Annotated in this window: 111 protein-coding genes, 1 tRNA gene and 5 pseudogenes (1 of these 117 only partly in view); 66 read left to right on the top strand and 51 right to left on the bottom strand. The window is 67.9% G+C overall.

Annotation, left to right across the window (positions count from 1 at the left end; translation table 11 throughout):
• Positions 1–442, bottom strand: the 5' portion of a protein-coding gene (locus AC069H_RS26265) for a histidine phosphatase family protein (protein WP_478234133.1). 176 nt of this gene lie to the left of the window's left edge; 442 of the gene's 618 nt are visible here — the first part of the coding sequence; its start codon is at positions 440–442; its stop codon lies beyond the left edge, outside the window.
• A 77-nt stretch (positions 443–519) separates the two neighbouring features.
• Between AC069H_RS26265 and AC069H_RS26260 the strand changes: the two genes are divergently transcribed.
• From AC069H_RS26260 to AC069H_RS26235, 6 genes are all read left to right on the top strand, one after another.
• On the top strand, positions 520–1,206 hold the full coding sequence (locus AC069H_RS26260) for an HAD family hydrolase (RefSeq protein ID WP_478229295.1): 687 nt from the start codon (positions 520–522) through the stop codon (positions 1,204–1,206).
• Positions 1,203–2,888 carry a dihydroxyacetone kinase family protein gene (locus AC069H_RS26255; RefSeq protein ID WP_478234132.1) on the top strand — a complete coding sequence of 562 codons (1,686 nt, stop codon included), beginning with the start codon at positions 1,203–1,205 and terminating at the stop codon, positions 2,886–2,888. The genes AC069H_RS26260 and AC069H_RS26255 overlap by 4 nt, the downstream gene beginning before the upstream one ends.
• Positions 2,889–3,350, top strand: a complete 462-nt coding sequence (locus AC069H_RS26250) for a ribose-5-phosphate isomerase (RefSeq protein ID WP_340686332.1) — start codon at positions 2,889–2,891, stop codon at positions 3,348–3,350.
• Between the two features lie 206 nt (positions 3,351–3,556).
• Positions 3,557–4,591: a 2-hydroxyacid dehydrogenase gene (locus AC069H_RS26245; RefSeq protein ID WP_478234131.1), complete on the top strand. Its 1,035-nt coding sequence runs from the start codon at positions 3,557–3,559 to the stop codon at positions 4,589–4,591.
• Entirely contained in the window at positions 4,588–6,036 is a 1,449-nt protein-coding gene (locus AC069H_RS26240; RefSeq protein WP_478234130.1) for an FGGY family carbohydrate kinase, read from the top strand. The genes AC069H_RS26245 and AC069H_RS26240 overlap by 4 nt, the downstream gene beginning before the upstream one ends.
• A 2-nt stretch (positions 6,037–6,038) precedes the next feature.
• Positions 6,039–6,689, top strand: coding sequence for a class II aldolase/adducin family protein (locus AC069H_RS26235; protein WP_478234129.1), 651 nt, complete (start codon positions 6,039–6,041; stop codon positions 6,687–6,689).
• Positions 6,690–6,795: 106 nt separating this feature from the next.
• Here AC069H_RS26235 and AC069H_RS26230 read toward each other — a convergent pair whose 3' ends face one another.
• The 5 genes from AC069H_RS26230 to AC069H_RS26210 all read right to left on the bottom strand — a co-directional run bounded on the left by AC069H_RS26230 (position 6,796) and on the right by AC069H_RS26210 (position 10,574).
• Positions 6,796–7,488, bottom strand: a complete 693-nt coding sequence (locus tag AC069H_RS26230; protein ID WP_478234128.1) for an HD domain-containing protein — start codon at positions 7,486–7,488, stop codon at positions 6,796–6,798.
• 66 nt (positions 7,489–7,554) lie between these two features.
• Positions 7,555–8,193 carry a hypothetical protein gene (locus tag AC069H_RS26225; RefSeq protein ID WP_478234127.1) on the bottom strand — a complete coding sequence of 213 codons (639 nt, stop codon included), beginning with the start codon at positions 8,191–8,193 and terminating at the stop codon, positions 7,555–7,557.
• A gap of 40 nt (positions 8,194–8,233) precedes the next feature.
• Complete coding sequence (locus AC069H_RS26220) at positions 8,234–9,280, bottom strand: hypothetical protein (protein ID WP_478234277.1); 1,047 nt, start codon at positions 9,278–9,280, stop codon at positions 8,234–8,236.
• A 149-nt stretch (positions 9,281–9,429) separates the two neighbouring features.
• Positions 9,430–10,017, bottom strand: coding sequence for a transglutaminase domain-containing protein (locus AC069H_RS26215; RefSeq protein ID WP_478234126.1), 588 nt, complete (start codon positions 10,015–10,017; stop codon positions 9,430–9,432).
• Positions 10,014–10,574, bottom strand: a complete 561-nt coding sequence (locus AC069H_RS26210) for a TetR/AcrR family transcriptional regulator (protein WP_478234125.1) — start codon at positions 10,572–10,574, stop codon at positions 10,014–10,016. The genes AC069H_RS26215 and AC069H_RS26210 overlap by 4 nt, the downstream gene beginning before the upstream one ends.
• An 87-nt stretch (positions 10,575–10,661) precedes the next feature.
• Here AC069H_RS26210 and AC069H_RS26205 point away from each other — a divergent pair, with 87 nt between their 5' ends.
• Both AC069H_RS26205 and AC069H_RS26200 read left to right on the top strand, forming a co-directional pair.
• Complete coding sequence (locus AC069H_RS26205; RefSeq protein ID WP_478234124.1) at positions 10,662–11,360, top strand: alpha/beta fold hydrolase; 699 nt, start codon at positions 10,662–10,664, stop codon at positions 11,358–11,360.
• Between the two features lie 169 nt (positions 11,361–11,529).
• Positions 11,530–12,393, top strand: a complete 864-nt coding sequence (locus tag AC069H_RS26200) for an alpha/beta hydrolase (RefSeq protein WP_478229304.1) — start codon at positions 11,530–11,532, stop codon at positions 12,391–12,393.
• Between the two features lie 39 nt (positions 12,394–12,432).
• Here the strand turns inward: AC069H_RS26200 and AC069H_RS26195 are convergent, their stop codons facing one another.
• The 11 genes from AC069H_RS26195 to AC069H_RS26145 form a co-directional block, all read right to left on the bottom strand.
• Positions 12,433–12,897, bottom strand: a complete 465-nt coding sequence (locus tag AC069H_RS26195) for a hypothetical protein (RefSeq protein WP_478229305.1) — start codon at positions 12,895–12,897, stop codon at positions 12,433–12,435.
• A 9-nt stretch (positions 12,898–12,906) separates the two neighbouring features.
• The gene (locus tag AC069H_RS26190; protein ID WP_340686341.1) at positions 12,907–13,251 is read right to left on the bottom strand and encodes a hypothetical protein; all 345 of its coding nucleotides are present in this window, start codon (positions 13,249–13,251) and stop codon (positions 12,907–12,909) included.
• Between the two features lie 12 nt (positions 13,252–13,263).
• A complete protein-coding gene (locus AC069H_RS26185; protein ID WP_478234123.1) occupies positions 13,264–14,697 on the bottom strand; it encodes an MBOAT family O-acyltransferase in 1,434 nt (477 codons plus the stop codon).
• A 184-nt stretch (positions 14,698–14,881) separates the two neighbouring features.
• Positions 14,882–15,838, bottom strand: coding sequence for a 23S rRNA (guanosine(2251)-2'-O)-methyltransferase RlmB (gene rlmB / locus AC069H_RS26180; RefSeq protein WP_034310192.1), 957 nt, complete (start codon positions 15,836–15,838; stop codon positions 14,882–14,884).
• Between the two features lie 35 nt (positions 15,839–15,873).
• Entirely contained in the window at positions 15,874–17,265 is a 1,392-nt protein-coding gene (cysS, locus tag AC069H_RS26175; protein WP_478234122.1) for a cysteine--tRNA ligase, read from the bottom strand.
• Positions 17,266–17,311: 46 nt separating this feature from the next.
• Positions 17,312–17,998 carry an HAD family hydrolase gene (locus AC069H_RS26170; RefSeq protein ID WP_478234121.1) on the bottom strand — a complete coding sequence of 229 codons (687 nt, stop codon included), beginning with the start codon at positions 17,996–17,998 and terminating at the stop codon, positions 17,312–17,314.
• A 107-nt stretch (positions 17,999–18,105) separates the two neighbouring features.
• Positions 18,106–18,501, bottom strand: coding sequence for a PPOX class F420-dependent oxidoreductase (locus tag AC069H_RS26165; RefSeq protein WP_478229309.1), 396 nt, complete (start codon positions 18,499–18,501; stop codon positions 18,106–18,108).
• A 14-nt stretch (positions 18,502–18,515) separates the two neighbouring features.
• The gene (locus AC069H_RS26160) at positions 18,516–18,911 is read right to left on the bottom strand and encodes a PPOX class F420-dependent oxidoreductase (protein ID WP_478234120.1); all 396 of its coding nucleotides are present in this window, start codon (positions 18,909–18,911) and stop codon (positions 18,516–18,518) included.
• Between the two features lie 28 nt (positions 18,912–18,939).
• The gene (gene ispF / locus AC069H_RS26155; protein ID WP_034310203.1) at positions 18,940–19,410 is read right to left on the bottom strand and encodes a 2-C-methyl-D-erythritol 2,4-cyclodiphosphate synthase; all 471 of its coding nucleotides are present in this window, start codon (positions 19,408–19,410) and stop codon (positions 18,940–18,942) included.
• Between the two features lie 103 nt (positions 19,411–19,513).
• Positions 19,514–20,149 carry an IspD/TarI family cytidylyltransferase gene (locus AC069H_RS26150; protein ID WP_478234119.1) on the bottom strand — a complete coding sequence of 212 codons (636 nt, stop codon included), beginning with the start codon at positions 20,147–20,149 and terminating at the stop codon, positions 19,514–19,516.
• Between the two features lie 74 nt (positions 20,150–20,223).
• Positions 20,224–20,715: a CarD family transcriptional regulator gene (locus tag AC069H_RS26145; protein WP_004559016.1), complete on the bottom strand. Its 492-nt coding sequence runs from the start codon at positions 20,713–20,715 to the stop codon at positions 20,224–20,226.
• Positions 20,716–21,012: 297 nt separating this feature from the next.
• Here AC069H_RS26145 and AC069H_RS26140 point away from each other — a divergent pair, with 297 nt between their 5' ends.
• The 11 genes and pseudogenes from AC069H_RS26140 to AC069H_RS26090 all read left to right on the top strand — a co-directional run bounded on the left by AC069H_RS26140 (position 21,013) and on the right by AC069H_RS26090 (position 28,448).
• Positions 21,013–21,717: a copper chaperone PCu(A)C domain-containing protein gene (locus AC069H_RS26140; RefSeq protein ID WP_478229312.1), complete on the top strand. Its 705-nt coding sequence runs from the start codon at positions 21,013–21,015 to the stop codon at positions 21,715–21,717.
• A 112-nt stretch (positions 21,718–21,829) separates the two neighbouring features.
• Positions 21,830–23,188, top strand: coding sequence for a DNA repair protein RadA (radA, locus tag AC069H_RS26135; protein WP_034310209.1), 1,359 nt, complete (start codon positions 21,830–21,832; stop codon positions 23,186–23,188).
• Positions 23,189–23,988: 800 nt separating this feature from the next.
• Positions 23,989–24,294: a hypothetical protein gene (locus AC069H_RS26130; protein ID WP_478234118.1), complete on the top strand. Its 306-nt coding sequence runs from the start codon at positions 23,989–23,991 to the stop codon at positions 24,292–24,294.
• Positions 24,295–24,338: 44 nt separating this feature from the next.
• Positions 24,339–24,626, top strand: a complete 288-nt coding sequence (locus tag AC069H_RS26125) for a hypothetical protein (protein WP_478234117.1) — start codon at positions 24,339–24,341, stop codon at positions 24,624–24,626.
• Between the two features lie 6 nt (positions 24,627–24,632).
• Positions 24,633–25,175 (top strand): hypothetical protein, encoded by a 543-nt coding sequence (locus AC069H_RS26120; protein WP_478234116.1) that lies wholly within the window; start codon positions 24,633–24,635, stop codon positions 25,173–25,175.
• Between the two features lie 105 nt (positions 25,176–25,280).
• The gene (locus tag AC069H_RS26115) at positions 25,281–25,691 is read left to right on the top strand and encodes a hypothetical protein (protein ID WP_478234115.1); all 411 of its coding nucleotides are present in this window, start codon (positions 25,281–25,283) and stop codon (positions 25,689–25,691) included.
• A gap of 13 nt (positions 25,692–25,704) precedes the next feature.
• Entirely contained in the window at positions 25,705–26,289 is a 585-nt protein-coding gene (locus AC069H_RS26110; protein WP_478234114.1) for a hypothetical protein, read from the top strand.
• Between the two features lie 83 nt (positions 26,290–26,372).
• Positions 26,373–26,558, top strand: coding sequence for a hypothetical protein (locus AC069H_RS26105; RefSeq protein ID WP_478234113.1), 186 nt, complete (start codon positions 26,373–26,375; stop codon positions 26,556–26,558).
• Positions 26,559–26,608: 50 nt separating this feature from the next.
• Positions 26,609–27,928, top strand: coding sequence for an AbfB domain-containing protein (locus tag AC069H_RS26100; RefSeq protein WP_478234112.1), 1,320 nt, complete (start codon positions 26,609–26,611; stop codon positions 27,926–27,928).
• Positions 27,879–27,998 (top strand): annotated as a pseudogene (locus AC069H_RS26095) (hypothetical protein); the annotation flags it as partial. The gene AC069H_RS26100 and the pseudogene AC069H_RS26095, both read left to right, overlap by 50 nt.
• Positions 27,999–28,022: 24 nt before the next feature.
• Positions 28,023–28,448 (top strand): LGFP repeat-containing protein, encoded by a 426-nt coding sequence (locus AC069H_RS26090; RefSeq protein ID WP_478234276.1) that lies wholly within the window; start codon positions 28,023–28,025, stop codon positions 28,446–28,448.
• Between the two features lie 63 nt (positions 28,449–28,511).
• Here AC069H_RS26090 and AC069H_RS26085 read toward each other — a convergent pair whose 3' ends face one another.
• Entirely contained in the window at positions 28,512–29,645 is a 1,134-nt protein-coding gene (locus AC069H_RS26085; protein ID WP_478234111.1) for a CU044_5270 family protein, read from the bottom strand.
• A complete protein-coding gene (locus AC069H_RS26080) occupies positions 29,632–30,261 on the bottom strand; it encodes an RNA polymerase sigma factor (RefSeq protein WP_478229314.1) in 630 nt (209 codons plus the stop codon). Before AC069H_RS26080 ends, AC069H_RS26085 begins: the two co-directional genes overlap by 14 nt.
• Positions 30,262–30,419: 158 nt before the next feature.
• Here AC069H_RS26080 and AC069H_RS26075 point away from each other — a divergent pair, with 158 nt between their 5' ends.
• The 4 genes from AC069H_RS26075 to AC069H_RS26060 all read left to right on the top strand — a co-directional run bounded on the left by AC069H_RS26075 (position 30,420) and on the right by AC069H_RS26060 (position 33,642).
• Positions 30,420–31,085, top strand: a complete 666-nt coding sequence (locus tag AC069H_RS26075; RefSeq protein ID WP_478229315.1) for a C39 family peptidase — start codon at positions 30,420–30,422, stop codon at positions 31,083–31,085.
• 115 nt (positions 31,086–31,200) lie between these two features.
• Positions 31,201–32,157: a glycoside hydrolase family 6 protein gene (locus AC069H_RS26070; RefSeq protein WP_478234110.1), complete on the top strand. Its 957-nt coding sequence runs from the start codon at positions 31,201–31,203 to the stop codon at positions 32,155–32,157.
• Positions 32,158–32,316: 159 nt separating this feature from the next.
• Positions 32,317–33,369, top strand: a complete 1,053-nt coding sequence (locus AC069H_RS26065; RefSeq protein ID WP_478229317.1) for a WD40/YVTN/BNR-like repeat-containing protein — start codon at positions 32,317–32,319, stop codon at positions 33,367–33,369.
• Positions 33,370–33,642, top strand: a complete 273-nt coding sequence (locus AC069H_RS26060; protein ID WP_478229318.1) for a MoaD/ThiS family protein — start codon at positions 33,370–33,372, stop codon at positions 33,640–33,642.
• 131 nt (positions 33,643–33,773) lie between these two features.
• On the opposite strand, the gene otsB is transcribed toward AC069H_RS26060, so the two are convergent.
• From otsB to AC069H_RS26045, 3 genes are all read right to left on the bottom strand, one after another.
• A complete protein-coding gene (gene otsB, locus AC069H_RS26055) occupies positions 33,774–36,302 on the bottom strand; it encodes a trehalose-phosphatase (protein WP_478234109.1) in 2,529 nt (842 codons plus the stop codon).
• Between the two features lie 36 nt (positions 36,303–36,338).
• Positions 36,339–37,790 carry an alpha,alpha-trehalose-phosphate synthase (UDP-forming) gene (locus AC069H_RS26050; protein ID WP_340686352.1) on the bottom strand — a complete coding sequence of 484 codons (1,452 nt, stop codon included), beginning with the start codon at positions 37,788–37,790 and terminating at the stop codon, positions 36,339–36,341.
• Between the two features lie 81 nt (positions 37,791–37,871).
• Positions 37,872–39,437, bottom strand: coding sequence for a threonine/serine exporter family protein (locus AC069H_RS26045; protein ID WP_478229320.1), 1,566 nt, complete (start codon positions 39,435–39,437; stop codon positions 37,872–37,874).
• A gap of 149 nt (positions 39,438–39,586) precedes the next feature.
• Between AC069H_RS26045 and AC069H_RS26040 the strand changes: the two are divergent.
• The 10 genes and pseudogenes from AC069H_RS26040 to AC069H_RS25995 form a co-directional block, all read left to right on the top strand.
• Positions 39,587–40,378 (top strand): annotated as a pseudogene (locus AC069H_RS26040) (alkaline phosphatase D family protein); the annotation flags it as partial.
• Positions 40,379–40,497: 119 nt separating this feature from the next.
• Positions 40,498–40,779 (top strand): annotated as a pseudogene (locus AC069H_RS26035) (alkaline phosphatase D family protein); the annotation flags it as partial.
• Positions 40,780–40,986: 207 nt separating this feature from the next.
• Positions 40,987–41,059 (top strand) — tRNA-Thr (locus tag AC069H_RS26030).
• A gap of 1,378 nt (positions 41,060–42,437) precedes the next feature.
• Positions 42,438–44,840, top strand: a complete 2,403-nt coding sequence (locus tag AC069H_RS26025; RefSeq protein ID WP_478234108.1) for a GtrA family protein — start codon at positions 42,438–42,440, stop codon at positions 44,838–44,840.
• Between the two features lie 101 nt (positions 44,841–44,941).
• Positions 44,942–46,414 (top strand): ArnT family glycosyltransferase, encoded by a 1,473-nt coding sequence (locus AC069H_RS26020; protein WP_478234107.1) that lies wholly within the window; start codon positions 44,942–44,944, stop codon positions 46,412–46,414.
• Positions 46,411–47,760, top strand: coding sequence for an alkaline phosphatase family protein (locus tag AC069H_RS26015; RefSeq protein WP_478234106.1), 1,350 nt, complete (start codon positions 46,411–46,413; stop codon positions 47,758–47,760). Before AC069H_RS26020 ends, AC069H_RS26015 begins: the two co-directional genes overlap by 4 nt.
• Positions 47,757–48,767, top strand: coding sequence for a hypothetical protein (locus AC069H_RS26010; RefSeq protein ID WP_478234105.1), 1,011 nt, complete (start codon positions 47,757–47,759; stop codon positions 48,765–48,767). Before AC069H_RS26015 ends, AC069H_RS26010 begins: the two co-directional genes overlap by 4 nt.
• A gap of 86 nt (positions 48,768–48,853) precedes the next feature.
• On the top strand, positions 48,854–49,837 hold the full coding sequence (locus AC069H_RS26005; RefSeq protein ID WP_478234104.1) for a glycoside hydrolase family 71/99 protein: 984 nt from the start codon (positions 48,854–48,856) through the stop codon (positions 49,835–49,837).
• 303 nt (positions 49,838–50,140) lie between these two features.
• Positions 50,141–50,590 (top strand): hypothetical protein, encoded by a 450-nt coding sequence (locus tag AC069H_RS26000; RefSeq protein ID WP_478230424.1) that lies wholly within the window; start codon positions 50,141–50,143, stop codon positions 50,588–50,590.
• Positions 50,580–51,554 (top strand): metallophosphoesterase, encoded by a 975-nt coding sequence (locus tag AC069H_RS25995; protein ID WP_478234103.1) that lies wholly within the window; start codon positions 50,580–50,582, stop codon positions 51,552–51,554. Before AC069H_RS26000 ends, AC069H_RS25995 begins: the two co-directional genes overlap by 11 nt.
• Before the next feature lie 230 nt (positions 51,555–51,784).
• Here AC069H_RS25995 and AC069H_RS25990 read toward each other — a convergent pair whose 3' ends face one another.
• Positions 51,785–52,774 carry a TolB family protein gene (locus AC069H_RS25990; RefSeq protein ID WP_478234102.1) on the bottom strand — a complete coding sequence of 330 codons (990 nt, stop codon included), beginning with the start codon at positions 52,772–52,774 and terminating at the stop codon, positions 51,785–51,787.
• Positions 52,771–54,039, bottom strand: coding sequence for an MFS transporter (locus AC069H_RS25985; protein ID WP_478234101.1), 1,269 nt, complete (start codon positions 54,037–54,039; stop codon positions 52,771–52,773). The genes AC069H_RS25990 and AC069H_RS25985 overlap by 4 nt, the downstream gene beginning before the upstream one ends.
• Positions 54,040–54,307: 268 nt before the next feature.
• Between AC069H_RS25985 and AC069H_RS25980 the strand changes: the two genes are divergently transcribed.
• The 3 genes from AC069H_RS25980 to AC069H_RS25970 all read left to right on the top strand — a co-directional run bounded on the left by AC069H_RS25980 (position 54,308) and on the right by AC069H_RS25970 (position 57,290).
• Positions 54,308–54,649, top strand: coding sequence for a three-helix bundle dimerization domain-containing protein (locus AC069H_RS25980; protein WP_478234100.1), 342 nt, complete (start codon positions 54,308–54,310; stop codon positions 54,647–54,649).
• Positions 54,650–55,228: 579 nt separating this feature from the next.
• Positions 55,229–55,729, top strand: a complete 501-nt coding sequence (locus AC069H_RS25975; RefSeq protein WP_478234099.1) for a lamin tail domain-containing protein — start codon at positions 55,229–55,231, stop codon at positions 55,727–55,729.
• Positions 55,730–56,291: 562 nt separating this feature from the next.
• A complete protein-coding gene (locus AC069H_RS25970) occupies positions 56,292–57,290 on the top strand; it encodes a ferritin-like domain-containing protein (RefSeq protein WP_478234098.1) in 999 nt (332 codons plus the stop codon).
• Between the two features lie 73 nt (positions 57,291–57,363).
• Here the strand turns inward: AC069H_RS25970 and AC069H_RS25965 are convergent, their stop codons facing one another.
• From AC069H_RS25965 to AC069H_RS25950, 4 genes and pseudogenes are all read right to left on the bottom strand, one after another.
• The gene (locus tag AC069H_RS25965; RefSeq protein ID WP_478234097.1) at positions 57,364–57,855 is read right to left on the bottom strand and encodes an ATP-binding protein; all 492 of its coding nucleotides are present in this window, start codon (positions 57,853–57,855) and stop codon (positions 57,364–57,366) included.
• 197 nt (positions 57,856–58,052) lie between these two features.
• Positions 58,053–58,226: pseudogene (locus AC069H_RS25960) on the bottom strand (ABC transporter permease); the annotation flags it as partial.
• 546 nt (positions 58,227–58,772) lie between these two features.
• Entirely contained in the window at positions 58,773–59,450 is a 678-nt protein-coding gene (locus AC069H_RS25955; RefSeq protein ID WP_478234096.1) for a fasciclin domain-containing protein, read from the bottom strand.
• A 119-nt stretch (positions 59,451–59,569) separates the two neighbouring features.
• On the bottom strand, positions 59,570–59,776 hold the full coding sequence (locus AC069H_RS25950) for a hypothetical protein (protein WP_478234095.1): 207 nt from the start codon (positions 59,774–59,776) through the stop codon (positions 59,570–59,572).
• 289 nt (positions 59,777–60,065) lie between these two features.
• Here AC069H_RS25950 and AC069H_RS25945 point away from each other — a divergent pair, with 289 nt between their 5' ends.
• Positions 60,066–60,347 carry a hypothetical protein gene (locus AC069H_RS25945; RefSeq protein ID WP_478234094.1) on the top strand — a complete coding sequence of 94 codons (282 nt, stop codon included), beginning with the start codon at positions 60,066–60,068 and terminating at the stop codon, positions 60,345–60,347.
• A gap of 195 nt (positions 60,348–60,542) precedes the next feature.
• Here AC069H_RS25945 and AC069H_RS25940 read toward each other — a convergent pair whose 3' ends face one another.
• Entirely contained in the window at positions 60,543–61,793 is a 1,251-nt protein-coding gene (locus tag AC069H_RS25940) for a hypothetical protein (protein WP_478234093.1), read from the bottom strand.
• On the bottom strand, positions 61,790–62,374 hold the full coding sequence (locus AC069H_RS25935) for an RNA polymerase sigma factor (RefSeq protein ID WP_478234092.1): 585 nt from the start codon (positions 62,372–62,374) through the stop codon (positions 61,790–61,792). The genes AC069H_RS25940 and AC069H_RS25935 overlap by 4 nt, the downstream gene beginning before the upstream one ends.
• A 70-nt stretch (positions 62,375–62,444) precedes the next feature.
• Between AC069H_RS25935 and AC069H_RS25930 the strand changes: the two genes are divergently transcribed.
• Entirely contained in the window at positions 62,445–63,896 is a 1,452-nt protein-coding gene (locus AC069H_RS25930; protein WP_478230438.1) for a hypothetical protein, read from the top strand.
• A gap of 19 nt (positions 63,897–63,915) precedes the next feature.
• On the opposite strand, the gene AC069H_RS25925 is transcribed toward AC069H_RS25930, so the two are convergent.
• The gene (locus tag AC069H_RS25925) at positions 63,916–64,284 is read right to left on the bottom strand and encodes a hypothetical protein (RefSeq protein WP_478234091.1); all 369 of its coding nucleotides are present in this window, start codon (positions 64,282–64,284) and stop codon (positions 63,916–63,918) included.
• Between the two features lie 164 nt (positions 64,285–64,448).
• Between AC069H_RS25925 and AC069H_RS25920 the strand changes: the two genes are divergently transcribed.
• From AC069H_RS25920 to AC069H_RS25910, 3 genes are all read left to right on the top strand, one after another.
• Positions 64,449–65,240: an ArsR/SmtB family transcription factor gene (locus tag AC069H_RS25920; protein WP_478234090.1), complete on the top strand. Its 792-nt coding sequence runs from the start codon at positions 64,449–64,451 to the stop codon at positions 65,238–65,240.
• Positions 65,241–65,272: 32 nt separating this feature from the next.
• Positions 65,273–66,052, top strand: coding sequence for a DUF3800 domain-containing protein (locus AC069H_RS25915; protein ID WP_478230441.1), 780 nt, complete (start codon positions 65,273–65,275; stop codon positions 66,050–66,052).
• Positions 66,053–66,157: 105 nt separating this feature from the next.
• On the top strand, positions 66,158–68,317 hold the full coding sequence (locus AC069H_RS25910) for a terpene synthase family protein (protein ID WP_478234089.1): 2,160 nt from the start codon (positions 66,158–66,160) through the stop codon (positions 68,315–68,317).
• 9 nt (positions 68,318–68,326) lie between these two features.
• Here the strand turns inward: AC069H_RS25910 and AC069H_RS25905 are convergent, their stop codons facing one another.
• Positions 68,327–69,514: a beta-1,3-glucanase family protein gene (locus AC069H_RS25905; protein ID WP_478234088.1), complete on the bottom strand. Its 1,188-nt coding sequence runs from the start codon at positions 69,512–69,514 to the stop codon at positions 68,327–68,329.
• A gap of 305 nt (positions 69,515–69,819) precedes the next feature.
• On the opposite strand from AC069H_RS25905, the gene AC069H_RS25900 reads away from it, so the two are divergent.
• From AC069H_RS25900 to AC069H_RS25885, 4 genes are all read left to right on the top strand, one after another.
• Positions 69,820–70,440 carry a sigma-70 family RNA polymerase sigma factor gene (locus tag AC069H_RS25900; protein ID WP_478234087.1) on the top strand — a complete coding sequence of 207 codons (621 nt, stop codon included), beginning with the start codon at positions 69,820–69,822 and terminating at the stop codon, positions 70,438–70,440.
• A gap of 301 nt (positions 70,441–70,741) precedes the next feature.
• Positions 70,742–71,467, top strand: a complete 726-nt coding sequence (locus AC069H_RS25895; protein ID WP_478234086.1) for a GAF and ANTAR domain-containing protein — start codon at positions 70,742–70,744, stop codon at positions 71,465–71,467.
• A 31-nt stretch (positions 71,468–71,498) separates the two neighbouring features.
• Complete coding sequence (locus AC069H_RS25890) at positions 71,499–72,212, top strand: ANTAR domain-containing protein (RefSeq protein ID WP_478234085.1); 714 nt, start codon at positions 71,499–71,501, stop codon at positions 72,210–72,212.
• 52 nt (positions 72,213–72,264) lie between these two features.
• The gene (locus AC069H_RS25885) at positions 72,265–73,179 is read left to right on the top strand and encodes a LysR substrate-binding domain-containing protein (protein WP_478234084.1); all 915 of its coding nucleotides are present in this window, start codon (positions 72,265–72,267) and stop codon (positions 73,177–73,179) included.
• Here the strand turns inward: AC069H_RS25885 and AC069H_RS25880 are convergent.
• Positions 73,161–74,150 carry a small ribosomal subunit Rsm22 family protein gene (locus AC069H_RS25880; RefSeq protein ID WP_478234083.1) on the bottom strand — a complete coding sequence of 330 codons (990 nt, stop codon included), beginning with the start codon at positions 74,148–74,150 and terminating at the stop codon, positions 73,161–73,163. The genes AC069H_RS25885 and AC069H_RS25880 overlap by 19 nt on opposite strands.
• A 150-nt stretch (positions 74,151–74,300) precedes the next feature.
• Here AC069H_RS25880 and AC069H_RS25875 point away from each other — a divergent pair, with 150 nt between their 5' ends.
• Both AC069H_RS25875 and AC069H_RS25870 read left to right on the top strand, forming a co-directional pair.
• Positions 74,301–74,717, top strand: coding sequence for a YciI family protein (locus tag AC069H_RS25875; protein ID WP_478234082.1), 417 nt, complete (start codon positions 74,301–74,303; stop codon positions 74,715–74,717).
• Positions 74,718–74,747: 30 nt separating this feature from the next.
• Positions 74,748–76,022, top strand: coding sequence for an RNA polymerase sigma factor (locus AC069H_RS25870; RefSeq protein ID WP_478234081.1), 1,275 nt, complete (start codon positions 74,748–74,750; stop codon positions 76,020–76,022).
• 56 nt (positions 76,023–76,078) lie between these two features.
• Here AC069H_RS25870 and AC069H_RS25865 read toward each other — a convergent pair whose 3' ends face one another.
• The 7 genes and pseudogenes from AC069H_RS25865 to AC069H_RS25835 all read right to left on the bottom strand — a co-directional run bounded on the left by AC069H_RS25865 (position 76,079) and on the right by AC069H_RS25835 (position 81,355).
• Positions 76,079–76,474 (bottom strand): sigma factor-like helix-turn-helix DNA-binding protein, encoded by a 396-nt coding sequence (locus tag AC069H_RS25865; protein WP_478234080.1) that lies wholly within the window; start codon positions 76,472–76,474, stop codon positions 76,079–76,081.
• A gap of 124 nt (positions 76,475–76,598) precedes the next feature.
• Positions 76,599–77,471: a nuclease gene (locus AC069H_RS25860; protein ID WP_478234079.1), complete on the bottom strand. Its 873-nt coding sequence runs from the start codon at positions 77,469–77,471 to the stop codon at positions 76,599–76,601.
• A gap of 107 nt (positions 77,472–77,578) precedes the next feature.
• A complete protein-coding gene (locus AC069H_RS25855; protein ID WP_478234078.1) occupies positions 77,579–78,949 on the bottom strand; it encodes an L-lactate permease in 1,371 nt (456 codons plus the stop codon).
• Positions 78,950–78,986: 37 nt separating this feature from the next.
• Positions 78,987–79,193 (bottom strand): annotated as a pseudogene (locus AC069H_RS25850) (L-lactate permease); the annotation flags it as partial.
• 84 nt (positions 79,194–79,277) lie between these two features.
• Positions 79,278–80,060, bottom strand: a complete 783-nt coding sequence (locus AC069H_RS25845) for an IclR family transcriptional regulator (RefSeq protein WP_340686402.1) — start codon at positions 80,058–80,060, stop codon at positions 79,278–79,280.
• Positions 80,061–80,340: 280 nt separating this feature from the next.
• A complete protein-coding gene (locus AC069H_RS25840; protein ID WP_340686403.1) occupies positions 80,341–80,748 on the bottom strand; it encodes a CoA-binding protein in 408 nt (135 codons plus the stop codon).
• Between the two features lie 34 nt (positions 80,749–80,782).
• Positions 80,783–81,355, bottom strand: a complete 573-nt coding sequence (locus AC069H_RS25835; RefSeq protein ID WP_340686404.1) for a hypothetical protein — start codon at positions 81,353–81,355, stop codon at positions 80,783–80,785.
• A 130-nt stretch (positions 81,356–81,485) separates the two neighbouring features.
• Between AC069H_RS25835 and AC069H_RS25830 the strand changes: the two genes are divergently transcribed.
• Together AC069H_RS25830 and AC069H_RS25825 are read left to right on the top strand one after the other, a co-directional pair.
• Positions 81,486–82,283, top strand: coding sequence for a 2-keto-4-pentenoate hydratase (locus AC069H_RS25830; protein ID WP_478230453.1), 798 nt, complete (start codon positions 81,486–81,488; stop codon positions 82,281–82,283).
• A complete protein-coding gene (locus AC069H_RS25825; RefSeq protein ID WP_478234077.1) occupies positions 82,280–83,041 on the top strand; it encodes a 2-keto-4-pentenoate hydratase in 762 nt (253 codons plus the stop codon). The genes AC069H_RS25830 and AC069H_RS25825 overlap by 4 nt, the downstream gene beginning before the upstream one ends.
• On the opposite strand, the gene AC069H_RS25820 is transcribed toward AC069H_RS25825, so the two are convergent.
• From AC069H_RS25820 to AC069H_RS25810, 3 genes are read right to left on the bottom strand one after another with little or no spacing between them, the layout of a single operon-like run.
• Positions 83,022–83,906: an alpha/beta fold hydrolase gene (locus tag AC069H_RS25820; protein ID WP_478234076.1), complete on the bottom strand. Its 885-nt coding sequence runs from the start codon at positions 83,904–83,906 to the stop codon at positions 83,022–83,024. The two genes, AC069H_RS25825 and AC069H_RS25820, sit on opposite strands and share 20 nt — an antisense overlap.
• Positions 83,907–83,938: 32 nt before the next feature.
• Positions 83,939–84,130 (bottom strand): hypothetical protein, encoded by a 192-nt coding sequence (locus AC069H_RS25815; protein WP_478230455.1) that lies wholly within the window; start codon positions 84,128–84,130, stop codon positions 83,939–83,941.
• Between the two features lie 46 nt (positions 84,131–84,176).
• Positions 84,177–86,078, bottom strand: a complete 1,902-nt coding sequence (locus AC069H_RS25810) for an ABC transporter ATP-binding protein (RefSeq protein ID WP_478234075.1) — start codon at positions 86,076–86,078, stop codon at positions 84,177–84,179.
• Between the two features lie 536 nt (positions 86,079–86,614).
• Between AC069H_RS25810 and AC069H_RS25805 the strand changes: the two genes are divergently transcribed.
• The 4 genes from AC069H_RS25805 to AC069H_RS25790 are packed head-to-tail and all read left to right on the top strand — an operon-like array spanning position 86,615 to position 91,724.
• Complete coding sequence (locus AC069H_RS25805) at positions 86,615–87,052, top strand: hypothetical protein (protein ID WP_478230276.1); 438 nt, start codon at positions 86,615–86,617, stop codon at positions 87,050–87,052.
• Positions 87,053–87,084: 32 nt separating this feature from the next.
• Complete coding sequence (gene boxC, locus AC069H_RS25800; protein ID WP_478234074.1) at positions 87,085–88,677, top strand: 2,3-epoxybenzoyl-CoA dihydrolase; 1,593 nt, start codon at positions 87,085–87,087, stop codon at positions 88,675–88,677.
• 7 nt (positions 88,678–88,684) lie between these two features.
• Positions 88,685–90,106, top strand: a complete 1,422-nt coding sequence (gene boxB, locus AC069H_RS25795) for a benzoyl-CoA 2,3-epoxidase subunit BoxB (RefSeq protein ID WP_478234073.1) — start codon at positions 88,685–88,687, stop codon at positions 90,104–90,106.
• Positions 90,107–90,125: 19 nt separating this feature from the next.
• Positions 90,126–91,724 (top strand): benzoate-CoA ligase family protein, encoded by a 1,599-nt coding sequence (locus AC069H_RS25790; protein WP_478234072.1) that lies wholly within the window; start codon positions 90,126–90,128, stop codon positions 91,722–91,724.
• A gap of 64 nt (positions 91,725–91,788) precedes the next feature.
• On the opposite strand, the gene AC069H_RS25785 is transcribed toward AC069H_RS25790, so the two are convergent.
• The gene (locus AC069H_RS25785) at positions 91,789–92,250 is read right to left on the bottom strand and encodes a MarR family winged helix-turn-helix transcriptional regulator (RefSeq protein ID WP_478230272.1); all 462 of its coding nucleotides are present in this window, start codon (positions 92,248–92,250) and stop codon (positions 91,789–91,791) included.
• A gap of 97 nt (positions 92,251–92,347) precedes the next feature.
• Between AC069H_RS25785 and AC069H_RS25780 the strand changes: the two genes are divergently transcribed.
• From AC069H_RS25780 to AC069H_RS25765, 4 genes are read left to right on the top strand one after another with little or no spacing between them, the layout of a single operon-like run.
• Complete coding sequence (locus AC069H_RS25780) at positions 92,348–93,307, top strand: ring-cleaving dioxygenase (protein WP_478234071.1); 960 nt, start codon at positions 92,348–92,350, stop codon at positions 93,305–93,307.
• Positions 93,304–93,909 carry an alpha/beta hydrolase gene (locus AC069H_RS25775; RefSeq protein ID WP_478234070.1) on the top strand — a complete coding sequence of 202 codons (606 nt, stop codon included), beginning with the start codon at positions 93,304–93,306 and terminating at the stop codon, positions 93,907–93,909. The genes AC069H_RS25780 and AC069H_RS25775 overlap by 4 nt, the downstream gene beginning before the upstream one ends.
• Before the next feature lie 36 nt (positions 93,910–93,945).
• Positions 93,946–95,094: a dipeptidase gene (locus tag AC069H_RS25770; protein ID WP_478230269.1), complete on the top strand. Its 1,149-nt coding sequence runs from the start codon at positions 93,946–93,948 to the stop codon at positions 95,092–95,094.
• Between the two features lie 38 nt (positions 95,095–95,132).
• A complete protein-coding gene (locus AC069H_RS25765; RefSeq protein WP_478230268.1) occupies positions 95,133–95,489 on the top strand; it encodes a LapA family protein in 357 nt (118 codons plus the stop codon).
• Here AC069H_RS25765 and AC069H_RS25760 read toward each other — a convergent pair.
• The gene (locus AC069H_RS25760) at positions 95,477–96,322 is read right to left on the bottom strand and encodes an AraC family transcriptional regulator (RefSeq protein ID WP_478234069.1); all 846 of its coding nucleotides are present in this window, start codon (positions 96,320–96,322) and stop codon (positions 95,477–95,479) included. The two genes, AC069H_RS25765 and AC069H_RS25760, sit on opposite strands and share 13 nt — an antisense overlap.
• 209 nt (positions 96,323–96,531) lie before the next feature.
• Here AC069H_RS25760 and AC069H_RS25755 point away from each other — a divergent pair, with 209 nt between their 5' ends.
• A complete protein-coding gene (locus AC069H_RS25755; protein WP_478234068.1) occupies positions 96,532–96,930 on the top strand; it encodes a pyridoxamine 5'-phosphate oxidase family protein in 399 nt (132 codons plus the stop codon).
• On the opposite strand, the gene AC069H_RS25750 is transcribed toward AC069H_RS25755, so the two are convergent.
• Positions 96,893–97,762, bottom strand: coding sequence for a maleylpyruvate isomerase family mycothiol-dependent enzyme (locus AC069H_RS25750; protein WP_478234275.1), 870 nt, complete (start codon positions 97,760–97,762; stop codon positions 96,893–96,895). The two genes, AC069H_RS25755 and AC069H_RS25750, sit on opposite strands and share 38 nt — an antisense overlap.
• Before the next feature lie 80 nt (positions 97,763–97,842).
• Between AC069H_RS25750 and AC069H_RS25745 the strand changes: the two genes are divergently transcribed.
• From AC069H_RS25745 to AC069H_RS25710, 8 genes are all read left to right on the top strand, one after another.
• The gene (locus AC069H_RS25745) at positions 97,843–98,625 is read left to right on the top strand and encodes an Abi-alpha family protein (protein ID WP_478234067.1); all 783 of its coding nucleotides are present in this window, start codon (positions 97,843–97,845) and stop codon (positions 98,623–98,625) included.
• Between the two features lie 7 nt (positions 98,626–98,632).
• The gene (locus AC069H_RS25740) at positions 98,633–99,877 is read left to right on the top strand and encodes a DUF445 domain-containing protein (RefSeq protein WP_478230263.1); all 1,245 of its coding nucleotides are present in this window, start codon (positions 98,633–98,635) and stop codon (positions 99,875–99,877) included.
• Positions 99,878–100,143: 266 nt separating this feature from the next.
• On the top strand, positions 100,144–103,116 hold the full coding sequence (locus AC069H_RS25735) for a patatin-like protein (RefSeq protein ID WP_478234066.1): 2,973 nt from the start codon (positions 100,144–100,146) through the stop codon (positions 103,114–103,116).
• A gap of 223 nt (positions 103,117–103,339) precedes the next feature.
• Positions 103,340–103,831, top strand: coding sequence for a diaminobutyrate acetyltransferase (gene ectA, locus AC069H_RS25730; RefSeq protein ID WP_478230261.1), 492 nt, complete (start codon positions 103,340–103,342; stop codon positions 103,829–103,831).
• A gap of 38 nt (positions 103,832–103,869) precedes the next feature.
• Entirely contained in the window at positions 103,870–105,120 is a 1,251-nt protein-coding gene (ectB, locus tag AC069H_RS25725; protein WP_478234065.1) for a diaminobutyrate--2-oxoglutarate transaminase, read from the top strand.
• A 44-nt stretch (positions 105,121–105,164) separates the two neighbouring features.
• Positions 105,165–105,554 carry an ectoine synthase gene (locus AC069H_RS25720; RefSeq protein ID WP_478234064.1) on the top strand — a complete coding sequence of 130 codons (390 nt, stop codon included), beginning with the start codon at positions 105,165–105,167 and terminating at the stop codon, positions 105,552–105,554.
• Positions 105,555–105,578: 24 nt separating this feature from the next.
• Positions 105,579–106,478, top strand: a complete 900-nt coding sequence (thpD, locus tag AC069H_RS25715) for an ectoine hydroxylase (RefSeq protein WP_478230259.1) — start codon at positions 105,579–105,581, stop codon at positions 106,476–106,478.
• A gap of 575 nt (positions 106,479–107,053) precedes the next feature.
• Complete coding sequence (locus AC069H_RS25710; RefSeq protein WP_478234063.1) at positions 107,054–109,843, top strand: AfsR/SARP family transcriptional regulator; 2,790 nt, start codon at positions 107,054–107,056, stop codon at positions 109,841–109,843.
• Positions 109,844–110,121: 278 nt separating this feature from the next.
• Here the strand turns inward: AC069H_RS25710 and AC069H_RS25705 are convergent, their stop codons facing one another.
• The 5 genes from AC069H_RS25705 to AC069H_RS25685 form a co-directional block, all read right to left on the bottom strand.
• A complete protein-coding gene (locus AC069H_RS25705) occupies positions 110,122–110,772 on the bottom strand; it encodes a DUF4190 domain-containing protein (RefSeq protein ID WP_478234062.1) in 651 nt (216 codons plus the stop codon).
• Between the two features lie 161 nt (positions 110,773–110,933).
• Positions 110,934–111,818, bottom strand: a complete 885-nt coding sequence (locus AC069H_RS25700; protein ID WP_007033450.1) for a hypothetical protein — start codon at positions 111,816–111,818, stop codon at positions 110,934–110,936.
• On the bottom strand, positions 111,815–112,291 hold the full coding sequence (locus AC069H_RS25695) for a DUF6932 family protein (RefSeq protein WP_037335500.1): 477 nt from the start codon (positions 112,289–112,291) through the stop codon (positions 111,815–111,817). Before AC069H_RS25695 ends, AC069H_RS25700 begins: the two co-directional genes overlap by 4 nt.
• Positions 112,292–112,382: 91 nt before the next feature.
• Entirely contained in the window at positions 112,383–112,823 is a 441-nt protein-coding gene (locus tag AC069H_RS25690; protein ID WP_478234061.1) for a hypothetical protein, read from the bottom strand.
• 7 nt (positions 112,824–112,830) lie between these two features.
• The gene (locus AC069H_RS25685; RefSeq protein WP_478230255.1) at positions 112,831–113,547 is read right to left on the bottom strand and encodes an OmpA family protein; all 717 of its coding nucleotides are present in this window, start codon (positions 113,545–113,547) and stop codon (positions 112,831–112,833) included.
• Positions 113,548–113,898 lie beyond the last annotated feature (351 nt).

Below are 113,898 nucleotides of genomic sequence, written 5' to 3'. Positions count from 1 at the left end.
CCAGCACCGTCTCGCCCGGTACCTCGGCGGCGATCGCGCGCAAGGCCCCGGCTCCGCGGGCGGCCGCTTCCTCCGGAGGCTCCGAACCGGGGAAGGCGCCGGTCACGGGATCGGCGAGAAACCGCGCGACCGCCTCGGGATCCGACGCCGCCAGCTCGTCCCTGGTGCGCCCTTCCATCAGTCCGAAGTGGACTTCACGCAGTCCGTCGATCACTCGCAAGGGCAGGCCCAGCGCCTCGGCCGAAGGCGCCGCCGTGCGACGAGCCCGGCTCTGCGGCGAGCAGTACACCGCCGACGGCTCGACCGCCGCGGCGAAGCCGGCGAGCTCGTCCGCCTGGCGCAGTCCTTCCCCGGTCAGCGCGACGTCGCTGCTGCCCGCGTACCGGTTCTCGGCGTGCCATTCGGTCTGGCCGTGCCGTGCCAATAACAACCGTGCGACCACGGGATCCCTCCTCGGGGCTTGTCCAGATCACATCATCGATGTTAACTTAACAGCATCGATGTGAAAGGAGATGTCGGATGGCACTCGCCGCGGTGGTGTTCGACCTGGACGGTGTCCTCGTCGACAGTGAACACCTTTGGGAGGAGAACTGGGTGGCGTACGCCGCCCGGCACCGCACCGAATGGACGGCTGAGGACACCGCGTCCGTGCAGGGGATGAGCGCGCCCGAATGGGCCGCGTACCTCGCGAAGCGGTCCGGCACCCCGGAAAGCGCGGCCGAGGTCGAGCGTGCCGTGGTGGACGGCATGATCGCCGCGATCGAGGCGGGAGAGGCGCCCTTGCTGCCGGGCGCCGGTGAGATGGTTCGCGAGGTGAGCGCGAAGGTGCCGGTCGCGCTGGCGTCGTCGGCCGCCCGCCGGGTGATCGACGCGGTACTCGACAAGCACGGGCTCACCGGTGAGTTCTCCGCGACCGTTTCCAGCGCCGAGGTCGCCAGGGGCAAGCCGAGTCCGGACGTCTACCTCGAAGCCGCGGCCAGGCTGGGCCGGTCCGGCGAGGAGTGCCTGGGCGTCGAAGACTCCGGCAACGGCATCCGTGCCGCCGCGGCGGCCGGGCTCACCGTGATCGCGCTGCCGAACCCGGTGTACCCGCCGAAGCCGGACGCGCTGGAGCTGGCCGCCGAGGTCGCGGAGAACAACGACGACGTGCGGCGCAAGCTGCTCGCGTACCTGTCCGGCGAACTCGCGGAAGCGAGCGGGCGATGACGGTCCTGGGTACCGCGGAGACGTTCAAACGCGACTGGCTGGACGGGTTCGTCACCGCCTACGGGCGTTCGGTGCGCAAGGTGCCCGATGCGTACGGCGTGCTGCGCCGGGAGGATTCCGCGCCCAAGGTCGCGGTGGTGATCGGCGGCGGCTGCGGGCACTACCCCGCGTTCGCCGGGCTGGTCGGTCCCGGGCTCGCCGACGGCGCCGTGGTGGGTGACGTGTTCACCAGCCCGAGCGCCGAACAGGTCTATCGCACGGCACGGGCCGCGGAGAGCGGCGCCGGCGTGCTCTTCGGTTACGGCAACTACCAGGGCGACGTGCTGCATTTCGGGCTCGCCGCTCGGAGGCTGGCCGCCGAGGGCGTCGAAAGCCGGACGATCCTGGTCACCGACGACATCGCCAGCGGTCCCGCCGACGCGCCCGAAAGGCGTCGCGGCGTCGCGGGCGACTTCCTGGTCTTCAAGATCGCGGGTGCCGCCGCCGAACGCGGTGACGATCTGGCCGCCGTGCACGCGGTGGCGGAGAAGGCGAACGCGAACACCCGTACCTTCGGCGTCGCGTTCGGCGGGTGCACCCTGCCCGGCGCTTCCGCGCCCCTGTTCACCGTCGGCGAGAGTGAGATGGAGCTGGGGCTCGGCATCCACGGTGAGCCCGGTGTGCGCACGGTCGGCAGGCTGAGCGCACGGGAGCTGGCCGACCAACTGGTCGACGGCCTCCTCCCGGAGCTGCCCGCCGGTGACGGCCGGGTGGTGGTCCTGCTGAACGGGCTGGGGCGCACCAAGTACGAGGAGATGTTCGCGACCTACACCCGCGTGCACGAACGGCTCGCCGCGGCGGGGCTCAGCCCGCTGCACACCGAGGTCGGTGAATTCGTCACGTCGCTCGACATGGCGGGTGTCTCGCTGTCGATCTTAGTGCTCGACGACGAACTCGCCGAGCTCTACGCGGCTCCTTGCGACACCCCTGGCTACCGGAGCACCGGTGCCGCGCTGGCACAGGTTCCGCTGGAATCCACAGTGGACTCGCTGCTGGCCGAGACCGCACCGGGGCAGGGCATCGTGGACCGCGCGTTGACGGCGGCCCTGCACGACATCGAGGCCGACGAGGCCGAACTCGGCAGGTTGGACGCGGTCGCGGCGGACGGCGACCACGGTCTCGGCATGACCAGGGGGATGCGGGCCGCGGTGGCCGCCGCGCGGCGGGACGAAGACTCGCTGTCCACCGCGCTCCTCGCCGCCGGGACGGCGTTCGCCGACGCGGCGGGCGGTGCGTCCGGTGCGCTGTACGGGGTCCTGCTCGCCGAGACCGGTGCGGGACTGCGCGGTCTGGCGGGCGACAAGGTCACCACGGAAGCTCTCGCGAGCGCAGTGGACGGCGCCGTGAAGGCGTTCGTCGAACTGGGCAAGGCCGAGCCAGGTGAAAAGACCATGCTCGACGCCATCGAGCCGTTCAGGCTGGCGTTGCGCGAACAGGCCGAGGCGGGCGCCGACGTCCCGCAGGCCTGGCAGAAGGCGGCCCAGGTCGCGGTGAGCGCGGCCGAGGCCACTGCGGACCTGCTGCCCGCCAAGGGACGGGCGGCCCGGTTGGCGAAGCGGAGCAAAGGGCACCCCGATCCCGGGGCCACTTCGTTCGCGTTGCTCGTCACCGCGGTCGGCCAGGCTCTGGGAAAGGAAGACTGAATGCGGATCGTGGTGGCGGCGGACAACGCCGGGGTCGCTCTCAAAGACCAGCTGCGTGACCTGCTCCTCGCCGATGACCGGGTGGACGAGGTCACCGACCTCGGCGTGGCAGATGGCTCCGACGACAAGGCGTACCCGCTGCTCGGCCTCGCGGCGGCGGAGACGATCGCCCGGGGCGAGGCGGATCGCGGTGTGCTGGTCTGCGGGACCGGGATCGGCATGGCCATTTCGGCGAACAAGGTGCCCGGGGTCCGGGCCACGGTCGCGCACGACTCGTACTCCGCCGAGCGTTCGGTCAAGTCGAACGACTGCCAGGTGATCACCTTCGGCGCCCGGGCGATCGGTCCGGAGCTGGCGAAGAAGATCGTCGCCGAATGGGTCGGCTACCGCTTCGACCCGGCCTCGGCCAGCGCGAGCAAGGTCGCGCACATCACCGAATACGAGCAAGCGCTGAGTACCTGATGGTGAACCCGCGACCGCGATCGACGTCGGCAGGGCGCTGCCCTCGCAGGGCACGTCACGTCCGGCGGACAGGGCGCCCTGCCACCGCGATAGCGGGGCCTTCGGCCAGGGCGGCTTCACTCGTACGGTCACTTTTCCGGATACATCTCAGCTCCGCCAACAATCATTGAGACTGCCCGATGCGGGCACGGAGAGAGGACGCAGAGTTGCGGATACTCGCTGCGGGAGACCATTTCGTCGGCACCGGCCTGCTGGCCGACGCCGTCCGTGCCGAGATCGGCGCCGGGCACGAGTTCTCGGAACTGACCCTGCCCTGGCCGGTGGAGCCGTTCGGCCCGGTCGCGAACGTGCACGAGGCGAGCGGCACCGAGGAGCAGGTGATCGAGGCGCTGGCGGGAGCCGAGGTCGCGGTGACCCAGATGGCGCCCTTCACCGAGCAGGTGTTCGCCGCCGCGCCGGGGCTCAAACTCGTGTCGGTGTGCCGGGGAGGCCCGGTCAACGTGGACCTCGCGGCGGCCACCGAAGCGGGTGTCGCGGTGACGTACGCGCCCGGCCGGAACGCCGGTGCCGCCGCCGAATTCGCGGTGGGGATGATCCTGGCCGCGATGCGCAGGATCTCGACGTCCTCGGCCGAACTGCTGGGCGGCACCTGGCGCGGTGACTACTACGCCTACGACCAGGCCGGTCTCGAACTCGACGGGACCACCGTCGGCCTGGTCGGGTACGGCGCGATCGGCGCGCGGGTGGCCAAGGTGCTCGTGGCGTTCGGCGCGAAGGTGCTGGTCGCCGACCCGTTCGCGGACCCCGCCAAGATCGCCGCCGACGGCGCGGAACTCGTCGAGCTGGAGGCTCTGCTGCGCCGCAGTTTCGTGGTGAGCCTGCACGCCCGGCTCACCGAGGAGACCCGGCATCTGATCGACGCCGCCAAACTCGCCTTGCTGCCGGAGGGCGCCGTACTGGTCAACACCGCGCGCGGTGGCCTGCTGGACTACGCCCCGCTGCCGGAAGCCCTGCGTTCGGGACGGCTCGGCGCACTCGCGCTCGACGTGTACGACGTCGAGCCTCCGCCCGCGGACTGGGCACTGCGGGACGCGCCGAACGTGATCGCGACCCCGCACCTCGCCGGAGCAAGCAGGCAGACGGCGGAGCGGGCGGCGAGTATCGTCGCCGCCGAGGTCGGCCGGTACGTCCGCGGGGAGGCGCTCGCGAATCTGGCGAACCCCGAGGTCCTGCGGCCATGATCATCGGCGTCGACATCGGCACGTCACTGACGAAGGCGGTCGTCTTCGACAAGGCCGGGATGTCCGTGGCGAGCGCGTGCACCACGTCCGAGGTGCACCACTTGCCGGGCGGGCTGGTCGAACAAGACCTCGACCAGGTGCTCGGCACCGTGGCGACGGTCGTCCGCAAGGTCGCCGCCGGGCTCGACGGTCCGGTCACCGCGCTGGCCCTCACCGGACAGGGCGACGGACTGTGGCTGCGTGACGAGTCCGGCGAGGCAGTGCGCCCGGCGATCTCCTGGCTCGACGGACGGGCGAACTCGCTGCTCGCCGAATGGCAGGCCGACGGAGTGACCAGGGAAGTGTTCCGCCGCACCGCGTCGGGAATGTTCCCGGGCTGCGCCGCGGCGATCATGTCCTTTTTGGACACTCATGAGCCGGAGTCGCTGGACAGGGCGGCGGTGGCGGGCTACTGCGTCGACGCGGTGCTCCAGCGCTTGACCGGCGAGATCACCGTCGACGCCTCGGATGCTTCGCTGCCCTTCCTCGATCCGGCGACCCGGCGCTACGACGAAGGTGCCATCGCGGCCGTCGGACTCTCCCACCGCCGGAGCCTGTTCGTGGAGCCCGCGGCGCCGAAGACCGTTTTCCGGCTGGACGAGCGCGGAGCCGGGCTGCTCGGTCTTCCCGTCGGGCTGCCGGTCACCGCGGGGCCGTTCGACCTGCCCGCGAGCGCCATCGGCGCCGGTGTACGACGGCCGGGCGACGGCATCCTCACGGCGGGCACCACACTCGCGTGCCAGGTCCTGACGGACTCGGCGGAGTTCGATCCGGAGGGCGAGCCGGCGGGCATGTTCCTTTGCACGCCGGAAGAGGGAGAGTTCCTCCGGGCGATGCCCGCGATGGTCGGCACCGCGGGCATCGACTGGGTGTGCCGTCTGTTCGGCATCGCGGTCGAGGAGATCGGCCCGCTGCTCGACGCGAGCAGGCCGGGCGCGGGTGGTGTTCGCGCGCTGCCGTTCCTCTCCGCGTCGGGTGAGCGAGCGCCGTTCGTCGACGCTTCGGCGAGGGCGCAGTTCTCCGGCCTGAGCCTGGAGAGCGAACGCGGCGACATCGTCCGGGCGCTGTGCGAGTCGATCGCTTATGCGGCAAGGCATTGCTTCGACGCCGCCGGGCTCACCGGCACGTTGTACGCCTGCGGCGGCGGGGTTCGCTCGCTCGAGTGGACCCGCATCTTCGCCGACGTTCTCGGGCGGCCCATCGTGATCCCCGGCGATCCGGGGGTCGGCGCGCGGGGAGCGGTGATCGTCGCGGCGGACGCCCTCGGCGAGCCAGTCGACAGGGAGTTGTGGGCGGAAAGCGCACGCGTCGTCGAGGTCAGGCCCGAGAACGTAGAGTTCTACGAGCAGGGCTACGCCGACTATCAGGCCTCACTGGCCGCGGCCCGCGGACTATGGAGGTTGTGACGGTGATCCTGGCCAAAGAACGCTTGGCGGTCTGCGAATTCGCCCGCCGGATGACCACCGACGGACTCGTGGTCGGCACCTCCGGGAACGTCTCCGCGAGGCAGGGCGACCTGATCGCGGTGACCCCGACAGGAGTCGACTACGCCGGGCTGCGGCCGGAGGACGTACCGGTCGTCGGCCTGGACGGTGAGGTCGTCGACGGCTCGCTCAAACCGACCAGCGAGCTCCCGATGCACCTCACCGTGTACCGGCAGGCGGTGGATCCGGACGGCAAACCGGTCTCCGCCGTGGTGCACACGCATTCCGTGCACGCCACGGCGGTCTCCACCCTCGTCACCGAGGTGCCGCCGATCCACTACATGCTCGCCGCGATCGGCCCCACAGCCCGTGTCGCGGCCTACGCGACGTACGGCACCGAGGAGCTCGCCAAAGTGATGCTGGAGGCGCTGGAAGGACGCCGTGGCTGCCTGCTGGCGAACCACGGCACCATCACCTTCGGCGACAGGCTCGGCTCCGCCTACAGCCGGGCGCAGCAGCTGGAGTGGGTCTGCCAGGTGTGGCTGACGGCCCGGGCGGCGGGAACACCGAACCTGCTCCCGCCCGCCGAGATCGAGCACGTCGTGGAGAAACTCCGCGGCTACGGCCAGCGTTGACGTCACGCGTGTTCCGTCTCCAAGCACGCGTGTCGCGCCTCTGAACACGCGAAAACCGCTGTACGCCACCGAATGACGAGCCGACGGCAATCGTGATCGCACGACGCTAGGAAGCAGCGGGCTCGGCCTCGAAGTCCGTGGCGTCCACGGCGTGTACCGCGTCGAGGAGTTCGACGACCGTCGGATCGTCGACGGCTTCCTTGATGCACTGCCACAACTGAAGATTCGCCAACGCCCAGCGGGAGTAGTTCTCCGCCGCTTTGGGGTTGTAGAAGTAGTAGCCACTGTCGTGGACATCGCGTTGCTCGCCGACGATCTTGTCCGCCAGTTCGCGGAGGCTCAACCCGTTCTCCCGCAGATAGCGGTGGGCGAGTACGACGGGCGTCACCGGCAGCGCCTTGAACAGCGTGTCGGCGTCGCTCAACGCTTGAGCCTCGAGCGAGATGTGCCGGCCTCTGGTGGCCATTTCGGCTTCGTCGATGATCTCGTCGATCCACCGGGCCACGGTCTCCTCGACACCGCATTCCCGCAGGATGCCCAGCCGGAGGTCTCGTCCGGCGGCCGCGGGGGAGTTCCGGTGCACGATGTAGTTCACATCGTGCACCAGCGCCGCCACCTCGACGACGGATCGGTCCGCACCGTTGTGATCGGCGAACCCCGCGGCCTTGGCCCGGACGAAACTCACGTGGTGCCAGCCGTGGAACTGCAGTCTGTCCGCATAACGCCAGCACAGTCGCCGGACATGGTGTTCGACGGCTTCGATGGTCTGGGAAGGAATCGTGCTCTTTCGCGCGCGCATACACCTCTCCGATCCCGTTTACAGACGGGTGGAGCAAGGGTATGCGTCTTCGACGGCGGTGTGTAGTCAGATGCGGCCCGCCAGGTCCCCCAATCGGACCTCGACCGGAACGTGACGATGTCCGATTCCGGTCTTCGGGTCATAGGAAAGACTGAACTCGCTCACGGGACGTGATTTCACCAGAAACGTCATGGTCCCTTCGGTGGCCTCGGGAATCCGATGGAACTCGTCCGCGTACATGACGCCCGCGGATCCCGTCTGACACAGCGTGCTACGTCGTAACCGAACCGATGTGATCAATCCGGAAAGTTGATCTCGCAGGGTCGAATAGCGCTCGTGGACATAGTTGCCACGGAGGATCGTGGTGCAGAAGTGATATCTGTGGTTGTGCACGGAATCGGCGTACCCCTCGCGCCAATCCGACGGCGACTTGTACTCGTGCAGCCAGATCGAAAAGGGATCCGTCGGGCAATCGAGCAGGCACCAGGCGAAATGGGTGGTGGTCTCCCGGGACCGCTCGAGTACCGCGCTCGCCTCTTCCGGGCTCAGGGAATCCAAATGCCGCCGGAGGTCGTCGCGCAACTCTGGTCTCGACGTCCAGTCGCGAAAGATCCTGTCGACGATCTGCCAGTGCTGTGTCAGCGGCAGGTCCGTGGTCCGGAGCAGCGCGGAGAACTGGGTGAGGGGGGACAAGCGAGTGAGCAACTTCAGCTCCTCAAATCTAGTGCCGTGCGACGCCGAGAGGTCAGTGGTTCAACTCGGCGAGTGTGGTGAACTCCTTCCGGAAGGTGTGGAATTTCCCTTCCAGTTCGAGGAAGTTCTCTTCGGACAGGGGAGAGCCGGTGATCTTTTCGTACAGGGCCAGGAAATCCGCCCTCGTCGTCGTGGCCGAGATGCGGAAGTGCCGTCCGGAGCGGGACTGGGACACGCGCAGGAACTCGGAGCGTTCCTTGTTGTACAGGAACGAGCCTTCGCTGAACCGCAGCGTGCGCGGATACAACGTGGTCGCGCCGCGGATGTCGCTGTACAAGGTCACCCAAACGCTCTCGTCGAACACTTCGAGGCGGTCCAGTGGCGGATCGGCGACGACGGTGATGTCCACCAGCGAGCACCGGCTGCGCGCCAGGAACAGCCCGACGAGGCCGATGCTGATCTCGTCGTTGAGCCGCTTCCGGATCGTCTCGTAGTCCATTCCCGCTTCTTCGCTGCGCAGGAGATAGCGCGCCCTGCCGCCGATCGCGCCCTCGTCGCGTGGGTCGGCGATGACCACGCGAAGTTCCCTTTCGGTGCGGGACAACAGCAATCGGGCCGCGGCGTGCCTACCGGAGAACCCGCGGAAGAAGTAGTGCCTGGTCACGTCGAGGTCTTCGGTCATGACCCGGTTGAACAACGGATCCGGATCGGTGGTCGCCTCGAAGACGTGGGTGGGGAAGAATTCCTTGTTGAGCGAACGGTATTCGGCGCTGAGCGCTTCCAGCGCCCGGCGGCTTTCCTCGATCACCGGGGTCACCATCGCGCGCTGTGACGCGGTGGCGGTGATCAGGGTCTGGCCGAAGCCGACCACCGCGGAGATCAGGGTGCCGGTGCCCAGTGAGGTGAGCAGCGTCTTTCCGGCGCCGGGATCCATCATGCTGGAGATCCACAGGCTGAGGCCCGCGACGACGACCAGTACGGTGAGCAGCAGACTCGTCCTGGTCCAGAAGATCTCTTGCAACGGGGTACGGCGGAGCCGATCGGCTTCCGCGGGCACGAAGGTCACCTCCTTGATCGGCACTCGAACGGACGAACGCAGTGCGTATCGGTTTGAGTGCGGGGAGTTACTCTACGCGCATCGTGACCAGGCCGAAATAAGAAATTCGGGGGAAAGCACCCGACAACGAAGGTGACGCTCGGCGATGCCAGTTTCGCGTCGCAGGTTTCGCCGGATCGCGAAAAAACCACTCACGGAGCGTGCGGAAGGATTCCTTCGTACCACGCGGGTCCGGGCTTCGCCGACGTCAAGGTTTCGACGACTGCCGAAGACGGTGCGGAGTACACCGTGGGGAAGTCGATCTCGCCCTTGCTCGGGTCCAGTGTCCACGCGAGCCGCTCATCTTCCAGCAGAAAATGCGCGTCCGCACCGTTTTTGTTGCCTCTGGGGTCGAGCCGGATCCACCGGTCCAGGTCGGCGACGTACACGCCGTTGAGCCCGTGCAGAACGCCGATCCGCTGATAGCAGAACCCTGCCGGGATGCCTTGGCTGCGAAGCAAAGCGGCCAGCAGATGGGCCTTCGCGTAGCAGAGCCCGACTCCCTCGCGCAGAACCTCGGAGGCCATAAGAGTGACCCGGGAATCGACGGCGTCCACCGTATGGTCGATCTCGTCGCGCACGAAGTGAAACATCGAACGAATCACGTCGACTTCGGTGCCGCCGGTCGGTGACAGTCCGTCAGCCGTTTCGCGGATCAGTGGGTGATCGTGATCGATGATCGCGTCGGCGGCGAGATAATCTTCGAGCCGCTCGGATTCGATCTTCAGTGCGATTTTCACGCGGCACCACCCAATACCGTGTCGACGACCTCTTCGAGGAATTTCGGACCGGCTTCGCCGCCGCGCAGCAGCAGCCGGAACCAGATCGCTCCCGCGAGCAGATCCATCACCAGAACCGGATCGACGCCGGCGCGCAGTTCGCCCCTCGCGGTGGCGCGTTCGAAGATCGGCTCTTCGCGTGCCATGCGGTCGGCGAAGAAACTCCGTGTCACGTCACCGAGTTCGGGGCGCCGGGGGCCCGCGGTCAAGGTCGCCGTGACGACCGGCGCGGTGCGCTCCGAGGTCAGCAGCCGGTGGATTTGCGTTGCCACGGCGAGAAGATCGCCGCGCAGGCTGCCGGTGTCGGGGACGTCGACGGCGAACAGGCCCGAATCGCGCAGCGCGGCGGCCAGGAGCGCGTCCTTCGACGGCCACCATCGGTACAACGTCGTCTTGTTGACGCCGGACCGGGCGGCGACGGCCTCGATGGCGAGCTTGTCGTAGCCGTGCTCGGCCAGAAGTCCGAGGGTGGCGGCGAAGATCGCCTCGGCCTTGCGCGGGCCCTTCCGGGTACTCACCGGAGCACAATACAACGCACCGTTGCGTTGTGCGGTGAGCGGGCGTAGTTTGCAACGCAACGGTGCGTTGTATTCAGGAGGTAGTCCATGATTCCCCTCGTCTTCGTCCACGGCATCCGGCTCAGCGGCGCCGCCTGGACCGAGCAACTCGAACTGCTCGGACAGGCCGCGAAAGCAGTCGACCTCCCAGGCCACGGCACCCGCCGGAGAGAGCGGTTCACCCTGGACGATGCGGTGGATGTGATCGCCGAAGCCGTCGACGAACCCGCGCTGGTCGTCGGGCACTCCCTCGGTGGATACGCCGCCATCGCCGCGGCCGCACGGTATCCGGAGCGCGTGGCCGGCCTCGTCGTCGCGGGCTCGACCTTCCTGCCCGGCCGGGCACTGGAGACTCCGTTCCGCGCAGCGCACCGCTTGCTCATGCGGCTGCCGGACCAGGGGGAACGGCTGAGCCGATGGCAGTTCCGAAGTGCCCTGCCGCCGAAAGTCGCCGAAGCGGTGATCGGCGGCGGCATCGCGACCGAGGTCATCCCGGATGTCGCCAAGGCCTTCGCGGACTTCGACGTGCTGGCGGAACTCGCGGCCTACCCGGGCCCCACCTGGCTCGTCAACGGCTCACGCGACCACTTCCGCCGCCACGAACACCGCTTTCTCGACGCCTGCGCCGACGGACGCCTTATCTCCGTGCCGAAAGCCGGGCACTACCTGCCGATGGTGCGGGGCAAGGAGTTCTCCCTGTTGCTACTCGACGCGGCCCGCAGCCTGTCGATCTCCGGCAGCCGGTAATTCGGAGGCGCCCGGCGCCGCCCCCGGCTAAGGTGATCACCATGTGTTCCGTCATCCACAATTGGCAGGCTGTTCGCACCCGGTCGACGCGCTGACCTGGTGCCGCTCTTCGTCGGCGTCAAGGTCCACACGTCCACCGTTAGCCAAGGGATGACAAGGATCTTTCACCATGCGCGCACTTTCGCGCCCCATTTTCGTCTTCGTTCACGGCGGCTCCAGTAATGCACGGGCGTGGGGCCCGTTGCAGAACGAACTGGCTCTGCTCGGATACCGTTCGCACGCCGTCGACCTGCCCGGCCACGGGGACCGAGCGGACAGCCCGGCCGCCTACTACCGCCAACCCCAGGACCTCGCGGCACTGGCTTCCGCTCCCTCCCCGCTGCGCGGAGTCACGTTGCAGGACAACGTGCGGCACGTCGTGGACACCCTGCGACGGCTCGACGGCCGAGCGCCGGTCGTCCTGGTCGGCAACAGCCTCGGCGGGCTGACGATCAGCGCCGTCGCCAACGCCGCGCCGGACCTGCTCGGCCGCGTCGTCTACCTCTCCGCCCTCTGTCTCAGCGACCCGGCCATGCTCACTGAACAGTGGGACGTGGTCGATGAAAATCTGCTGGACGCGCTGGCGGCGCGGATCACCGTGCCGGAGGTGAACGAACCCGGCGTGGCCCGGCTGAACTGGCGAGGTGCCCACGGCGACCCGGCCTTGTTCGCCGAGTTGAAGGCCGCCATCATGGCCGATTCCACCGACCACCAGTTCCGGCTGTTGCTGGACTCTCTGGATCCGGACGAGAGCTACGCGGTACTCGAGCCGAGCGCCTTGGTTCAGGCGGACGGGTGGGGGCGTGTCCCGCACACCTACGTCCGGCTCGCCGCGGACCACAGCATCACTCCGGCGGTTCAGGATTACATGATCCGCAAGGCCGACGAGCTGACCCCGCACAACCCCTTCGAGGTGCACACCCTGGCCTCGTCGCACGTCGGCTACTTCAGCCGGCCGCGGATCTTCGCCGAGCTGCTGATCGATCTCGTCTGAGACAGCGCCCTCGCCGCCGGTTTCGGCGGCGAGGGCGCTTCAGGCTCGCAGCCTGTCGATCTCCACCGTGAGCTCGGAACGCAGCGAGTCGTGCTGAGGCCCCAACGACGAGGCCCAGTTTTCCACCGGATACAGCCAGACCGGACGCCCGACCACGTCGGCCGGCTCCCAGTCGTACCGCGGCCAGACGTGGGCGTGCAGGAACGGATCCGTGTTGCCGAGGATCTCCAGATTCACCCTCCGGAAACCAGGATCCCTCCGCGCGCAGACGTTTTCGACGGCTTCGCCGAGCAACTCCATATCCGCCAGGAACTTCAGCCGTCGCGGTCGCGGTAGACCGGTCAGCCTGCCGACAGTGGGGGAATCGGTCAGGAGGACGCAGTAGCCCGGGAGGAACTGCGTATCGCCGATCACCGCGAAGCCCGCGTCCAGCCGCCGCAGCACCGTCGGGTTCTCCCCGCGCAGCGCCGAACCGATCCGATCCCGCTTCCAGTCGCCGGTCATGCGGCCAAGCTAGCCGACCGGGAACATCGAACCACCGGAACCGGTGAACTGGGCGGTCAGCCGGACCGGCTCCGGATGGGGAGCCAGGACGATCGAGGCAAAAGGCGTCGCGGCGGCCTGTGATCCGTAGTTGGTGTGCAGATGCGCGCTGACGTGGACGTTCCGGTCGGCGGGGATCTCGAACGTGACCGCACCCCAGGAGACCACGAACTGCCTGCCGTCGATGCTCACGATAGGGGCGTACGGCACAGAGCTGGAGGGGAACGGACGCAGTTCGACGGTGAGCAGGCGGCGTGGGCCGTCGTGGTTGTCGACGTACGGGATCACGCCGGGCTGAGCGGCCAGGTCGGTCATTCTCGGGCTCCCTCAGAACTGGTAGTAGAGGAACGGGCTGAACGTCCCGGTCGCGATCAGGATGGCCGCGTACACCAGCCCGACGGTCATGACGCCGATCCGCAGCGCCGTCGCGGGGCGGCTCCGTGAGGACTCCAGCAGCGGCCCGGTCACCGGATGCGCGGGCAGGAACACGATCGCCAGCGCGCACAGCAGGATGACCAGCCGCTGGTTGGTCACCGCGCTCTCGACTACGTCGGTGAGGCCCGTGAAGTCCGGCAGCACCATGTGCCCGATCATGCCGAGCGCGTGCGGCAGGTCCTTGGCGCGGAAGAACACCCAGCCGAACACCACGAGCACGAGCGTCAGCGCGCGGCGGCCGATGCGGGCGGCCTGCGACTTGGGGGTGACGTCGTAGCCGAAAGCGCGTTCCACGATCAGGAGCGCGCCGTGATAGATGCCCCAGATCAGGAACGTCCACTGCGCGCCGTGCCAGAACCCGGTCAGCACGAACACGATGCACAGGTTCCGGTACGTGTGCCCGGCGCCGGTGCGGTTGCCGCCCAGCGGGATGTAGACGTAGTCGCGGAACCAGCGCGACAGCGACATGTGCCAGCGCCGCCAGAACTCGGTGATGGTCACCGACGAGTACGGTCTCGCGAAGTTCTCCGGCAGCCGGAAGCCGAGCATGCGCCCGAGCCCGATCGCCATGTCGGAGTACCCGGAGAAGTCGAAGAACAGCTGAAGCGTGTACCCGATCGCGCCGAGCCAGGCGATCGCGAAGGTCATCTGGTCGGGTGGCGTGTTGAAGCAGGCGTCCACCATCGGGCTGAGCGAGTCCGCGATGATCGTCTTCTTGCACAACCCGAGGGCGAACCGCGGGAAACCGGCGGCGATGTCGTCGAGGCGGTGGGACCGCTGCTGCGGCAGCTGGTCGGCGATCTCCCGGAACCGCACGATCGGCCCTGCCACCAGCTGCGGGAACATCGCGATGTACGCGGCGAACGACACCGGGTCGCGCAGCGCGCGGCGTTCACCGCGGTAGATGTCCACCACGTAGGAGATGTGGTGGAACGTGTAGAACGAGATGCCGATCGGGATGACCAGGTCGGCCACCGGGAAACCGCCGCCGAACCAGTGCGTCACGGCCGCGATCTGCTGCGTCGCGAACCCCGCGTACTTCCAGATCAGCAGCATGCCGACGTTGAGGCCGATCACCCCGAGTAGCAGCCGCTTGCGCCGTTTGTTCTGCAGATCCCACGCGTTCGGCTCCAGCGCGGGCCCGGCCAGGAAGTTGACCACCATGCAGCCGAGCAGGACCAGCGTGTACGGCCCGGCGCCGGTGGCGTAGAAGATCAGGCTGCCGACCGCGACGATGCCGTTCCGCCACCTGCGCGGGCACACCAGTACGGCGAGCAGGACCGCCGGCATGAAGTACCACAGGAACAGCGGTGAAATGAACGACATCGGTGCGGGGTCCCCCAGGGCGGTTACGCGTTATCCGCTGGTGACCCTAGCCTGAGCGCCTGGTGGCGGAGCTGAGATGGCCCGGAAAAGTGACCACACTCGTGAACCCGCCCGGCCGACGTCGATCGCGGACGCGGGTTCACCAAGAGTCACCGCACCCCGCACCGTGTGACGAAGTGCGGGGTCAGACACGTCCCGCGAGCCGACGGCGGCGCGCCACCTCGGCCAGCAGCACCCCGGCAGCGACCGACGCGTTGAGCGATTCGACGCCGGCCGCCATCGGGATCGAGACGGTCGCGTCACAGGTTTCGCGCACCAGCCGGGACAGGCCGCGGCCCTCGGAGCCGAGCACGATGACCAGCGGATCCGCCGCGAGGTCGAGCTCGTCGATGTCCACCGAACCGTCCGCGTCGAGGCCGACGACCATCAGGCCGTCGTCCTTCCACGCCTTCAGCTGACGGGTCAGGTTGGTCGCGACGGCGATCGGCAGCTTGGCCGCGGTGCCGGCGGACGTCCGCCACGCGACCGCGGTCATGCCCGCGCTGCGCCGCTCCGGCAGGAGGACCCCCTGCGCGCCGAACGCGGCGGCCGAGCGGATCACCGCGCCGAGGTTGCGCGGGTCGGTGACGCCGTCGAGCGCGACGAACAGCGGGGTCTGCCCCGAGTCCTTCGCCACGGCCATCAGGTCGCGCGGGTCGGCGTAGACGAACGGCGGGACCTGCAGGCCGAGGCCCTGGTGCATGGCCCGGTTGGTCTTGCGGTCGAGTTCCTCGCGCGGGATCTCCAGGATCGAGATGCCCTTGTCGCCGGCGAGCCGGACGGCCTCGTTCACGCGGTCGTCGATCTCGATGTTGATCGCGACGTACAGCGCGGTGGCCGGCACGTCGGCGCGCAGCGCCTCGACCACCGGGTTGCGCCCGGCGATCAGCTCCGGCTTGTCGGCCTTCTTCTGCCGCGCCTGGTCCTTGCGGTCACGCGCGTTGGCCATCCGGTACGCCTTGTGGCCGGGCCGGTCCTCGGCCTTGGGCGTCGGGCCCTTGCCTTCGAGGCCCTTCCGGCGCTGGCCGCCGGAGCCGACGACCTGACCCTTCTTCGTGCCGGGCTTGCGAATAGCGCCCTGGCGCCGGGAGTTGCCTGCCATCAGTGAGAATCCTTGAGCTAGAAACCGAGTAAGTGTCAGACGTCCTTGACGGTCCACTGTGGACCGTTCGGCGTGTCCTCCACCACGATGCCCGCCTGCTGGAGGCGGTCACGCGCGGCGTCCGCACGGGCGAAGTCCTTCTCGGCGCGGGCCTGCTGCCGTTCGGTGAGCAGCCCTTCCACGAGTTCGGACAGCGCCTGCCGGGTGGGCGTCTCATCGCCGCCCGCCTCGGACCAGCGCGCGGAGAGCGGGTCGAGGCCGAGCACGTCGGTCATCGCGCGCACGGAGGCGGCGATTTCGAGTGCCTTGGAATTGTCGGCCGCGTCGAGGGCGGCGTTACCGTCGCGGACGGTGTTGTGCAGCACTGCGAACGCCTGCGGAGTGGCCAGGTCGTCGTCGAGCGCGGCGGCGAACCCGTCCGGGATCTCGCCGAGGTGGACCGCGCCGGTGATGCCCGCCGTGCGGCGGAGGAACTGCTCGATCCGCCGGTAACCCTGCGCGGCTTCGGCGAGCGCTCCGTCGGAGTACTCGATCGTCGACCGGTAGTGCGGCTGGACCAGGTAGTACCGCAGTTCGGGCGCCCGGTGGTCCTTGAGCATCTCCGGGATGGAGACCGTGTTGCCCAGCGACTTCGACATCTTCTCGCCGGACATGGTCACCCAGGCGTTGTGCAGCCAGAACCGCGCGAACGGGTCACCCGCCGCGTTCGACTGGGCGCGCTCGTTCTCGTGGTGTGGGAAAACCAGGTCGACGCCGCCGCCGTGGATGTCGAACTCGGCGCCGAGGTACGTGGTCGCCATCGCCGAGCATTCGAGGTGCCAGCCGGGACGGCCGGGACCCCACGGCGTCGGCCATGACGGCTCGCCCGGCTTCGCGGCCTTCCACAGCGTGAAGTCGCGCGCGTCGCGCTTGCCCTCGCCGAGGCTCTCGCCCTGCTGGACCTCGTCGAGCTTCTGGCCGGAGAGATCGCCGTAGCCGTCGAACGCCTTGACCGAGAAATACACGTCGCCGCCCGAGGCGTACGCGTGCCCGCCGTCGATCAGCCGCTGCATCAGCTCGACCATCTGCGTGACATGCCCTGTCGCCCGAGGGGCGATCGAAGGCGGCAAGCAGCCGAGGGCTTCGTACGCCGACTCGAAGGCGCGCTCGTGCGTGGCCGCCCATTCCCACCAGGGACGATCCGCCGCGGCGGCCTTGGTGAGGATCTTGTCGTCGATGTCGGTGACGTTGCGGACCATCAGCACGTCGAGTCCACTGTGGACGAGCCAGCGGCGCAGGACGTCGTAGTTCAGCGCGCCGCGGACGTGGCCGATGTGGGGAACACCCTGCACGGTGGCACCACACACGTACATGGACGCCGTTCCGCTACGGGCGGGATGGAATTCCCGCACGCTCCGGGTCGCCGTGTCATAGAGGTGTAGTGCCACCCTAAAAGGGTACGGGGTCGGCGTGAGCGGTGTCGCAGTGACCGTATTACAGCACGTTATGGGCACGCATGACGCTGAGCAGGGCGTCCGGCCGCTCGGTCGTCGGCAGGGGCTCTACCAGCGCGAACGCGCAGCCGATGTCGCGCGCGGCACCGTCGGCCTCCTCGCTGTCGCCGACCATGAGCGTTTCCGCCGGGTCGACCCCGAGCCGCTCGACGGCCGCGCGGAAGATCTCCGGCTCCGGCTTCACCGCTCCGACCTCGAACGACAGGACGAACTCGTCGACGTAGGCGTCCCAGCCACGGCGGCCGAAGGCGGGCCGGATGTCGAAGGCGATGTTGCTCAGCACCCCGAGCTTCACGCCCTTGCCGGAGACGCCCTTGAGGACGGCCTCGGTGTCCGGGTACGGCGTCCACTGGGTGGGATCGATCAGCCGGGTGTAGAGCGCGACCGCCTGGTCGGCGTGCGGCACCCCGGACTGCTTGAGGACCTCGAGGTACACCTTCCGGTGCAGCACCGGGTCGCGATCGCGGTGGTTCCAGGCGTGCAGGTGCTCCTCGTCGAGATCGACGACCTGGCCGACCGGCGCGGTCATCCGGCGCATCAGTTCGGTCTGGGCCTCGATGTCGAGCCGCTCGCCCTCGTGGTCGGTGAGGTCGGCGAGCCAGGTCTCGTCCTGTTCGAGTCGGAAGACCGTGCCGGAGAAGTCGAACAACACAGCGCGAAAGGTCACGGGTTCCACATTAGCCACGATCGTGGGGTTCCTGCCGCCCCTCGCGTGTGAGATGAAAGGTCCTTTCCTTGCAGATTTTGCAAGGAAAGGACCTTTCATGGCGCGTGTCAGGCGGCGTTGCCGGTGATCTTGGTGGGCGTGATCCGGACCAGCACGCGGACGACGTCGGCAGGCTCCTCCGGGTAGTCCTTGCCGAGGTACTTGTGCGAGAGCTCGTTGATCAGCTCGCGCCCGCCCTCGTCGGTCATCTCCACGGTGCCGCGGATCTCGACGTAGTCGTACGGGTTCTCCTGGTCGAAGACCGAGACGGACACCCGCGGGTCCCTGGCCATGTTCCGCTCCTTGAGACGGCCGCGGACGGTCGCGAAGATCACCGTGTCGCCGTCCCGCCTCGCCCACAGCACGGACGTCTGCGCGGAGCCGTCGGCGTTGACGGTCGCCAGCACCGGGAAGTTGTTGCCGTCGAGGAGTTTCTTGGTCGCGTCGTTGAAGGTCACACCCATGTCGGGAAGCCTAATCACCGGACGTTCCCGGCGATCCTGTCCACCCGCAGGCGCACGATCACCCGCTCGACCTCCGGGCCCTCCGCCGGCGGGTCCTGGCCGAGGTACTTGTGGCTGAGCGTCTTCGGCAACGTCTTTCCCGGATCCGGGGTGATCGTGACCGTGCCGCGGAGTTGCGTGTGCCGGTACGGGTTCTCCGCGTCGGTGATCGACACGCTCGCGCGAAAATCGCGACGCAGGTTTCGCACCTTCAGCCGGTCTTCGGTGGCGCTGAAGACCAGATCGCCGTCGTCGAGGCCCACCCAGATGACCGAGGTCTGCGGGCCGCCGTCGGCGTCCAGCGTGGCCACGGTCGCGAAGTTCTTGCCGTCCACCAGTTCGCGGACCGGTTCGGGAAGTGTGACTGCCATGACAGCCCGAACCGGCTCCCGGCGGCGGCTATTCCTGCGAGGGCAGGAGCAGCGCCGTCGCGAACGCCGCGATGCCCTCGCCGCGTCCGGTCAGGCCGAGCCCGTCGGTCGTCGTCCCGGACACGCTCACCGGCCCGCCGACGGCCTCGCTCAGCACCTTCTGGGCCTCTTCGCGACGCTTTCCTACACGCGGCGCGTTGCCCACGATCTGGACGGTCGCGTTCCCGACGGTCCAACCGCCCGCCTCGACCAGGCGCCGCGCCTCCGCGAGGAACTCGACGCCGTGCTTGCCCGCCCAGCGCGGGTCGCCGGTGCCGAACACCGCGCCGAGGTCACCGAGCCCGGCCGCGGACAGGAGCGCGTCGCACAACGCGTGCGCCGCGACGTCGCCGTCGGAATGGCCCGCGCAACCGTCGACGCCGGGCCAGAGGAGACCGGCGATCCAGCATTCGCGGCCCGCCTCGACGGGGTGGACGTCGACGCCGTTGCCGATCCTCACAGGGTTTCCTCTTTCTTCGCCGGTTGCGCGCGACCGCGATCGCGTCGCCAGGGCGCACGTTAGCGACTCACCTCGGGAATCGGGGAGGGGCGCCCCGCGCGGATCACAGCACTTCCTCTGCTGCCCCGGCCACCGCGATCGCCTCGGCCAGTTTCAGTTCGAACGCGTTGGTGACGCGCATCGCGTCGGGGTGTCCCGGGATGGTGTGCGCGCCGTCGAGAGACGGCTCGGCGGCATACGAGAGAAAAGTCTCACGGGTGAAGCCGAGCGGGGTTTGGGCCGTGCGCAGGTATGCGCGGTCTTCGGTGCCTGTGATCACCTTCGCCGCGTCGGTCACCTTCACGGTGTCCGCCATCGGAAGTACCGGGACCACGAAAGGCGAGCCCGCACGGACCGCCTCCGCGACGGCACGGATCGTGTCCGCGGGGGTGAAGGCGCGCAAGGCGTCGTGCACGAGGAAGACCGGATTCCCGGTGATCTCTTTTACGACGGTGTCGAAAGCATGCTCCAGTGACGCGCCGGGTACTATCCGGCAACGCTCCTCGAAGCCGCGCAAAGCGGCCGAAAACAAATCAGCACACCGCTCGGGGGCCGCTACGACCACCAGATCGAGATCCGGCAGAGCGAGCAGCCCCCGCACAGTGTGCGTGAGTAGCGCTTCACCATTGACCGGCGCGAGAGCGAGCTCCGCGTCGGAGGCATGGTGCCGAACGACAGTGACGAACGCGATTGTGCTCATATGGACGGTGCTCATATGTGCGCGATCGTAGAGGTATCCCCCGCAGCCTCACCTGGCGTGGGACACCCGCCGGTTCAGACTGTCGCGGTTTCCAGAACTTCGTCGAGGAGGACTTCAGCCTTGTCCTCGTCGGTGCCCTCCGCGAGCGCCAGCTCGCTGACCAGAATTTGCCGCGCCTTCGCCAGCATGCGCTTCTCGCCGGCTGAAAGTCCGCGGTCCTTCTCTCGCCGCCAGAGGTCGCGCACCACTTCGGCCACCTTGTTCACATCGCCGGAGGCGAGCTTCTCGAGGTTGGCCTTGTACCGACGAGACCAGTTGGTGGGCTCTTCGGTGTGCGGAGCACGCAGAACGTCGAAAACCTTGTCCAGTCCTTCTTGCCCGACGACATCACGAACGCCGACGATCTCGGCGTTGTCAGCGGGCACGCGAACCGTAAGATCCCCTTGCGCGACTTTGAGGACGAGGTACTTCTTCTCCTCGCCCTTGATCACGCGGGTCTCGATGGCTTCGATGAGTGCGGCACCGTGGTGCGGGTAGACGACGGTCTCTCCGACCTTGAAAACCATGTGTCCTCTGCCCCTTTCGCTGAATTCATCTTAGCACGTGCCGACGAGGCCCACCTAGCGGCCCGCGATCGTCGTCGCAGGTCAGCGGCCTGACGGTGCTCCGCCCGGGGGTTGACAAACCCAATTCGCCCATGCTCACGCTGGTGAGAAGCGAACGATTTCCAAATCCTTTGTGGACGGTTGATCTTGGGCACGTCACCGCATTGGTGGGGTGTCAACACGCACCGGGTTCTTGGCCCGCGAAGGCGCCCGGCTAGTCTTCGCGGTGAAGAGGCCGTGAGATGGAAGGACTCCGACGTGAGGCTGCAGAATCGTCGCGTGTTCGGCGCAGGTGTGCTGGCGCTCGGCGCCGCGCTCGTGCTCGCCGGCTGCGGTGCTGGTCAGATCACCCAGACCGACTCGCAGCAGCCCGCGGTCAACGGGACGTACGCGCAGGCGAAGGACCTGGTGCTGCGGAACGCCGCGCTCCAGTTCCCGGCCGAGGGGCAGGCGTACCCGGCCGGTTCCGCCGCGCCGCTGACGCTGACCATCGTGAACCAGGGCAAGCTGGACGACGAGCTCGTCTCCGTCTCCTCCGAAGCCGCCACCGGTGACGCCAAGATCACCGGGTCCAAGGTCGTCGCCGCGAGCCACGCGCTCGTGATCGGCCCGTCCGACGCGGTCGAGTCGACCAAGGAGGTCGCCCCGACGAGCGCCCCGTCCTCCGCGCCGGCGTCGTCCTCGGGTGCCCCCTCGTCGTCCGGCGCCCCGTCGTCGAGCTCCGCCGGGACGGTCACGCCGTCCGCGGGCCCGGAGACGACCAACGCGCCGGACCAGGTGGGCAAGGCCACGATCGAGCTGCAGGGGCTGAAGCAGCCGGTGTGGGCGGGCCAGACCATCAAGGTCACCTTCGTCTTCAAGAACTCCGGCTCGATCACGGTGGACCTGCCGGTCGCAGCGCCGTCGCACCCGGGCAGCAGGGCGCCCGCGCCCGAGAAGGAAGCCAAGGGCGGCGGGCACTAAGTCCTCGCAAGTACAGGAAGGCCCCCTTCATCGCGCCAGGCGCGATGAAGGGGGCCTTCCTGTACTTGCGTCGTTGCCGGGGTTTGTCGGTGGTGGCCGCTAGCCTCGCGGGGTGGTCAAGAAAGGCAGCACCTACCGCTGCGGTGAATGCGGATACGAGGCGCCGAAGTGGGTCGGGCGCTGCCCGGAATGTCAGGCGTGGGGGACCATCGAGGAACGCGGCGACGCCCGTCCCGCGATAGCCAGGGTCGCGGCGGGAGCGCCCAGCGCCCCGGCGCGCCCGATCGGCGAGGTGGACGTCGAGACGGCGCGCGCGAAGCCCACCGGCGTCTCCGAGCTGGACCGGGTACTCGGCGGCGGCTTCGTGCCGGGCGCGGTCATCCTGCTCGCGGGCGAGCCCGGTGTCGGCAAATCGACCCTCCTGCTGGAGGTCGCCTACCAATGGGCGGCCACCGCGGGCCGCGCGCTCTACGTCACCGGCGAGGAGTCGGCGGGGCAGGTGCGCCTGCGCGCCGAGCGCACCGGCAACGTCCACGACGAGATGTTCCTCGCGGCCGAGAGCGATCTCTCCGCGATCCTCGGGCATGTCGACGCGGTCAAGCCGGGAGTGCTGATCGTCGACTCTGTCCAGACCATGGCCTCGCCGCAGGTGGAGGGCGCGCCGGGCGGCGTCACCCAGGTCCGCGCGGTCACCTCCGGGCTGGTCGCGCTGGCCAAGGAGCGCGGGCTGCCGATCGTGCTGGTCGGCCACGTCACCAAGGACGGCTCGGTCGCCGGGCCGCGCGTGCTGGAGCACCTGGTCGACGTGGTCCTGCAGTTCGAGGGCGACAAACATTCGACGCTGCGGATGCTGCGCGGCATCAAGAACCGGTTCGGCGCCGCCGACGAGATCGGCTGTTTCGAGCTGGTCGAGGAGGGCATCGTCGGCGTGCCGGATCCGTCGGGGCTGTTCCTCAGCCACACCGCGGAGCCGGTCGCGGGCACCGCGGTCACGGTGACCATGGAGGGCAAGCGGCCGCTGCTGGGCGAGGTGCAGGCGCTCGTGTCGGCGACCCAGTCACCGCAGCCCCGGCGCGCGGTGAGCGGCCTCGATTCGGCACGTGTCGCGATGGTGCTGGCCGTGGTCGAGAAGCGGGCGAACATCAAGGTCGGCGACAAGGACGTCTACGTGGCGACGGTCGGCGGCATGAAGATCACCGAACCCGGGATCGACCTCGCGGTGGTGCTGGCACTGATCTCCTCGGCGAGGGACACGCCGCTCTCGCCCAAGCTCGTCGCGATGGGCGAGGTCGGGCTGTCGGGCGAGGTCCGGCGGGTGCCGAGCGTCGGGCGGCGGCTCGCGGAGGCCGCCCGCCTCGGCTTCACCTACGCGCTGGTGCCTCCGGACTCCGGCAAGATCCCGCCCGGGATCAGGGTGCTGGAGGTCCCGGACGTCGGAAGCGCGCTCAACGCCGCCAAGCACGCGCGCTAGGCGTACGAGGGGACAGAATCGCCGTCGCCCTCGCAGTGCTCTGGTAACGAGTTGATCTCGGCCGACAGGCGTCTCGGCCGTCGATGGAACTGGATGGCGTAGCCGGGTTGCGTCCAAAGTCCGATTTCGACGGTAAGTAAGCGGGTGATCGCCCGCGGCGGTCGGTTTGTTACTTGATTTGTCTAGACCTGTCCTGTGATCTTTCTCCGGAAGACGGCTATCTCCCGGCCTCATACGTTCAGCGCGGCTGCCGTGTGGTGACCGGGAGTAAGAGGGGGATCGCAGATGCGAATGCATGCCTTGAAGCGTGCGCTTTGCCTGATGTTCGTCGCGGTGCTGGCGATGTGGGCGAATCCCGTCGTCGCCGTCGCTTCGACGGCGGGCGACCGCATCTGGGTGCAGTACTCTCGCCGATTACAAGGCCGCGTTCGAAACAGGCAAAAAGAGCGTTATCGACTGGATCATCGAAAACGGCGGCCAGGTCCTTCTCGATGTCATCGGATACACCGACGCCAAGAAATGCTTCACCGAAGGCGACGTCGCGGCATGTTTGTGGACCGTCATCAATGTCGGCTCTCGGCTCGTGCTGCTCGCGAAGCTACCGGCTGTCAGCGCGGCGGTAGCCAAGGTCGGGCCTGACCAAGTTCCTCGAAGGGTCCGCTGCTGGGCGAAAGCTGCTGGAAAAGGCAGGCGAACTCGTCCAGAGGTTCAGGACGACATGCCGAGCAACGGTCGCGGCGGCCGCCGGTGCTGCCGCTTCGGCCGCGGAGATCAACTGTGTCGACGCGATGCTGGACAACATGTCGGAGAAGAAGGTCCGGGAGGTGCACACTGAAGGTGGCGTCGCGGTAGAGGCGGGCAAAGGGGTGTTCTACAAGGAGCTCTCCTCAGGTGACCTGGACGACCTGGTAGAACTCGCGAACAAATACGGCTGCCGTGGGCCCAACGCCAACGGCAATTTCGAGCGACTTGTCGACGCGGGCAAACCTATTGGCCGAGTCAAGGAGAACGGCCTGTCCACGAACTGGTTCCTGCTTGTTCGGGACAAGTACGGCGGCGTCATATCGATGTACCCTGTTGGGAAGCCGATTGCGGCTTCCAAGTGATATGACCTGCCCGCGGAGCAGCTGAATCCAAGAGGTGTTTCGAGATGAAGGTATTTTCCGAAGATCAAATGCATGGTCGAAGTGACCCTGGACGAGAGGTGGCGGAGTCTCTGCTTCGACTTGTCGATGTTGCGACGTCGGGCGAACTTCTGGATGGCGTGCACAGTCACGCTGACACGATGTTCAATGTCTCGCAGCTCGCCAGAATCAGCGCTGAATCGACCGGCATGCTGGCGCGACATCCGGAACTGCGCCCCGACGTGAACAGGGTTCGTGAATTCTTCTATTCGGTTGAGCGGCGACGGGGTTACGTTTGGATTTCCGGGGATTGATGGCGAATGGTGGTCAAGGTAGCTTCGTTCGGCGAAGTAAGGGATGCGGTGGTTTCTCGTGTTGAAAACGTGGCGTTTGCGGTAGCGTGGGTTCCCTGCAAGATCGCCGGATCCGGCCTCTGGCTATGCATTGAAGATCGGGAAAAAGGCTTCGACGGCGGATATGTCGAAATAAGGGTAGACCCCATGTCGGCGGAGATCGTCGGCCTTTCGGTGATCAGGATTCCAGAGTCCTCAACAGCCGAGTTGACGACTGATATCGACGACTTGCCGGTGGTTTCAGCCGAAGATCTGCCGGAAACGGCCTTCGGTCCGAGAGTTGACAGGTCGATGTGGGAACCAGGGCCGCGTCAAATACCGCAACGAGCGGTGGTTCAAGAAGTCCGAGAGCTTGAATCCTGGCGACTGCGAAACAAGATCTACATTTCGTTCTCCGAGGCGGAGCCTGAGAAGAAGATACCCTGCGGTCCCGTCGAATTTGCGGTGGACGAGAGTTGTGACCTGGTCGGGATCGTGGTTACGGCAGGGGATGTTCCCGAAGATAAATGAGGGGAAATCGACTCAGGCGAACTCGCCGAGGGTGATGTCCTGCTTGGTCGGGATGGCGGACAGTACCCCATCACGCGAATCCAGCGATCTTCGTCACCTGCTCGGGTGTACAACTTCGAAGTTGAAGGCGATCACAACTACTATGTGTCAGATGCGCAAATTCTTGTTCACAACTGCGTGCGCGTCTGGGAGGCTATTGACGCCACAGACCCCGTTTACGCTGGAATCCTTGTGCTCAAGTCCTTCAAGCTGTCACTGGAAGGTGCACAACAGGTCTGGATCCATCCCAATGCTTCTGAGCACATCGTAGAGCGGGTGCTTTCACTCAATATTCGTCCGGCATGCGTGAACTCGTTGCGCAGTTGCAGTTGTCCAACCTGCGCAACGCGGTCCGCCGAGTTGTCGGGAACGGATTGGAGTATGAGAAGATGTATGTCATCGACGACTGGGAGTTGGTCTTCGCGGCACCCAGAAATGCGGGTGACCTCCCGGTGCTTAAACACTATCAACCGGTAGCGAGGTGACTGCTATGCCCTTGCGATTCCTGTCCGCCGGCCGGCCTCGGCAGATATCTGTATCAGGGGATCAGTATGTTCCGCTTTCTCTTTCGCTGATCCCTTTGGGGGCTCTTGGTCAGCTTGTTTACCTGAACATCGAAGACCGGGACAGTGGTTACGATGGCGGTTACTTCGAGGTAAAGGTAGAACCGCTTACCGGCGAGATTGCCGCGTTTATTGTGATCAGACTGCCGACTGTCTCTTTCGGTGAATTTCCCGTGGATATTGAAGCATTGCGGCCATTCGAGTCTGACGAAATTTCCGATTCCGGTGCGGGAATTCGCGTCGATAGGGCGCAATGGGATCTCAATGTGGACCTTGTTCCGCAGCTGACTGTAGTGCGGGAAGGCGTCCTGCTTGCTGCATACTGCTCGGATGAAGTGATTTATTTTGCGTTCGGCGACGTGGTTCCAAGTAAGAAAATTGAATTCGGGCAATTTGGGTTCATGCTGGACGAACAAGATTTCCTTGCCGGGTTTTCAATCGCAGGTGGCTCTCGCGGCGAGGATGACGTGTTCTCGAACATCTTGCGACTTCTGCGAGAGTCGGCAGTCTGAATGATGAATACTTTATTTTCGCTTGACCGCAGAAATCATGAGGGGGAAATGAGAAAAGATCTAGCGTATTTTTGAGAGCGTTGGTGACGGTCACCGCGGGCGCTTTGATGGCGGGTGTGGCTGGTGTGCCCGCCCTGGCGGCCACGCCGGTGAACCAGCCGCCGTCGGCGAGCAAGGCGGCCTCGGCGGTGCCGGAGTCGTCGATGGAGGACAAGGTCCGGGCGGCCGCGGTGCTGGGATCCTCGCCGGGGATGATCTGCTCATCCTGAAGGATCGCAACTTCGTCATCGCCCTGTGGCGTCAGGCGAAGGGGGCGGAGGTGCGGGCGTCGGCCGAGCTGGCGTTCGCGGGTGCGGATCTGGAGTGCACGCAGTGGATCAAGACCGGCATCCACGAGGCGAAGAAGTGTGACGACACCAATGAGATCCGGGACACCGAGGTGGCGCGCCAGGCGCGTGAACTGAAGCAGCGTGCCGCGGCGACGATCGGGATCATTCCTGAGGCGGAGCTGCTCATCCAAAGCTACAAGGACTTCGTCTACGCCCTGTGGCAGCGAGCTACCGGGCCCAAGGTGAAGGCCGCGGCGCTGGCGGCGTTCGGTGCCGACGAGGCCACGCAGAAGACCTTCCTGTCCACCGGCATCGTGGACGCTCACGCGCAGGACCAGCAGGACAAGATCGACGCCGACAAGGAAGCCACCGAAGCCGAGAAGGCACGCTTGGCGGCCCGGAACGCGAAGGCCAACGCGGCTGCCGTGCTGGGAATCGTCGCGACCGAGAGCCTGCTCGTTCTGTCGGACGACAATTTCGTCCGGGAGATCTGGAACCGGGCCGTGGCCGGGTCGGAAGTCGCCATCGCCGCCGAACGCGCCCTGCGTAGCAGCAATGCCGCGGATTGGAAGGCCTACATCGACACCGGGATCTACGCCGCGAACAGGCGGGATCTCGAGATCGCACTGCAGAAGAAGGCCGACGCCGACCGTAAGCGGTTGCAGGAGCTGAAAGTCAGGGCCGAGAACAGCGGCGTGCTTCCGACGCTCGTGTGGGCGGCGGGCAGAGCGCTGGCCGGTGACTACGAGGCCGTCGACCGGTTCCTGCGTATCGGCCAGTACGAGGACTGGGTGCTCCGGCAGTCGTTGCAGGCCGACACGGTGGGAGTGCGGGGGACATACGTCCGCAGCCCGCACGGTGGTCAGGCCGTGATCGCCTTCGGTACCCCGGCGCCGCAGCCGGCGGGCGAGGCCGTCGACGCGTCGTGGAAGGTCGTTCCGGGGCTTGCGGACTTCGCGTGCCATTCCTTCGAGTCGGTGACCAAGCCGGGCAGCTACCTGCGTCAACTCGACTTCAAGGTGCTCATCGTGCCGAGCGACGGCACGGATCGGTTCCGCACCGACGCGACCTGGTGCAGCCGCACCGAGTCCGGGGGCGTGACCCTGGAATCGAAGGGAGCCCCTGGACGCTTCCTCCGGCACTACGGTGGTCAGGTGCGGGCCCGCGAACAACAGCGGCGCGAACGTCTTCGACGCACCGGCCTACTACGAAATCGATCGCTTCTGGCGTATTCACGGCGAGAACCCGAGCACCACGCTCATCCATCGCCGCTGGCTGAACGACGATCCCATCCGCGCCCGTGTCGGTGACCCCGTCGCGGAGGAGAAGGCAGACGGGGTCGTCAGGTACCGCGACTACCAGAAGGGCCGTCTGACCTGGACGGCGGCGACCGGGGTGAAGCAGATGGAAGGGAACATCTTCGCCAAGTACCTCCAGGCGAACGCGCTGCATCACTACGCCTTCGGCGCCCCTGCCACCGACGAGACCGGCACACCCGACGGAATCGGCCGTTACAACCACTTCGCCGGTGGTGGTTCGATCTACTGGACATCGGGCACAGACGCACACTTGGTCTACGGTGCGATCAAGAACAAGTGGAAGGCGCTGGGTTGGGAGCCACGGCGCGGCGTGTTTGACCAGCAGGAACTGGCCGGTGACGTTGATCGCCAGGAGCGCGGCGAAATCCGCCGCCGAGAGCGCTCCGCCTTGGGCTACCCCATTTCGGACGAGCTGGACGTGCCTGGTGGACGGTGCAGCAACTTCCAGCGTGGTTCGATCCACTACAGCTTCACGACCGGGATCGCCACGGACCGGACGTCCAAGTGTTGAAAGTGACCGTCTGACTGAACGGGGCTTCCGGGCGAACCTGCCTGGAAGCCCCGTTCGCACGCGCTAGCTGGGCTTGGGACCGCCGTCCGTGGTGATCACCACGGAGATCGACGTGTCGAACAAGGTCAGCCCCGGCCAGCCCTCGTCCTGGCCGTTGGACCGGACGGCGCGGTTCCCGACGACGGCGGCCGTCGCCCTGTCGACGAGGAACGTGCGCGTCTGGTCCGGCAACGCGACCGTGAAGGACACCGCGGGCCGTCCGCCGGGAGTGACCACGCTCGCCACGTCGACGCCGGGCATTCTCGCGAGCGCTTTGCACAGTGCCACCCGCAGCGCGCCGAAGCCCTGGGAGGAACGGAGGACTTTGAAGGCCATCTCGAACATCTCGGGTGTGGAGTTCACCTGCTCCGGTGAGCGGCCGTCCGGCCAGAGGCCGTCACGGCGGAGCCGTTCGGACAGCTTCGTCGGGTCGACAGGCAGTTCGGCGAGGAACTCCGGCGTCGGGTCGGTCCACCCGCTGTCCGACGGCAGCCGATCCTCGGAGGTCTTCACCGGCGGAGGCACCTGTGCCGTGGTGGTGGTTCGCGGCGGCCGGGCATCCGCCACGGTGACGTGTGACGACGGGCCCGGAAGTGTTTCGCCAAGGGCCTTGGCCGTCTGGTAGTCGCCCTTGACCCAGCGGATCTCGCCGGTTCCGGTGAAGCGCGTCTTGATCGGCATCCAGCTGCGCGGCGGCAGCCAGCGTTCGAGGATCTCGTGGGTTTGGTAGACGAGCCCCGTCTTGGTGACATGGGTGGTCCACGTGGACTCGGTGACGAGCCGGAACTGGTCGTCCCGGATCGGGAAGTCGTCGCCGTGGAGGGCTTCGAGGGCGTCTTCGCCCTGGGTGACGGTCGAATGGGCCGCGGGGTCCGGGCCGTCGTCGCCGGTGAGGACGTTCGTCACCACGATCCCGCCGCCGGACACCAGTGCCGCGGCGGCCGCGGCCGCGATCCATCGCCACGCGCCCGGCCGCTTCTTCACCGGCGGCGCGGTCACGGGAAGGAGTTCGTCCTCGACGTCGCCGGCGGCGCGCAGGAGCGCCGCCCTGGCGCGGGAAAGTTCGTCCTGCCGGGTTTCCGGCTCGGCGTGGAGGCCTGCCAGCGCTTCGTCGAGTTCGGCCTCGGACCACACCTTCCGGATGCTACCGCCGTGCACTTTCGCCCTCCTCCTCTTTTCTTGAATCGTCCTTTGTGGACTCCGGTGCGTTGGCGCGCAACCATCTTCGGATCCGGTGCAGCCGTGATCTGACCGTCCCGGCGGGAATTCCCAAGGCCTCGGCGACCTCGCCGGGATCCAGCCCCGCCCACGAGACCAGCAGCAGGGTGTCGCGGTCCGCGACGCTCAGTTCGGCCAGTGCTCCCGCCAGCTGGGCCGCGCGGGACTGGGCGTCGACCCGCTCGGCGACGCGGCCGTCGTGTCCGGCCGCGACCGTCTGGTCGGCGGCCGCGAGCCGGGCCGTGGCGTTGAGCGCCCTGGTCTCCGTTCGGACGTGGTGGCGCAGCAGGTTCGTCGCGATCCCGTAGAGCCAGGCGCGCGCCGTGCCGGCCTCGGGACGATACGTCTCACGCCGCCGGAGCGCCACGAGGAACGTCTCGGCGACGAGGTCGTGCGCGGTCTCCGTGCCGACGCGGCGCGCGAGGTAGCGCTGCAGCGGGGCCGCGTGGGCGTCGAAGAGCAGACCGAAGACGGGGGCGGGATCTGGACCACCGAGATCCGGCCTGTCCAGCCCGCGCGTGCCGGCCTGCTCGTGATCGTCTTTCATCACCTGCACGATCGCTATTGCCCGATGACCTCCGAAGCGTTCATCCGATCCTACTTTCGTCGTGGGCCGAACGGGGAAAGCACAGGTGACGCCGTAGGCAAAAGGCGCGGGACCGGAGATCATGTTCAGTATTCACCATTCAAAAGTGAAACTGGGGAAGGATTACCATGCGCCGACTCAGGACCGCGGTCGTCGCCGCGCTCGCGGTGTCCGCACTGATCACCGCTCCGGCGGCGGCCGTCGCCCAAGGTGAGGACGTCGTACCCGCGCCCGACTTCGTGAAGTCGATGGCGCCGCCCGCCAAGGTCGAAGGGGTCAGGGCGGCCGCGGAGCTCAACATCCAGTACCAGATCCAGCAGACCGGCTACTGGTGCGGTCCGGCCGCCACCCGGATCGCGATCTCGGCCAAGAACGGCAACCCGCCGAGTCAGCAGCAGCTCGCGAACGAACTGCCGACCACCACCAACGGCACCGACTGGATCGGGCAGGTCACCCGCGTCCTCAACAACCACGTCGCCGGTGGCTGGTACGAGACCAAGGAGATGCCGAACGACCCGCCGACCCAGGCGCAGCGCGATCTCCTGTGGCGCGACATCGTGCTGGACGTCAACAACGGTTACGCGATCGTCGCGAACATCGTCGCCCCGGCGAACAACCACCCGCCGGGCTACCCGAACTACACGATCTACCACTACTTCACGATCATCGGCTACAACAGCGACAACATGACGGTGAAGATCGCCGACCCGGCCAACTTCGGCGGCAACCAGATCTACTGGCTCACCTTCAACCAGCTCGCCACCCTGATCCCGCCGAAGGGGTACTCGGCCTGACCCCTGCCGCATTTCGTCCTCTGAATGCGTTACTTGCACGCGCAAGGACCGCATTCAGAGGACGAAACGCGGGGGTTGTACGAATCTTGTACGGGAGGGCTCGAGGCTGGTGGGCATGCGCATCAAGACGCTCGGTCTGCTGGCCGCCTCGTTGCTGGCCCTCATCGCCGCGCCGGCCCAGGCCGCCGACGGCAACCCCCTTGAGAAGACCAACGGCTTCTACGTCGACCCGAACTCCAACCCCGCGGTCTGGGTGCGGGATCACCCGGGCGGCACCGCCGACAAGATCAAGGCCGCCATCTCCACCAAGGCGGGCGCGCGCTGGTTCGGCAACTGGAGCGGGAACGTCAAGACCGCCGTCGACGGCTACACCTACGCCGCCGACGTGGCCGACAAGCTGCCTATCCTGGTCGCCTACAACATCCCCGGCCGCGACTGCGGTGGTCACTCCGGTGGCGGCGCGGGCAGCCCGGAGGCGTACCGGACCTGGATCTCGAACTTCGCCGACGGTATCGGCGGCAAGCCCGCGGTCGTCGTCATCGAGCCGGACGCGCTCGCGCAGGTCGACTGCCTGCCCGTCGGCGAGCGCCAGACCCGCCTCGACCTGCTCAAGTACGCCGCCGAGCAGTTCGCCGCCAAGGCGCCGAACACCTGGGCGTACATGGACGGCGGCAACTCGACCTGGATCCCCGCCGCGACCATGGCCGACCGGCTCAACGCCGTCGGAGTGAAGTCGATCCGCGGTCTCGCGATCAACGTGTCGAACTACAAGACCACCGCCGACTCTGCGAACTACGGCAAGGCCGTCAGCGCCGCGCTGTCGAGCAAGTACGGCTACACCAAGCCGTTCGTGATCGACACCAGCCGCAACGGCAACGGCCCGCTGGGCTCCGAATGGTGCAACCCGGCCGGGCGCAAGCTCGGGGCGACCTCGCAGACCGGCGGCGGCGCGGAGATGCTGCTCTGGGTCAAGGTGCCCGGTGACTCCGACGGTAAATGCGGGATCGCGCCGAACGTCGAAGCCGGTCAGTTCAGCCCCGATCTGGCGCTGCGCCTGATCAGCGGGACCTGACCGCCCCCGGAACCCGTCGCGCCGGCTGTTCGTCTGTGCCCCTCGTTCTCCCGAGAAGGCGAGGGCCACGACCCCTTGGACAGCAGCCGGCGCGACGCCTCCACGCGCTTCCGGTAGTACGGTGACCTGAGTCACAGTGTCGACCGAGAGGATGGCGTCGTGGAGTTCCAGCTGGGGATCGGTACCAGGAAGGGCTTGTTCCTCGCCCGCAGCGAGGACCGCGAGAACTGGGAAATCTCCGAACCGAAGTTCCCCATGGAGGCCGTCCGAGCGGTCGCGCTGGCCCCCTCCAAGGTCTACGCGGCCGCGGTCAACGAACACTTCGGCCCGACCATCGCGACGTCGGAGGACTTCGGCGAGACCTGGTCCGAACCCGATCGCGCGCCGGTCGCCTTCCCCGCCGGCACGGAGACCGCGCTCGAAGGCATCTGGCAGATCGTGCTCGCCGGTGACGTCATCTACGCCGGTGTCGAGCCGTCGGCGCTGTTCCGGTCCGAGGACGGCGGAGAGACCTTCGAGCTGGTGCGCGGGCTTTGGGATCACGAGCACCGTCCACACTGGACTCCCGGTGGCGGCGGCCAGATGATCCACACGGTCCTGCCGCATCCCACGGATCCAGGGCGGATCACCGTCGCCATGTCGACGGGCGGGGTCTACCGCACCGAGGACGGCGGCAAGAGCTGGACGGCGTCCAACCGCGGGATCAGCGCCGGTTTCCTGCCCGGCGAGGAGCCCGAATTCGGGCAGTGCGTGCACAAGGTCGCGATGCATCCGTCGCGCCCCGAGCGGTTCTTCCTGCAGAACCACGGCGGTGTGTACCGCAGCGACGACGACGCGAAGACGTGGCAGTCGATCGCGGGCGGCCTGCCGAACGACTTTGGCTTCGCCATGGTCGTCCATCCGTCCAAACCGGACACCGTCTACAACTTCCCTTTGGTGGCCGACGTTCTCCGCTTCCCGCCGGAGGGCCGCTGCCGGGTCTACCGCAGCGAGGACGCGGGCGAGACCTGGACGGGGCTCGGAAACGGCCTGCCGGACAAGGGTTTCTACGCGGGAGTGCTGCGGGACGGGATGTGCGTCGATTCGCGGGACGGCATCTATTTCGGCACGCGATCCGGTGAAGTGTGGGCGAGCCCCGATGAAGGCGACACCTGGCATCAGGTGGCCGCGCATCTGCCGGACGTGCTGTGCGTGCGGGCCCAGGTGGTCTAGGTGGTCCGGGTCCTGCTGCCCGCGATGCTGCGGCCGCTCGCGGACGGCCGCGGCGCGCTCGAAGTCGAGGCTTCGACGCTCGACGGCGTCCTGGACTCGCTCGGCGCCGGGTTCCCCGCGCTGGAACGCCGTCTGCGCGACGAAACCGGCGCGCTGCGGCGCTACGTGAACTTCTATGTGGACGGTGAGGAGTGCCGCCGTCTCGACGGTGCCAAGACCTCTCTCGACGGGGTGAAGGAAGTCCAGATCATCCCGTCGGTCGCCGGCGGCTGAAGGGGACTTCCCCGCATCGCCTGCGGTCCGGAGGTGCCGTGAAGGCCTCCTTCCCTACCTTGAGTGTAGGGAAGGAGGCCTTCACGACCTTGAGAACAGACACCGCGGCCCCGAACGTCAGGAAGCGCGGGCTACTGGGAAAGCAGGTTCGCGCAGCGGATCAGCCCGATGTGCGAGTACGCCTGCGGGTGGTTGCCCAGCGAGCGCTCCGCGATCGGGTCGAACTGCTCGGGCAGCAGCCCGGTCGGGCCCGCGGCGTCGACGATCTGCGTGAACAGTTCCTCGGCCTCGGTGCGCCGCCCCGTGAGCAGGTACGCCTCGATGAGCCAGGCCGCGCAGATGTGGAAACCACCCTCGCCGCCGGGAAGGCCGTCGTCGCGGCGGTAACGGTACACAGTGGACCCACTGCGCAGTTCCGCCTCGATCGCGGTCACCGTGGACTGGAACCGCGGGTCGGCCGGATCGATCAGCCCGGTCAGCCCGACGAACAGCGACGCGGCGTCGAGATCCGTTCCGTCGTAAGCGGTCGTGAAGGCCTGGACCTCTTCGTTCCAGCCCTTCTCCAGGACGTCCGCGGCGATCTCGTCACGCAGCGAAGGCCACGCGCCCGGCACCTCGCGGCCGTAGATCTCGCCCAGTTTGATCGCCCTGTCGATGGTCACCCAGCACATCACCCGCGAGTACACCCGGTGGCGCGGCACGTGCCGCTCCTCCCAGATGCCGTGGTCCGGCTCGTTCCAGCGCCGCGTGACGGCCTCGGCCATCGCGCGCACCATCTGCCAGTCCTCGTCGCGGAGTTCGCCGCGCGCCGCCGCCAACGTCTGCACGAGTTCGACGACCGGGCCGAACACGTCCAGCTGGACCTGGTGGTTCGCCAGGTTGCCGACGCGGACCGGCCGCGAACCGGCGTACCCGGGCAGCGACTCGATGACCGCTTCGGCGCCGATCACGCTGCCCGCCAACGTGTACAGCGGGTGCAGCCGTTCCGGACCGGCCAAAGTGGACAGTACGCCGTGCAGCCAGCGGAGGTAGCCTTCCGCCTCTTCGATCGAGCCGAGGTGGACCAGTTCGCGCACGGTCATGGCCGCGTCACGGATCCAGCAATAGCGGTAGTCCCAGTTCCGGACGCCGCCGATCTCCTCCGGCAGCGAGGACGTCGCCGCCGCGAGCACGCCGCCGGTGTCGGTGTTCACCAGCCCGCGCAGCGTGAGCGCCGAGCGGCCGACGAGGTCGGTCTGGACGCCGGGCAGTTTGAGCGTCCGCGCCCAGGTGCTCCAGTACTCGCCCGCACGGGCCCGCCGATCCACTTCGGACAGTTCGTGCGCGCCGAGGTCCGAGGTGCCGCAACGGAGTTCGAGTACCACCGGGTTGTCCGGGGTCGGGGTGACGAGCGCCGTCGCGGTGTCGTTCATGCCGTCGGAGGTGATCTCCCACTCCACGCCCGGCGAGCGCAGCGCGAACGGTTCCGAGGTGCCCTGTACCAGGATCCCATCGCCCTGGGCGACCAGCTTCACCGGCACACCACCGAATTCGGGCCGCGGCGCGAACACGATCTCCGCCGCCGCCTCACCCGAGATCACCCGGACGAGATCCGTGCGGTGCGCGGGGCTCTCCGGCTCGAGGTAGTCGGTGACGAGCAGCCGCGACCAGCGGGTCTCGACCGTCATCGTGTTCGGCAGGTAGCGCTGCCCGAGCGGCAGGCCGTTGCGGTGCGGCTTGATCGAGAAGTGTCCGGCGCCGGCCCCGCCGAGCAGGTCCGCGAAGATCGCGGGCGCGTCGGGCCCGGGATGGCACAGCCAGGTCAGCCGGGCGTCCGGCGTGACCAGCGCGACCGAACGTTCGTTGGCCAGCATGGAAAGCCGCTCGATCGGCGGCGCCTGCTCGCCGTACAGCCAGTTACGCCGCTCTTCGAGGAGGAAGGCGAGCGCCATCGCGACGTCGACGGTGTCCGGGACCCGGTATTGCGCGAGGCTTTCGCCGTCGCCGACCTTCACGCCGAGGTCCGGGCCGGAGAGCCGGGCGAACGCCTTCTCGTCGGTGACGTCGTCGCCGAGGAAGACTGCGGCCGTCGCGCCGACCTGGTGGCGCAGGGTGTCCAGCGCGCGGCCCTTGTCCGTCTGGACGACCGCGAGCTCCACGACCTCCTTGCCGTCGGTCGTGGACACGCCCTCCCACTGCGCGGGTCCATTGTGGACGTCGCGCAGGACCCGGCGGCCCGCCTCGTGCTCGGCGCGGCGGACGTGCACCGCGATGCTCGCGGGCTTGACCTCGAGCGAGACGCCCGGTACGTCGAGCACCAGGTTCTCCAGCTCGGCTTCGAGTCGTCTGTGCAGCTCGCGGGCCTTGTCGTCGAGCGCGTGGATGAAGCCGATGTCGAATTCGGACCCGTGGCTGCCGACCAGGTTCACCTCGGCCGGGAGACGGGACAGGGTGGCGAGATCACGCAGCGCGCGGCCGGAGATGACGGCGGTGGTCGTCTCGTGCAGGCCGGCCAGCGACCTGAGCGCGCCTACCGATTCCGGCAGCGGCCGGGCTTCGTCCGGATTGGCCGTGATCGGAGCCAGCGTGCCGTCGTAGTCGCAGGCGACCAGCAACCGCGGGGTGCGCGCGACCTGGACGATCGCGCGCCGCAGCTCGGCGGGCAGTGCCTCGGCGGTCAACGATTTCTCCTCGGGAACGTAGCGGGGTTGGGGGAATCAGTCGGCCGGTTCGGCACCGAGCGCTTGGAGGAACGAGCGCGCCCAGCGGTCGACGTCATGCGTGAGGACCTGTCGACGCATGGCGCGCATACGGCGGCGTCCCTCTGCGGGGTCGAGCGTAATGGCAGTCTCCAAGGCGTTCTTCACCCCGTCCAGGTCATGCGGGTTGACCAGGAGCGCGCTGGTGAGCTCCGCCGCGGCGCCGGCGAACTCCGAAAGCACGAGCGCGCCGCCCAGGTCGTGGCGGCAGGCGACGTACTCCTTGCAGACGAGGTTCATCCCGTCACGCAGGGGAGTGACCACCATGACGTCGGCCGCGGAGAAGAACGCGGCCAGCTCAGTCCGGTTCACGGACTGGTGCAGATAATGCACGACCGGGTGACCCACGCGGGCGAATTCGCCGTTGATCCGCCCGACCATCTGCTCGATGTCGCCGCGCATCCGCTGGTAGTGCTCGACGCGCTCACGGCTCGGGGTGGCCAGCTGGACGAACGTGACGTCCTCCGGGCGGACGCGGCCTTCGTGCAGCAACTCGTGCAGCGCCTGCAACCGCAGGTCGATGCCCTTGGTGTAGTCGAGCCGGTCGACGCCGAGCAGGACCTTCTTCGGATTGCCCAGGTCGCGCCGCAGCTGGGCGGCGCGTTCGGCGACGCCCTTGGTCTTGGCGAGTCTGTCGAGGCCGATGGCGTCGATGGAGATCGGGAACGCGCCGACCCGCACCGTGCGGTCGCCGACCTGCATCAGGCCGGGGCGGGTGCGGATGCCGACCGCGCCGCGGCTGGACTCGAGGCCTGCCAGCTGCCGCGCCAGCCAGAGGAAGTTCTGCGCGCCACCCGGCCGGTGGAACCCGACGAGGTCGGCCCCGACCAGGCCGCGGACGATCTCGGTCCGCCACGGCATCTGCATGAACAACTCGACCGGGGGAAACGGGATGTGCAGGAAGAACCCGATCCGGAGGTCGGGACGCAGTTCGCGGAGCATCGCCGGGACCAGCTGCAGCTGGTAGTCCTGGATCCACACGGTCGCGCCCTCGGCGGCGACCTTGGCGCTCGCCTCGGCGAAGCGCCGGTTCACCCGGACGTAGGACTCCCACCAGCTCCGGTCGAACACCGGCCGTGCCACCACGTCGTGGTACAGGGGCCAGAGCGTCGCGTTGGAGAAGCCCTCGTAGTAGTCGCGGACGTCGTCCGACGTCAGGGAGACCGGGTGCAGGACCAGGCCGTCGTCGTCGAACTCCTCGACGTCGACGTCGGGCACACCCGGCCACCCGACCCAGGCTCCCTTGCGTGACCGCAGGAAAGGTTCGAGCGCGGACACCAGCCCGCCAGGGCTCGCCGTCCAGCGCCTGCTTCCGTCGGCGGTCCGTTCGAGGTCCACCGGGAGCCGGTTCGCCACCACCACGAAATCCGCGGAGGCCGTTCTGCTCGTCTCGGCAATCACTTCGTCCACCAGCCGCTCCCTCGATTCGCGGGTCGCTGCCCTAAGCGGAAACCCTATCGCGCGAGGAGGCCACGGCCGGTCGCCGAGCGGTCACTCCAAGCGTCGTTCGGCGGGTTCCATCGGGCCCGCCATCCTCGGCCCGGCGAACTTGCGTTCGAGCCTGCCGAGCCCCGTGCGCACCGGCTGCGCCAGGTATTCGCCGAGTACCACACCCGCTGCCAGGGCAAGCCCGATCGCGACCGCGGTCATCAGCGTCGAGATGTTCCCGCCGGGCTCGACGCCCAATTGGTATAGACCACGATAGGTGGAGAGGCCGGGGAGAAGGGGCGTGATGCCGGACACAGCCACCACGAGAGGCGTCACCTTGAGCCGCCTGGCCAGCACGCCGCCGCAGAAACCGACCAGCGTGGCGGCGACGGCGGACGAACTGACGGCCTGGAAGTCGGTCAGCATCAAGGCGCCGTAGACCGCGCCGCCGATGGCGCCCGCCGCTCCCGCGACGATCATCGCGCGCAGCGTCGAGTACGAGGCCAGCGCGAAGCAGGCCGACGCGCCGACGCTGCCGAGGATGATGATCGGCAGGTCCTGCGGCGTCGACGAGACGACCTCGGGCAGCGGCGTCAGCGGGAGACCGAGCAGCACCGCGATCTTCAGCGCGAGCACCACGCCCGCGATCAGTCCGGCACTCATCAGCGCGGTTTCCATCGTGCGCCCGGCCGCCGTGACGTAATAGCCGGTGATGGCGTCCTGCACGGCGGAAACCGTGGAGAGACCGGACAGCAGCACGGTGACGGCCGCCGCGACGACCAGCGTGGGTTTGTCCGTGGTGAGCAGGTTGCTGCTGACTATGGCCATCGCGGACAGGGTCGCGACCAGGCCGCCGACCACCTGCTGGAAGAAGAACGGCAGCGCGAAGCGGTTGAGGAAGCGGCCGAGGCGGTCGATGACCGCGCTGATCACCAGCGCGACCAGGGCGACGTCGAGGCTGCCGCCGAGGATCAGGGTGATGAACGCGGCCAGCCCACCCCAGGCGGCCGTGGCCACCCAGCGGGGGTACGGGTGTGGCGCGGTGGTGATCCGCTGGAGTTCCTGCTGGGCCTCTTCGGCGCCGATGTTGCCGCGGACGATCCGGCGGACCAGCGTCTCGGTCTGGGTGAGCCGCGTGTAGTCGAGGCTGCGCGAGCGGACCACGCGCAGCGCCGTGACCGGGGCCATGTCGGTGCCGCGGTGGCAGGTCACCGTGATCGACGTGAAGATCACGTCGACCTCGCAGTGCGGGAGGCCGAGCGCGGAGGTCAGCGCGATGATCGTCGCCGTGACGTCGGAGGCGCCGGCGCCACTCGACATCTGGACCTCGCCGATACGCAGGGCGAGGTCCAGGACGAAGTTGACCGTCGAGTCGTCGGGCGGCTTCGGGCCCATAGCCTCGTCGGTCTCGACGGCGGGCTGCTCCGCCGTCGGCGCCTCGAGGATCTGCCAGGCGCGGCGGCGCAGCAGATTCGGCCGGTGCGAGCGAGCCTGGGGGATCGATCGCTCTCCGTCACGCTGGCGCGGCGCTTCCAGCAGCCATTCGCCACGTTCGGGTGTTTCGTCCTGGTTCTTTTCGGCACCGCGTTCGCCGCGCTGGGCTCCCTTGGTGTGCTCGTTGATCTTCATGATCGATCCACCTCCTCACTCTGGTTCGAGGGACTTTCCCGAGGAGCATCGGGGCCGGTGCCTCGACCGTTGCAGGAAACCCGAAGTGGCGTCCACCACGTCGGAGGAAGATCGTCGCGGGCACGCCGGTTTACGGCACACTGCATGCCATGGCGTCCTCCGTGAGCAGGCGATCCGTTCTTCGCGCGGCCGGGGTCACCGCCGCCGGAACAGCGGCGACATTCACCCTTTCGGGGGCATCTAGCGGGGCGGAGGCCCCGGTTTTCGCGCATGGGGTGGCGTCGGGCGATCCGATGCCCGATTCGGTCCTCCTCTGGACCCGTGTCACGCTGTCGCCGGACGCGGTTCCGGGATCCGGAAAAGGGGTGACGGCGGACGTCCGGTGGGAGGTGGCCGAAGACGCCGGATTCGCGCGCGTCGTCGCTCGCGGTCACGTCCGGACGGGGCCGGAACGCGACCATACGGTGAAGGTGACGGCGGGCGGGCTGTGCGCGTCGACGGAGTATTGGTACCGCTTCACGGCTCAGGGGAAGGTCTCGCCGTCCGGGCGCACACGCACCGCGCCTGCGCACGACGAGGACCTCGCGAGCCTGAGACTCGGCGTGGTCTCGTGCGCCAACTGGGCTGTCGGTCACTTCGCCCCCTACGGCTACCTGGCCGACCGCGACGATCTGGACGCCTTCATTCACCTGGGTGACTACCTCTACGAAGGGAATCCCAACCCTGCGGGTGATCTCCGGCCTTCGGTACCGCCCAACGAGTTGATCACCCTGGGGGACTACCGGCAACGCCACGCGATGTACAAGGCCGACGAACACCTCCGACGGCTGCACGCCCGTCACCCGATGGTCGCGACCTGGGACGACCACGAGGCCGCCGACAACGCTTGGTCCGGCGGGTCGTCGTCACACGATCCGGCGACCGAGGGACGCTGGCACGACCGGATGCGGGCCGCGCACCAGGCGTACTTCGAATGGATGCCGGTGCGGCAACCGCGGCGACCGGCTGTACCGGCGGCTGAAGTTCGGGCTGGAGCTTCGAAAAGCGGGCCGACCTCACCATGCTGGACCTGCGGACGTACCGGACCCGGCAGCCCGGCCAGGTTTCGGTGGAGGGCACCATCCTCGGCGCCGGGCAACGGCGGTGGTTCCTGGACGGCGACGTCCACTCGTCGTGGGCGAACGACGTGCCGCGGGACGGGACGAGCGTCGCCGTGGAGTTCGTCTGCCCGTCGGTCACCTCGGACAACATCGACGAGCAGCTCGGAGTCCCGCCGCGGACCGGCTCGCTGAAGGTGGAGGCCGCGATCCGCGTGCTGAACCCGCACGTGCGCTTCGTCGAGCTCGACTCGCATGGCCCCGGCGTCCTCGAAGTGACCCCGCAAGCCGTCCGGATGAACTGGTACTACGCCGCCGACCGCCGCGATCCGGGGGACCGCCGTGACGTTCGCGCACGCCTTCCGGACCGTCGCCGGAGAGCCCTGGGTGCGCCCTGCGGACGGCTGAACGGGCGCCGATATACTGGCCATGCCCGGGCTGCCCTGGGCACGGCCGCTATAGCTCAGCTGGTAGAGCATCTGTCTTGTAAACAGAAGGTCAGGGGTTCGAGCCCCCTTGGCGGCTCAAGATCAAAATAGCTACTGACCTGCCGATATGGCACGTTATGTGAGCGTTGTTCACATTTGATTTTGCCCTGTTGGGCTCCATTTCGTCTCCGTTTTCACTGCTGTGCCGAAAGTCGGGTGCGTCGCAGGTTCGAGTGCGCTTCGTGCGGCAGGAGCTCCGCGGCGCGGTCGAGATGGCTGCCGGCTGTGACCGGTTTCGTAGCTACGAGACTTGGGCTTCCGAGCGTGTCGTCCGGATCTGAAGGGTTCGGCTTTAGACGGCTCTTTCCTGCCTGCTTGCGGTGGAGCCGCCCATCCGGTTCATCGTCCAGGGCATCTCTGGGGGCTTCGATGACAAGGTCCTGATCCGCGGCTCCGCCGCGTCCGCTGTCGTTGATATTGAGGGGTAAGGCAAATGTGGCGTGACCGAGCCTCTGTGGTGAAGGACCCCTTCGCTGACTCAAGGCAGAGGCGGCCTTCGCGGCCGTGGTTCTGGACTGGCCGATCGGAGCCGACTGTGCCCCTGAGTGTCCACAAAGGACACTTTTCGCTGACTCAATGTCTGATTGATGCCCGGATGGGCGATTTCACGAGGGGGTCGTGAGTGGTGTTTCGGGTTCTAACCCGAAATGCCACTCACGACCCCCTCGTCGAACCGTGCAAATCACCCAAGCCGGACACTGTCGCCGCAGAAAAGTCTCTTATGGACAGTTGGGAAGGTGCCTGTTCGGCGAGTCCCGCTTCTGCCGCCAGCTCCGGCACGCCACGTTTGCCTTACCCCTCTATAGACAGCCGCATGCTGCGTCTCACTCAGACGGCCGACCTGCGGGGAGCGACGCGCGCGCTCGCCGCTCTCCGATGTTGCCTTCTCATGCGCGGCGCCCTCGGGGCCGGCTGTTCTGCGCGGCAACTCGGGTCAACAGCAGGTGACCGGCGGGCACGGCCCATGTCCGCAGGTGGGCGACCCCACTGGGCAGCCCTCGTCGATGCGCGACACTCTGGTGATAGCGCGCGCATTCTTCGGACTCGCCCTCGATGGCCGAGCTCTCGTCCGGCGCAATAGACGGCATCACTCGTTGACCGCCCCGCATGGGCGGACCTGTTCGACCGGAGAATGAGCTTGATGCGGGAGCGGCCAGATCATGTCGATACGGGCTGGCCGGCGGCGTAGTGGTCGGCGTCTCCTGGCGGGGCCGGGCGTATGGTCGCCTATTCTTTTCAGGCGCCGGATCGCATACTTATTCCAAGCGCTGGGAATAGCGAGATGAGTTCCACGGCCTTTCGGCAAAGAGTTGACGTAGATTCCGCCCTGAGTTCGGTCCCGCAGGCAACGGTCAGACTCTCCGGCTGTCACGTTCGCCTGTTCCTCGGCTGCCTGGTTTGTCGGTTCGCGAGGCGTGGGAAGGGAAGCTGTGCGGGAGAACACAAAAGGGAAAAGTGGGCCCGACTCGAGTCTCGCCAAGTTCGCTATCAGGTCGGCACGGGCAAGTCAGCCACCCGAGATAAGCGTCATCATTCTGTCTGCCGCCAAGGCTGACGATTTCGCCGTCATCGTGCGGCGGCTTTCCAAGGAGTATTCGGGGTCGCCATTGGAGATTCTCTTTGTCGATGACGGCGACGATGTGGCTGGAAATGCCGTGCTTTCCCTCGTCGCGCGGTCACGCGTCCCGATCCGGCTGATCCACCGCGCGTCCGGCGAGCGGCACGGTGGACTCGGTGGCGCGGTGCTCACCAGCCTGGTGCAGGCGCGTGGCGAGTGGCTCGTGTTGATGGACGGCGACCTTCGCTACCCGCCGGCATTGGCACCACGGCTGGCTGAGATCGGCCGATCACGGGACGTGGACGTAGTGGTCGCCAGCAGGTTCGCCAGGCAGGCCGGCGTCTCACGGCACTGGGCGTCCCTGCTGTCCACCGCGGCCGCCAAGGCCCTCTTCCCGCACCGGCTCGGCCGGCCGAGTGACCCGCTGAGCGGCTTCTTCGCCGTCCGTCGCGCCGCGCTCGACCTCGACCGGTTACGGCTGGACGGGGTCAGGACCCTGTTGGAGATCCTGGTCCGGCATCCGGGCCTGCGGGTGGCCGAGGTCCCGTTGACGGCCCAGCCACGACCGGATGGGCGCCGCCCGGTCTCACCGCGTGCGGGCGTGGCGCTCGTGCGGCAGCTGCTCCGGCTGCGGATCGCGCCGCCGGGCCGACAGGCTCTTTCGCCGGACAACCGGCTGGTGCGGGCCGGGGCGTTCGGGTTGGTCGGGCTGTCCGGGCTGGTGGTCAACACGGCCGTGTTGTGGTTGCTGCACGACCACCTGCTGGGCCTGCACTATCTGCTGGCCGCCGTTCTGGCCACCGAGGCGTCCACGACGTGGCTGTTCGCCCTCACCGAAGTGCTCATTTACCGCGGTGCGAAATCGAGTTCGACGGCCTCTCGCGCCGTGCGGTTCTTCCTGCTCAACCACGCGTTGCTGGTGCTGCGGTTGCCGATGTTGGTCCTGCTGGTGGACGGCATCGGGCTGGGCGTGCTGTCGGCCAACGCGTTCGCCCTCGGCCTGTTGTTCCTGGTGCGGTTCGTGGTGACCGACACGGCGATCTATGGACGCGGTGAATCGCCGACGACCAGATCCGGACGCGATCCGATCCGGCTCATCGTCGACGCCGCTCCCGCCGGGGGCCCGGCGGGTGGAACTCTGAACCGCTCTTCCGGCTTGGCACGGTACCTGCCGTATCGGTACAGCATTCCGAATGTCGCGACGATCGGCTCGCAGGTGCGGCTGGCGGAACTCGACTACTTCCGTGCGCAGTGGCTCGGCAACGACACCGAGATTCAGATCCGGGTCGGTTCGGTCGGCAGCCGTCGCCCGCTGCCGCGGGCGGTGGTCACCCAGTTCGCCGGGCCGCCCGCGATCGAATACTCCGAACATCTCGGCCGGTTCGGGGCCAACTTCCGGGTTTCGTTCGGCGGCCCGATCGAGGTGGTCGTCTCCCCGAGTCTTGGCCGGTCACCCCATGTGGTCTACACGAACATCCTCGAGGCGCTGCTGCGGTTCGTCGCGGTATCGCGCGGCGTGATGCTGCTGCACTCGGCATGCGTCGAACTCGACGGTGTCGGCGCGCTGATCTCCGCGCGAACCGACACCGGCAAGACCGGCACCGTGCTCCGGCTGGTCCGCGAACGCGGTGCGAAGTTCCTTTCCGACGATATGGTCGTGCTACACGGCGATGGCCAGGTGGGCTGCTTTCCCAAGCCTCTGACGATCAGCCACCACACGTTGCGGGCGGCGCAGTCCGACGAGCTGAGCCGCGGGGAGTGGCGGCGGCTGTGGCTGCAGAGCCTGTTGCACTCCCGGCAAGGCCGTCAGCTGGGCCTGTCCCTCAGCCACCTCAACGTGCCGATCATGGGCACGAACGCGCTCACCCAGCGGATCGTGCCGCCGCCGAAGTACGCGGTGGACCGGCTGCTGCCGTGTGAGATCGCATCCGAGACCAAGGTGACCGAGCTGTTCGTGATCGAGCGGGGCCCGTATGCCATCGGCGACCTGTCGCCGGAGGACACAACGAGCACACTGCTGGCCAACACCGAGGACGCCTACCAGTTCCCGCCGTTCAGCCACTTCGCACCATCCATTGTGATCGGTGAAGACGATTATCAGGCGTTGCGGGAAAAGGAACGCGAGATCCTGTCGGCCGCTGTCCGTGAGATCAGGGCACGCTCGCTCGCCGTGCCCGACTTCAGTTGGGCGGACGAGATCCCCGGACTGCTGATCACAGGCCCGGCCGACGGGCGGCCCGAGCCGCGCCGGTCTGCGTGATGGGTGTACCGGCGCCGCCGGGCATGGCCGTTGGTACCGTCACCAGGCAGCGGGACCGCTGGCCGGCGCGGGTGTTCTCACGCGGTGGCGTGGTGCCGGCGATGACCCTCATCTTGGGCGCGGGTGGCTTCCTGCGGGTGTGGGCGCTGGGTGAGATCGGCTTCAACAGCGACGAGGCCGTCTACGCCGGGCAGGCCGCCGCGCTGGCCGGAGATCCCGCGCTGACCGGGCTGTTCCCGATCTTCCGCGCACACCCCTTGCTGTTCCAGGTGATGCTGTCGCTCGGGTTCTCCGGTGGCACGAGCGACACCGGCGCCCGGATGCTGTCCGTCGTTTTCGGACTGTCCACAGTGGTGGCCGTGTACTTGCTCGGCAAGGTGCTGTACGGCTGGAAGACCGGGCTGGTGGCGGCGTTCTTCCTCGCGGTCATGCCCTACCACGTCGTGATCACCCGCCAGGTACTGCTCGATGGACCTGAGACCTTCTTCGCGGTGGTCGCCCTGTACTGCGTCGCGCGGTACTGCTCCGAGCGGGCCCCCGGGTGGCTCTACTCCGCGGCCGCCGTCTTGGGGCTCACCTTGCTGACCAAGGAGAGCGCGGCGATCCTGGTGCTCGCGGTGTTCGTGTTCTTCGTGCTCAGCCGGGAGTTCCGCATCCGGCTGCGCGACCTGCTGGTCGGGCTCGCCATCCTGAGCGCGGTCGTCGTCGCGTACCCGCTGTCGCTCAGCCTGTCCGATCGTACCGGCACGGGACAGAACTACCTGGCGTGGCAACTGTTCCGGCGCGCGAACCATGGGATCACGTTCTACAGCGAGACCGTGACCCCGGCGGTCGGGCCGGCGGTGCTCGTGCTCGCGGCCGCCGGTCTTTGGCTGCTGCGCGGGCAGAACACGTGGCGGGAATGGTTGCTGGTCTGCTGGATGGCCGTACCGCTGGTGTTCTTCCATCTGTGGCCGGTGAAGGGGTACCAGTATCTGTTGCCGATCGTGCCCGCCGTCGCGGTGCTGGCGGCACGAACCGGGATCCAGGTAACCGTGCCTTGGCTTTCGGGCCGCCGTCCCGCGGCGGCCCGATGGGTCCGGGCCTTCGCGGTCGTCGCCGTCGGCGCAAGCCTGGTGGTACCGGCCTGGTCGGCCGTGAACCCGGCACCGAGCACCACGTTCCTTGCCGGTTCCGGCGGCGTGCCAGGAGGCCGGGAGGCGGGTAGGTGGATCAAGGCCGGCCTGCCCGAGGGCAGCCGGTTGATGACGATCGGACCGTCGATGGCGAACCTGGTGCGATTCTATGGCCACCGTAAGGCATTCGCACTTTCCGTGAGCCCCAACCCGTTGTCCCGCAATCCATCCTATGAACCGATCGACAACCCGGACCGGGAACTGCGCAACGGCAACCTCCAGTACGTGGTATGGGACGCGTTCTCGGCTGCCCGGGCGCCGTTCTTCAGCGAGCGGTTGATGCGTTACGTGCGCAAGTACAGCGGCGTGGCCATCCACACCGAAGCGGTCGAAGTGACCACGCCCGACGGCCGGACCACACCGAAACCCGTGATCATCGTCTACGAGGTGCGGTCATGACCCTGCGCCTGACCAGCGTGCTGATAGTCCTCCTCATTCTCGCCGCGCCGGTGCCCTGGCCGGCCGCCGCCGAGCCGGCGCGCACCACGAGCACGCCGATCAAGCACTTCGTGACGCTCATGCAGGCCAACCACTCCTTCGACAACTACTTCGGCACCTACCCCGGCGCGGACGGCATCCCCGCCGACACGTGCATGCGGCAGCGCAAGGACAAACCGGCCGACTGCGTCCGTCCCTTCCGGCTGGGCGATCAATCGCCGGACCACCTCGATCACGGCCCGGCCACTCAGCGGGCCCAGTACGCGGACGGAAAAATGGACGGTTTCGTCTCCACGTACCGGGAGAGAGGCCTCGACGGCGCCCAGGCGATGGGCTACTACGACGCGAACGACCTCCCCTACTACTGGAACGTCGCCGACAAGTACACGCTCTTCGACCGGTTCTTCAGCTCCGCGACCACCGGCAACCGCCGCAACCGTTTCTACTGGATCGCCGGCGTGCCCACGCCCGGCGGCGGTGAACGCGTGCCGCCGGGCGGCTACGGCGACATCCCGACGATCTTCGACCGGCTCGAACAGGCCGGTGTCCCCTGGAAGTTCTACGTCGAAAACTACGACCCGAAGATCACCTTCCGCACGCCGGGAACCGGTCCGCTGGCAGGCCAGACGACCAGGGTCCCGCTGCTGAACTTCGCCCGATTCCTCGACGATCCCACGCTGTCCGGCAAAATCGTCGACCTGAACCAGTACTACACGGACCTGCGCGCCGGCACGCTACCGGCGGTCGCCTACGTCGTGGCGTCGGGGTCGAACGAGAACCCGCCGGGCCGGGTGCAGACCGGACAAGCCTTCGTTCGCGAGATGATCGCGGGACTGGCGAAGAGCCGCTACTGGTCGAGCTCGGCGTTCATGTGGAGCTACGACAGCTGGGGCGGCTGGTACGACCACGTCTCACCACCCAAAGCGGACAGTGCGGGCCTCGGTTTCCGGGTACCCGCCCTGCTGGTCAGCGCCTACTCCCGACGTGGGCACATCGACCGGACCCAACTCGATCACACCGCGGTACTCAAATTCATCGAGGACAACTGGCGCGTCGCGCCGCTGGGCGAACGGGACGCGCGTTCGGCGGGGATCACCGGAGCGTTCGACTTCGCCTCGCCGCCCAGACCGCCCGAGTTGCTGGGCACTGATCGCGCCGCCGCACCGACGGCGTCCCACCCCGCCTCGATCGTCTACCTCACGTATGGCGGAGCCGCGGTTCTCGCGCTGCTGAGCTGCTTCACCGTCACCCCCATCGGCCGGCGGCTCGGGCACCGGCGGCCCACCAGGAGGAGGACCGTCCGATGAGGACGATCAGAGGGATCGGCGTCACCGTGCTCGCGGCCATCATCATGGCCGGATTCCCGTCGACAGCCTCAGCGGCGCGACCGCCGTCGCGCAACGTCCTCAAAGTGATCACCGTGCCGTCGTTGCCGTCCGCGAGGTTCGCCTTGGACGGCAAGCCACTCGTGACCGATGACAAAGGCGTGGCGTACGCTACTGTGCCGCGCAACAGGGAAAAGCACCGGTTGCAGCTGCTCACGCCGCACCTGGACTCACCCGGCGGGACCGCCGACTTCGTCCGGTGGGCAGGGCGCGGCGGTGCCGATCAGGGATTCACCGCATCCCTGTCCGATCTCGTGATCGGGCGCACCACACGGATCCAGGCGACGTTCCAGACCACCCGGACCGTTCGTTACGCCTTCGTCGACCAGGCTCACAGACCGGTCGCGCCGGACCGGATCACCTCGATGACCATACGCAGTGACTCCGGTCGGCAGCTGACCGTGGAGGGAGTCAAGCCAGTCCGGCTGACCGCAGTACGGCCGGTGCTGGAAGCCGGTTCCGCGGTCGCCAAAGAGGTGACGTACTACCTGCAGAGTGTCGTGATCGACGGCACGAACGTAGTCAACGTCGGGGAGCAGCGATTGATCCCCAACCGGACCACTGACGCCAAGTTCGTCGTTCTGCTGCGATCAGTGCGCTTCCAGATCCGCGACTGGCTCTCGGGCGACCCGATCGCCACCGGCATCGAACTGACCTATCCGGACGGCCGCACCGAGCGGCTGACAGCCGGCCAGGACGGTGACGTGGCGGTGGAGAACCTGGCCCGGGGTACCTACCAGGTGAAGGTATCCGGGGCCGGATACTCGCAGGCCCAGAAGATCACGTTGTCCCGTAGCCGGTATGTGGAGCTTCCCGTAATCACCTATCTGGACGTCGCGACGCTGACCGTCGCCGCACTGACGACGCTGACCGTACTCGTCGTGGTCGGCAGGTGGCGACTGCGCAAGCGGCCGAGGACAGTCACGTGAGGCGAATGTCCGCTGTCCTGCTCGCCGTCCTGATCGCGGTCCTGCCGCTCCCTCCGGCGGTAGCCGGTCCGCGAACCGTACTTCCGGTGCTGGCGTACTACTACATCTGGTACACCGAGGCTTCGTGGGGTCGGGCGAAGACGGACTATCCAAGCCTGGGCCGCTATTCCAGCGACGACTCCGGTGTGATGCGCCGGCACATCCGGGCAGCGAAGAGTGCCGGCATCACCGGGTTCATTGTCAGTTGGAAGTCCACTCCCGTCCTGGATCGCCGGCTGGCGACGCTGGCCGGCGTGGCCCGGGAGGAGGCCTTCACCCTCTCTATCATCTACCAGGCGCTGGACTTTCACCGCAACCCGCTGCCGACCGATCGGGTGGCGGCCGACCTGGCGTGGTTCGAGGAGCGTTACGCGGCCGACCCGGTGTTCAGAGTGTTCGGCGAGCCGTTCGTGATCTGGTCGGGGACTTGGAAGTTCTCGATCGAGGACATCACGCGTGCCGCCGGGCCGGTGCGCGACAGGCTGCTGGTTCTCGGCTCGGAAAAAGATCTCGCCGGCTACGAGCGCATCGCATCCGCTGTGGACGGTGACGCGTACTACTGGTCCTCCGTCGATCCCTACCGTGACACGGGTGCGGCGGCCAAACTCGCCGCTATGGGCGCGGCGGTGCATCGGCACAAGGGGCTATGGATCGTGCCGTTCGCGCCGGGGTTCGACGCACGGCGGATCGGCGGTAAGCGCGTGGTCGAGCGGCGGGACGGTGAAGCACTGCGACGTCAATACGCGGCGGCGATCAAGTCCTCTCCGGACGCTCTCGGTCTGATCAGCTGGAACGAGTTCAGCGAGAACTCTCATGTCGAGCCCAGCGTCCGGTATGGCGACCGCTACCTGACCGTACTGCGGGATATCACCGGCACATCCGTGCCACGCCTGAGCCCACTGGCGGAAGACTCCAGCGGCACGGGCGCTCGGGGCGGGTTCCCGGCCGGGCCGGTCGTGGCGGGCGGCGCGCTTCTGCTGCTCGTCATCCTCGTCGTCCTGGTGCTCCGGCGCCGGTACCGGTCCGCGTGAGCGATTCAGAACCGATTCCCGAGCATCAGGCCTGAAGCGATCAAGGCCTTTGACGTTTCCCGCGCGGACATCGACCAGTACGTTTCCGTACATCTCTACGGCCATTTTGATCTGCGATAACTACCTGTGGCCGGCCCCCATCCCCGGTCTCACCTGAGCTTCCCGATCTTTTCCCACCAAGTCGCGTGCCGGTTCTGACGGTCCCACGCGGCTGCACAAGCACGCCCGAATGCTCGAGCTCACGACACGCTCACATGGTCCGCCAACAAATTTCAGGCTGAGGACGCTGGAGGTGCCGGTTCGATGAGGAGCAAGCACATAAGCCTGGCCGTGTCCGCAGGTGCGCTGCTGGGCGGCGGTCTCCTGCTGGTGTCAGGCGCGCCACCGCGGGCGACGCCGCCCGAAGATCTCAGCATCCACCAATGGCTCAGCGGCCGGGAGCCGCTGCAGATCGAGCTCAACAACACGCTCGTCGAGGCGCGGCAACTCGTTCAGCCATTCGCCCGGGCGACGACGATATGCCAGAAACTCGAGCGGGTATCGCAGCAGTTGCTGCACGGCAGGCGTGCGCCGCGTCCACAGCTGGGCACAGTCGCCAACATCGGCATCGCACAGTTCGCCCAGGCCGCCCAGGCTTGCCTGACCGGCGACCTTCCCCTCATGCGGCGCCAGATCGACGCCGGAACCACTCTGCGCGCGGACGCCCAGGACACCCTCGACCAAATCCTGCATGGAGGTCACAGTGGCCACTAAATCCCGGATCGCGGCCACGTACGGTTCCCTTCTCGTGCTGAGCCTCACGAATGTCGTCGCCCCGTCGCACGCTCAGGCCGAGACCACCCGATTCGCCGGCGACCCAGTGGTCGTCGCGGTGGGAGACATCGCCTGCGCACCTTCCGATCCGGATTTCAACGACGGCCTCGGCACCCCTGGCCACTGCCGTATGAAGACCACATCGGACCTTGCCACGCAGATCGCCCCGGCATCCGTGTTCATGCTCGGTGACGCCCAGTACAACAGCGGTTCCCTCGCCGACTTCAACACCAGCTACGCCCGGTCGTGGGGACGGCTTAAGCCGATCACACGCCCGGCGATCGGCAACCACGAGTACGGCACGCACGGCGGCGGAGGGTACTTCAGCTACTTCGGCGACGCGGGAACCCCGCAACAACCAGGGTGCGTGAAGCAGTGCAACGGCTGGTACAGCTTCAACGTAGGCGACTGGCACGTGGTCGTGCTGAACTCCGAATGCGCGAAGATCAGCGGCGGCACCGGATGCGCCGTCGGATCACCGCAGCAGCAATGGCTGGCCGCCGACCTCGCCGCGCATCCGGCCAAGTGCACCGCGGTACTGCAACACCGGCCACGGTGGAGTTCCAACAGCTTCGCCTACGCGGACGTGGCACCGCTGGTGGACACCATGTACCGCGGCGGCGTGGATCTCCTGCTGGCCGGACACTCCCACAGCTATGAGCGGTTTGCGCCGCAGAACCCGTCCGGGGCCCGGGACGACGCCAACGGGATCCGCCAGATCGTGGTCGGCACCGGCGGCTCGTTCTACAGTGGATTCTCCACAGTCATGCCGAACAGCCTGGTCCGCAAGTCCCAGATCTTCGGCGTCCTCAAGCTCACCCTGCGACCCACCAGCTACGACTGGGCCTTCGTGGCGGCGCCGGAGACACCGTTCACCGACTCCGGAACGGGAACCTGCCATTGACCCGGCTGGGCAGATCAGTCCCATGACCTGACGGAGAAAGCCCGCGCCGCACGAGCAAGGGTTTTCTCCGTCTCCCGGCTTCACCCGAATTCCCTGTTGCGTGACGAAGCGGAGTCGGCTCCGGCCTCATTGCCTCACCGGTGCCGTAGCAAAGCTTGCCAATCCACAATGGACAGTACTGAACAGCGGTCCTCCACGAACGAAGACGACCATTCTTCTGTGATTGCACATCACCCCAACGCCGCCGGAGAATCCCCCTCGGCGATCAGCAGATGTGGCCTTCCGGAACCGTCCGCGGGCACCGACCACACGTCGGAATGACCTGCGCCGCGGGGGATCGCATAGGCGACCGTGTGATGGTCGATCCACGCCGCCTGGTCGTCGACACTGCGTGTTTCCGCGAGCGGTGTCACGACAGATGTGGACAGGTCGAGCACTGACAGCCGCCACCCCTTCGCCGGGTCACCGTCTACCGCGGACTTGAACGCTATACGCGTTCCATCGGGTGAGAGCGACGGGCATTCGACGTTGTCCCGCACCGCGCGGACAGAGCGCGCGGTGAAATCACCCTCGACAAGATACCGGTGACCATTGGTCGACATGGTCGCGAAGAACCGATTGTCGTCCTCGGCGAAAGTGACACCCCAGAAATTCGAGTCGGCCGCCGTATAGGGCCTGCCGTGCACCGTCACCGTGTAGTCCTCCAACGTGCCCGTGAGCTCGCCGGTCGCGGTGTCCAGGATGCCAACGCGGGTGGAGAACCCGCCCAAGTTGTAGGAATCGCCGGCGACGAACACCGTCCAGGTGACCATCCGGCCGCTCGGTGAAACCCTGGCACGGCTGGCCACCCCGAACAGCGGGACCTCTTGCCGCTCCTTGAGTTGCTCGTCGAGGACGGTCAGATGCGTCATGAAATCGTTGTCCGGGTGCAGGCAGATCCCGGTGCCGCCGGCGGCATGGATCCGTGTGCAGGACACCTGTGACACTACGCGTGGGCCACCGGGGTCGGCCGTGGATACAACGAACAGATGTCCGCGATCGGCATCCGCGGTGCTACGGACGAGCACTTTCGGGCCGGGGGTGAGGGTCACCGCGCCGTCAGTGCCGACGGCGGTCATGTCCCGGCTGCGGGCGGCGATCTGTCCCACGTAGACGGTGGCGGCCGCGGCAAGCACCACTACACCGGCGACGGCGATCAGAATCCGGCTGCGGCTGTTCATCGTCGACCTTCTTTCACCGACGGGCGCGGGACGAGGAGAATCAGGGTGAAGACGATCGCGAACAGCGCCGCGCCCGCGGCCAACCCGGTCGCCATGCCCGCGCCCCAGACCTGCCAGGCAAAACCGAAGAGGACGGATGAGAGGAGGCAGGCGAGCGCTTGCCCGGTTTGGATGAGCGAGATGCCGGTGGCGCGCAGCGATTCCGGCAGAACCCGGCTCGCGAGCGCCATCAGCACTCCGTCAGTGGCGGCGTAGAAGGCGCCGTACAACCCGAGCGTGATCACGAGCAGCGGCCAGCCCGATACCGGGCTCACGAGCAGCAAGTAGACCACGCCCAGCGCGCCGTATCCGCAGAGCGTCACCGTGAGCCGACCGAACCGGTCGGCCACCGCACCCAGTGGTACGGCCAGCGACAGGTAAGCGAGGTTGGCGCCTACGGCGAGCAGCGGAAACCACCCCGTCGCGATTTCTTCCCTACGCTGCAACAACAAGTACACGAACCCATCGCCGATGGTCGCAGTGCCGAGCACACAGGCGGCAAGGAACAGCCGGCGTACCTCGCTGCCGCGCAAGAGAGAAAGTGCCGCACGCGGTGACACGCCGCCGACGACCGGGCGTGAGGCCTGGTGCTCGCGGACGAACAACACGAGCAAGAGCACGCCGACCGCGGCGATGCAGAAGCCGGTGAAGAACACAGCGTTGAACGCGTCGGCGCCGGCGGACGAACCGACCACGGCGAGTATCCCGAGCGCGACAAGCGGACCGGTGAACGCACCCGCGCCGTCCATCGCGCGATGCACACCGAAAGCGCGGCCGAGCATGGATTCCGGCACCGACAGCGTGATCAACGCGTCACGCGGTGCCGTCCGCAGCCCTTTCCCGATCCGATCGACGGCGATGACGACGCCGATCGCGGTCGCGGAGGCGCCAGCCACGACCAAGCCCAGCTTCGCGGCCGCGGAGAGCGCGTAGCCGATGCCCGCGACGGTCTTGCGCCTACCCGCACGGTCGGCGAGATAGCCACCGGCCAACCGGAGCAGCGCGGTCGCTCCGGAGTGCAAGCCGTCGACCAGCCCATAGACCGCAGGGCTCAGGTTCAGGCCGAGAACCAGGTAAACCGGCAGGATCGCGGCGACCATCTCGGCGGAGATGTCGGTGACCAGGCTGACGGTTCCCAGCGCGACGACGTTCGAACCGACCGCGCCGAACGTGTACCGGGACACTGTACCGCTGCGCCCTCGACGACCGATGCTGGACAGATACACGTGGCTCGCCCTCCTGCGTCAGGTCAGAACGGAAGAATCACTGCCGGACGTCGTCGTGACGGTTGCGAGGATGGCCACAATTCGTCGCGGAAACACGAATCCTCCCGACACCGGATACGCCGGGTCAGTCACTCCGGCCCGGCGGTGGACAGGAACCGCCTCATGCTGACCGCGAAAGAGAGACGTCTCATGCATCGTTCACGTCCAGTTCGTGATCTGGACGTAAACAAAGGAGTGCGGAAACTGATCTTGAGGCGAGTTCCGGCCAATGGCCGATAGTGGCCATGGCAAGAACGTCGCCGACCGAACTCGCGACAATAAACTGAGCGAATTTCGTGGCTTACCGGCTCTGGCGGGCGCAAGAGAGGCGACTTCGATGACCGATGCGCGCACGATCGGCAACATCTCATCCGGCCGGCTCGATGGCCGTCTGGCCGCGCTGGCCGACAGGCTGGACCGCAGCTATCCAGCGGTGTCTCCGGACACGGTGAGCCGGCTGGTGCGAGACGAGTCCGACCGCTTCGCTTGCGCGCGGGTGCGAGTGTTCGTTCACATCCTGGTCGAACGGGCGGTACGGGAACAGCTCGATCGATGGCCCACCTGTTCATGATGCCGTTCGCCGGCGGTATGGCCCACCGGCACCGGGCAAGCCGTCGCCTTGGTCCGGCACTTCGGTCGTTGGCTGCACGTGCAGAGACGCGAGCGTGGCGTCCCTGAGCGGTGTTCGGCCCGCGCTGGTTCGGTAGGTCGCGATGCTCCGCACAGGTGCGTGACCACAACATTTCCCGTGCCGACGCTATCGCCGTTCGCCCGAGGTGGGTTACGTGCGGGCCGCGCCATTGGAAGCGCATGCCAAGTGGCGTCGCTCAGCTCCGCCCATCCGGCATCCGCCATGGAGCTACAGCAATTGGGTAACCCGATATTGCGTCGCTGAGCCGCTTTTCTGTGCACCCCGACTCTCGGGGCCGCAGCAACGGCCCCTTTCCCAGAGGGGGTGTTCTTAAGGCACAGTTATTGCAGGATCCCTCGGTGGCGAGAATATCAAGGCTCCGCGGTCGAGTCGCCGAGAGGATCCGCCACTCCCCGGCTGGGTTTCCATTTATTGGAGTTGTTTTTCAACCTGACAAAGGAGAATCTTGTGAAACGCATTATTTCCACACTTGCCGTAGCGGCCAGTACTGGCGCACTGATGCTCGGGGCTTCCGGCGCCGCGACCGCGGCGGAGCAGGCGGCCCAGCAGCAGGTGCCCCCCGTCTACATCAGCGAGGTCGCCACCCGCGGTACCGGCCCCGCCGGGGCGGCCCAGGACTTCATCGAGATCGCGAATCCCAGCTTCGCACGGGTGCCCATCGGGGGCCTGCAGCTGCAGGCGATGGTCGGTCAGCAGATCGTGACGATGCCGATCCCAGCGGGCACCGTCTTGGGGCCGCGGCAGGTGTACACGATCGCCAACGCCGCCTTCACCGGCTGTGTGCCCGACCAGGTCTTCACCGAAAACCTCTCCGGGACCAGGCCCCTCAGGCTGGTGCTGGGTACGCCAGGGGGTGCTCGTGTGGATGCCGTGGCGACTCATTCGCACCCGGCTAGGTTGTCGCTTCACCGGGTCGCGTTCACCGGGACTCCCTCCGACTTCGCCCCGGGCCCGCGGACTCCGTGCGTCCTCGACGCCAATGCTCCCTCCGTCCAGTAACGCACGGGTAACCACATAATGGAGATTTTCGCCGCTGCTTCATAGTCATCTCCTAGCTGCTCACCGGCAAAGCTCGGGGTCGCCAACGCGATCCCGGGCTTTGCTCGTGATAGCCCGGGGTGCCGGCGATCTTGTCGCGATCGGGCCGGGCAACGTCAATCGAGATCAAGTTCAGAGAACTGTGGACACGCCCGTCCGCGACACTCACGCAGCGTCGGCCCCGAACAGGGGTAAGCACGGGGTGAGCCCGTCGATGGTGACCGGAATGTTGCGGTGGCGCTCCAGTGCTCCGCGCAGCACCGGGCTTCGACGGGCTTGGCGGTGCTCGTCGGCTGTGCCGTGTGCGTGTCGCGTGCGCCGGATGGTGCCGGGCCCACTTCTTCCAGCACTGCACTCTCATGGATTCCAGGTCGATGTGGTGAGGGTGCCAAGCCGCGCCGCCCGCGAGCACGAAAGCAGAGTGTCCGCGAAGGTCAAACCCGCCCTCTTCGGGGTCCGCCCGAGGTGGTGGGCACGCCCGTTGTCGTGCGTAGCCAGGACACGGGCGGGAAGGAGATCGCACGTGTTCGGCAAACGCTATGCCGTATCAATGATCAACCGCAGTGCGGAGAACCCGCAGGACAGGCGTCGATTCCTGCGTGCTGCCGGGATGACGGGTCTTGGGGTCGTCGGCGCGGGAGCTCTCGGTGGCTTGGCCGGTCCAGCGTCCGCTGCCACCCCGCGGCAGGCAGAGGGGGAAGCGGCGGCCGAGGGGGTCAGCGACGGTGCCGTGCTCAACTTCGCCCTCAACTTGGAGTACCTGGAAGCCGAGTTCTATCTCCACGCCGTCACCGGCAAGGGGCTCGCCGATTCACTGACCACCGGCACCGGGACGCGTGGTGGGGTCACCGGGGGTCGCGCGGTGCGGTTCAAAACGAAGGCCGCCCGCCAGTACGCCCAGGAGATCGCCTCCGACGAGAAGGCGCATGTGGAGTTCTTGCGCACCGCGCTCGGCTCGGCCGCGGTGAGCCGTCCGGCGATCGATCTGCAGTCCAGCTTCACCGCGGCGGCTCAGGCGGCAGGGCTGGTCAGGAAAGGGCAGAGCTTCGACGCTTTCGCCTGCGAGGAGAACTTCCTCCTCGCCGCCTACCTGTTCGAGGACGTCGGTGTCACCGCCTACAAGGGGGCGGCACCGTTGATCAGCAACAAGACCTACCTCGAGGCCGCCGCCGGTATTCTCGCCGTCGAGGCTTATCACGCCGCCAACATCCGTACCGCGCTCTACCAGCACAGCGGCGGAATTCTCGGCCTCGGCTTGCTGGGGCGTGACCTCCGGGAAGCCAGCGTCAAACTCTCCGACGCCCGCGACGGTCTCGACGGCACGACAGACCTCGACCAGGGCGTCGTCGACGGGAATGGCCGCGCGAACATCGTTCCCACCGACGGCAACGGCATCGCTTTCAGCCGGTCGCCGGGCCAGGTGCTCAACATCGTCTACCTGACTCCCAAAGCGGCGACGTCGGGCGGGTTCTTCCCCAAGGGTGTCAACGGCGACGTGAACACCAGCGCCGCCAACGGCTGACACCGTGGCAGGGCCGGGCGGGTGTCTCCGCTCGGCCCTGCCGACGACTTCGGTGAAAGCGTCGGCCGCTGTTTCACCGTTCGAAGTACATCTGCGCCGGAACCAGCGCCCACACCACTTTCCCGGATTCTTCAGGCCGTACTCCCCATTCGAGCGACAGGTGGGTGACAAGACGAAGCCCGTGATGGCCGGGACCGAATCGTTCGTCCGTTCTCGCTTTCATCCGCTCCACGTCGGGGTCGTCATCGGTCACTTCCACCAGGAGACCGCGGGACGTCCGGGTGATGCCGAGGACGCCGGGAGTGATGGTGTGCCGGTAGGCGTTGGACACCAGCTCGTCGACCACCAGCACGACCGCGCCAAGCGGTTCGTGCTCACCACGCCCGAAACCCAGGCAATTCACCACCGTCGCATGGACGCGACGTAGTTCAGGGCGGTTCGACAGCTCGAGCCTGACCTCCGCCGCCCAGGAGACTCGCTGGGTCAGCCGTTCGACTTCGAGATCGAGGTCCACCGGGAACGGCGGATCGGTTCCGTCGTCGGCTGGATCCAGCTGCCCGCTCATCTCGGCTGCCCTTCGATAGACGTCAAAGGGTTTTCGGGACAGCGAAGCTCGCGGGCGGTGCCGGACCGCGATGTCACTCGTTTGCCCGGCAAGTAACGGAAGCCGGTGCTCATCGGTTCCACTCCGCGATCGTCGCAGTGGTTCGGGCATCGCCGCCACCGAGACGAAGCCGGAGGAGATGCGGGCGACCAGGCCGACGCGCCGACCCAGGACATCGCGACGGCGAACAAGAGGATCAGCAGGTAGGCCAGGACGCGCCAGCCGATGGCGAGTCCGCAGAGGCTGGTGGCGAGCAGGCTGACGACCTTCGTGGTCAGGTGGGAGGTGGTCCTGCCGACCATGATCGCGATACGCGACATCCGTCCGCTTCGATGAAGCCGAGTGGTCGATCGGGCCGTCGATGTCGAGTTACCGCGGACGCCGTCGCGCCGGTCGATCAGCGATCGATCGCATGAAATTCATGAGAACCCTCCGTTCGCGGGGTAAACGTGACGGCCTCTGGGAACTCGTCACTGACTACCGTTGCCCACAGTCTTGCTCGGAGTGTGATGGTTCGCGTAGTGCCCGCGGCTCGTTCCGCCGGCGTGCGGCGCGTGAGCAGCGGCAACCAGGGCCGCGGTGATCGCGTCGGCTCTGGAGATCCACGGTTCGGCGTGGCTCGTTCCTTATGGCGGGGGGCCGGCCGTCGCCGTGGCCATGGAGTGAACCAGCGACGGCGACGACCGGCGGAACGCTGCCGCTACAACGTTCCCCATGCGGCAGATGGTGCTCGTCCTGCCGCGTGGCTGTGGTCCACAGGCCTCAGTGGCCACTGTGGACGTAGAGGAAGGGGCCGCCGCGGCTTCGGAGGTCACAAAGCTGCGGCGGCCGTTGTGGCCGGGCCATCGACTGGGGGTCGGTGATGGCCCGGACGAGTGTCAGTTCTTGTTGGTGCCAGGTGTGAGCACCTTGTCGATGACGAAGACGGTGGCGTTCTTGGTGGGGATGTTGCCGCACAGGATCTTCGCGCCGTTGACGGTCATGTTCTCGCCGGTGCCTTCGATTTTCACGGGGCCGCCGGCCGTGTTGAGGGATTCCACCGAACCGGCGGTCGCGAGGCCCTTGGCGTCGTAACGCTTGCCGACGACGTGGTACTGCAGGATCGGGGCCAGCTCGTCCGGCTTGCCGGCCAGCTCGTTGAACTTGGCGTCGCCCAGTGCCTGGAAGGCGGGGTCCGCCGGGGCGAACACGGTGATGGCCTGCTGGCTGTTGAGCGTGTCGACCAGGTTGGTGGCCTTCACCGCGGCGACCAGCTTGGTCAGCAGCGGGTTGGTCGAGGCGGCGCTGGCGACCGGCTGCGGGCCCATCGAGTCCAGCGAACCCGGGGCACTGCCCTGCGGAAGCTGCGAACAGGCCGGGCCGAATACGTCGGCGTTGGTGGTCACACCGTCGGGTGAACCGGTCGAGCCGGAGCTGGACATCGGGGCCGACGAGGACGGGGCGGGCGCGGGGGTGCTGGCATTTCCGGACGAAGCGTTTTCGTCACCGCTGCACGCGGAGAGCGCCAGTGCGGCGACCGCGGTGAAACCGATACCTGCGACGCGAATCTTTTTCACGAAAACCACTCCATTGCTTGAGGCGGCAAAGTCTTGTCCACTGTGGACGACTCGTTTCGTCTTCTCGCAAAGTGATTCGTGGCGGCCGGTGACGCGGATTGGTCGTTCGCCGATCTTTCTCAGGCGGCGGTGAACGGCACGTTGTGCCGGCCGGTCGCACCGTCGGGAACGGTGCCCGCGCCGGGTGTGCCGGATTTGTCGGTGGCGCGGCAGAACACTTGCTGAACGCCGGTGGGCACCTCCACTTCGGTCCACCACATCCGCCACGTGTTCGGATCGACCTCCTTCGACAGGTTCTGGTCACCCGGACCTCGACCTTCTCGCATCCGGCGTGGTGAGTCCGCCGATCGGCGCACTCTCTGTTGTGACGGCGACCGTGGGCAGGTGCCCCGAAAGCATGGTGTTCGAGACAAAGGCGCCTGGCTCTTCGTGGCGCCATCGTCCATTCATGCTTTTATGGACCGGGCAGGCGGTAGGCGAAGCCGGAACGCGAATTCCGTCGCTCGCGGGGTAAGGTTCAGGCTGCACTGGTTGGCGAGTTGCGCCGCGCATCTTGGTGTGGTAAAAACCTTTCGGAGTTGATCATCTGGGGATTTCTTGCTGGGGGCGACCTCTGTGGCGAATCTGATCAGCGCCTCGACGAAGCATCACTTAAGCGGTCAGGAGTATGTGAACTTGAAGCGTGCTTTGAAGAACCTGGTGATCGGGACGGGAGTCGTCGCGGCGATGACCCTCTCGCTGGGTGGCGTGGCAAGCGCGAAAGAGGCAGGCGACTACTACGGCCCGTTCGCAACCGAAGGGGAGTGCGAAAGCGCCAGGGTTCTGTTCAACTACAGTGACCCTTGCTACTGGTCGCTCCAGAACGGCGGCAGTTGGTGGTTTTACGGCGGTTTCTAAACGCCTCTAAGTACCCGAAGACCCCTTCTCTCGGATGAGCCGAGAGAAGGGGTCTTGTGCTACTCGGGCCTCGCAGGAGATCGCAAGACGAGACAAGAGTCTTCGTATTCCGATCTCGCAGGCCAAAACGATATTCATTTCTCGCGCCGGTGGCGCCACTGGACACGATCTGGCGGTCGCGGGCCGGCGACCCGGCTACAGCGTCCCTTCGAACACGACCGTGCCGTTGGCGTCACGCGCTTGAATGCGGACCCCTTGCGGGAACGGGTCATTCACCTCTTTCGGTACGAAGACCACGAAGGTCCTGTCGACCACATCGGTTGTCGAGGTCAGTCCGGCGCCGAAGTCACAGGTCACCGTCACCGCCGTCGCCGGCAGCCGCGTCCCGGCGAACGGCGTCCGGGAGTTGCCCCGGTCACCACCGTCTTCCACGCCACCCAGGGGCTGCATCGGGATATTCCGGGGCTGCTCCGGCGGGATCTCGAAATGGTCTTGGTAGACACGCATCTTCATCCGACCGGGACGCCGCGGGTCCGGAACCGTCGTGCACGCCAGACTCCGGTCGCCCAAACGGCCGAGAACGACCTGATAGCCGTCCTTGTCCAGCAGCGCGCCCGGCCTGTAGCCCGCCACGTCGGAGATGGCGTCCACCGCGCCGGACAGACATTCGCCCAGCGCACGTCCCGCGGGCGAGGTCCGGTCGGCCGGGGCGATCGGGCGATCGACGGCCGAAAGCAGCGGCGCCGGAGCCGGTGGCAGGCTCGTAGTCGTCGCTCGGGCGGCCTCGTAAACGGTCAGTTGCGTCTTCGCGGGGTCGGTCCAGGAGAACGAGACGAACTGATGTGACAGAGGCGAAGCTTCCACGGAGTCCCCGCCGCCGGAATCCTCGGCCTGGAATGCGAGACCCGCACCCGGCCAGGCCGGATCCAGCACCCCGCCGATCAGCCCGGTCGAGCTCTGCAGGAGCAGCCCGGTGCGGGTGCCCGGCACATACGCGGGGGCGGCGTTCGGGTCGGACACGGTCACGGTGGTCAGCGTCGTCTCGCAGAACATCGGCTTGCCCGCCGCCGTCGCGGCGACGACCGAAACGTCCAGCATGACGTCCGTGAACAAGGGAATCCATTCCTCGCGCGGGGGCACACGGTCCGTCTTGCCCGCGGCTCGCACCGCGGCCCAGCAGCGGTCGAGCGACGACGTCGCCAGCCCGACGTCCAGGTTGAGCCCGCCGGCGGCAGGCTCGGGGCCGGGGTCCGCGCCCTGGTGACGGAGCAGCTGCGTCGCGGCGGCGACGCCGGACGCGACGAGAACGACCGCCGCGGCGGCGGCGTACCAGACGCGCGCCGTCCGCCGCGGCTTCGCGATCCCCTCGTGGACGGCCGATCGCATCCGGGCGCGGACCTCGTCCGGCATCGCCTGGCGAGGCGGGTACACGGGTTCGCCGCTCATTTCTCCTCCAGCAACGTACGCAGCCGGGCTCGTCCCCGGGAAAGATGGGCGCGGACGGTGACCTCGGCGATGCCCAGCAACTCCGCGGCGTCAGCGATGCTCACCTCGGCGGCCAGGCACAGTTCGACGACTTCGCGCTGCGATTTCGGCAGCGACCGGACGGCTTCGGCGACTTGCCCCAGCCGGCGCTGGCCGTCGATCTTCTCGGCCACCGAATCGGCGTGGTCGGATACGGCGGGCTGTGCCGGGATCTTCCCGAGGAGCCGCAGCCGGCGACGAGCACCGCGGTGCTCGTCACGGGCGACATTGGCCGCGACCGTGTAGAGCCACGGCAGGGCGCTGTCCCGCACCAGGGTCACCTCGGCCCGCCGCCGCCAGGCGATGAGGAACGTCGTGGACGCCAGATCCTCGGCGCTGCTCCACGAACCGGTCAGGCGATACGTGTAGTTCCACAGAGCCTCGGCGTGCCGCTCGAACAGCTCACTGAACGCCCCCTCGTCGCCGCCGGCCGCGCGGGCCCACAGTTCCCGGTCACCGGTCTTTTCCACCGGTACCCCCACCTCGCTCGCGAGACTGCTCACGCCCTGGTTGTGGCCGGCACCGGCCGAACGTTGCGCGCAACTTTCCGGGTCGGAGGAGCCATATCAAGCCATGATCATGGAACAGGTCCGGACGACGGACAACCAGGCGACGTCCTGGCGGATGCCCCTGTCCGTAGCGGTGCTCTCGGCGGTGGTGTTCCTGCTCGCCCGGCCGCATTTGATCGACGACACGTTCATCACGCTGGCGTACGCGCGCAACGTCGCCTTCCACGGCCACTGGGGCCTGCTCGCCGACGCGACGTCGAACACCGCGACGTCGCCGGCGAACGTGCTCATCCTGGCGGCCCTGACCATCTTCGTCCGCGACGCCGTCTTCGCCGCCGGAGCGCTGTTCGTGCTGTGCCAGGTCCTTCTCGCCCTGGCGTTGCGCAGACTCGGCGCGGCGGCCGGGCTGTCGCCCCGGTTCCCCGCCCTGACACTCGCCGCGCTGACCGCGAACCCGCTTCTGCTCTCGTCGATCGGGCTCGAGGTCACCCTCGGCGCGGCGGTCCTGGGCTGGCTCACCGTGTTCGCCGTCGAAAAGAACCCATTCGCCTTCGGTCTGACAGCCGGCGTGCTCGCCCTGGTCCGGCTGGACCTGATCGTGTTCGCGGTGGTGCTCGCCGTCTTCCTCCGTCCCGGCACGGGACGTGCCCTGCTCGGCGCCGGGCTGATCACGCTGCCGTGGTTCGGCTTCAGCTGGGTGGTTCTCGGCGCGGCGGTACCGGACACCGTCGTGATCAAGACTCTCCAAGGCGCGCGACACGCTTGGGGCGCCTGGAACTTCGGCAACGGCCCGCTGTTCTACGCGCGGACTTCGCCGGTGATGGCCGTGCTGGCGTTCCTTCCCGCCGTCCTCGCGGTCCTCGCCGTGGCGACACTGGCCGTCCGGCTGCGCACGATCCCCGCCGGGCTGCGGCCGTTCGTGCTGCTCGCCCTCGGCGGTCTGCTCTACCACCTCGGCTACGTGTTGCTGGCGGTCCCGCCCTACCACTGGTACTACGGCCCCGGCCTCACCGCGGCGACCGTTGTCGTCTGTGCCGTAGCGGTTTCCCACCGGATCATGGTCCGCGGGGTGCTCGCGCTGATCGTCGCCGGTCTGATCGCGTACGCGGCTGCAGGACTTCCCCGCACGTACGCGCCGTTCACGTCGAACTACACGTCGAGCGCGCAGTACGCCCGTATCGGAGCGGAACTGGGAACGCTCGCCGGAGGCCGGATCGTCGGCAGCGCGGGCGAAATCGGCGTCCTCGCCTACAGTTGCGGCTGCCCGGTCGTCGACGTCTTCTCCGACCGTGGCCTGCTGCCTGCCGCGATCGAGGCGCGAGGCGAGGAGAACCGCTGGATCCGCGCGATACTCCGCGTGAACTACGCCTTCTTCGATTTCGACGTCCGGCCACGCCGTCCCGAACTCGTGCTGCGCCGGCTGGCGGCCCCGCCGCCGGACGCGCTCGCGCACTGGACGCTCGACGCGCCGACTCTCGGGAAGCAGGAGCTGTACCTGGTGCCGAACAAGGAGTGAAAGCCCGGCGGACCCTGGGTCAGGCGTTCGGGACCGCCGCTTCCCGCGCCGGGCGGATCCGGCTCAGCTGCAGGAGACTGAAACCGAACAGCAGGACCCCGAGCGGGACGTGGACCGCGGTCACGTGCGCGATCCCGAGGAACACCTGTACCAGCGTGAGCCCGAGGAACACGGCCGCCGGCAGGATCGGCTCGGGGGAGCCGCCGCCCGGCCGCCACACGAGGATCGCGGTGAGCACGTGCAGCGTCGCGACGATGAACAGCGTGTAGGACGTGGCGCTGTGCAGTGCGTGGCCGCTCGGCACGGTCAGCAGGAGACCGGCGGAGATGGGGGTGAGGAAGACGGCCAGGGTCTGCGCGGCGATCGCGACGCGCAACGGGGTCGGCATGGGAACTCCTTCGGGGGGAAGTGTCACCACGTCGACGAGGTAGCCACCGGAAACGTGACACAACCTGGTGGCCGGGGAACGGCTGAGCCTGCCGCTTGACATGCAGCCACTTAGCTGCCTAATCTGCAAAGGCAGCCAAGCGGCTGCATATCAGGGAGAGCGGCATGGACGAGGTCTTCAAGGCATTGGCGGACCCCAGTCGTCGCCGGTTGCTCGACGACCTGAACGCCCGCAACGGGCAGACCCTGCGTGAGCTGTGCGCGGGACTGGACATGGCGCGGCAGTCGGTCAGCAAGCATCTGGGTGTCCTGGAAGCGGCCAATCTGGTGACCACGGTGCGCCGTGGCCGCGAGAAGTTGCACTACGTGAACGCGGAGCCGATCAACGCGATCGCCGAGCGCTGGATCGACCGCTACCACCAGGGCCGCGTCGACGCCCTCGCCGACCTCAAGAAGGCATTGGAGCAGGAACCCATGAGCACCGACGAATTCGTGTACACGAGCTACATCAGGACGACGCCGGAGCGGCTTTGGCGGGCACTCACCGATCCGGCCTTCACCAAGCGGTACTGGGGTTGTGAGTTCACTTCGGACTGGAAGCCCGGGTCGGCGATGGCCTGGGAGCAGCTCGGCGTGAAGGTGGAGGACCCCGGACAGGTCGTCCTCGAATCCGACCCGTACCGGCGGCTGTCCTACACGTGGCACACCTTCACGCCGGAGTTCGCGAAGTCGGTGGGGCTCGACGACGACCTGTCGGCGAAGCTCCAGGCCGAATCGCGGTCGAAGGTCACCTTCGATCTCGAACCCGTCGGTGACACGGTGAAACTGACCGTGGTGCACGACGGTTTCGACCCGGGCAGCACCGCGTTGGAGATGGTCAAGGGCGGCTGGCCGTCGATCCTGTCGAGCCTCAAGACGTTGCTCGAGACCGGTGAGCCACTGCCCGATCCCGCGTAACCGGGTCGACGTCGCCGGGGTGATCGGGCACGATGCGCAGCGTGCCCCTGGAGATCGCCTGTGACGAGTCCGGGTCCGAGGGCGAGAAACTGATCGGCGGGGAGACCGACGTGTTCGCGCACGCGGGGGTCCGGCTGAGTCTCGAAGAGGCCGCCGCCTGCCTGGTCGAACTGCGGCGAAGGATCCGTTCGCCGGCGGTCGAGTACAAGGCGAACCATCTCCTCCGGACGAAACACCGGCGAGTCCTCGAATGGTTCCTCGGGCCGCTCGGCCCGGTCCACGGGCGAGCCCACGTGTACCTCGTGGACAAGAAGCGGCTGCTGGCGAACGAACTGCGCGCGCTCGCCGGGCCGGAGATCCGGCCGGACGACGAACTCCTCGCCGCGTTCAACGACGTGCTGCGGGCCAGGAATCGCGGGGATCCGGCGGCGGGGTCGTTCTTCGCGATGGCCGGGGACACCGCGGAATTGAGGGTGAAGGTCGCCGCGGCACGTGACGCCAAGATCCTCGATCCGCTGGTGCCCGCGATCCTGCGCGCCGTCGAATACTGGAGCGAGGGCGGGGAGCAGGTCTTCCTCGTCCACGACGAACAACCGTCGCTCAAAGGGGACCGGCTCGCCCGGATCGAGTCGAGCCCGGGATTGGCCGGGGTGAGGTTCGTGGATTCACGGACCGATCCGCGGGTGCAGGCCGCCGATTTCCTGGCCGGTGTCGCCCGCCGGATCGCCGAGGACGCATTGAACGGGAACGGCGACGAGGTATTGACCGGATTGCTGGCGCCGTATGTCGATTCGGCGTCCCTTTGGCACTGATTCACTCCATGGCACAGCGAATCGCTCGGGTGGACGGTTGCCCGGCGCGGCAGCGGGCTGGAAACGTCGGAACGGATCCGACATCGGCCCGGGAGGCGCTCGCAGATGCAGGCTTTCACCTTGCCCGAGTTCTACGTGCCGCATCCGGCCAGGATGAATCCGCACCTCGAAGCGGCGCGGGCGCACAGTATGGCCTGGGCGAGGCGAATGGGGATGCTCGATTCACCCTCGCCGTCCGGTGACGTCGTCTGGACCGAACAGGCACTGGCGAAAATGGACTACGCGCTGCTCTGCGCGCACACCCATCCGGACTGTGACGGGCCGTCCCTCGATCTGGTCACGGACTGGTACGTGTGGGTGTTCTTCTTCGACGACGATTTCCTCGCGCAATTCAAGTACACCCGGAACATCGAGGGTGCGAAGGCTTATCTGGACCGCCTGGAACTGTTCATGACCGGGCCGGGGGAAACATCGCCGGAGCCTGCGAATCCCGCCGAGGCCGGGCTCGAAGACCTTTGGGGGCGCACCATTCCCTCGATGTCGGAGGCCTGGCGACGGCGTTTCGTCACCAGTACGCACAACCTGATGGTCGAATCGCTCTGGGAACTGGACAACATCGACCGCGGCCGGATCGCGAACCCCATCGAATACGTCCAGATGCGTCGCCGGGTCGGCGGCGCGCCGTGGTCGGCGAACCTCATCGAGTACGCCGTCGGGGCCGAAGTGCCGGCCGAGATCGCGGCGACCAGGCCGATGGAGGTCCTGCGCGACACGTTCGCCGACGCCGTCCACCTTCGCAACGATCTCTTTTCCTACCAACGCGAAGTGCGCGAAGAGGGGGAGAATTCGAACGCGGTCCTCGTCTTCGAGAAATTCCTCGATTGCCCGACGCAGGAGGCCGCCGATCTCACCAACGACCTGCTGACCTCGCGGCTGCAGCAGTTCGAGAACACCGCGCTGGTCGAGGTGCCCGCGCTGCTGGCCGAACGCGACGTCTCGCTGTCCGAGCAGATCGCGGTCGGCCTTTACGTCAAAGGCCTGCAGGATTGGCAGTCCGGCGGGCACGAATGGCACGTGCGGTCGAGCCGGTACATGAACGAGGGCGTGACCGAGCCGACGGGGCTCTCGCCGAACCGGCTGGGGCTGGTCCAGCGGGTGCGGCAGCAGGCGCCCCCGCCGTTCGCGAAGGTCGGGCAGCTGCCCCTGCCGGAATTCCGCATGCCGTACCCCGTGCGCACCAGCCCCCACCTCGCCGCCGCCCGCGCGTACGGGCCGGGCTGGGCGCGCGAGATGGGGATGTTCGACGAGGGGGTCTGGGACGAGCGCCGGTATCTCGGCATCGACCTGGCGCACTGCGCCGCGATGATCGACGCGGACGCGGACTTCGAACGGCTGAAGCTGTCGACCGACTGGCTCACTTGGGGCACCTACGGCGACGACTGCTTCCCTCTGGTCTTCGGCGCGAAACGCGACGTGATCGCCGCGAAACTGTGCAGTGACCGGCTTTCCTTGTTCATGCCGCTCGGCGGCGAGCCGATGCCGAAGCCGTCGAACCCGGTCGAGCGAGGCCTCGCGGATCTGTGGAGCCGCACCGCCGGACCGCTGACCCCGCACGGGCGGGCGGAGTTCCGGCGGGCGGTCGAGAGCATGACCGCGAGCTGGGTGTGGGAGGTGGGGAACCAAGCGCAGAACCGCGTCCCCGACCCGGTCGACTACGTGGAGACGCGGCGGCGGACGTTCGGCTCCGACCTGACGAAGAGCCTCGCGCTCCTCGAACTCGGCGACGTCGTGCCGCCGGAGCTCTTCCAGAACCGCGTGCTGTCCGAACTCGACACCGCGGCACAGGACTACGCGACGTTCGCCAACGACCTGTTCTCGTACCAGAAGGAGATCGAGTACGAGGGCGAGGTGCACAACCTCGTGTACGTCGTCGAACGGTTTCTGGCGGTGGACCGGATCGAGGCCCGCGACATCGCCGCCCGGCTGATGAACGCGCGGTTGGACCAGTTCGAGCAGCTCGACGGCGAGGGCCTGCCGCGGATGTGCGACGACCTCGGGCTCGGCGACGACGTCCGCACGGCGCTGACCGGGTACGCGGACCACCTCAAGGACTGGATGGCCGGAATCCTGGAATGGCACCGGAAATGCGTGCGATACATGCCCGTGGAGCTGGAGCGCGCCCGCACTCCCGAACCGCCGTCGTTCTCGCGCGTGCCGAGCGGGATCGGCATGTCGGCCTGGCGGATCGGGAGCGGGGCGCGGTGAGGCGCGCCCCTAGAACGCGGTGAGGATGATCCGCGCGGTCCGCGGGTCCCCGTCGTGCACCAGCGATTCGAAGTGCCCGACGTCGTCGAAGGCGAATCCGTACGCCTTCCCGTCCACCATCTGCTCGTGCACGATCCGCGAGTAGTGGTCGGTCACGGGCTGCTTGTAGAACTGGCCCGCGTCGTAGGTCGGCTGCGTGTGCAGGGTGCCGAGCGTCGAGCGGTGCAGCGCCGCGCACAGTGTCCGCGCGATCGGGCCGACGACCTGGTCGTTCGGCGCGTGCAGCCGCCCGTCGCAGTTGAAGACGTCACGGGTGCTCGGCTTGCTGAACGACGCCACCGTGGCGCCCGAGGTGTCGGTGAAGCGCAGGACGTCGTCCCCGCCGGTCCGGCCGGTGAACTTCTTGCCGGGTTCGGCCTCGAACGGGACCACGGTCAGCGGTGTCGACTTGTAGGCGTTCCAGGCGCTCGTGACGTAGCCGTCGAGGTAGGTCCCGCTGAACCTGCCGGTGTCGAGCCCCTTGCCGGGAGCGAGCACCCGCAGCCGGTTGTACACCAGGTTCGAGAAACCGGACTGTCCTTGGACGGCGTTGAAGAGGGCTTCGCGGCCACCCGCCTTGAGCCGCCCAGCCTCCTTGTTCGTCCCCGCCCCGTTGGTGAGCCCGACGGCGTGCGGCACGCTGAACATGTCGACCTGCGAGCTGTTGATGAACAGCCCGCTGTTGTCGTAGGTGAATTCGCTCCAGTCGAACAGGATGTCGCGGTTCGGGTCGCCGTCGGCCCACGGCGCCGGCTGCACCAGCCCGTCCGGGGTCAGGAAGAACTTGATCTTCTGCCCGAACGACATGTAGACGCGGCCCGAGAGCATCCGCGGGATCCGCAGCGTGGTCGAGCCGCCGTTGCCGGGGCCCGCGATCGAGACGTCCGGCGCGGGGCTCGGCGGGTTCGCGCCCGGCGGCCACGGGGTGAAGGCGCCGTCGGCGTTGACGTAGCCGAGTTTCCCGGTGTCGAGGTTCGTGCCGAGCACGTAGAGGTGGACCGCGTCGGAGCGGTTCGAGTTGTTGGTGACGGTCAGTGGCAGCGGATCGGGGCCCGCGGCGACCGCGGTCGGTGCCGAAAGCGCCGACACTCCGGTGACCAGGGGGAGAGCGACCGCCAACGCGGTCAAGACGCGCCGGATCTTCTTGCGGATGCGCACAGTTCACTCCTCGGCGGAATCCCGTCGCGGAGCGCGGACGCGCCGCGGCGGTGCTTGCGGATGTCGGCCGGGGGCGCGTTCCCGGCCTGGGCGTGACCTTGGCGAGGGGTCTCAGCACGGGAAGTTACGTCGCCGGACGCGGAGATGTCCAGACCATTGGTGGGAATCTGTCCGGTTTTCCGCCGGGCCGGACAATTTGTCGCGGGCCGTTCGTCGATTGAGGTGGCCGGATTCGTCGGCTACCGTGAGCCGGGTTCCGTCCTGGACCCCGGCGGCCGGGTTTTCTCATCCGTGGGGAGCGGGACATGAGCGACGAGTTTCCGATACGAAGAACCGGCGGCGGTGAGACGTGGATTTCCCCCGCCGGCTGGGACGGCCTCGCCAAGGCCGCGGTGGACGGCGCGCCGCACGCCATGGACGACCTCATGGCCGCACTCATGCCGTGGGCGCGGCAGTACGTCGAGACCCGCCTCAGCGGCCATGAGCTGACCTATCTCGAGCCGGCCGACGTGGCGCAGGAGATCTGCCTCGCGGTCTTCGTCGCGGTCCCCGGACATGGCCGCCGCGGAGGCTCCTTCCTGTTCCTCCTGCGTGCCATCGCGGCGAACAAGGTCGCCGACGTCTTCCGGAAGGCCGCGCGGAGCAAGCAGGTGCTGACCGGTGAACTCCCCGAACGTCCGGCGGGGGCCGCGGAGGAACCCGAGCAACGCGCCCTGCGGACCGAACTCGGCCTCCGGCTCGGCAGGCTGATGAGGACGCTGCCGATCTCCCACCGCGAGGTGCTGGGAATGCGGGTGATCGGCGAGCTGACGTCGAACGAGACCGCGGCGGCGCTCGGGACGACGTCATCACGTGTGCGGGTGACCAAGCACCGCGCGATCAGCAGGCTGCGCGCCCGTGCTCAGCGCCAGGACGCCTTGAGCTGAATGCGGATCAACAACCGGACAAAAGGGTTCTCCCGTTTGGCGCGGGTTTCGAGAATGCGAACGCACATGGCCCCTCCAGAGCTCGCCGGCGAGTGCCGTTGCCGGGGGCCAGGGACAAGCGGTCTCGGATCCACCCTAGGCGCGGACCGGTGAGCCGGAACCGGCCGAACGGGCCATTGGGGCAGGGGAATTCGTCACTGAAACATGGAAGAATGGTCCTTGGTGCGGACAAGCCGTACGCGCTGTTCGCTCTTGATCCCGGCGGGCCCGTCCGATATCGGGCAACGCCGGGAGGCACGCCATGGCGATTCGACGGCATGATCGCGCCGCTTCGGTATGGGCGAAGATGTGTTTTCTCGCTTCGGAAACCGATTCACCGGTCTCTATCGAACACGCCTGCGTCATTTGCGGAGAGGTCCTCGACGCGGCGGGTGTCGGGCTCGTGCTCACCCCCGGGGGAGGTCTCGCCGAGCCGGTCTTCGCCACCGACGAACGCAGCCGCGAATTGGAAGATCTGCAGTTCACCCTTGGCGAAGGTCCCGCGGTGGAAGTGGCGCGCGGCGGTATGCTCGTCGTCGTAACCGATTTGACCAGTTCGGAGGCGGCACTCCGATGGCCGATGTTCGCGCCGGAGGCGATTGACCGAAGCGTGAAATCGATCATCGCGGTGCCGATTCAGGCCGGTGCGATCAAAGTGGGCGTTGTCGACTGCTATCGCGAATTCGCCGGATCCCTGTCAAGGGAGGGCAGGGCGCAAGCACTCGTCTGCGCCGATGCGGTGATCACCCTCGCCATCGCCGAGGCCGACACGGGCGGGCCGGGGCTGGCCGGATTGATCGATCGCCGATTCACCGGCCATCGCGACCGGGTGCATCAGGCCGCGGGCATGGTGTCGGTCCAGCTCGGCGTCGGGCTCGCGGACGCGCTCGCGCGCTTGCGTGCCTATGCCTACACCAACGACAGGAGGCTCGACGAGGTGGCCATGGACGTGGTGCTTCGCCGGGTCACGTTCCGGTCCGAACCATGACGGGCGTGAGCCTGAGGAGATATCAGAAACGATGATCGACCTGACGGCCGGCTTGCGCGAGACCTTCGTCCAGTTGGCGGACACCCTCGTCGACGACTTCGACCTCGTCGAGTTCCTCGATCTGTTCGCTTGCGGATGCGTCGAACTACTCGGTGTCCCTGCCGCCGGGCTGGTGCTCGCCGACCCGCGCGGCACCCTCACCATGGTCGCCGCGTCCGAGGAAAAGACCCGCCTGCTCGAATTGTTCCAGCTACGGAACTCGGAGGGGCCGTGCCTGGACTGCTACCGGCGCGCCGAGCCGGTGGACTGCCCGGATCTGGCGCGGGCGGGCGGAATCTGGCCGAAGTTCTCCCGAGAGGCGGAAAACGCCGGATTCCGCTCCGTGTACACCTTGCCGATGCGGCTTCGGGAAGACGTGATCGGTGCGCTGAGCCTGTTCGACACCCGGCCCGCGTCGCTCGACGACGACGGATTGTGCTTGGGGCAGGCGCTCTCGGACATCGCCACGATCGGCATCCTGCATCACCGGATGTGGCAGCGGCAGGAGATCATCACCGCGCAGCTCCAGGCGGCTTTGAACAGCAGGGTGATCATCGAGCAGGCGAAAGGCGTTCTCGCCGAGCGGCTCCGGGTTTCGGTCGACGACGCGTTCGGCGTATTGCGCGCCTACGCGCGGAGCAACAATCGCAAGATCCTCTCCGTGGCGACCGGGATCATCGACCGCACGGTGGAAATCCCGCGCTGAACGATACCGATTCGGCGCTTGTCCGCCCTTCGGCGATACCTAGACTGGCTGGGTGTTTTCCCTGGAGCAGCTGGTGAGTTTCGTCGCGGTGGCCGAGGAACTGCACTACGGCCGGGCGGCGGAGCGGCTCTCGATGACCCAGCCGCCGTTGAGCAGGCGGATCCAGTTGCTGGAGCGCGAACTGGAGGTCGAGCTGTTCGACCGGACGCACCGCACGGTCCGGATGACCCCGGCAGGACGGGTTTTTCTGGCCGAGGCGAGGAAGATCCTTCGTTCGGTGCAAGAGGCGACGCTGTACGCCCGGGGGGCGAAGAAAGGCGAGGCCGGGGTCGTCACGCTCGGCTTCACCGCCACGGCGGCGTATTCCTACCTCGAACGCGTCATCGCCGTGGCGAACGCCGAGGTGCCCGGCGTCGATCTAGTACTCCGGGAGATGGTGACGGCGGCGCAGGTGGCGGAACTGCTGGCGGGTGGGATCGATCTCGGCATGATCCGGCCGCCGGTCACGGGAGCCGACGTCGTGACCCTGCCGCTGTGGCGGGAGCCGCTGCTGGCGGCGTTGCCGTCGGCGCATCCTTTGGCGCGGCGCAAGAAGAATCCCGAAGTCCGCGACTTCGACGGCGAACCGTTCATCATGTATTCGCCGTCGGAGGGCCGCTACTTCCACGACCTGGTCGTGGCGGTGTTCCGCGCCGCCAGGGTGCTGCCGGAGTACACGCAGTACCCCTGTCAGGTGCATACGGTGCTCGCGCTGGTGAAGGCGGAGATCGGGGTCGCGCTGGTGCCGGCCGCGGCGGCCGCGTTGCACTTCGAGGGGGTGGTGCTCCGTCCGGTGGACGGTGTCGAGAACCGCCCGGTCGAACTCGAACTGATGTGGCGGCGGAGCAACGACAATCCGGCCCTCGGCGCGTTGCTCGCCGCCGTCGGCAATCAGGTGCGGCGAGGTCCTCAGTCCACTGTGGACTGAGCGGGCCAGGCGTCGCCCCATTCGGCGTCGCGGGCCGCGCGGTAGGCCGGGCCGTGCCGTTTGGTGACGATCGTTTCGGTGAGCCCGGCTCCGGCGCAGAGGGAGAGGCCGACCATGCCCTTGCGTTTGGCCGGATGCCGCAGGATGCGGGCTTCGGCGCGTTCCGGTGCCGTGCGCGACGCGACGACGTAGGAGAACTTCTCGTCCTCGAAGCCGAGCGTTCCCGACTTGAGCTGGCGGTGCAGGCCGGTGCGCGGGAGACGCGCGGAGAAATGGCACCAGTCCTTGCCGCGCGGGATCGGGCACGCGCCTTCGTGCGGACACGGCGCGACCAGGGAGAGCCCGAGCCCGACGAGCTGATCCCGCGCTTCGGCGATCCGTTCGTAGCCGGCGGGGGTGCCGGGTTCGATCAGGACGAGCATCCCGGCCTTCGCCGACAGCCAGCGGACGGCGTCGGCCCTGCGGGCTTCGGGCAGCTCCCCGAGGACATAGGAGAGGGTCACCAGATCGGCCTCCGGCGCGGGCGCGGCCGGGTCGATCAGGCCACGTCGCCAGGTCGAGCCCCGGACGGCCTTGTCGCCGGCGTTCCCCGCGAGCCGCCGCCCCAGCGCGATCGCGCCCGGGACCTGCTCGACGACGGTGCTTTCCTCCAGCGACGGCCACACGCCGGCCGCCGCCCAGATCGCGGCACCGGTCCCGCCGCCGACGTCGATCTGCGTCCGGGGAGCGAACCCAGGAGCGCGAAGGGCGGCTTCGGCGAGAACGGCGTGTACGGCCGCGTACGTGGCAGGCATCCGGTAGCCCGCGTACGCCGCGATGTCGACCTCGGAAGAGAGGATGGGCGCGCTCGCGGGGTTGTTCTCGCGGTAGCGCGTGCTGAGCCGCTCGACGGACTGCGTCAGCCTGTTCTGCGGGTACTTGCCCAGCTCTTCGTCGAGGGCGGAGCGGAGGGTTTGGGGGAGTGCTGCCACGAGGGAACATCCTCTCATGGGCCTTGACCTGCGATTTTCCGGCTGTTCGAATATCCGCGGAAAAAGTTCGGGGACCGTGTCGAAACCGGGGATGCCCGATCGACGCGTAGATGTGGCAGGGACGAGCCCCGCCGGGAACGGAGACACGAGATGCGGTTCATGGTGATTGTCAAGAGCGACGAGAAGACCGACGTGGCCGGTGCGCAGCCGAGCGCCGAGGACCTTCAGGAGATGGGGAAGTTCAACGAGGAACTGGTGAAGGCCGGCGTCATGCTCGCGGGTGAAGGCCTGCTCCCCAGCGCCGAGGGTTTCCGCATCCAGTACTCCGGCACCAACGAGGCCAGGGTCGTCGACGGGCCCTTCGCCGAGAGCAAGGAGCTCATCGCGGGTTTCTGGATCCTGCAGGTCAAGGACAGGGCCGAGGTCGTCGAATGGATGAAGCGCGCGCCGTTCCGCGAGGGCGAGATCGAAATCCGCCGCATCGCGGAGCTGGAGGACTTCGACAACGCGACACCGGAGATCGTCGAGCGCGAGCAGAAGCTGCGGGAGCAGACCGGAGCGAACTAGTGGTTGCGGTCGTCGCGCCGACGATGTTGATTGGTCGGCGTGACGGCAACAGCAGACCCCCGTTCGGCGATCGACGCGGTGTGGCGGATCGAATCGGCCCGCCTCATCGCCGGCCTCGCGCGGATGACACGCGATGTCGGACTCGCGGAGGAACTGGCGCAGGACGCGCTGGTCGCCGCGCTCGAACAGTGGCCTGAGTCGGGCGTCCCGAGGAACCCGGGCGCCTGGCTCATGACCACGGCGAAACGCCGCGCCGTCGACACCTTCCGGCGCAACGAGCGGTACGAGAAGAAGCTCGGCGAGATCGGCCGCGAGCTGGAGTTCGAGGAGGATCCCGACTTCACCGCCGGTCTCGACGACCATATCGAGGACGATCTGCTGCGGCTGGTGTTCACCGCCTGTCATCCGGTGCTGTCGACCGAGGCCAGGGTGGCGCTGACGCTGAAGATGATCGGCGGGCTCCAGACGCACGAGATCGCGCGGGCGTTCCTCGCCAAGGAGACCGCCATCGCGCAGCGGATCGTCCGGGCGAAGAAGACGCTCGGCGACGCCAAGGTGCCGTTCGAGGTGCCCGAGGGGGAGGACAGGGTCGCGCGCCTGTCCTCGGTGCTCGAGGTCATCTACCTGATCTTCAACGAGGGCTATTCGGCGACGGCGGGCGAGGACTGGATGCGACCGGCGCTGTGCGAAGAGGCACTGCGGCTCGGCCGGATCCTGGCCGGGCTGATGCCGAGGGAACCCGAGGTGCACGGGCTCGTCGCGTTGATGGAGATCCAGGCGTCGCGAGCCGCCGCGCGCGTCGGGCCGAACGGCGAACCCGTGCTGCTGATGGATCAGGACCGGACGAAATGGAACCGGCTCCTGATCGGCCGTGGTCTCGCCGCGCTGGAGCTCGCCGAGTCGCTGGCGGACGGCGCTTTCGGCGTCTACGCGGCGCAGGCCGCCATCGCCGCCTGTCACGCGCGGGCGCGAACGGGCGACGAGACGGACTGGGCACGCATCGCCGTCCTGTACGAAGGGCTCGGGAAGCTGAACCCGTCGCCGGTGATCGAACTGAACCGGGCGGTGGCGCTGTCGATGGCCGTCGGCCCGGAGGCGGGGCTGGAGGTCGTCGACAAGCTGGTGCCGGAGCCCGCGCTGAAGTCGTACCACCTGCTGCCCAGTGTGCGCGGCGACTTCCTGGCGAAGCTCGGCCGCCTCGACGAGGCCCGCGCCGAGTTCGAGCGCGCGGCCGGGATGACCGGGAACGACCGCGAGCGCACCCTGCTGCTGAACCGGGCGGCGGAGTGCACCCGCCGCGATTAGTCCTCTGGATGCGGTAGTTCGCGCCACGAACTACCGCATCCAGAGGACGAAACGCGTCAGGCGGGGGCAGGACGCAACGCGCTCAGCGCCCGGTGCTGCCCCAGCCGGACGGCCTGGACGGAGCAGCCGAGCGCCAGCGCGGTGTCGTCGGCGGAAAGCCCGACGAGCGACCGCAGCACCATGATCTCGCGCTGCTGGCCCGGCAGCCCGGAAAGCGGGTTCGGCAGCTCGGCGGTGGTCCGGTGGAAGTCGTCCACCAGGCCGCGCGTGACGTCGTAGGCGAACCTGAGGAGCGCGGGAGCGCCGGCCGCCCCGGCGACGATCTCGCGGCAGCTGTCCTTCGCGATCGCGTCGGCGATGTCGTAGGTGCCCGCACGGCGGCCGATCCGCGCCCGGCAGTAGCGCACGACCAGGACGCGGATGGCGTCGACGAGTTTCGAAGCCGTCTCCATCCGCCCGCCGGCCTCCTCCGGCCGTCGTGAACCGTGTCCTCGCATCGGCTCCCTCTCCCACCTTTCAGATGAGCACGGTGGAGGGGGAGGGAGGTACGGTGTTTTTGCCGACACGGGACATGGTTCAGGCCTCGATGAAGACGGTCCGCTCGGGCTCGATCGTCAGGCTCACGGTCTGCCGCCTCACGCTCACCAAGGTCTCGAATTCCGTGGCGTGCCCGTCCGGGACGGTGAACAGGCGGTCGTCGCGGGAATCGAGGAAGTCGGAGAAGCCGCTCAGCGAGACCCCGCCGCTTTCGTCGAGCGCGAGGTAGTCGACGAGCCTGCGGAACAGTTTCGGCAGGATCACCAGCTCATCGGCCAGTTGCCGGCGCGACGAGAGCTTGAACCCGGAGTTCGTGACGTCCTGAGGCCACAGCCCGAGCCCGTTCTGGCGCGCTTCGACCGCCGCTTCGGCCAAGGCGTCACGCAGATCGGGGTAAAGCAGTGAATAGAACGTCGGGTAGACGAGCCCGTCCGCGACCTGCCGGTAGTTCGCGGAGTTCTTCAGCGTTTTGACGTCGAGATGGACCTTGGAAAGGTCCGCCGACCGTCCCGGCCGTTGTCCGGGAAAGGCGAACGCCACCGCCCGTCCGTATTTGTCGGCGAACCGCGTCAGTATGTGACCGGGTACCTTGATCGGCGTCGACGAAGTGACCGTTCCCCGTTCATCGCGTTCGACCGTCTTGAAGCCGAGGGCCTTCAGCAGGTGCGCCGCGGCGGCGTCGGCGAATTCCGCGGGCTGATGCCACATCCCGCCGGTTCCCCTGCCCTGGTAATGCGTTTCGAGCGCGTCGATCGCGTCGAGCCGAAGCTGCATCCCGCCCCGCGAATTGAGCCGGACCTTCAGGCCCGCCTTCTTGGTCGCCTGGGGATCTTCGGGATAGAACCGTACCGAATCGCCGTCCGGTGAGGCTCCGACGAGCTGGAACGTACCTTTGATCAGCGTCATGGGCATGAGGACAACGGTAGTTCCCATTCCGGTGAACGAACCTGGCGTTCATCCATCCAGCCCAATGGCCGGTAAAGATCGGGTGACCATTGTGGACATTCCCGCATTCCCGCTCACGACGGGATCATGAACTCCAGCACGGTCGCTTGAAGCAACGCGATACCCCCGACCACGGCGGTCAGCACGACCGACCACAGGAAGGTCTGCCGCAGCAGCGCGCCCTCCTGCCCGGATCGCCCGATCGCGGTGGCGCCGATGGACAGGTTCCGCGGCGAGATCATCCTGCCCATCACGCCGCCGGAGGTGTTGGTGGCACCGGCGAGGATCGGGTCGACGTGCAGTTGCTGAGCCGAAATCACCTGCATCGGCCCGAAGAGACGCGTCCGATCCGGTGAGGAACACCCCCAGCCAGCCGATGTAGGCCGAGAACAACGGGAACAGCACCCGGTGGTCGCCAGCGCCAGGCCGAGTGTCTGCGTCGCACCCGAGTAGTTCATGACGAACGCGATCGCGAGGATCATGAAGATCGTCGCCAGCGCCCAGCGCATCTGGTGCAGCGTCCGGCGGTAGGTCGCCGGCAGCAGCCGCGGTTTCGCGCCCATCAGGAAGCCCGCCACGATCGCCGCGATCAGGGCCACCGTTCCCGGCGAGTAAAGGAAATCGACGGTCAACGTCGCCGCGTACGGGGTGTCCTTCGGCGTGATCGGCGCGTGCTGGACGACCTCCTTGTGCAGTCCCGGCCACGCGAACACCCAGTCGGCCTTGTGCAGCAGCTTCGTCAGGGCCAGCCATTCCGGCGGGTTCTTGAAGATCGTGCCGATCCGGGACAGGAAGATCGCCGCGATCAGGATGATGTACGGCGCCCACGCGTACAGCGCGCCGCGCCCGGCTTTCGCCGCGCCGCGCCCGGCTTTCGCCGCGCCGAGGCTTGCCCCGGCCCGCACCGGTTCTTCGCCGTCGAAACGCCGGATCGCCGACGGCTGCCAGAACCGCGTCAAGATCCACAGCGAGGCCATCGCGGCGAGCGCGGCGACGACGTCGACGAGGCTCGGGCTGATGAAGTTCGAGGTGACGAACTGCATGACCGCGAACGACAGCCCGGCCGTCAGCACGGCGGGCCAGACCTCGATCATCCGTTTCCAGCCCGCGAGGACCACGATCAGGAAGCCGGGGACGATCAGCGCCGGCAACGGGAGCTGTCGGCCGACCATCGACGAGAACAGTTCCGTCGCCTGTTCCTGTTTCATGCCGAGGATCGGCGCGGTCAGCCTGCCGAGCACGATCAGCGGATTGCCGAGGCCGCCGAACGCGACCGGCGCGGTGTTCGCCGGCAACGCGAGCACGACCGCCTTCACCGGCGGGAAACCGAGCGCGGCCATCATCGCCGCCGTGATCGCGATCGGCGAGCCGCCGCCCGCGATCCCTTCCAGCAGCGCCCCGAAGCCGAACGCGATCGCCCGTCGCCTGGAGGCGGCGGTCCTCACTGAACCCGGCGAGGGCCGCCTTGATGTCGTCGAATCGTCCCGTCGCGACGGTGACGTTGTGGAAGTACACGGCGTGGAACGCGATCCAGGCCACCGACCACACCCCGAACACGAGACCCATGGCCGCGGAATCGAAGGCGAGCCCGGCGGGCATGCGATACAGCAGTACCGCGACCAGCAGCGCGGTGATCAGCGCCGGCGCCGCCGAGAGCTGCGCCGATCGGCGCAGGACTCCCAGCGTCACCAGTAGCACGATGATCGGCAGCGCCGCAGCGCGGCGGACGGCCAGAGCCCGCCCGCCGGCTGATAGTCCTGGACCCAGCCCACGTCAGGCCCTTTGCGCGCGGACGTAACCCAGCCGGAGCGACAGCGCGGCCGCGGTGCCCGCCACCGTCGCGCCCAGTTCGTCGGTGCGGCGGAGCACCCGGCCGGCGGGGCCCGCGATGCTGATCGCGGCGATCGGCCGTCCGGTGTGGTCGCGGACGGCGGCGGCCACGCAGCCCACGTCCGGTTCGTTCTCGACGTCGTCCACGGCCCAGCCGCGGCGGCTGGTCCTGGCAAGGTCGTCGAGGAGCCGGGCCGGATCGTTGATCGTCTTGAGCGTGAGACTGTCGAGTTTCATCCGGCGGATGCGTTCGACGCGGTCCTGTTCGGGCAGCGCCGCCAGCCACGCCTTGCCCAGCGACGTCGCGTGCTGCGGGCGGCGGGTGCCGAGGCGGCAGGCGAGGGTGACGGCGTTGGCGCTGCGTTCGGTGGCGACGTAGACCATCGTGTCGTTGTCCGGGACGGCGAGATAGGTCGTCTCGCCGCTGCGTTCGGCGAGCGACGCGAGATAACGCGGCGCGCAGCGGTGGAGGTCGGTCGCGGCCATCGCGCGGGCGCCGAGTTCGACCAGCCGGGTGCCGAGCCGCACGCGGCCGGTGGTGCGATCGGCTTCGAGGTATTCGAGATTCTTGAGGGTGCCGACGATGCGGTAGGCCGCGCTCCGGGAGAGACCCAGTTGCCGGGCGATCGCGTTGGTGGAAATCTCCTGGTTCTGGCCCACATGCTCGAGAACCGCGAGTCCGCGCTCGAGTGTGCCACTGGAATCCAGGGAGCGGGGTGTGCCCACTTCGCCCTCCGATGGACCGGGGTGCCGGTGATCGGCACCTGTTTCCGCTAAGCGGATTCGGACGTTAACAGCTCGCCCCACCCTAGGGAAGGTTTCTTAACAAACTGGCGACCGGACAAGTTTTCCCAGCTTGGAGGCTTCCCGTCAAGATCACCGGTTTGGACCAATTCGTTCGGCTGATCAGAATCGATGTATGACTTCAAAGGTCATTCTTCTGTTCACGGATATGAACGAACCCCCGCCGGAAAATCGCGGCGAGGGTTCGTGGCGAAGTACGTTTCTAACGCACAGACAGATTCGCGACCGCTCGGACGACGGCGGTGCAGCGGTCTTCGACGTAAGCCAGCCCGCCTTCTTCGGCGATCCGGCGGGACTCGGCGGAGACGATGCCCTGCTGCAGCCAGAGCGCCTTCGCGCCGATCGCGACGGCCTGTTCGGCGATCGGCGGGGTGTCCTCGGACGGCCGGAAGACGTCGACGATGTCGACGGGCTCCGGGATGTCGGTGAGCGAGCGGTAGACCTTCTGGCCCAGCAGCTCGTCGGCCGAGGGGTGGACGGGGATGATCCGGAACCCGTGTGCCTGCAGCACGGCGGCGACCCCGTGCGAGGCCTTGGCCGGATCGCGGCTCAGCCCCACGACGGCGATCGTCTTCGATCCGGCGAGGATCTCGGTGGCGCGATCGGTCATACCGGGTTCAACGACGGCAGGTGGCAGCGCATTCCTAGAGCTTCCAGAGTCTCAGCCCCCGCACCCGATACACCGGCCAGACGACGTGCCAGGCGCGGCGGCGCAGGAAGACCGCGGAGCAGGTGAGGACGCTGCGCGCGGAGGTCGTCGCGACGTCATGGCGGTCCGGCCAGATCTCGCCGTGCCGCCCGGCGGCGATCCGGAAGACGTTGACCAGGCCGCGGCCCTGCAGGTCGAACTTCGCCCCCGTGTCACCGGAATCCGGGGTCAGGGAGGCGATCTCCGGGCCGAACGCGGCCGCGGGCGCCGGCCCCGCGTCGGCGGGGAGGTCACCGACGGTCGCCGAGACCGCCTTGCCGTAGAGACGCCGGGTGTAGCGCTGGAGCAGCAGCCGCTCCCACAGCGGCAGGACACGGCGGTGCTTCAGCAGCGCCGAACACTCCGCGTGCCCGATGGCGAAGATGTCGGTCAGCTCGTCGTAGGCGTTGTGCGCGGTGGGCTCGTTGAGGTGCACCCGCACCTCGTAGCGGATGCGCGCGGTGAGCTCGTCGAGCTCTTCGCGGCGGTCGATCCTGGCCTTCGCCCGTGAGAGCGTCCAATCGGACATGGGTGCAGGCTAGGTGATGATCGGGGGCGTGCGAGACCCTTTCGGCCTAATCCGTGCGTACCGGCCAGTGGAACGGGCGTCTTGTGCGGGCACAGGCGACGGGGCAGAGTTCGGCTGTCGGAAGGAGCCCATGGACGCCAGCACGCTGCAGGAGGCCGCGGCCGCGCTGCTCAGCGCGTACGAGACCGGCAAGCCGATCGCGCCCCTCATCGAGACGTATCCCGCCGCGACCTTGGAGGACGCGTACCGCATCCAGCAGCGGCTCGTCCGCCACTGGGCCGAACGCGGCGACGAGGTGCGCGGGCACAAGGTCGGTCTCGCGTCCGCCGCAATGCAGCGGCAGATGGGCGTCGACCAGCCCGACTACGGCCATCTGACCGCCTCGATGTTCCACCTCGAACACCAGCCGATCCCGGTCGGCGGCTTCCTGCAGCCGAGGATCGAGCCGGAGATCGCGTTCGTGCTCGGCTCACGGCTGCGCGGCCCCGGCGTCACGGTGGCGGACGCGCTGCGGGCGGTGGACTTCGTCGTCCCGGCGCTGGAGATCGTCGATTCCCGTATCCGGGACTGGAAGATCAGCATCGTCGACACGATCGCGGACAACGCGTCCTCGGGCGGTGTCGTCCTCGGCAGCAGGCCGACCGCGATCGGCGACATCGACCTGCGGCTGGTGGGCTGCGTCCTGCACCAGAACGGTGAGATCGCGGCGACCGGGGCCGGCGGCGCGGTGCTCGGCTCACCGGTGAACGCGCTGGTGTGGCTCGCGAACACGGTCGGGCCGCTCGGTGTCGCGCTCGAACCGGGGCACGTCGTGCTGCCGGGTTCGATGACGCGCGCGATCCCGGTGAGTCCCGGCGACACCGTCGTCGCGACGATGGCGGGGCTCGGCAGTGTCACCGCGAAGTTCTCCGGGGAGGAACGGCCGTGAGCCTTGGTGTGCGTGAGGCGGCGGAAGCGCTGCTGTCCGGGGAAGAACGCGAGCCACTGACGGACACGTGGCCCGCTTTGGACGTCGATACCGCTTATGCGATCCAGGACGAGGCGCTGCGGCTTCGGCGGGTGCGCGGCGAGACGGTGATCGGCGTCAAGCTGGGCCTGACCTCGCGTGCGATGCAGCGGCGGATGGGGATCGACTCGCCGTTGCTCGCGTGGCTGACCGACGCGATGGTGCTGCCCGCCGGCGTCCCGGTGCCGTCGCTGATCCACCCGCGTGCGGAGCCCGAGCTGGTTTTCGTGCTGGGTGACCGGCTCGCGGGCCCCGGTGTCACCGCGGCGACCGCGATGGCGGCGGTGGATCGGGTCCACGGCGGCATCGAGATCGTCGACAGCCGCTACCGCGACTATCGGGGCAGGCTGCCGGACGCCGTGGCGGACAACGGTTTCTCGGCTTATTTCACGCTGGGCCCGGTCGGCGCCGAGCCGTCCACAGTTGATCTCTCGCTGGAGGCGGCGCTTCTGGAGGTCGACGGTGCGATCGTCGACACCGCCACCGGCGCGGCCGTGCAGGGACATCCGGCGGAAGCGCTGGCGCTGGCGGCCAACACCCTCGGTGCTCGGGGGCTCGCGCTGGAGCCTGGCTGGATCGTGCTCACCGGCGGGATGACCGACGCGGTCGACGTGCGCCCGGGTTCACGGGTGGCGGCGCATTTCTCGCATCTGGGCTCGATCACGCTCGCCGGGTCTTGACGTCGGCGCGGTCGGCGGTCCGGACCAGACCGCGCGTCAGCCGCGGCCAGATCACGCGCGGGAGGTCGTGCCCCATGCCGGGGACGATGTCCACTTCGGACTCCCGCAGCGCACGGGCCGTCGCCCGGCCGCCGGAAACGTGCACGAGCGGATCCTTCGAACCGTGCACGACCAGTGCGGGCACCTCGAGTTTCCGCAACGCGCGGAAGCGATCCCGGCTCGAAACGATCGCCGCCAGCTGCCGCGCGGTCCCGCCGGGATCGACGCCGCGATCGAAGGACCGTTCCGCGCGTTCCCGCATCCGCGCCTCGTCGAAGGGGTAGCCGGGCGAGCCGATGACGCGGAAGGTGCGCACCAGCGAATCGACGTACTCCTCTCGGCCGCGAGGAGGCGCCGAAAGCAGCATCGCCATCGCCTTGGCGCTCGGCCGCCCGACGAACCGGTTGCCGGTGGTCGACATGATCGACGTCAGCGACCGCACCCGCGACGGATACTCGATGGCCAGCGTCTGCGCGACCATCCCGCCCATCGACGCGCCCACGACGTGCGCGCTCTCGACGCCGAGTGCGGTCAGCAGCCCGGCGGCGTCACCAGCCATGTCCGCCAGTGAGTACGGCGCCGTGCGCAGGGCGTACGCGAGCGGCAGGTTCGCCCGGCCGGACATCCGGCTGGACCGGCCGGCGTCCCGGTTGTCGTAGCGGATGACGTAGAACCCCTCGGCCGCGAGGTTCTCGCAGAGTTCGTCGTCCCACCAGATCATCTGCGACGCCAAACCCATGATCATCAGCAACGGCCTGCCGCCCGGCGGCCCGAACGTCTCGTGGCACAGCTGGATGCCGTTCACTTCGGCGATCTTCTCCGGCATCAGGACAGTGTGACCGCCGAAGCCGGAAACGGCTACGCGTCCTCGACGTGGACGGCCTGGCTCTCCGGCCCGGCGGCCCGCTGCATGCCCTCGTCTTCGGCGATCTCCTCCGGTTCTGTGTCGCCCGGTTCGCCGCCGTCGGGCCTGCTGAGCTGGACAGCCTCTTCGGAGGCGTCGGCCGGGCTCGGGCCGTCGGCTGCTTCGCGGTCTTCCTGGTCGGACATGGTTCCCTCCGATGGATCGGGTCCTTGCCGTCCACCGGTTACCCGCTCACTCGCCGCGATACGCACGGGCCTGGATCTCGTAAAGCTCGTGGTAGACGCCTCCTTCCTCGATGAGCTCGGCGTGCGTGCCCTGCTCGATCAGCCGTCCCTTCTCCAGCACGAGGATCCGGTCCGCGGAGCGGATGTTGGCCAGCCGATGGGTCACCAGGATCGTCGTGCGCCTGCCCGCCCCGGAAACGCTCGCGTGCCTCAGCCCCGCGAAGACCCGGGCCTCGGCCTTCGCGTCGAGGGCGGCCGTCGGCTCGTCGGCGACCAGGACGGCGGCGTCGCGATAGATCCCGCGGGCGATGCCCATCCGCTGCCACTGCCCGCCCGAAAGGTCCTGCCCGTCGTTGAACTTCTTGGACAGCACCGTTTTCTCCTTGGCCGGCAAGGATTCGATCACCTCGTCGGCACCGGAGGAGGTGATCGCGTCGTGCCACGCGGCGCGCTCCGGGTCTTCCCGGCCGAGCCTGCCGACGGTCACGTTGTGCTCCGCCGTCATCGGCCATTCGGCGGGATCCTGGGCGATGACGGCGATATTGGCGTGCACCGACTCGTGATCGGCGCCGGCCAGATCGACGTCGTCCCAGTACACCTTTCCCTCCGAAGGCGGATAGAGCCCGGTGAGCAGCTTGCCCAGCGTGGTCTTGCCCGAACCGTTCTCCCCGACGAGGGCGACCACCTCGCCGCGCCGGATGGTCAGCGAAACCTCGCGCAGTGCGGGGTTCTCCTGGCCGGGGTAGGTGAAACCGACGTTCTCCAGCCGGATCTCTTCCGGATCCGGTGGAGCCGCGACCCCGCCCTTCGCCGGGCCCCGTTTCTCGGACTCCACCAGCAGCCGATTGAAGAAGGCGATGTAGAACGACTCCTCGTACAAGGAGTTCACCGCGTGCATCGTGATGGACAACGAATTCGACGCTGTCCGCATGGCGAGCGCGGCCGTCCCGGCGAGGGCGAGTTCCATCTGCCCGGTGTAGAGCAGGAGACCGAGCACCAGATACGCGATCGCGGTGCCCACCCCGGCCGCCGCGCGCCCGGTCAGGCGGACGATGTTGCTGCGGTGCGCGAGCCGGACCTCTTCGCGCATCAGGCTGTCGGTGATCCGCCGGTACTCCCCGAGCAACGGCTCCTGGAGGGTGAGGGCGTGCCGTTCGAGAGCGAACTCGCGCCAGGTCGCGACCTCCTCGACGATCCCTTTCCGGATGTTGCGGCCGACGGTGTCGAGATAATGCCGGTAGTTCAGCTTCGCGACCTTCGCCGCCGCCCAGCCGTCGGCCACCGCCGCGAGCAGCAGCACCGGCGCGAGCCACGGATTGAGCAGGCCCGCCGCCACCAGCGCGGCGACCAGCGAGATCAGCGCCGACGTCAGATCCGCGAGCCAGCGCAGGCTCATCTCGATCGACCGGACCCCGTACCGCGCGCCCTGCCTCGCCAGCTCCCGGAAGTCCGCGTCCTCGAAGGCCAGCAGCCGGACACGGACCATCGCGGCGGTGACCTCGTCGCCCGCCGAAGTCACGACTCGCGGCCGGAGCGCGCCCTCGACCGCGGCCACCGCCGTGTCGAGCAGCGCGCGCAACGCGTACGTGCCGACGACGACCAGCAGCGCGGGCAGCGACTGCAGCACCCTGTCCGGCGTCGGCCCGTTCTCCAGCAGCGCGATGAACACGTTCGCCGTGGCCAGCAGGCCGAACGCCGTGACACAGCCGGAAAGGAGGTGGACGACGCCGGCGAGCAGGGTCAGCCGCGGCGACGTCCGCCAGGCCAGCCGCAGCACGATGGCCACGGCGGACGGGAGCGTGCGGATGGCCTTGACCATCCCCGCCGCGGCCACGGTCTCGTCGACCGTGGCCCATTCGGGCATCTTGAGGTTCTCGACCCCGATCAGGGGCACGGTCGCTTCGGGCACTCGTCCTTCTCTACGCGCACCCACCGACATTTCCGAGAGCTGAAGGGGTGGGGCGTGCTTTTCCTGATGTGTCACCGCGCTTCGGTCGCGCTTCCGCGGTGGAGGGCGTTGCGAAAGCATCTTTTCGCAACCTGCGCTCGAAGGGCGAGGCCGGGCACCAGGCGGTAGCAAAGGTCCCTTGCTCCCGCGCGCGAAGCGGCTCGGGCCGCCTTCGGTGACTGTGTGGGTTTCGGGACATCTGACGTCCCAAAATCCACACGGTCGGTCAGTGTCGCTACGCGGGGTGAGGGGTGTGTGGGAATAGGGACACTCAACGTCTCTATTTCCGCACACCCTCCTGTCGTCCGCCCGGTCACGCCTTGCTCCCGCGCGCGAAGCGGATCGGGCCGCCTTCGGTGACTGTGTGGGTTTGGGACATCTAGCGCACCGAAACCCACACACCCCGTCCCGCGGGAGCAAAGGTCCCTTCATCTCTCGCCCGCCATGGTCTATTCTCTCTCGCTAGAGCGATCTATCAAGTCGCCAAGGGGGCGAACATGGAAACTCTTCAGGACAAGGGACTCGCCGCGTTACGGCTGATCCTGGCCTTCGCGCTGCTGTCCACCACGCTGCACTACGCGCACAACGTGATCAGGGCGGCGGACTATCCGCAGGTCGAGGGGATCTCGGTGGGCATGGCCGCCACCTTGGTCGTCGTCGCGTACGTCCTCTTCTCCGTCTTCGGCGTGCTCGGCTACCGCGACTACCTGCGCGGACGTTACTGGCGGGCGCTCGTCTTCCTGATGGTCTACTCGCTCTCCGGTCTCGCGAGCCTCGGCCACTTCCTGGTCGCCGTGCCGCGGATCCCGGCCTTCTGGTTCGCCACGATCTACACCGACACGGCGGCCGCGCTGCTGCTGTGGGTGTTCGTGGTCTGGGCGGCGGCGAAGCTCAGCCGGGTGACGACGGCTGACCAACTTTCTACACAACATTGACGTAAATCTGTGCGATGTAGACAATCGGAAGGGTGACGCGGACCACATCGGTGACGTTCGAACGTCATCCCAGCGGCTACCGGCACTGGACACTGTCCACCGACGGCGACGTCGCGTGGCTCGAACTCGACGTCGACGCGGATGGCGGTCTCGTGCCGGGGTACGAGCTCAAGCTCAACTCGTACGACCTCGGCGTCGACATCGAGCTGTACGACGCGACACAGCGGCTGCGGTTCGAGCATCCCGAGGTCCGCGTGGTCATCGTGACCAGCGCGAAGGACAACGTCTTCTGCGCCGGAGCGAACATCCGCATGCTCGCTTCGTCGTCGCACGAGTGGAAGGTGAACTTCTGCAAATTCACCAATGAGACCCGCAACGCCATGGAGGACGCCGCCGCGTACTCCGGGCAGATCTACGTCGCGGCGGTCAACGGCACCTGTGCCGGCGGCGGCTACGAGATCGCGCTCGCCTGCGAAAAGATCCTGCTGGTCGACGACAACTCCTCGACCGTCGCGCTGCCGGAGGTGCCGCTCCTCGGCGTCCTGCCCGGCACCGGCGGGCTCACCAGGGTGGTCGACAAACGCGGCGTGCGGCGGGATCTCGCCGACGTCTTCGCCACCCGCCCCGACGGGGTGAAAGGGCGCACCGCTGTCGACTGGCGGCTCGTCGACGAGCTCGTGCCGCGGCAGGGTTTCCGCGAAGCCGTGCTGGCCAGGGCGAAGGAGCTCGCGCGGACGAGCGAGCGGCTCGACGGGGAAGGCGTCGAACTGAGGCCACTCAAGCATCGTTATGTCGACATCGCCCGCGGCAAGACCGACGCGACGATCACCGTCAAGGGCCCGGATGGCGACGACGGCTGGCTGCTGGACGTCACCCGCGAACTGGACGACGCGATCCTTCGCTTGCGCACCAACGAACCCGAACTCGGCACGTGGGTACTCCGTACCGAAGGCGATCCGGCGAAGGTCCTCGAACACGAACGCGCCGTGTTCGACGCGAAAGACTGCCTGAGCAACGAAATCGTCCACTACCTCAAGCGGACGCTGAAGCGGCTGGACGTCACCAGCCGCAGTCTGATCGCCCTTGTCGAGCCTGGCAGCTGCTACGCCGGGCTCCTGCTGGAACTCGCGCTCGCCGCGGACCGGCAGTACATCTTGGACGGTCCGCCGCTCGATGACGAAGACAGTGAAGAACGTGCGTCGATCACGCTGTCGGAAGCCAACTTCGGTCGTTTCCCGATGGGCAACGGCCTGACCCGCCTCGAGTCCCGGTTCTTCGGCGACCCCGATCACGTCACGAGGCTCGCGGAGGTACGCGGCAAAACGCTGAGCCCGGCCGAGGCGAACGAACTCGGCCTGGTCACCGACGCACCGGACGACCTCGACTGGGAGGACGAGATCCGGATCGCGCTGGAAGGACGGGCGTCGCTCAGCCCGGACGCCTTGACCGGAATGGAGGCGAACCACCGGTTCGTCGGCCCCGAGACGCTGGAAAGCAAGATCTTCGGCAGGCTCGCCGCCTGGCAGAACTGGATCTTCACCCGTCCGAACGCATCCGGTCCCGAGGGCGCGCTGCGTCGCTACGGGACCGGTCAGAAGGCCGTCTTCGACAGGAAGCGGGTTTGAACAGCCCATGCCCACCAAGATCGATTACGACGCCAAGATCCCCAACAACGTCGACCTCTCCGGTGATCGGCGCCTCCAGCGGGCGCTGGAGGGCTGGCAACCGAAATTCCTGGACTGGTGGGGCGAAATGGGCCCCGCGCTGCGGACACGAGGGGTCTACCTGCGGACCGCGGTCAGCGTCGGCCGGGACGGCTGGGCGCATTTCGACCACGTCGACGTGCCCGACTACCGGTGGGGGATCTTCCTCGCGGAGCCGGATCCGGACCGGATGATCGGCTTCGGCGAGCACAAGGGCGAGCCCGCCTGGCAGCAGGTGCCCGGCGAATATCGCGCCGACCTGCAGCGGCTCATCGTGATCCAGGGCGACACCGAACCCGCGTCGGTCGAGCAGCAGAAGCTGCTGGGCCTCACCGCGCCGAGCCTCTACGACCTGCGGAACCTCTTCCAGGTCAACGTCGAAGAAGGCCGCCACCTGTGGGCGATGGTGTATCTGCTGCACGCCTACTTCGGCCGCGAAGGCCGCGACGAAGCGGAAGGATTGCTGCTCCGGAATTCCGGAAGTCCGGACGCGCCCCGGATCCTCGGCGCCTTCAACGAGGAGACCGCGGATTGGCTCGCGTTCTACATGTTCACCTATTTCACCGATCGCGATGGCAAATACCAGCTCGGCACCCTCAAGGAAAGCGGCTTCGACCCGCTTTCCCGCACTTGTGAATTCATGCTCAAGGAAGAGGCGCACCACATGTTCGTCGGCACCACGGGGGTCGACCGGGTGGTCACCCGCGCTGCCGAACTGATCCGCGAGCACGACACCTTCGACATCGCCGGGCACGGCGGGATCCCCCTGGAAGTCATCCAGCGTTACCTCAACTTCCACTACACCGTCTCGCTCGACCTGTTCGGCGGCGAGACGTCGACCAACGCGGCGAACTACTACACCGCCGGGCTGAAAGGCCGCTGGCAGGAGGCCCGCCGCAAGGACGACCACAAGCTCACCGACGCCGCCGGATCGCTGTCCCGGCCGAGGGCCGACGGCACCTGGGAGACCGAGGAACTCCCGGCCATCCTGCTGCTGAACCTCGACCTGCGGGAGGAGTACCGCGCCGACTGCCAGACCGGCGTCAACCGCTGGAACAGGATCCTGGACGAGGCGGGCATCGACTTCCGATTCGTCCTCCCGCACCCTGGATTCAATCGCGAAGTCGGCATAAACTCCGGCCACCATGTGACGCCCGACGGCACCGTTGTCGACGAGCGGACCTGGCTGGCCGGCAAACGCAAGTGGCTGCCCACTCCCGAAGACCTGACCTTCGTCCGATCGCTGATGCACCCGGTGTACGAGCGAGGAAAGATCGCGAGCTGGGTGGCACCGCCACGTCAGGGCATCAATGGGAAACCGTTCGACTATGAATACGTTTACCTGAGCTGAGCCGATAGAAGGTGCGCCCGTGTCCGCTGCTGCCACCGGTTTCAACGCGGCGAGCTACCTGCTCGACCGGCATCTGGCGGAAGGGCGCGGGGCGAAGGCCGCGGTCGTTTCCCCGAGACGGAACCTCACGTACGCGGGCCTGGCGGCCGAAAGCCGCCGGGTCGCGGCGGGGCTGAAGGCGATCGGCGTCCGCCCGGAGGAGCGGGTCCTGTTCTGCATGGTCGACGACGTCGAACTGCTCACCGGGATCCTCGGCGCGATGCTGGCCGGAGCGGTCGCGGTGCCGGTGTCCACCATGGTCACCGGGCTGGACCTGGGCAAACTGCTCGCCGATTCCCGCGCCAGGGTCCTGTGTGTTTCGGGCGAGTTCGCCGCGCAGGCGACGGTCGCGCTCGGGCTGGCGCCGGAGGTCACCGACGTCGTGCTGGACAGGGCCAAGGCGGCCGAACTGCCGTCCGGGGTCCGCGCGCACGAGTGGAGCGAGCTGTCCACAGTGGACGATTACGGTTTCGAACCGGCGCCGACCTGGGAGGATTCGCCCGCGCTCTGGCTGTACACGTCGGGGACGACGGGCAAGCCGAAAGGCGCGATGCATCGCCACGCGAGCATCCGCGCGGTCTGCGAAACGTACGCGCGCGGCGTGCTGGACATCGGCCCGAACGACCGGTTCCTTTCCGTCCCCAAGCTGTTCTTCGCCTACGGGCTGGGGAATTCGGCGTTCTTCCCGCTCGCGGCGGGCGGGACGACACTGCTCGAACCCGCGAGGCCGACCCCGGGGCTGATCGCCGCCAGAGTCCGCGCGGAGCGGCCGACGTTGTTCTTCGCCGTCCCGACGTTCTACGCCGCGCTGCTCGCCAGCGACATCCCCGACGACACGTTCTCCTCGGTGCGCCAAGCGGTTTCGGCGGGGGAGCCGCTGCCCGCCGTGCTGTACGAACGGTTCCGCGACCGTTTCGGCGTCGAGATCCTGGACGGGATCGGCTCGACCGAGGCGTTGCACATCTTCCTGTCCAACCGGCCGCGTCAGGTCCGACCCGGCAGCACCGGGGTGCCGGTGCCGGGCTACGAGATCGCGCTGCGCGACGAACAGGGAGGGCCGGTGCCGGACGGGCAGCCCGGTGAACTGTTCGTCGCCGGGCCGTCGATCGCGACCGGGTACTGGGCGCGGTACGAGACGACGAAGCAGGTCTTCCAGGGCGAATGGCTGCGGACGGGTGACAGCTTCGTGCGCAACGCCGACGGGAGCTACACCTGCCTCGGGCGCTTCAACGACATGCTGAAACCGGGCGGGATCTGGGTGTCTCCCGCCGAGGTCGAGGACAGGCTGCTGCAGCATCCGGCGGTCGCCGAGGTCGCGGTGGTGGCCGCCTTCGACGCCGACGGTATCGAGAAACCGGTCGCGTGCGTGGTCGGTGTGCCCGGCGGCAGGCTGGACGCGGACGAGCTGATCGAGTTCTGCCGGGCCGGGCTGGCGTCCTTCAAGCGGCCGCGGAGCATCGTCGAGCTGGGCGAACTGCCGAAGACGGCGACCGGGAAGATCCGGCGCAACGTCATCCGGGAACTGGTACGGGACATGTACGAGGTCCGGGCCCCCGCCCCGCCGCATTTAGTCCTCTGAATGCGGTCCATGCACACGCAAGTACCGCATTCAGAGGACTAAATGCGAGGTGCCAGGCCGCGCGTCACCCGCCGTTGACGGTGCGCAGGGTCCGCATGGCCTCGGCCAGATCGTGCGCGCCGTCACCGAGCGGGGTCAGGACGATGCGCCGCAGGATCTCGGCACACGCTTCCCGCGCCTTCTCGGCGACGTCGAGACCGTGGTCGGTGAGCGCCGCGAACGTGACGCGGCGATCGTCCGGGCTGGGCACGCGGCAGATCAGATCCGCGGCGACCAGCCGGTCCGCGACCTTGGTGAACCCGCCGCTCGACAGGGCCGCCTCGACGGCCAACCGGGTCATCGGCATCCGGTGCTCGGGTGAGCGCACGAGCCGCAGCAGGATGTCGAACGACGCCGGCGCCAGACCGAACCGTTCGGCGATCTCGCCCATCAGCTTGTTCTGCGTGGCCAGGTAGCCCTCGATCACCAGGCCCCACCACGTGACCACTTCGTCGTCGTTCGGTTCCTCCGATTTCACCACTGCCACGCGAGCGAGGGTACACCAAGAACTCTTCCTGGAATATATCTTGCGCGCGAGAGGTTATCGGGTTAGCTTGAGTCCACCGGCTCCAGAGGAGGGCACCATGTCGATCAAGACTTCGGGCCTGCACCACGTCACCGCCATCGGTGGCGACCCCCAGCGCAACGCGGACTTCTACACCCGGGCACTCGGCCTGCGGCTGGTGAAGACCACCGTGAACTTCGACGACCCCGGCACGTACCACCTTTACTACGGCGACGAGTCCGGCAAGCCCGGTTCGCTGATGACGTTCTTCCCGTGGCGGGACGCGCCGAAGGGCCGTCACGGCACCGGCCAGGCGACCACGACGTCGTTCTCCGTGCCGGAGGCCTCACTCGGCTGGTGGACGCGGCACCTCGCGGAGAACCGCGTCGAGACCGGCAAGGTCCGCAACTCCGACGGCGAGGAGACGCTCACCTTCCTCGACCCGGACGGCCTCGAACTCGCGCTCGTCGCGCATCCGCAGGGCGACCCGCGTGACCCGTGGGACACGAAGCTGGTCCCCGCCGAACACGCCATCCGCGGGCTGCACTCCGTCACGCTGTCGGTGTCCCAAGAGGACGCGACCGCCGGGATGCTGACCGACGGCCTCGGCCTGACCTTCGAACACCAGGACGGCAACCGCCTGCGGTTCTCCGCAGGCGAAGGCGGCCCCGGCGCGCTCGTCGACGTCCTCGTCACGCCGGACGCCCCGCGCGGGCTGGTGGCGGCGGGCACCGTGCACCACGTCGCCTGGCGCGCGCCGGACGAGGACACCCAGGCCGCCTGGCGCGACGAGCTGATCGGCGACGGCGTGAACGTGACGTCCATTTTGGACCGTCAGTACTTCCGCTCGATCTACTTCCGCGAGCCGGGCGGCACGCTGCTCGAGGTCGCGACCGACGAACCCGGTTTCGCGATCGACGAGCCGCTGCTGGAGCTCGGCCGCGCGCTGAAACTGCCGCCGTGGCTGGAACCCAAACGCGAGGACATCGAGGCCATGCTGCCGAAGCTGGACCTGCCGAGCGAGAACAACCCGCGATGAGCACCTTGGAGCACAAGTACGTCGAAGGGGCGCCCGACGAGCCGGTGCTGCTGCTCTTGCACGGCACCGGCGGCGGCCCGGACGATCTCGTGCCGCTCGCCCGGCAGCTGAGCCCGGCGTCGGCGCTGCTCGCGCCCGCCGGGCCGGTGTCGGAACACGGTGCGGCACGCTGGTTCCGCAGGCTGGCGGAAGGCGTTTTCGACCACGAGGACGTCGTCTTCCGCGCGAACCAGCTGGCCGACTTCGTGCTCGCCTCGCGTGAGGAGTACGGCCTCGGTGACCGGCGGCTGGTGGCCATCGGGTTCTCCAACGGCGCCAACATCGCCGCCGCGGTGACCCTGCTCCGCCCGGACGCCGTCAGGGAGGCCGTGCTGTTCGCGGCGATGTCGCCTGTTCCTTCCCCGCCGCGGAACGATCTGTCCGGAACCCGGGTCTTCCTGTCGAACGGCGAGCACGATCCGATGGCGCCGCTGCCCTCGGCGGAGACGCTCGTCCGTGACCTGCGCGAGCGCGGCGCGGACGTCGTCGCCCATCGCCATCCCGGCGGGCACCAGGTGACCGGCAACGGTTCGGTAGCGGCCGCGGGGTGGCTCAACCCATAGCGGGGAGAGCAAAGGACGCGAACGTAGCATCGTCCGATGACTAACGGGGACCTCGTCCGCGCCCAGGCCCTGCTCGACAGGGTCCTCCTCGCGGACGGGCACAACGATCTGCCATGGGAGCTGCGGGTCACGACCGGGCCGGACCCGGTCGAGGCCGTGACCGGCACGGATCTCACGGTCCGTCAGCCGCATCTGCACACCGACTTCCCGAAGCTCGCCGAAGGCAGGCTCGGGATGCAGTTCTGGTCCGTCTACGTGCCTTGCCAGTTCGAGGGCCACAGCGCGGTGACGGCGGTGCTCGAACAGATCGAGATCGTGCACCAGATGGCCGAGCGCTACCCCGATCGCCTGGCCCTCGTGGACACCGCCGACGAGGCCGAAACCGCTTTCCGCGACGGCAAGATCGCGTCGCTGCTGGGCGCCGAGGGCGGCCACAGCATCGCCGAATCCCTTGGCGTGCTGAGGATCCTGCGCCGCCTCGGCGTCCGCTACATGACGCTCACCCACAACTACAACACCACCTGGGCCGACTCCGGCACCGACGAACCCGAGCACGGCGGGCTCACCGAGTTCGGCCGCGACGTCGTCCGCGAGATGAACAAGATCGGCATGCTGGTCGACCTCTCGCACGTCGCGCCGAGCACGATGCGCGCCGCGCTCGAGGTCAGTTCCGCGCCGGTGATCTTCAGCCACTCCTCCTGCACCGCGGTCAACGACCATCCTCGCAACATCCCCGACGACGTCTTGGAAACCTTGGCGGCCAAGGACGGCGTCGCGATGGTGACGTTCGTGCCGGGCTTCATCTCGCCGAAGGTCGCCGAGTGGGACGACCGGCTGCGCCAGGACATGGAAGCCGCGGGCAAGGACTACCGGAACATCGACCAGCGCACGAAGTTCACCGCCGAACGAGGCGGCCCCGAGAAGCCGAAGGCGGGCATCGACGACGTCGTCGCGCACATCGAGCACGCGCGCGAAGTGGCGGGCGTCGACCACATCGGGCTCGGCGGCGATTACGACGGAGTCGCGACGCTGCCCGAAGGCCTCGAAGACGTTTCGAAGTACCCGGTGCTGTTCGCCGCGCTGCTGGAACGCGGCTGGAGCGAAGAGGACTGCGCGAAACTGGCCGGGAAGAACACCTTGCGGGTGCTGCGTGCGGCGGACGAGGTCACCCGTTCGGACGCTTGAGAGCGCGATCAAGCCCGCTTCGGCGGACACTGTCCTGCATGACGCAGCCGGAGGAGGGCGCCGCCGAGGTTCCCGTCAAGCCGTCCGAAACCGCGGGCGGCGCACGCCACAGCGGTAAATTCGAAGCCGGCCCGAAGCTCAAACGGACGCGGGTGAGCGGCACATGGATCGCCGTCATCGTGGCGTTGATCGTGCTGGTGTTCCTGCTCGTGTTCATCCTGCAGAACCAGGACACGGCCACCGTGCACTTCCTGGGCATGTCCGGGAGCATGCCGCTGGCGGTCGCGATGCTGTTCTCCGTGATCGCCGGTGGCGCGCTGGTCGCGCTCGTCGGCGGCGCCCGGATCCTGCAGTTGCGCAAGCAGGCCAAGAAGTCGCGGCATCAGCTGCGCTGAGGGACCCCGCGGCGGAACTCGCTCGGGCTGACGCCCCGCACGCGTTTGAACGCCGCGCTGAACCCGAACGCGTCGGAATAGCCGACGGTGCGGGCGATGTCGGAAATGGTCGCGTGCTCCGGTCCGGCGAGGAGATCCGCCGCGAGGGTCATGCGCCCGGCCAGCGTGCCGACGGTCCACGGTGCCGCCGGTTCCGCGTGCAGCAGGCGCAGGGCGTCGCCGACCACCGGATCCCGCTGCGCGGCCCACCACGCCGGGGGTTCGCCGCCCGGCCGGTCGAACCACTCGCGCAGCGAACAGACGAGCATCCAGTCCAGCAGCCGGTCGAGGACCACCTGCTGACCCGGCGCGTCGACGGCGACCTCGGCGGCGAGGTGCTCCAGCACGGGGTCGCCCGCGCCACCGGCGTCCACGCGCAGCACGACGGGCAGCGCGTCCAGCAGCGGGCGGCCGATCTCGCCGCGCACCGGGTACGCGCCGACGATCAACGTCGTCTCGCCACCCGGGTCGTCGACCCAGCCGAGCCGGTGCCGGGTCCCGCCCTGTTCGGGCGTCGCGCAGTGCTCGCCGCACGCGATCGGTTCGGCCGGAGTGCCGACTTCGTCGACGAAGGTGAACGTCGCGGGGCCGCGTACGATGACCGACTCGCCCGCGCGAAGCGGCTCGGGCGGGCCGTCCTCCGGGACGACCCAGCCCGCGCCGGTGAGCACGGCGCACAGGGTCAGTGGCGCGCCGTCCACGAAGTGCAGGTTCCACGGCGGGGACAGGGTCGAACTGCCGAACAAGGAGCCCTGGGACCGCACGCCGCGGATCAGGTCACTGAAGACGTCCACCTTGCCGAGGTTAGAGAAGGGGAGGGCCGGAGCGGCACGTTGCGAAAGTGGCTTTCGCGACGTCAGATGTCCCGAAAGCGGCTTTCGCGACGCGGCCACCGGCACCCGATCGACTGCCCTCTCCCCAGGCCGCCGCGTTGGACGAATACACAGGCGATCCGGCCTTTCACCTATGGGCGCGTCCAAGTCTGCCGGGTTGAATCGCGTTCATGCTGACCACTGACGACCTCGAATTCCTCCGCCGCCCCCTGCACGGATTCCTGACCGTGGCCGGCGGCCCGGTCCGGCCGGTGTGGTTCGAGGCTGCCGACGACGGCACGATCCAGCTGTTCACGCCCCGCGAGTCGCTCAAGGTCCGGCGGCTGGACGACGATCCCCGCGCGTCGATCATCGTGGCCGCCCCGGTGGGCGAACGCGAGCGCTGGGTCTCGGTCTCCGGCGGCGTCACGGTGGAGCCCGGCGGGGCGCACGAACTGGCCGCGCGGCTCGCCGAGCGCTACTGGGACCTCGAAGACCCGGCCCACGCGGGCGAGCTCGCCGGGATCCAGACCCTCGATCTCGTGCGGCTCGTCATCCGGCCGGAGAAGGTGAGCCGTTACCTGATGTGATGATCGAGGTCATCCCGAGCAGGGTGGCGCAAACGTTTTCGTCGCCCTCGGCGGTGACCCGGGCGCGGTCCGCGGGGTTCCGGGTACACAGCCGCCAGAAGGTGTCCGCGTCCGTCGTCACCGAGGCCAGCGGCGCGCGTGACGTCGGCGCGACCCGGTCGAGTTCCCAGCCGTCGGCGGTCCGCCGCGCCGTCCACTTCCCGCCACCCTGGCCGGTGACGGTGTAGGCGACCTGCCTGCCGGCGCGGGCGTCGACGTCACGCAGGGTGTACGGCAGCGCCCGCATGAAGGTATCGACCACCGGCCCGCGGAACTCCGGCTCGTCCAGCGTCCGCGCGCCCACGGCCTCGCGGATCTGCTGCTGGTGCACCCAGAACTCGGTGTACTCGCGGGCGACGTCGAGCCAGACCGGCGCCGGTTCGTCCCCGGCCCAGCTCACCGGCTCGCCGACGGCGTCGAGGTCGGCGCGGCCCCACATCTCGGCGATCTGGGAGGTGCTGTCCACCAGCATCGCGAACAGCACCTCGGGGGACAGCCGACGGCACGCGACCACCCATTCGTCGTTGATCCGGTCGATGAAGTCCCCGAAGCGTTCGCCCTCGCGCGGTGCCGTCGCCCGGTAGCCGTCACGGTCGCGGGACAGCCTGCCGAGTTTGTCGCCCAGGATGTGGGCGGCGAGATCGTGCACCGTCCAGCCCGTGCACACCGTCGGCGCGGCCCACTGCTCCGCGTCCAGACCGGTGAGCACGTCGAGCAGAGCCTGCTCCTCCCGCGCGAACAGCGGGAGGACGTCGATCGGCGGACCCCAGCGCGTGAAGCTCATGGTGACCATCCAAACACCCAGGTCCATCACATTCTCGGCCATTCGGCCTACTCGCAGGTAGCATCAGCGCGAACGCGAGGGGAGTGCCCGTGAGCAACGATCGACCCGCCGGTGAAGACCTGGCCGCTTTCGCCAAACGCGCGGGACAGCTGGCGGGCTGGGCCGCCCGCACGGGCTTCGAGTTCACCCGCAAACTCCCCGGGGTCGAAATCGCGGAACAGATCGTCAAACAGGGCGAGCGGCAGCTGCTTTCGGAGCTGCGCCGCCGTCTCGACGAGGTCGACGACCCGTACCACGCCGCGCTCACCGCCGCGTCCGCGATGAACCGGCCCGACACCAACGGTTCGCGGCCGGTCGAGGCGACCATCACCCTCGTGCACACCCGCGCCCAGCTCGAACCGCTCCGCGCGGCGATGGCCGAACTGCTCAACCACTCGATCGGCTTCGGCCGCGAGCGGGCCCGCGAATACCTGTATGCGATCATCCTGCGGCAGCTCACGCCGGACGAGGCCCGCATCCTTTCCGCGCTTTCCGACGGCTCGCCGTTCCCCGCCGTCGACGTCGCCGAGCGGACCAGCCTCGGCGCGGCCGGACGGTTCGTGCTCCGCAACGCTTCCACCGTCGGCAAGGCCGCCGGGGTGTCACTGCCGGACCAGGTGCCCGGCTACCTCACCAGGCTGATCGGGCTCGGCCTGATCGAGCTGGACGAAGAGGTGCTCGCGCTGGAGACGCAGTACGAGATCCTGCTGACCGACGAGACCGTCCGCGAGGCGGAGAAGTCGGTCAAGCGGGCCAAGTTCGTGAAGCGCACGGTCCATATTTCCCGGCTCGGCGCCCAGTTCTGGCAGGCCTGCGACCCGAGCGCCGGCTGACTTCGGCATGGGTGCGTTCCTCGACGGGATCCTCGCCGATTTCGGCGAGCACTGGCCGCTCTACGTCTCCATCCCGATCGTGGCCGCCCTGATCGGCTACACCACCAAACTCGTCGCGATCCGGATGATGTTCCAGCCGGTCGAGTTCGTCGGCATCAAACCGTTCCTCGGCTGGCAGGGCATCGTGCCCAAACGCGCCGCGCGGATGGCGAGCATCGCCTGCGACACGATGACCGAGCAGCTGATCAAACCGGCCGAGGTCGTCGCCAGGCTCGATCCGCAGAGAATCGCCAAGGAGATCGAAAAACCGCTCCAGGCGGCGGTCGAGGACATCGTGCGCGACGTCGCCGCCCACTATCAGCCGGGGCTGTGGGAATCCCTGCCGGTGGGGATGCAGCGGCTGGTGATCCAGCGCGTCCAGGCCGAGACGCCGCGGATGGTCGCGGCCGTGCTGGAGCTGATCAAGTCCGATGTGGACAGTGTATTCGACCTCAAGGGCATGGTGGTCACCGCACTGGTCAAGGACAAACGGCTGCTGAACCGGATCTTCCAGGAGGCCGGCGACAAGGAGTTCAAGTTCATCGCCCGCTCCGGCATCTTCTTCGGCGGGCTCATCGGCGTGATCCAGATGGTCGCGTGGGTGCTGTTCAAGTTCCCGCTGATCATGCCCCTGTTCGGGCTTTTCACCGGCTGGTTCACCGACTGGCTCGCGCTGCGGATGATCTTCTATCCGATCGAGGAACGCCGGTACTTCGGCGTGCGCTGGCAGGGCCTGTTCCTGAAACGGCGCGGCGAGGTCGCGGAGGCGTACGGCGCGCTGATCGCCAAGGAGATCATCACCCCGCACAACGTGATCGAGGCGGTTCTGCACGGCCCGCTGTCGGACCGCGTGCTCGGGCTCATCCAGCGCCAGCTCGACGAACAGCTCGGGCGGCGTATCGGCGTCGGGAAACCGCTGGTGGTGTTCGCCGTCGGCAGCAAGCGGTATCAGGACATGAAGCTGAACATCGCCGAGAAGATCATGGACGAACTGCCGGACACCATGCGGTACATCGAGGACTACGCGACGGACGCGATGGACATCCGGAACGTGCTGGTGACGAAGATGAAGGAGCTGTCGCCGCGCGAGTTCGAGGGACTGCTGCGGCCGGCGTTCCAGCAGGACGAATGGATCCTGATCGCGACCGGTGCCGTCCTGGGTTTCGCCGTCGGTGAGGCGCAGGTCCTCCTGCTGGAGCACTTCGCCGCCTGACGCGGGGATGGGTGGTCGGCTGGGTGGGTCGCCCGCTGTCGCGTTTAGTCCTCTGAATGCGGTAGTTGCACGCGCAAGGACCGCATCCAGAGGACGAAACGCGGGGCTGGGACCCATCGCGTATCCAGGCACGGCGACCGGGCACCTGATTGCAGGGGCATGAAACTGCCCTTACGGGCGGACGAACTTCGGCACTAACGGTGGTACATCGGTTCGCCCGTCCGGTCTAAGGTGCTCGGTGCACTGAGCCTTGGGGGAGGGCGCACATGGCCGACGCGGGGAGTCCGTGGCCGCAGGAGATCCGGCTGGCGATGACCATGGTGGGCGGGGCGAGTCTCGCGGTCTGGATGGGCGGGGTCGCCACCGAGACCTCGCATCTGCTCCAGGCGTCGAGAACGCCGGAATCGAAAAGCCCGTACCGGGCCTTGCTCGATCTGCTCAACGCCACCGTCTCGCTCGACGTGCTCACCGGCACGAGCGCGGGCGGTATCAACGCGGCGTGCCTCGGGCTGGCCGAGGCGTTCCGGTCGAGCCCGCAGGTGCTGCGCGACACGTGGATCAGCACGGGATCGCTCGACAACCTGATCCGCGATCCCGGCGAGAAGGAACCGCGTTCGCTGCTCGACGGCGACAAGGTGCTGCTCGGCGATCTCAAGGACGCGCTGCACCGGATCACCGACAAGGCGACGGTGAAACCCGACTGTCCCGACATCACGGTGCTGCTCACCGGCACGATGATCGACGGCGAGACGACCAGGTTCGACGACGCGCTCGGCAATCTGGTGCGGGACACCGAACACCGGCTCTTGTTCCGCTTCGATGGTCCTTTGTGGACGGACGAGGTGGTCGGCCCGCTCGCGCTCGCCGCAAGGTCCACCGCGTCGTTCCCCGGCGCCTTTGAACTTTCCCGGATGCCGATCGGCGAGAAGACCGGACCGCTGCATCCGGACATGACGAAGTACACCGACGTCACGCGCTCGCACTGGCTCACCGACGGCGGGGTGCTGCTGAACAAACCGTTGCGCCCGGCGCTGCGGGAGATCTTCGAGCGGCAGTCGCATTCGGACGTCCGGCGGCTGCTGCTGTACGTGGTGCCGACGGCGGAACGCGAGGCCGAGCGGGTCGTGGTCGATCCGGAGCGGCCGCCGCTGCTGGGTACCGCGATGAGCAAGGTCGTCGGCACCGTGCTGAGCCAGACGATCAGCGCCGAGCTGGAGGACCTGACCAGGCACAACGACGCAGTCGTCCGGACAAGGGGGACCCGGGTTTCCCTTGCCGCGATGGGGGTTCGCGGCGGCCCGGACTCGCTGGTCGACCAGCGGCTGATGAACGACTACCGCGACCGGCGCGTGCAGGAGGACGCCACCGCGCTGGTCCGCGAGGCGACCCGCAGGCTCTCACTGTCCGATGTGGAGGATCAGGGTCGCCAGTGGGCGTCCGGCACGGCGGCGCAGCTGCGCGCGGCCGCGGCGGCCGGGCTGCGGGACGGCCTCCCCGCCGAGCCGCCGAAGGACACCTGCGAACTCGCGGACCTGGTCGCGTTCCGCACCACCGCACTCGACGATTCGGTCGCCACCGGCCTGCAACTGGTGAACGCGGGCTTCCGGCTGGATCCGTCGCCGGAGCACGCGGTGCAGCTCAACCGTTGCCGCGTGCTGCTGCACGAAGCGCGGCACAAGGCGGCGCGGGGGAAGCGGCTCGCGGGCTGGGTCACCGAACAGGAGCCGCCGTCCTCCGACGTCACGCTGGCGGCCTGGATCGAAGGCCTCGCCAAGGAATGGGCCGCGCTCGGCCGCTCGGACACGCTGAAGGAGGCGTGGCCGCTCGTCGTCGCCGCCCTCCGGCAGGCCACCCCGGTCCTTTTGCCGCTGGCGCAGGCGAAACCCGACACCGAAGCCGCCGACACGGTCAGCACGCTGCTGGCGTGGACCGGGCTCACGTCCGACGACAAGAGTGCGGGCGATCCCATCGTCACCTCGCGGCTGGTGCGCCTGCACATCGCGACGCGGGGGCTGCTCGCGCAGGCACCGTCGGTCGACCAGCGGGTCGATCTCGTCCAGGTGAGCGCGGATTCGCGGACGCTGCTGGACATGAAACGACGCCGTTCGTGGGACAAGCTCACCGGCATGCAGGCCGACTACTTCGGCGCGTTCTACAAGGCGTCCTGGCGCGCGAACGACTGGATGTGGGGCAGGGTCGACGGCGCGGGCTGGCTGGTGCAATGCCTGCTGGACCCGAAACGCCTGCGCCTGCTGCGCGACGTCGTCGGGCGGGAGGCGTTCCGGGCACGGGTACGGGACACCTTCAAGGAGATCGGCTGGCGGCAGCCGGGCACGGAAGACGGCCTGTCGCAAGAGGAAGCGGACGCCCTGCGCGCGCAATTGGCCGGGGAGCTGGCTTTCCTCGGCCTCGACGGTGAACTCGCCGATGTGGAAGGAGAAGCCGGCCTCCCGATCAGCATGCCGGTGACGGCGATGGTGCTCGCCAGGGTCCGGCAACTGGAGATCGCGCGCGAAGAACTGCCGTGTGTCGGCCTCCACTGTGGACACGACGCGAAAACGGCCAAGGGCAACGGGAAACCGTCGGAACGGTTCCGGCGTATGATCGAGAACGAACCCGAAACCGACGAACAGACCCAGCGCGCGTTCCAGGCGTGCCAGGTCTCCGGCGAACGGTTCGAACACGAACGCGGGACGATGCTGCTGACGAAGACGCTGGTCAAGGCCGGTGCGGCCGGGCTCAACGCGGCCGCGGGGGCGACGCGGGTGCCGAAGTCGGTCCAGCCCGCCGCGACCTTCGCCAAGGCCGCCGGGCGCAGCGCGTGGTGGATCACCCGCGGGGCGGCCACCCTGCCGTCGCCGTGGAACGTGCTCGCCGCGCTGATCACCGTGCTGGCCGGTTTCGTCCTCGGTGGACAGGGCGGCCCGGTCCTGCAATGGGTCGGCGTGCCGGTGGCCGCGGGCGCCATCGTGTTCCTGGTGGTGAGCCTGATGACCTTGCGCAAGACGTGGCGGATGATGCTCACGGTGCTCGGCGTGCTCGTGGTGGCGACCTTGCTGTTCGCCGCCTTCCTGCCACCGGTGCGCGACCCGCTGTTCGGCTGGCTCGGCGACGTCGTCGCGGGCTGGCGGCGTGGCGAGGCGCCGGTCTGGTGGCTGGTCGTCTGCCTGCTGCTCGTGCTGCCCGCCATCTGGACGCCGCTCGGCTCGCTCGCGGGTCGCAAGCGGCGTCGTGAATAGCGGAATCGGGCGCCGAATAGCGCCCTGACCCTGCGACGAAGCGGTAACGGTTGGTATCGTCACGTGCAGTGAGACCGCAGCGAGGCGGCCTTACCCACAAGTGCTGCGCTTCAAACGTTACCGTTACCTTTGTCACGTGTGTTTCAAGGTTGTTGCAGGTAGCCGCGTTGCCGCCGTCGCGCTGATCTGACCGCGCCCGAATCCTCCGGTACGTTTCTTGGACATGTCCGGAAAGCACTTGATCGAAAATCCGACCAAGGCAGACGGTGCCGCGCTCTGGAGAATCGCCCGCGATTCCAAGAAGCTGGATCTCAACACGCCTTACGCCTATTTGCTGTGGTGCCACGATTTCGCCGACACCTCGGTCGTCGCGAAAGTCGACGGCACGCCGGTCGGCTTCGTGATCGGGTACCGGAAGCAGGACACCGGCTTCGTCTGGCAGGTCGCCGTCGACGCGTCCCAGCGAGGAAAAGGCCTGGCCGGAGCTCTGCTCGACGAGCTGTTCGGCCAGTTGACCGCCCAGGGCGTCCGGTACCTCGAAACGACGATCACGCCGGACAACGAGGCTTCGATCCGGTTGTTCGCCTCGTTCGCCAAGCGGTGGGACGCCACCGTGGAACGCCAGGATCTGTTCTCCACGACGGATTTCCCGGCCGAGGAAGGAACGCATGAGCAGGAGGACCTGTACCGCATCGGTCCGCTCAGCAGTCAATAGAACGTAAATCCGGGGATCTCAGGGAGAAAGAAAACGTGATGAGCATTTTCGAGGAACTCGAATCCGAAGTACGCAGTTACAGCCGTGGCTGGCCCGTCGTGTTCGACAGGGCCCAGGGGAGCTACCTGTACGACGAAGACGGCAAGGCCTATCTCGACTTCTTCGCCGGCGCCGGCGCGCTCAACTACGGGCACAACAACCCGGCGCTGAAGCGGGCTCTGATCGACTACATCGCGCGTGACGGCGTGACGCACGCACTCGACATGTTCACCGTGGCCAAGCGCGACTTCCTGCAGACGTTCCAGGAGAAGATCCTCCGCCCGCGGGATCTCGACTACAAGGTCGTCTTCCCCGGTCCCGGTGGCGCGAACGCGGTCGAGGCCGCGCTGAAGCTCGCCCGCAAGGTGACCGGCAAGGAATCGGTCATCAACTTCACCAACGCCTTCCACGGGATGACGCTGGGCGCCCTCTCGGTGACCGGTAACTCGATGAAGCGCGGCGGCGCGGGTGTCCCGCTGGTGCACGCCACCCCGATGCCGTACGACAACTACTTCGACGGCTCCATCCCGGACTTCCTCTACTTCGAGAAGCTGCTCGAAGACTCCGGCAGCGGCCTGAACGAGCCCGCCGCCGTGATCGTCGAGGGCGTGCAGGGCGAGGGCGGCATCAACGCCGCGCGCGTCGAGTGGCTCAAGGCGCTGGACGACCTGTGCAAGAAGCACGGCATCCTGCTGATCCTCGACGACGTCCAGATGGGCTGCGGCCGCACCGGCCCGTTCTTCAGCTTCGAGGACGCGGGCATCAAGCCCGACATCGTGTGCCTCTCGAAGTCCATCGGCGGCTACGGCATCCCGATGGCGCTGACGCTGATCCGCCCGGACCTCGACGTCTGGGAGCCGGGCGAGCACAACGGCACCTTCCGCGGTATCAGCCCGGCGTTCGTCACCGCGACCGAGGCGCTGCGCGTCTACTGGAGCGACGACGAGCTGGAGAAGTCCACCAAGGCCAAGGGTGAGCGCATCGCCGCCGCCTTCCAGGGCATCGTCGAGGCGTACCCGGACGCGAACCTGTTCGCGAAGGGCCGCGGCCTGGCCCGGGGCATCGAGTTCGCCGACGGCGACCTCGCGGGAAAGGTCTGCGCCGCCGCGTTCGAGCGCGGGCTGCTGATGGAGACCTCCGGCCCCGACGGCGAGGTCATGAAGGTCCTCCCGCCGCTCACGCTGACCGACGACGAGCTCACGAAGGGTCTGTCGATCATCGACGAAGCCGTCGCCACCGTCCTCAACTGACCTGAACCGACTGCCCTCAACCAGGAACGAGAAGGAGTTTTCCGTTGCTTGTCAGAACGCTCGACGAGGTCACCGACACCGACGCCGACATCAAGACCCCGAACTGGCGCAGCAAGCGCATCGTGCTGGCCAAGGAGGGCGTCGGTTTCTCGGTGCACGAGACCACGCTGTACGCCGGGACGGTCAACGACTTCTGGTACGCGAACCACATCGAAGCGGTGTTCATCACGTCTGGTGAGGGCGAGCTCGAAAACACCGCGACCGGCGAGGTCTTCCAGCTGAAGCCGGGCACGTTGTACCTGCTCAACGACCACGACAAGCACCAGGTCCGGCCCAAGACCGAGATCAAGTGCGTCTGCGTGTTCAACCCGCCCATCACCGGCCGTGAGGTCCACGACGAACACGGCGTGTACCCGCTCGTCACCGAACCCTAGAAATCGCTCGAGGAGGCGACTGCATTGACGCTGACCGACACCCGAGTCGACGACAGTTACCCGACCCGCATCACGGGTAAGCCCGAACACCTGCCCAGGACGCACCCCACCGTCTGGGGCACCGAGGCCGACGGTCCCTTGGACGCGGCCACGCTCGCGAACCACGAAACGCGTGGTTTCACCGTCGTCGACCAGTTGTTGTCGCCTGGTGAGGTCCAGGCCTACTGGCAGGAACTCGTCAGGATGTCGTCGGGGGACCACCGCGACGACGAGCGCGTGATCACCGAGGCCAAGACCGGTGAGGTCCGCTCCATCTTCGACGTCCACGAGACCAGCGAGCTGATCGCGGAACTCGTCCGCGACCCGCGCGTGCTCGACCGGGCCCGGCAGATCCTCGGCTCCGAGGTCTACATCCACCAGAGCCGCGTGAACTACATGCCCGGCTTCAAGGGCACCGGGTTCTACTGGCACTCGGACTTCGAGACCTGGCACGCCGAGGACGGCATGCCGGTACCCCGCGCGGTCAGCTGCTCCATCGCGCTCACCGACAACTACCCGTTCAACGGCGGGCTGATGGTGATGCCGGGTTCGCAGCGGACCTTCGTGCAGTGTGCCGGGGAGACCCCCGAGAACAACTACAAGAGTTCACTGAAAGAGCAGCGGGTCGGCGTCCCGAGCGAAGAAGACATCACCGCGCTCGCCGCCGAATACGGAATCGACCAATTCACCGGGCAGGCCGGTTCGGCGCTCTGGTTCGATTCGAATGTGATGCACGGTTCGTCGAACAACATCACGCCGTACCCGCGATCGAACATCTTCCTGGTGTTCAACAGCGTCGAGAACGCATTGCGGGAGCCGTTCGCCGCGATCGAACCGCGTCCGGCGTTCATCGCCGGCCGCGACTCGACCCCGCTGTCGCGCTGACGAAACCGCAGGTCGCGAAGGCCATGACGGGGCGCTTGTAGCCGTCGGTGTGCGCCCTGTTACGTTGTCGCCACGTGAGCGGGCCAGTGGGCTCGCTCACGTAGGTGTTGTCGACGACCGAACGGGTTCTTCGCTCGGGGTGAGCCCACCCGGACGGACGTGGACGCCGATGTCCGGTGTGGGTCGCGCCCCCAGGCGGCCCAAATCGGATATCTCCCGGCTCCGTGCCATCAGATCGGGACTGATGGCACGGAGCCTTTTTCTTTTTCGTGAGTCGATGCGTCCTTGGTGCGCGGTTCGCGAGCCGGAAGTACATGAAGGGGGTCTTCATGTACTTGGGGAGGTCGAGTTTCCTCGGCTGAGCCGTGGGAAGGCGGCCTTCACGCGCTACCTGCCGCGGCTGCGTGGCTCAGGACACGCAGTGAGCCGTATCGCCGAGGTCGTGAAGGCCTCCTTCCCTACCCTGAAAGTAGGGAAGGAGGCCTTCACGACCTTGAGTGTCCTGGTTGGCGGCGTCTTGGCGCGGTAGGTTGGCTACTCCGGTAAGGGGAGAGATCGGAGGAGGGGGGCTTGTCATGGGCGAAAGCGGTTCCCCTGCCCGCTTCCAACTCCTTGGTCCCGTGCGCCTCCTCGACGGCGATCGGCCGGTCCCCGTCGGCGGCCCGGGCGTCCGTGGTCTGCTCGCGCTGCTGGCGCTGAAGGTCAACAAGGTCGTCGCGCTCGACGAGATCATCGACGCGCTCTGGGGGCACGACCCGCCTGCCACGGCCCGCACGATCGTCCACGGCAACGTTTCGCATCTGCGGCGCGTGCTCCGGGGCATCCAGGGCGATCATCCGCACGGCGCCCGGATCCTCACCGCGCCGCCCGGCTACCAGCTCACCGTCGAACCCGAGCGGATCGACGTCCACCGCGCCCGATCCCTGCTGGAGCGGGCTTCCGCGGAGGAGCCGGAGAAGGCGGCCGAACTGCTCACCGAGGCCCTCGCGCTCTGGCAGGGGCCCGCGCTCGCCGGGGTGCCGGGGTCGGTCCGCGCTCCCGAACTGGAGGACCTGCGGCTCGCCGTCCACGGCGCCAGAGTCGACGCGGACCTCGAACTGGGCAGGCACGCGGAACTGATCGTCGAGCTCAGCCCGCTGGTCCGCGCGAACCCGCTCGCCGAGCGCACGGCCGGTCAGCTGATGCGCGCGCTCTACCACGCCGGCCGCCGGGGCGACGCGCTCGAGCTCTACCGCACGGTGTCCCGGGCGACCCTGCGCACCCTCGGCGTCGAGCCCGGAGCGGAACTGCGCTGGCTGCATGAACGCGTCCTCAACGACGACCTGCCGGTCAAGGTCGCCGCGGAACCGAAGGCCGAGGCGGTGCCCGTCCAGCAGTTGCCGCCCGCGGTGCCGAACCTCGCCGGACGCGAGGCCGATCTGGCTTGGCTCGACGACCTCGCCGAGCGGGCCGAAGCGGGCGAGACCGCGGTCGGCGTGGTCACCGGGACGGCCGGGATCGGCAAGAGCAGCCTGGTGGTGTGGTGGGCGCATCGCGCGGGCCGCCGCTTCCCCGACGGCATCCTTTTCGCCTCGCTACGGGGTTTCGACCCGCATCATCCGCCGCTGGAGCCCGCCGACCTGCTCACCCAGTTCCTGCTCGGGCTCGGCGTGCCTGCCGAGGGCGTCCCGGAACAGGTCCACGAACGCGTCGCTCTCTACCGCTCGATGATCGCCGGACGCCGGATGCTGGTCATCCTCGACAACGCCCGAAGCGCCGAGCAGGTCCGGCCGTTGCTGCCGCCCGGTTCGCGGTCGATGACGCTGGTGACCAGCCGCTCCCGGCTCGACGGGCTCGCCGTGTCCAACGCCGCCAAGCTGCGGGTGCTCGGCACCCTCGCGCCCGGCGACGCCGTCCGGTTGATCGAGGAACTCGCCGGGCCCGCCGGCTACGACCTCAACCACGCGCTCGCCCGGCTCTGCGGTTATCTCCCGCTGGCACTGCGGATCGCGGGTGCCCGGCTCGCCGCCAGCGCGCAGTGGTCAGCGCAGGATCTGGTCGACGAACTGGGCAACGAACGGACCAGGCTGGCCGCGCTCGACGTCGAGGGCCCGGACGACGGCGTCCGCGCGGCGTTCGACGTCTCCTTCCGGGGGCTGCCGCCCGAGGTCGCGGACACGTTCCTGCGGCTCGGCGTGGTCCAGTGCGTTTCGGCCGGTTCGCATCTGACGGCCGCGATCGGCGGGATCACCGTCGCCGAGGCGCGGCGGCATCTGCGGGTGCTCGCCGCGCACAACCTGCTCGCCGAAACCGGCCGCGACTCCTTCGTCCCGCACGACCTCGTCCGCCTGTTCCTCCGTGAACTGGCGGAGAACGAACTCGACGAAGCCGACCGGGAAGCCGTCCTGTCGCGCTCGGTGCGGTTCTATCAGGCCGTCGCCGACCGGGCCCGGCGCAAGATGCTGCGGATCGTCGACCCGCTCGACTTCACCGGGGTGCTGACCGACGCGCAGACGCCGCCGATCGGTTCCTTCGACGAGGCGCAGGACTGGTTCACCGCGGAATGGGAGAACCTGATCGAGGTCCTCGAAGCCGCCCGCGCCGCCGGACGCCACGACGACGTCTGGCAGCTGGCCAGGGTCGCGCACACCTATCGAGCGGTGTACCCGCTGCTGGACGAGTGGACGCGGCTGGTCGGGATCGGGCTGGAGGCCGCCGAGCGATCCGGCGACGTCCTCGGCCGGTGCTGGATGCTGATCTCCCGTTGCGCCATCGCCCTCACCTTCGAGCTGCCGCAGGGCTGCCTCGCCGACGCCGAACGCGCGCTCGAACTCGCGACCGCGATCGGCGACGACCGGCTGATGAACTCCGCGAACATCCATCTCGGCTCCGCGCTGACCCTGCTGGGGCGGCACGACGAGGCGATCAGGACGTTGCGGCGGGCGGTCGAGGAGACCGAGCGGACCGGTGATCTCGAATTGCGCGGGCAGGCGCTCAACAACTGCGCCGAGGCCGAAAAGCGGGCCGGGCGGTTCATCGAGGCGATCGGGCACCAGGTCGCCTCGCTGGAGATCGACCGGACCCTCGGCGACGAAAGCTACGTCGTCGTCTCGCTGAACAACCTGGCCGAATTGAGCATGCGGATCGGCGAACTCGCGGCGGCCGAGCGGTACGTGTGGGAAGCCGTGGACCTGACGATCAGCAGACGGTTCGTCCTCCAGGAGGGCGTCCTGCGGCTGACGCTGGGCCGGGTGCTGCGGTCCGGGTCGGATGTGGACGGTGCCCGCGAACAATTCGCGCTCGCGCTGAAAATCCTCGCGGACGCCAATCCCAAGCTCGCCGCACTGGTCCGTGCCGAACTCACGGACCTCGGCGAAACTCCGTGAGTGATCCTTAGCGGATTCTTAGTGGCCTCGCCGCGCACGCGCGTAGGGTCCGATTCAGTGTCGATCGAGCCCTAGGGGAGGGGCATCGGTAGTGATCGGCGCTCGGGCGGGCCCGTTCCGGGGCCGTCTGAAGAGCCGCCAGGAGCGGCTCGTGGCGGTCCGGCCGGTGGAGGTGGGGGCGATACCGGCCGGCCGCCAGGCGGCACCACCGCGTTTCGTCCTCTGAATGCGGTCCTTGCGTGTGCAACTACCGCATTCAGAGGACGAAACGCGTGGGGTCAGCCGGTGCCCGCCGTGCACAGGGCGATGGTCTGGCCCTTGTTCTCCGCCACCTTCTTGCCGTTGACCAGGATCGTGCAGGCGATCTGGTTGCTGACCGACGAGTTCCGGGTGTCCGCGGTGACGGTGAGCAGGTAGTCGCCCGAGTTGAACGACGCCGTGCCGCGCCATTCGTCGGTGCTGGCCGGGGTCGTCTCGGTCCGCTGGTCGTTGAGCGAGCCGTAGCGGATGGTCGCGCCGCCGGAGGCGCTGACGACGAACTCGACGGTGTTCTTGTCGCCGGCGACCGCCGGGACGTGCAGCCCCGACTCGCCGGTTGCGAAGAAACTGGTGTAGACCAGTAACCCGCCGGCGGCCAGCAGTCCGGTGATCGAAAGCGCGAGCCCCGCGATCCCCATTCCCTTCTTGTCCGCCTCGCCCTTCTTGATTTTGGTCAAACCGATCACGGAAAGAATCAATCCGATCACGGCGAGCGGCCATGCGGCGATCCCGGCGACCGGGACGAAGGCGACCCCGAGTGCCGCCATGCCGACCAGGAAACCTGCGATGACCACGCCGTTCTTGGGTTTGCGGTGCCGTGTTCCGTGCGCGGCGAACCCAGGGCCGTAGTGGGTGGCGGGCGGGTGCGGGAGAGGTGGATCGGTCGGCATACATGCCCTTTCGAAGGCTTCCGTCCGAAGACGTTAACCCATCGTTCGGGGCAATGGCCGAAATTGTTACCTGCCGGAAAAAGTCATCATTCAACGATGATCAAGCGGTCACCGATATTTTCTGACGAGAATTGTGGCATCGCCGAATGTCGGAAACCCGATCACTGATCGAACAGGCTGACTTCCGGGGTGATCTCCAGCAGTTCGTGCACCGGGCGGCCGCGGCGGCCGTCGATGGTCGTGGTCCGCACGACGCGCAGCCGCGCGGTCACCGGCCGGTCCAGATTCTCCTTGATCTCGTCGAGCAGATCCGGCGCGACCGCGCCCTGGATCGTGCCGCCCGATTCGCGTTCGAGATAGAAGATCCGGCGCCGCGTGCGGACGCCGTCCAGCCTGCCGCTGACCGTCTCGTAGCCGACGGCTTCACGTGACTCGCGCAGGCTCCCGGAAAGGATCCTCGCCTGCTCGGTGGTCATGCTGCGGGTCAGCTCGTCGCCCGCGGTGGGGGTCAGCGCCATGCCGATCCCGGCGTGTTTGCTGACCGCGTTGACGATGTCGCTGACCGCGTTGCGGACGGTGTCGCGCTGCAGCAGCACCGCGTCCAGCGCGCCGTCGTCGGAACCGTTGGCGGGCAGGAAGTCGCACAGTTCCTTGACCGCGCGTTCGGACAGCGACTCGATCCCGTCGTGGATGAGCGCGTCGTCGAGCGCCGGTTCCGGGAAGCCGAAGAAGATCGCGTTGCCCGCCTGTCCACGCTGGATCAGCGGGGCCTTCTCCCGGTCCGCGGGCTGGACGAAGGTCACCTCGCCCGACGGGTTGCGGATGATGTGCCCGATCTTCGCCGTCGCGTCCTGCAGCGCGCGGCTGATGTCGGAGAAGGTGTACGCGTCCAGATGCGACTCTCCGAGCACGGAAACGCGAAGCAGTGGCGAACGCGACGTCCGCTCGAACTTGGCGTACGCGGCCATCGCCGACGCTCGGGCGAGGTCGTCGAGCCAGGTGCCGCCGGGGATCTCGTCGGCGATACGCCGGAATTCGTTCCTCACCAGATCACTTCCGGAATTCCCCTGCCACCCGATGCCCACACTTCCTCCCAGATCTCCTCGTCGCCGGGGCGGCAGAGGAACCCGTCGAGCATGCCGCCGACGGGCTGGACCTGGTCCAGGTACATGGCGGGCTGGCCGACGATGACCCCGCGCAAGGTCAGCAGCCCGTACAGCGCAGAGCGCCCCGCGTCGTCGAGCCGTTTGAGCGCGCCCCATTCGTCCGGGATCAGCACCACGTCGAGCCCGAGCGGCGCGTGCGGGGTCCTGGCGGTCAGATCGCCGCCGATCCACGCGCGGCCGGTCGGCATGATCCGCCGGGCGACGCCGAGGTAACTGTTCAGCGCGCTGAACAGGATTTCACGGTCGTTCTGGTGCGGCGCGTCGAAGACCAGCCGCTCGTAGACGTCGGCCAGATCGGCGGGATGGCGGCCAGGAGGCAGCAGGTTGTGCGGCGTCCAATAGGGGAGCGCCAATCGGAGCCTCCTTCGTGTGCCGGAGCTCCCGATCGAAGAAACGTACCCGGCGTCCCGCTCACAGTGCGTAGCCGAATTTACCAGGCGAGTGTCAGCCGCCCTGCCCCGGCCGGTGCTCGGGCGCGTGCCCGGCGGGCGGCCAGTCCTCGTCGCTCGGCCAGACGGGTTCGGGTTCGTGGCCGCCCTCGCCGTTCCGGGCGGCCGGTTCCGGCGGCCCCGGGTGGTAGCCCCGCACCGGTTCCGGCGTCAACTGGCCCTCGCGGTGGCCTTCCGCCTCCTGGTCGTACGGCTCGTCGTCGTCCTGGATCCGCGCGGGCGGGAGGAACTGCGTCCGTTCGGTGGAGAGCAGCTCGGGCAGGGGTTCGGGGTCCGGCTCGGCAGGCACCGGTGCCGTGCGTTCCGGCTCGCGGGCCACCGGTTCCGCGGCCGGTCGCTCACGTCGTTCGCCGCGCATCAGCAGCCAGGTGACACCGCAGCCGAGAGCGAACGAGATGAGCAGCCAGAGCCAGATCTGCCCGAAGAGCCAGAGCATCAGGCCATCACCTCTGTTCTGCCGTGATGTCGACGCGGCGGCCCTCGCCGTTCGCGCCGTCGGAGTTCCTGCGCTGGGTGGAGTACGCCTGGTCGCGTTTGACCCCGTTGCGCTCCAGCAGCCGCTCCACCGTCAGCGCCCGGTTCAGCGAGAGCTTCCGGTCCGAACCGGTCGCGACCTGCCCGGTGATCCGGAACCTCAGCTCGCGGGGCGCGTCCGTGAGCAGCTTCGCGATCTCCAGCGCGCCGCGTTCGCCGTCCGCGGTGAGTTCGGTGGTGTCCGGTTCGAACGTGATGGGCGTGGCCGCCAGCAGGCGGTCGATCTCGGCCTGGAATCCGGCCTTGTCCACCGGCTTGGCCGACGTCGGCGTGGGACTGGGCGACGGGCTCGGGGGCGGCTGGCTCGACGGCTCGCCGCTGGTCGTCACCGGGCCGGCGGGCGGGGCGGTGTCGCCGGAGATCTCGACCGTTCGGACCCCGTCGATCCGCTGGATGGCGTCCATCGCCTGCGCGGCCTTGTCCGGCGGGAAGCCGGTGAGGTTCGCGTCGCGGCCGGAGAAGCTCACCTGGCCGCCGGAGACGCCGACGTCGGCGAGCGCGTTCTTGGCGCGCGCGGTCAGCTCGGCCTCGATGTCGTCCGAGGCCGACCAGACGGTGATCGCCGTCAAGGCGAGCGTGACCAGCAGCGCTGTAGGCAGCAAGCGGCTCCAGCGGGTACCGGGCATGGAGGGACTGTAAGCCGCCTCCGACCGGTTGGCGAACCGGCTTCCGGCACGTCCCGCGCTCTCCGCGGGGCGCCGCGCACCCGTCTGGCCTGCGACGTCAGTGCGGCCCGTGGCCGGCCGCCGGACCCCGCATGGTCGGCACATGACCCTTCTGGGTGACATCGATCGATGGCCCTGATGCGCGTGAAGGCCCCCTTCCCCTTGGGTTCTAGCCGAGGGGGCGGATTCCAGGGGTCGTTGCAACACGGGTGATCAACTGGTTTCGGCGAGGAGTTTAGCTAGGCGCTCGGCTGGGGTGTCCCAGCCGAGCGTTTTGCGTGGGCGGCGGTTGAGTTGGGCGGCGACGGCGGC

Source organism: Amycolatopsis sp. NPDC043887, from assembly GCF_056435665.1.
The sequence above is the reverse complement of the archived record's forward strand: the minus strand, read 5'-3'. Positions and strand labels throughout refer to the sequence as shown.

What these genes read in the sequence shown, in the direction of transcription:
- AC069H_RS26020 (WP_478234107.1), top strand. Translation starts at nt 44,942, where the DNA reads ATGACCCTCATCTTGGGCGCGGGTGGCTTCCTGCGGGTGTGGGCGCTG.
- AC069H_RS25975 (WP_478234099.1), top strand. Translation starts at nt 55,229, where the DNA reads ATGCTCGGGGCTTCCGGCGCCGCGACCGCGGCGGAGCAGGCGGCCCAG.
- AC069H_RS25835 (WP_340686404.1), bottom strand. Translation starts at nt 81,355, where the DNA reads ATGTCCGATTGGACGCTCTCACGGGCGAAGGCCAGGATCGACCGCCGC.
- ectA (WP_478230261.1), top strand. Translation starts at nt 103,340, where the DNA reads ATGTCCGGAAAGCACTTGATCGAAAATCCGACCAAGGCAGACGGTGCC.
- AC069H_RS26145 (WP_004559016.1), bottom strand. Translation starts at nt 20,715, where the DNA reads ATGGTTTTCAAGGTCGGAGAGACCGTCGTCTACCCGCACCACGGTGCC.
- AC069H_RS25765 (WP_478230268.1), top strand. Translation starts at nt 95,133, where the DNA reads ATGACGCAGCCGGAGGAGGGCGCCGCCGAGGTTCCCGTCAAGCCGTCC.
- AC069H_RS25930 (WP_478230438.1), top strand. Translation starts at nt 62,445, where the DNA reads ATGATCATGGAACAGGTCCGGACGACGGACAACCAGGCGACGTCCTGG.
- AC069H_RS26190 (WP_340686341.1), bottom strand. Translation starts at nt 13,251, where the DNA reads ATGACCGACCTGGCCGCTCAGCCCGGCGTGATCCCGTACGTCGACAAC.
- AC069H_RS26160 (WP_478234120.1), bottom strand. Translation starts at nt 18,911, where the DNA reads ATGGCAGTCACACTTCCCGAACCGGTCCGCGAACTGGTGGACGGCAAG.
- AC069H_RS26150 (WP_478234119.1), bottom strand. Translation starts at nt 20,149, where the DNA reads ATGAGCACAATCGCGTTCGTCACTGTCGTTCGGCACCATGCCTCCGAC.
- AC069H_RS25950 (WP_478234095.1), bottom strand. Translation starts at nt 59,776, where the DNA reads ATGCGAGAAGGTCGAGGTCCGGGTGACCAGAACCTGTCGAAGGAGGTC.
- AC069H_RS25775 (WP_478234070.1), top strand. Translation starts at nt 93,304, where the DNA reads ATGAGCACCTTGGAGCACAAGTACGTCGAAGGGGCGCCCGACGAGCCG.
- AC069H_RS26130 (WP_478234118.1), top strand. Translation starts at nt 23,989, where the DNA reads ATGTCGGAGAAGAAGGTCCGGGAGGTGCACACTGAAGGTGGCGTCGCG.
- AC069H_RS26230 (WP_478234128.1), bottom strand. Translation starts at nt 7,488, where the DNA reads ATGCGCGCGCGAAAGAGCACGATTCCTTCCCAGACCATCGAAGCCGTC.
- AC069H_RS26255 (WP_478234132.1), top strand. Translation starts at nt 1,203, where the DNA reads ATGACGGTCCTGGGTACCGCGGAGACGTTCAAACGCGACTGGCTGGAC.
- AC069H_RS26075 (WP_478229315.1), top strand. Translation starts at nt 30,420, where the DNA reads ATGCGCCGACTCAGGACCGCGGTCGTCGCCGCGCTCGCGGTGTCCGCA.
- AC069H_RS26250 (WP_340686332.1), top strand. Translation starts at nt 2,889, where the DNA reads ATGCGGATCGTGGTGGCGGCGGACAACGCCGGGGTCGCTCTCAAAGAC.
- AC069H_RS25705 (WP_478234062.1), bottom strand. Translation starts at nt 110,772, where the DNA reads ATGCCGACCGATCCACCTCTCCCGCACCCGCCCGCCACCCACTACGGC.
- AC069H_RS25710 (WP_478234063.1), top strand. Translation starts at nt 107,054, where the DNA reads ATGGGCGAAAGCGGTTCCCCTGCCCGCTTCCAACTCCTTGGTCCCGTG.
- AC069H_RS25830 (WP_478230453.1), top strand. Translation starts at nt 81,486, where the DNA reads ATGGACGCCAGCACGCTGCAGGAGGCCGCGGCCGCGCTGCTCAGCGCG.
- AC069H_RS25860 (WP_478234079.1), bottom strand. Translation starts at nt 77,471, where the DNA reads ATGCCCATGACGCTGATCAAAGGTACGTTCCAGCTCGTCGGAGCCTCA.
- AC069H_RS25805 (WP_478230276.1), top strand. Translation starts at nt 86,615, where the DNA reads ATGGAAACTCTTCAGGACAAGGGACTCGCCGCGTTACGGCTGATCCTG.
- AC069H_RS26260 (WP_478229295.1), top strand. Translation starts at nt 520, where the DNA reads ATGGCACTCGCCGCGGTGGTGTTCGACCTGGACGGTGTCCTCGTCGAC.
- AC069H_RS25685 (WP_478230255.1), bottom strand. Translation starts at nt 113,547, where the DNA reads ATGCCCGGTACCCGCTGGAGCCGCTTGCTGCCTACAGCGCTGCTGGTC.
- AC069H_RS25900 (WP_478234087.1), top strand. Translation starts at nt 69,820, where the DNA reads ATGAGCGACGAGTTTCCGATACGAAGAACCGGCGGCGGTGAGACGTGG.
- AC069H_RS26240 (WP_478234130.1), top strand. Translation starts at nt 4,588, where the DNA reads ATGATCATCGGCGTCGACATCGGCACGTCACTGACGAAGGCGGTCGTC.
- AC069H_RS26110 (WP_478234114.1), top strand. Translation starts at nt 25,705, where the DNA reads ATGCCCTTGCGATTCCTGTCCGCCGGCCGGCCTCGGCAGATATCTGTA.
- AC069H_RS26070 (WP_478234110.1), top strand. Translation starts at nt 31,201, where the DNA reads ATGCGCATCAAGACGCTCGGTCTGCTGGCCGCCTCGTTGCTGGCCCTC.
- AC069H_RS25815 (WP_478230455.1), bottom strand. Translation starts at nt 84,130, where the DNA reads ATGTCCGACCAGGAAGACCGCGAAGCAGCCGACGGCCCGAGCCCGGCC.
- AC069H_RS25755 (WP_478234068.1), top strand. Translation starts at nt 96,532, where the DNA reads ATGCTGACCACTGACGACCTCGAATTCCTCCGCCGCCCCCTGCACGGA.
- AC069H_RS25865 (WP_478234080.1), bottom strand. Translation starts at nt 76,474, where the DNA reads ATGGAGACGGCTTCGAAACTCGTCGACGCCATCCGCGTCCTGGTCGTG.
- AC069H_RS26120 (WP_478234116.1), top strand. Translation starts at nt 24,633, where the DNA reads ATGGTGGTCAAGGTAGCTTCGTTCGGCGAAGTAAGGGATGCGGTGGTT.
- AC069H_RS25980 (WP_478234100.1), top strand. Translation starts at nt 54,308, where the DNA reads ATGGCCGATAGTGGCCATGGCAAGAACGTCGCCGACCGAACTCGCGAC.
- AC069H_RS25895 (WP_478234086.1), top strand. Translation starts at nt 70,742, where the DNA reads ATGGCGATTCGACGGCATGATCGCGCCGCTTCGGTATGGGCGAAGATG.
- AC069H_RS26015 (WP_478234106.1), top strand. Translation starts at nt 46,411, where the DNA reads ATGACCCTGCGCCTGACCAGCGTGCTGATAGTCCTCCTCATTCTCGCC.
- AC069H_RS26045 (WP_478229320.1), bottom strand. Translation starts at nt 39,437, where the DNA reads ATGAAGATCAACGAGCACACCAAGGGAGCCCAGCGCGGCGAACGCGGT.
- AC069H_RS25770 (WP_478230269.1), top strand. Translation starts at nt 93,946, where the DNA reads ATGACTAACGGGGACCTCGTCCGCGCCCAGGCCCTGCTCGACAGGGTC.
- AC069H_RS25740 (WP_478230263.1), top strand. Translation starts at nt 98,633, where the DNA reads ATGGGTGCGTTCCTCGACGGGATCCTCGCCGATTTCGGCGAGCACTGG.
- AC069H_RS25890 (WP_478234085.1), top strand. Translation starts at nt 71,499, where the DNA reads ATGATCGACCTGACGGCCGGCTTGCGCGAGACCTTCGTCCAGTTGGCG.
- AC069H_RS26000 (WP_478230424.1), top strand. Translation starts at nt 50,141, where the DNA reads ATGAGGAGCAAGCACATAAGCCTGGCCGTGTCCGCAGGTGCGCTGCTG.
- AC069H_RS25940 (WP_478234093.1), bottom strand. Translation starts at nt 61,793, where the DNA reads ATGAGCGGCGAACCCGTGTACCCGCCTCGCCAGGCGATGCCGGACGAG.
- AC069H_RS26125 (WP_478234117.1), top strand. Translation starts at nt 24,339, where the DNA reads ATGAAGGTATTTTCCGAAGATCAAATGCATGGTCGAAGTGACCCTGGA.
- boxB (WP_478234073.1), top strand. Translation starts at nt 88,685, where the DNA reads ATGCCCACCAAGATCGATTACGACGCCAAGATCCCCAACAACGTCGAC.
- AC069H_RS25750 (WP_478234275.1), bottom strand. Translation starts at nt 97,762, where the DNA reads ATGGTCACCATGAGCTTCACGCGCTGGGGTCCGCCGATCGACGTCCTC.
- AC069H_RS25965 (WP_478234097.1), bottom strand. Translation starts at nt 57,855, where the DNA reads ATGAGCGGGCAGCTGGATCCAGCCGACGACGGAACCGATCCGCCGTTC.
- AC069H_RS26010 (WP_478234105.1), top strand. Translation starts at nt 47,757, where the DNA reads ATGAGGACGATCAGAGGGATCGGCGTCACCGTGCTCGCGGCCATCATC.
- AC069H_RS25690 (WP_478234061.1), bottom strand. Translation starts at nt 112,823, where the DNA reads ATGCTCTGGCTCTTCGGGCAGATCTGGCTCTGGCTGCTCATCTCGTTC.
- AC069H_RS25920 (WP_478234090.1), top strand. Translation starts at nt 64,449, where the DNA reads ATGGACGAGGTCTTCAAGGCATTGGCGGACCCCAGTCGTCGCCGGTTG.
- AC069H_RS26200 (WP_478229304.1), top strand. Translation starts at nt 11,530, where the DNA reads ATGCGCGCACTTTCGCGCCCCATTTTCGTCTTCGTTCACGGCGGCTCC.
- AC069H_RS25915 (WP_478230441.1), top strand. Translation starts at nt 65,273, where the DNA reads ATGCGCAGCGTGCCCCTGGAGATCGCCTGTGACGAGTCCGGGTCCGAG.
- AC069H_RS26090 (WP_478234276.1), top strand. Translation starts at nt 28,023, where the DNA reads ATGGAAGGGAACATCTTCGCCAAGTACCTCCAGGCGAACGCGCTGCAT.
- AC069H_RS26185 (WP_478234123.1), bottom strand. Translation starts at nt 14,697, where the DNA reads ATGTCGTTCATTTCACCGCTGTTCCTGTGGTACTTCATGCCGGCGGTC.
- AC069H_RS26165 (WP_478229309.1), bottom strand. Translation starts at nt 18,501, where the DNA reads ATGGGTGTGACCTTCAACGACGCGACCAAGAAACTCCTCGACGGCAAC.
- AC069H_RS25840 (WP_340686403.1), bottom strand. Translation starts at nt 80,748, where the DNA reads ATGACCGATCGCGCCACCGAGATCCTCGCCGGATCGAAGACGATCGCC.
- AC069H_RS25990 (WP_478234102.1), bottom strand. Translation starts at nt 52,774, where the DNA reads ATGAACAGCCGCAGCCGGATTCTGATCGCCGTCGCCGGTGTAGTGGTG.
- AC069H_RS25875 (WP_478234082.1), top strand. Translation starts at nt 74,301, where the DNA reads ATGCGGTTCATGGTGATTGTCAAGAGCGACGAGAAGACCGACGTGGCC.
- rlmB (WP_034310192.1), bottom strand. Translation starts at nt 15,838, where the DNA reads ATGGCAGGCAACTCCCGGCGCCAGGGCGCTATTCGCAAGCCCGGCACG.
- AC069H_RS25820 (WP_478234076.1), bottom strand. Translation starts at nt 83,906, where the DNA reads ATGCCGGAGAAGATCGCCGAAGTGAACGGCATCCAGCTGTGCCACGAG.
- ectB (WP_478234065.1), top strand. Translation starts at nt 103,870, where the DNA reads ATGAGCATTTTCGAGGAACTCGAATCCGAAGTACGCAGTTACAGCCGT.
- AC069H_RS26195 (WP_478229305.1), bottom strand. Translation starts at nt 12,897, where the DNA reads ATGACCGGCGACTGGAAGCGGGATCGGATCGGTTCGGCGCTGCGCGGG.
- AC069H_RS25910 (WP_478234089.1), top strand. Translation starts at nt 66,158, where the DNA reads ATGCAGGCTTTCACCTTGCCCGAGTTCTACGTGCCGCATCCGGCCAGG.
- AC069H_RS25780 (WP_478234071.1), top strand. Translation starts at nt 92,348, where the DNA reads ATGTCGATCAAGACTTCGGGCCTGCACCACGTCACCGCCATCGGTGGC.
- AC069H_RS26205 (WP_478234124.1), top strand. Translation starts at nt 10,662, where the DNA reads ATGATTCCCCTCGTCTTCGTCCACGGCATCCGGCTCAGCGGCGCCGCC.
- AC069H_RS25735 (WP_478234066.1), top strand. Translation starts at nt 100,144, where the DNA reads ATGGCCGACGCGGGGAGTCCGTGGCCGCAGGAGATCCGGCTGGCGATG.
- AC069H_RS25925 (WP_478234091.1), bottom strand. Translation starts at nt 64,284, where the DNA reads ATGCCGACCCCGTTGCGCGTCGCGATCGCCGCGCAGACCCTGGCCGTC.